At 29.3% G+C, this 115,343-nt stretch carries 95 protein-coding genes, 5 tRNA genes, 2 rRNA genes, 2 pseudogenes, 2 riboswitches and 4 other annotated features (1 of these 110 only partly in view); of the genes and pseudogenes, 80 read left to right on the top strand and 24 right to left on the bottom strand.

Features of this window, described 5'->3' with window-relative positions:
* The 14 genes from BEN51_RS00085 to addA all read left to right on the top strand — a co-directional run.
* Positions 1 to 2,086, top strand: a 23S ribosomal RNA gene (locus BEN51_RS00085) (it extends 820 nt beyond the left edge of the window).
* A 67-nt stretch (positions 2,087 to 2,153) separates the two neighbouring features.
* A 5S ribosomal RNA gene (gene rrf, locus BEN51_RS00090) occupies positions 2,154 to 2,270 on the top strand.
* Between the two features lie 10 nt (positions 2,271 to 2,280).
* Positions 2,281 to 2,356, top strand: a tRNA-Ala gene (locus BEN51_RS00095).
* 111 nt (positions 2,357 to 2,467) lie between these two features.
* Positions 2,468 to 2,971 carry an HD domain-containing protein gene (locus BEN51_RS00100; protein WP_119864101.1) on the top strand — a complete coding sequence of 168 codons (504 nt, stop codon included), beginning with the start codon at positions 2,468 to 2,470 and terminating at the stop codon, positions 2,969 to 2,971.
* 15 nt (positions 2,972 to 2,986) lie between these two features.
* Positions 2,987 to 3,493 (top strand): transcription repressor NadR, encoded by a 507-nt coding sequence (locus BEN51_RS00105; RefSeq protein WP_119864102.1) that lies wholly within the window; start codon positions 2,987 to 2,989, stop codon positions 3,491 to 3,493.
* Between the two features lie 18 nt (positions 3,494 to 3,511).
* On the top strand, positions 3,512 to 4,924 hold the full coding sequence (locus BEN51_RS00110) for an FAD-dependent oxidoreductase (RefSeq protein WP_119864103.1): 1,413 nt from the start codon (positions 3,512 to 3,514) through the stop codon (positions 4,922 to 4,924).
* Positions 4,917 to 5,162 (top strand): DUF1667 domain-containing protein, encoded by a 246-nt coding sequence (locus tag BEN51_RS00115; RefSeq protein ID WP_119864104.1) that lies wholly within the window; start codon positions 4,917 to 4,919, stop codon positions 5,160 to 5,162. The genes BEN51_RS00110 and BEN51_RS00115 overlap by 8 nt, the downstream gene beginning before the upstream one ends.
* Before the next feature lie 88 nt (positions 5,163 to 5,250).
* Positions 5,251 to 5,455: a binding site (T-box leader), on the top strand.
* 60 nt (positions 5,456 to 5,515) lie between these two features.
* A complete protein-coding gene (gene serS, locus BEN51_RS00120) occupies positions 5,516 to 6,799 on the top strand; it encodes a serine--tRNA ligase (RefSeq protein WP_119864105.1) in 1,284 nt (427 codons plus the stop codon).
* A gap of 150 nt (positions 6,800 to 6,949) precedes the next feature.
* Positions 6,950 to 7,040 (top strand) — tRNA-Ser (locus BEN51_RS00125).
* A gap of 230 nt (positions 7,041 to 7,270) precedes the next feature.
* Positions 7,271 to 7,361 (top strand) — tRNA-Ser (locus BEN51_RS00130).
* Between the two features lie 24 nt (positions 7,362 to 7,385).
* A tRNA-Ser gene (locus BEN51_RS00135) sits at positions 7,386 to 7,478 on the top strand.
* Between the two features lie 132 nt (positions 7,479 to 7,610).
* Positions 7,611 to 8,555, top strand: coding sequence for an ROK family protein (locus tag BEN51_RS00140; RefSeq protein ID WP_119864106.1), 945 nt, complete (start codon positions 7,611 to 7,613; stop codon positions 8,553 to 8,555).
* A 160-nt stretch (positions 8,556 to 8,715) separates the two neighbouring features.
* A complete protein-coding gene (gene addB, locus BEN51_RS00145; RefSeq protein WP_119864107.1) occupies positions 8,716 to 12,144 on the top strand; it encodes a helicase-exonuclease AddAB subunit AddB in 3,429 nt (1,142 codons plus the stop codon).
* Between the two features lie 2 nt (positions 12,145 to 12,146).
* Complete coding sequence (gene addA / locus BEN51_RS00150) at positions 12,147 to 15,899, top strand: helicase-exonuclease AddAB subunit AddA (protein WP_119864108.1); 3,753 nt, start codon at positions 12,147 to 12,149, stop codon at positions 15,897 to 15,899.
* A gap of 34 nt (positions 15,900 to 15,933) precedes the next feature.
* Here the strand turns inward: addA and BEN51_RS00155 are convergent, their stop codons facing one another.
* Together BEN51_RS00155 and BEN51_RS00160 are read right to left on the bottom strand one after the other, a co-directional pair.
* The gene (locus BEN51_RS00155; RefSeq protein ID WP_119864109.1) at positions 15,934 to 17,295 is read right to left on the bottom strand and encodes a CCA tRNA nucleotidyltransferase; all 1,362 of its coding nucleotides are present in this window, start codon (positions 17,293 to 17,295) and stop codon (positions 15,934 to 15,936) included.
* Between the two features lie 84 nt (positions 17,296 to 17,379).
* Positions 17,380 to 18,594: a L,D-transpeptidase gene (locus BEN51_RS00160; protein ID WP_119864110.1), complete on the bottom strand. Its 1,215-nt coding sequence runs from the start codon at positions 18,592 to 18,594 to the stop codon at positions 17,380 to 17,382.
* 156 nt (positions 18,595 to 18,750) lie between these two features.
* Here BEN51_RS00160 and BEN51_RS00165 point away from each other — a divergent pair, with 156 nt between their 5' ends.
* From BEN51_RS00165 to BEN51_RS00190, 6 genes are all read left to right on the top strand, one after another.
* Positions 18,751 to 19,509, top strand: coding sequence for a DUF1189 family protein (locus tag BEN51_RS00165; protein WP_119864111.1), 759 nt, complete (start codon positions 18,751 to 18,753; stop codon positions 19,507 to 19,509).
* Between the two features lie 107 nt (positions 19,510 to 19,616).
* A complete protein-coding gene (locus BEN51_RS00170) occupies positions 19,617 to 20,513 on the top strand; it encodes a sensor histidine kinase (RefSeq protein WP_119864112.1) in 897 nt (298 codons plus the stop codon).
* A gap of 60 nt (positions 20,514 to 20,573) precedes the next feature.
* A tRNA-Arg gene (locus BEN51_RS00175) sits at positions 20,574 to 20,650 on the top strand.
* 142 nt (positions 20,651 to 20,792) lie between these two features.
* Positions 20,793 to 21,545 (top strand): copper homeostasis protein CutC, encoded by a 753-nt coding sequence (locus tag BEN51_RS00180; RefSeq protein ID WP_119864113.1) that lies wholly within the window; start codon positions 20,793 to 20,795, stop codon positions 21,543 to 21,545.
* Between the two features lie 76 nt (positions 21,546 to 21,621).
* Complete coding sequence (locus tag BEN51_RS00185) at positions 21,622 to 22,773, top strand: Card1-like endonuclease domain-containing protein (RefSeq protein ID WP_119864114.1); 1,152 nt, start codon at positions 21,622 to 21,624, stop codon at positions 22,771 to 22,773.
* Between the two features lie 82 nt (positions 22,774 to 22,855).
* Positions 22,856 to 24,220 (top strand): 6-phospho-beta-glucosidase, encoded by a 1,365-nt coding sequence (locus tag BEN51_RS00190; protein WP_119864115.1) that lies wholly within the window; start codon positions 22,856 to 22,858, stop codon positions 24,218 to 24,220.
* A gap of 115 nt (positions 24,221 to 24,335) precedes the next feature.
* Here the strand turns inward: BEN51_RS00190 and BEN51_RS00195 are convergent, their stop codons facing one another.
* Both BEN51_RS00195 and BEN51_RS00200 read right to left on the bottom strand, forming a co-directional pair.
* Positions 24,336 to 25,133 carry a MurR/RpiR family transcriptional regulator gene (locus tag BEN51_RS00195; RefSeq protein ID WP_119864116.1) on the bottom strand — a complete coding sequence of 266 codons (798 nt, stop codon included), beginning with the start codon at positions 25,131 to 25,133 and terminating at the stop codon, positions 24,336 to 24,338.
* A 10-nt stretch (positions 25,134 to 25,143) separates the two neighbouring features.
* Positions 25,144 to 26,037, bottom strand: a complete 894-nt coding sequence (locus BEN51_RS00200; RefSeq protein ID WP_119864117.1) for a phosphatidylserine decarboxylase — start codon at positions 26,035 to 26,037, stop codon at positions 25,144 to 25,146.
* An 84-nt stretch (positions 26,038 to 26,121) separates the two neighbouring features.
* Between BEN51_RS00200 and BEN51_RS00205 the strand changes: the two genes are divergently transcribed.
* From BEN51_RS00205 to BEN51_RS00215, 3 genes are all read left to right on the top strand, one after another.
* The gene (locus tag BEN51_RS00205) at positions 26,122 to 26,433 is read left to right on the top strand and encodes a DUF1622 domain-containing protein (protein ID WP_119864118.1); all 312 of its coding nucleotides are present in this window, start codon (positions 26,122 to 26,124) and stop codon (positions 26,431 to 26,433) included.
* A gap of 292 nt (positions 26,434 to 26,725) precedes the next feature.
* A complete protein-coding gene (locus BEN51_RS00210) occupies positions 26,726 to 28,453 on the top strand; it encodes a ferredoxin hydrogenase (protein WP_119864119.1) in 1,728 nt (575 codons plus the stop codon).
* Between the two features lie 172 nt (positions 28,454 to 28,625).
* A complete protein-coding gene (locus BEN51_RS00215; protein ID WP_119864120.1) occupies positions 28,626 to 29,414 on the top strand; it encodes a Cof-type HAD-IIB family hydrolase in 789 nt (262 codons plus the stop codon).
* A gap of 72 nt (positions 29,415 to 29,486) precedes the next feature.
* Here BEN51_RS00215 and BEN51_RS00220 read toward each other — a convergent pair whose 3' ends face one another.
* The gene (locus tag BEN51_RS00220; RefSeq protein ID WP_119864121.1) at positions 29,487 to 31,097 is read right to left on the bottom strand and encodes an ABC-F family ATP-binding cassette domain-containing protein; all 1,611 of its coding nucleotides are present in this window, start codon (positions 31,095 to 31,097) and stop codon (positions 29,487 to 29,489) included.
* A 248-nt stretch (positions 31,098 to 31,345) separates the two neighbouring features.
* Between BEN51_RS00220 and BEN51_RS00225 the strand changes: the two genes are divergently transcribed.
* From BEN51_RS00225 to BEN51_RS00235, 3 genes are read left to right on the top strand one after another with little or no spacing between them, the layout of a single operon-like run.
* Complete coding sequence (locus tag BEN51_RS00225; protein WP_119864122.1) at positions 31,346 to 31,732, top strand: GntR family transcriptional regulator; 387 nt, start codon at positions 31,346 to 31,348, stop codon at positions 31,730 to 31,732.
* Positions 31,710 to 32,585, top strand: a complete 876-nt coding sequence (locus tag BEN51_RS00230) for an ABC transporter ATP-binding protein (protein ID WP_119864123.1) — start codon at positions 31,710 to 31,712, stop codon at positions 32,583 to 32,585. The genes BEN51_RS00225 and BEN51_RS00230 overlap by 23 nt, the downstream gene beginning before the upstream one ends.
* The gene (locus BEN51_RS00235) at positions 32,585 to 33,337 is read left to right on the top strand and encodes a hypothetical protein (RefSeq protein WP_119864124.1); all 753 of its coding nucleotides are present in this window, start codon (positions 32,585 to 32,587) and stop codon (positions 33,335 to 33,337) included. The genes BEN51_RS00230 and BEN51_RS00235 overlap by 1 nt, the downstream gene beginning before the upstream one ends.
* Positions 33,338 to 33,403: 66 nt before the next feature.
* On the opposite strand, the gene BEN51_RS00240 is transcribed toward BEN51_RS00235, so the two are convergent.
* Both BEN51_RS00240 and trhA read right to left on the bottom strand, forming a co-directional pair.
* On the bottom strand, positions 33,404 to 33,835 hold the full coding sequence (locus tag BEN51_RS00240) for a Dps family protein (protein ID WP_119864125.1): 432 nt from the start codon (positions 33,833 to 33,835) through the stop codon (positions 33,404 to 33,406).
* Positions 33,836 to 34,062: 227 nt separating this feature from the next.
* Positions 34,063 to 34,716: a PAQR family membrane homeostasis protein TrhA gene (trhA, locus tag BEN51_RS00245; RefSeq protein ID WP_119864126.1), complete on the bottom strand. Its 654-nt coding sequence runs from the start codon at positions 34,714 to 34,716 to the stop codon at positions 34,063 to 34,065.
* 214 nt (positions 34,717 to 34,930) lie between these two features.
* Here trhA and BEN51_RS00250 point away from each other — a divergent pair, with 214 nt between their 5' ends.
* The 6 genes from BEN51_RS00250 (at position 34,931) to BEN51_RS00275 (ending at position 40,781) form a co-directional block, all read left to right on the top strand.
* The gene (locus tag BEN51_RS00250) at positions 34,931 to 35,512 is read left to right on the top strand and encodes a DUF1836 domain-containing protein (protein WP_119864127.1); all 582 of its coding nucleotides are present in this window, start codon (positions 34,931 to 34,933) and stop codon (positions 35,510 to 35,512) included.
* Positions 35,513 to 35,621: 109 nt separating this feature from the next.
* Positions 35,622 to 36,434, top strand: a complete 813-nt coding sequence (gene proB, locus BEN51_RS00255) for a glutamate 5-kinase (protein WP_119864128.1) — start codon at positions 35,622 to 35,624, stop codon at positions 36,432 to 36,434.
* A 23-nt stretch (positions 36,435 to 36,457) separates the two neighbouring features.
* Positions 36,458 to 37,702, top strand: coding sequence for a glutamate-5-semialdehyde dehydrogenase (locus BEN51_RS00260; protein WP_119864129.1), 1,245 nt, complete (start codon positions 36,458 to 36,460; stop codon positions 37,700 to 37,702).
* A gap of 15 nt (positions 37,703 to 37,717) precedes the next feature.
* Entirely contained in the window at positions 37,718 to 38,185 is a 468-nt protein-coding gene (locus BEN51_RS00265; protein WP_418219550.1) for a GNAT family N-acetyltransferase, read from the top strand.
* A gap of 247 nt (positions 38,186 to 38,432) precedes the next feature.
* A complete protein-coding gene (locus BEN51_RS00270; protein WP_119864130.1) occupies positions 38,433 to 39,818 on the top strand; it encodes an NCS2 family permease in 1,386 nt (461 codons plus the stop codon).
* 171 nt (positions 39,819 to 39,989) lie between these two features.
* Positions 39,990 to 40,781, top strand: a complete 792-nt coding sequence (locus BEN51_RS00275) for an SDR family NAD(P)-dependent oxidoreductase (protein ID WP_119864131.1) — start codon at positions 39,990 to 39,992, stop codon at positions 40,779 to 40,781.
* 99 nt (positions 40,782 to 40,880) lie between these two features.
* On the opposite strand, the gene BEN51_RS00280 is transcribed toward BEN51_RS00275, so the two are convergent.
* Positions 40,881 to 42,062, bottom strand: a complete 1,182-nt coding sequence (locus BEN51_RS00280) for an ABC transporter permease (protein ID WP_119864132.1) — start codon at positions 42,060 to 42,062, stop codon at positions 40,881 to 40,883.
* Positions 42,055 to 42,786, bottom strand: a complete 732-nt coding sequence (locus tag BEN51_RS00285; protein WP_119864133.1) for an ABC transporter ATP-binding protein — start codon at positions 42,784 to 42,786, stop codon at positions 42,055 to 42,057. Before BEN51_RS00285 ends, BEN51_RS00280 begins: the two co-directional genes overlap by 8 nt.
* Positions 42,787 to 42,975: 189 nt before the next feature.
* On the opposite strand from BEN51_RS00285, the gene BEN51_RS00290 reads away from it, so the two are divergent.
* On the top strand, positions 42,976 to 43,263 hold the full coding sequence (locus tag BEN51_RS00290) for a hypothetical protein (RefSeq protein WP_119864134.1): 288 nt from the start codon (positions 42,976 to 42,978) through the stop codon (positions 43,261 to 43,263).
* 96 nt (positions 43,264 to 43,359) lie between these two features.
* Here the strand turns inward: BEN51_RS00290 and BEN51_RS00295 are convergent, their stop codons facing one another.
* Positions 43,360 to 44,442 (bottom strand): HD-GYP domain-containing protein, encoded by a 1,083-nt coding sequence (locus BEN51_RS00295; RefSeq protein ID WP_119864135.1) that lies wholly within the window; start codon positions 44,440 to 44,442, stop codon positions 43,360 to 43,362.
* A gap of 205 nt (positions 44,443 to 44,647) precedes the next feature.
* A complete protein-coding gene (locus tag BEN51_RS00300) occupies positions 44,648 to 46,543 on the bottom strand; it encodes a type I glutamate--ammonia ligase (RefSeq protein WP_119864136.1) in 1,896 nt (631 codons plus the stop codon).
* Positions 46,544 to 46,881: 338 nt separating this feature from the next.
* Here BEN51_RS00300 and murI point away from each other — a divergent pair, with 338 nt between their 5' ends.
* The 6 genes from murI to BEN51_RS00330 all read left to right on the top strand — a co-directional run bounded on the left by murI (position 46,882) and on the right by BEN51_RS00330 (position 52,779).
* Complete coding sequence (gene murI, locus BEN51_RS00305) at positions 46,882 to 47,655, top strand: glutamate racemase (RefSeq protein ID WP_119864137.1); 774 nt, start codon at positions 46,882 to 46,884, stop codon at positions 47,653 to 47,655.
* A 183-nt stretch (positions 47,656 to 47,838) separates the two neighbouring features.
* Positions 47,839 to 48,363, top strand: coding sequence for a peptidylprolyl isomerase (locus tag BEN51_RS00310; protein WP_119864138.1), 525 nt, complete (start codon positions 47,839 to 47,841; stop codon positions 48,361 to 48,363).
* A gap of 15 nt (positions 48,364 to 48,378) precedes the next feature.
* Positions 48,379 to 48,747 carry a DUF3783 domain-containing protein gene (locus tag BEN51_RS00315; protein ID WP_119864139.1) on the top strand — a complete coding sequence of 123 codons (369 nt, stop codon included), beginning with the start codon at positions 48,379 to 48,381 and terminating at the stop codon, positions 48,745 to 48,747.
* 1 nt (position 48,748) lies between these two features.
* Positions 48,749 to 49,432, top strand: a complete 684-nt coding sequence (locus tag BEN51_RS00320) for a helix-turn-helix domain-containing protein (protein WP_119864140.1) — start codon at positions 48,749 to 48,751, stop codon at positions 49,430 to 49,432.
* 184 nt (positions 49,433 to 49,616) lie between these two features.
* Positions 49,617 to 51,338, top strand: a complete 1,722-nt coding sequence (locus BEN51_RS00325) for a S8 family peptidase (RefSeq protein WP_119864141.1) — start codon at positions 49,617 to 49,619, stop codon at positions 51,336 to 51,338.
* Positions 51,339 to 51,414: 76 nt separating this feature from the next.
* Positions 51,415 to 52,779: a peptidoglycan-binding domain-containing protein gene (locus BEN51_RS00330; protein WP_119864142.1), complete on the top strand. Its 1,365-nt coding sequence runs from the start codon at positions 51,415 to 51,417 to the stop codon at positions 52,777 to 52,779.
* Positions 52,780 to 52,876: 97 nt separating this feature from the next.
* Here the strand turns inward: BEN51_RS00330 and BEN51_RS00335 are convergent, their stop codons facing one another.
* Positions 52,877 to 53,938 carry a YkvI family membrane protein gene (locus tag BEN51_RS00335; RefSeq protein ID WP_119864143.1) on the bottom strand — a complete coding sequence of 354 codons (1,062 nt, stop codon included), beginning with the start codon at positions 53,936 to 53,938 and terminating at the stop codon, positions 52,877 to 52,879.
* A gap of 181 nt (positions 53,939 to 54,119) precedes the next feature.
* Between BEN51_RS00335 and mnmL the strand changes: the two genes are divergently transcribed.
* The 3 genes from mnmL (at position 54,120) to BEN51_RS00350 (ending at position 56,399) form a co-directional block, all read left to right on the top strand.
* Positions 54,120 to 55,043, top strand: a complete 924-nt coding sequence (gene mnmL / locus BEN51_RS00340; protein ID WP_119864144.1) for a tRNA modification radical SAM protein MnmL/YtqA — start codon at positions 54,120 to 54,122, stop codon at positions 55,041 to 55,043.
* Positions 55,044 to 55,184: 141 nt separating this feature from the next.
* Positions 55,185 to 55,907, top strand: coding sequence for a 2-phosphosulfolactate phosphatase family protein (locus BEN51_RS00345; RefSeq protein ID WP_119864145.1), 723 nt, complete (start codon positions 55,185 to 55,187; stop codon positions 55,905 to 55,907).
* Between the two features lie 309 nt (positions 55,908 to 56,216).
* Positions 56,217 to 56,399: a hypothetical protein gene (locus BEN51_RS00350; protein ID WP_119864146.1), complete on the top strand. Its 183-nt coding sequence runs from the start codon at positions 56,217 to 56,219 to the stop codon at positions 56,397 to 56,399.
* Between the two features lie 79 nt (positions 56,400 to 56,478).
* Here BEN51_RS00350 and BEN51_RS00355 read toward each other — a convergent pair whose 3' ends face one another.
* On the bottom strand, positions 56,479 to 56,697 hold the full coding sequence (locus tag BEN51_RS00355) for a (2Fe-2S)-binding protein (protein ID WP_119864147.1): 219 nt from the start codon (positions 56,695 to 56,697) through the stop codon (positions 56,479 to 56,481).
* 321 nt (positions 56,698 to 57,018) lie between these two features.
* Positions 57,019 to 57,257, top strand: a binding site (T-box leader).
* A gap of 161 nt (positions 57,258 to 57,418) precedes the next feature.
* Between BEN51_RS00355 and ileS the strand changes: the two genes are divergently transcribed.
* Together ileS and BEN51_RS00365 are read left to right on the top strand one after the other, a co-directional pair.
* Positions 57,419 to 60,535: an isoleucine--tRNA ligase gene (ileS, locus tag BEN51_RS00360; protein ID WP_119864148.1), complete on the top strand. Its 3,117-nt coding sequence runs from the start codon at positions 57,419 to 57,421 to the stop codon at positions 60,533 to 60,535.
* 152 nt (positions 60,536 to 60,687) lie between these two features.
* Complete coding sequence (locus tag BEN51_RS00365; protein ID WP_119864149.1) at positions 60,688 to 61,686, top strand: LacI family DNA-binding transcriptional regulator; 999 nt, start codon at positions 60,688 to 60,690, stop codon at positions 61,684 to 61,686.
* 398 nt (positions 61,687 to 62,084) lie between these two features.
* On the opposite strand, the gene BEN51_RS00370 is transcribed toward BEN51_RS00365, so the two are convergent.
* Positions 62,085 to 62,267, bottom strand: coding sequence for a hypothetical protein (locus BEN51_RS00370; protein ID WP_119864150.1), 183 nt, complete (start codon positions 62,265 to 62,267; stop codon positions 62,085 to 62,087).
* A gap of 129 nt (positions 62,268 to 62,396) precedes the next feature.
* Between BEN51_RS00370 and BEN51_RS00375 the strand changes: the two genes are divergently transcribed.
* The 5 genes from BEN51_RS00375 (at position 62,397) to BEN51_RS00395 (ending at position 68,842) form a co-directional block, all read left to right on the top strand.
* Positions 62,397 to 62,972: a nucleoside recognition domain-containing protein gene (locus BEN51_RS00375; RefSeq protein ID WP_119864151.1), complete on the top strand. Its 576-nt coding sequence runs from the start codon at positions 62,397 to 62,399 to the stop codon at positions 62,970 to 62,972.
* A 12-nt stretch (positions 62,973 to 62,984) separates the two neighbouring features.
* A complete protein-coding gene (locus BEN51_RS00380; RefSeq protein ID WP_119864152.1) occupies positions 62,985 to 63,509 on the top strand; it encodes a spore maturation protein in 525 nt (174 codons plus the stop codon).
* Between the two features lie 82 nt (positions 63,510 to 63,591).
* Positions 63,592 to 64,821, top strand: a complete 1,230-nt coding sequence (locus tag BEN51_RS00385) for an aminopeptidase P family protein (protein ID WP_119864153.1) — start codon at positions 63,592 to 63,594, stop codon at positions 64,819 to 64,821.
* Positions 64,822 to 64,905: 84 nt separating this feature from the next.
* Positions 64,906 to 65,081, top strand: a riboswitch (Lysine riboswitch).
* A gap of 110 nt (positions 65,082 to 65,191) precedes the next feature.
* Positions 65,192 to 66,913, top strand: a complete 1,722-nt coding sequence (locus BEN51_RS00390; protein ID WP_119864154.1) for a Na+/H+ antiporter NhaC family protein — start codon at positions 65,192 to 65,194, stop codon at positions 66,911 to 66,913.
* A gap of 156 nt (positions 66,914 to 67,069) precedes the next feature.
* Positions 67,070 to 68,842, top strand: coding sequence for an aminopeptidase P family protein (locus BEN51_RS00395; protein ID WP_119864155.1), 1,773 nt, complete (start codon positions 67,070 to 67,072; stop codon positions 68,840 to 68,842).
* Positions 68,843 to 68,931: 89 nt separating this feature from the next.
* Here BEN51_RS00395 and BEN51_RS00400 read toward each other — a convergent pair whose 3' ends face one another.
* Positions 68,932 to 69,411, bottom strand: coding sequence for an FUSC family protein (locus BEN51_RS00400; RefSeq protein ID WP_119864156.1), 480 nt, complete (start codon positions 69,409 to 69,411; stop codon positions 68,932 to 68,934).
* A gap of 134 nt (positions 69,412 to 69,545) precedes the next feature.
* On the opposite strand from BEN51_RS00400, the gene BEN51_RS00405 reads away from it, so the two are divergent.
* From BEN51_RS00405 to BEN51_RS00470, 14 genes are all read left to right on the top strand, one after another.
* Complete coding sequence (locus tag BEN51_RS00405) at positions 69,546 to 69,887, top strand: SdpI family protein (protein ID WP_119864157.1); 342 nt, start codon at positions 69,546 to 69,548, stop codon at positions 69,885 to 69,887.
* A 44-nt stretch (positions 69,888 to 69,931) separates the two neighbouring features.
* Positions 69,932 to 70,170, top strand: a binding site (T-box leader).
* Between the two features lie 74 nt (positions 70,171 to 70,244).
* Positions 70,245 to 72,185 carry a methionine--tRNA ligase gene (gene metG / locus BEN51_RS00410; RefSeq protein WP_119864158.1) on the top strand — a complete coding sequence of 647 codons (1,941 nt, stop codon included), beginning with the start codon at positions 70,245 to 70,247 and terminating at the stop codon, positions 72,183 to 72,185.
* 168 nt (positions 72,186 to 72,353) lie between these two features.
* Complete coding sequence (locus BEN51_RS00415) at positions 72,354 to 72,584, top strand: DUF2164 domain-containing protein (protein ID WP_119864159.1); 231 nt, start codon at positions 72,354 to 72,356, stop codon at positions 72,582 to 72,584.
* 153 nt (positions 72,585 to 72,737) lie between these two features.
* On the top strand, positions 72,738 to 74,351 hold the full coding sequence (gene metG / locus BEN51_RS00420) for a methionine--tRNA ligase (RefSeq protein ID WP_119864160.1): 1,614 nt from the start codon (positions 72,738 to 72,740) through the stop codon (positions 74,349 to 74,351).
* 329 nt (positions 74,352 to 74,680) lie between these two features.
* Complete coding sequence (locus BEN51_RS00425) at positions 74,681 to 76,282, top strand: Na/Pi cotransporter family protein (protein ID WP_119864161.1); 1,602 nt, start codon at positions 74,681 to 74,683, stop codon at positions 76,280 to 76,282.
* A 187-nt stretch (positions 76,283 to 76,469) separates the two neighbouring features.
* Positions 76,470 to 77,255, top strand: a complete 786-nt coding sequence (locus BEN51_RS00430) for a TatD family hydrolase (RefSeq protein ID WP_119864162.1) — start codon at positions 76,470 to 76,472, stop codon at positions 77,253 to 77,255.
* Between the two features lie 238 nt (positions 77,256 to 77,493).
* Entirely contained in the window at positions 77,494 to 78,543 is a 1,050-nt protein-coding gene (locus BEN51_RS00435) for a G5 domain-containing protein (RefSeq protein ID WP_119864163.1), read from the top strand.
* A 160-nt stretch (positions 78,544 to 78,703) separates the two neighbouring features.
* Positions 78,704 to 79,258, top strand: a complete 555-nt coding sequence (gene rnmV, locus BEN51_RS00440) for a ribonuclease M5 (protein WP_119864164.1) — start codon at positions 78,704 to 78,706, stop codon at positions 79,256 to 79,258.
* Entirely contained in the window at positions 79,258 to 80,100 is an 843-nt protein-coding gene (gene rsmA / locus BEN51_RS00445; RefSeq protein WP_119864165.1) for a 16S rRNA (adenine(1518)-N(6)/adenine(1519)-N(6))-dimethyltransferase RsmA, read from the top strand. The genes rnmV and rsmA overlap by 1 nt, the downstream gene beginning before the upstream one ends.
* Before the next feature lie 137 nt (positions 80,101 to 80,237).
* Entirely contained in the window at positions 80,238 to 81,986 is a 1,749-nt protein-coding gene (locus tag BEN51_RS13960) for a DUF7922 domain-containing protein (protein WP_236906227.1), read from the top strand.
* A 97-nt stretch (positions 81,987 to 82,083) separates the two neighbouring features.
* On the top strand, positions 82,084 to 82,533 hold the full coding sequence (locus BEN51_RS00455; RefSeq protein ID WP_236906228.1) for a hypothetical protein: 450 nt from the start codon (positions 82,084 to 82,086) through the stop codon (positions 82,531 to 82,533).
* Between the two features lie 126 nt (positions 82,534 to 82,659).
* Complete coding sequence (locus BEN51_RS00460; RefSeq protein ID WP_119864167.1) at positions 82,660 to 83,466, top strand: YhfM domain-containing protein; 807 nt, start codon at positions 82,660 to 82,662, stop codon at positions 83,464 to 83,466.
* A 12-nt stretch (positions 83,467 to 83,478) separates the two neighbouring features.
* Positions 83,479 to 84,303: an Mrp/NBP35 family ATP-binding protein gene (locus tag BEN51_RS00465; RefSeq protein WP_119864168.1), complete on the top strand. Its 825-nt coding sequence runs from the start codon at positions 83,479 to 83,481 to the stop codon at positions 84,301 to 84,303.
* 71 nt (positions 84,304 to 84,374) lie between these two features.
* A complete protein-coding gene (locus tag BEN51_RS00470; RefSeq protein ID WP_119864169.1) occupies positions 84,375 to 84,563 on the top strand; it encodes a ferredoxin in 189 nt (62 codons plus the stop codon).
* 68 nt (positions 84,564 to 84,631) lie between these two features.
* Here the strand turns inward: BEN51_RS00470 and BEN51_RS00475 are convergent, their stop codons facing one another.
* A complete protein-coding gene (locus BEN51_RS00475) occupies positions 84,632 to 84,832 on the bottom strand; it encodes a hypothetical protein (protein ID WP_119864170.1) in 201 nt (66 codons plus the stop codon).
* Positions 84,833 to 84,903: 71 nt separating this feature from the next.
* The gene (locus BEN51_RS00480) at positions 84,904 to 85,749 is read right to left on the bottom strand and encodes a DegV family protein (protein WP_119864171.1); all 846 of its coding nucleotides are present in this window, start codon (positions 85,747 to 85,749) and stop codon (positions 84,904 to 84,906) included.
* Between the two features lie 296 nt (positions 85,750 to 86,045).
* Here BEN51_RS00480 and nrdD point away from each other — a divergent pair, with 296 nt between their 5' ends.
* The 6 genes from nrdD (at position 86,046) to BEN51_RS00510 (ending at position 94,395) form a co-directional block, all read left to right on the top strand.
* Positions 86,046 to 88,163, top strand: coding sequence for an anaerobic ribonucleoside-triphosphate reductase (gene nrdD, locus BEN51_RS00485; protein WP_119864172.1), 2,118 nt, complete (start codon positions 86,046 to 86,048; stop codon positions 88,161 to 88,163).
* 369 nt (positions 88,164 to 88,532) lie between these two features.
* Complete coding sequence (nifV, locus tag BEN51_RS00490; RefSeq protein ID WP_119864173.1) at positions 88,533 to 89,696, top strand: homocitrate synthase; 1,164 nt, start codon at positions 88,533 to 88,535, stop codon at positions 89,694 to 89,696.
* Between the two features lie 14 nt (positions 89,697 to 89,710).
* Positions 89,711 to 91,630 (top strand): aconitate hydratase, encoded by a 1,920-nt coding sequence (locus BEN51_RS00495; RefSeq protein WP_119864174.1) that lies wholly within the window; start codon positions 89,711 to 89,713, stop codon positions 91,628 to 91,630.
* 175 nt (positions 91,631 to 91,805) lie between these two features.
* Positions 91,806 to 93,047, top strand: coding sequence for a CapA family protein (locus BEN51_RS00500; RefSeq protein WP_119864175.1), 1,242 nt, complete (start codon positions 91,806 to 91,808; stop codon positions 93,045 to 93,047).
* A 12-nt stretch (positions 93,048 to 93,059) separates the two neighbouring features.
* Positions 93,060 to 93,584 carry an anaerobic ribonucleoside-triphosphate reductase activating protein gene (gene nrdG, locus BEN51_RS00505; protein ID WP_119864176.1) on the top strand — a complete coding sequence of 175 codons (525 nt, stop codon included), beginning with the start codon at positions 93,060 to 93,062 and terminating at the stop codon, positions 93,582 to 93,584.
* Between the two features lie 57 nt (positions 93,585 to 93,641).
* Positions 93,642 to 93,743: riboswitch (purine riboswitch) on the top strand.
* A 79-nt stretch (positions 93,744 to 93,822) separates the two neighbouring features.
* The gene (locus tag BEN51_RS00510; RefSeq protein ID WP_119864177.1) at positions 93,823 to 94,395 is read left to right on the top strand and encodes a xanthine phosphoribosyltransferase; all 573 of its coding nucleotides are present in this window, start codon (positions 93,823 to 93,825) and stop codon (positions 94,393 to 94,395) included.
* 104 nt (positions 94,396 to 94,499) lie between these two features.
* Here BEN51_RS00510 and BEN51_RS00515 read toward each other — a convergent pair whose 3' ends face one another.
* Entirely contained in the window at positions 94,500 to 96,515 is a 2,016-nt protein-coding gene (locus BEN51_RS00515) for a penicillin-binding transpeptidase domain-containing protein (RefSeq protein WP_119864178.1), read from the bottom strand.
* A gap of 299 nt (positions 96,516 to 96,814) precedes the next feature.
* Between BEN51_RS00515 and BEN51_RS00520 the strand changes: the two genes are divergently transcribed.
* From BEN51_RS00520 to thrB, 5 genes are all read left to right on the top strand, one after another.
* Positions 96,815 to 98,290, top strand: a complete 1,476-nt coding sequence (locus tag BEN51_RS00520) for a leucyl aminopeptidase (protein ID WP_119864179.1) — start codon at positions 96,815 to 96,817, stop codon at positions 98,288 to 98,290.
* 323 nt (positions 98,291 to 98,613) lie between these two features.
* Positions 98,614 to 99,927, top strand: coding sequence for an aspartate kinase (locus BEN51_RS00525; protein ID WP_119864180.1), 1,314 nt, complete (start codon positions 98,614 to 98,616; stop codon positions 99,925 to 99,927).
* Positions 99,928 to 99,958: 31 nt separating this feature from the next.
* Entirely contained in the window at positions 99,959 to 101,173 is a 1,215-nt protein-coding gene (locus BEN51_RS00530; RefSeq protein WP_119864181.1) for a homoserine dehydrogenase, read from the top strand.
* 15 nt (positions 101,174 to 101,188) lie between these two features.
* Positions 101,189 to 102,673 (top strand): threonine synthase, encoded by a 1,485-nt coding sequence (thrC, locus tag BEN51_RS00535; RefSeq protein ID WP_119864182.1) that lies wholly within the window; start codon positions 101,189 to 101,191, stop codon positions 102,671 to 102,673.
* Positions 102,666 to 103,556, top strand: a complete 891-nt coding sequence (gene thrB, locus BEN51_RS00540) for a homoserine kinase (protein ID WP_119864183.1) — start codon at positions 102,666 to 102,668, stop codon at positions 103,554 to 103,556. Before thrC ends, thrB begins: the two co-directional genes overlap by 8 nt.
* A gap of 57 nt (positions 103,557 to 103,613) precedes the next feature.
* Here thrB and idi read toward each other — a convergent pair whose 3' ends face one another.
* Positions 103,614 to 104,132, bottom strand: a complete 519-nt coding sequence (gene idi, locus BEN51_RS00545; protein ID WP_119864184.1) for an isopentenyl-diphosphate Delta-isomerase — start codon at positions 104,130 to 104,132, stop codon at positions 103,614 to 103,616.
* Positions 104,133 to 104,293: 161 nt separating this feature from the next.
* On the opposite strand from idi, the gene BEN51_RS00550 reads away from it, so the two are divergent.
* From BEN51_RS00550 to BEN51_RS00565, 4 genes are all read left to right on the top strand, one after another.
* On the top strand, positions 104,294 to 104,764 hold the full coding sequence (locus tag BEN51_RS00550; RefSeq protein WP_119864185.1) for a hypothetical protein: 471 nt from the start codon (positions 104,294 to 104,296) through the stop codon (positions 104,762 to 104,764).
* A 364-nt stretch (positions 104,765 to 105,128) separates the two neighbouring features.
* A complete protein-coding gene (gene abc-f, locus BEN51_RS00555; RefSeq protein ID WP_119864186.1) occupies positions 105,129 to 106,775 on the top strand; it encodes a ribosomal protection-like ABC-F family protein in 1,647 nt (548 codons plus the stop codon).
* 167 nt (positions 106,776 to 106,942) lie between these two features.
* Positions 106,943 to 107,194, top strand: a complete 252-nt coding sequence (locus BEN51_RS00560; protein WP_257789691.1) for a sigma factor — start codon at positions 106,943 to 106,945, stop codon at positions 107,192 to 107,194.
* A 183-nt stretch (positions 107,195 to 107,377) separates the two neighbouring features.
* Positions 107,378 to 107,584 (top strand): DUF4177 domain-containing protein, encoded by a 207-nt coding sequence (locus tag BEN51_RS00565; RefSeq protein WP_119864188.1) that lies wholly within the window; start codon positions 107,378 to 107,380, stop codon positions 107,582 to 107,584.
* A 175-nt stretch (positions 107,585 to 107,759) separates the two neighbouring features.
* On the opposite strand, the pseudogene BEN51_RS14175 reads toward BEN51_RS00565, so the two are convergent.
* Together BEN51_RS14175 and asnS are read right to left on the bottom strand one after the other, a co-directional pair.
* Positions 107,760 to 109,394, bottom strand: a pseudogene (locus tag BEN51_RS14175) (IS1182 family transposase).
* A gap of 116 nt (positions 109,395 to 109,510) precedes the next feature.
* Positions 109,511 to 110,903, bottom strand: a pseudogene (asnS, locus tag BEN51_RS00575) (asparagine--tRNA ligase).
* A gap of 62 nt (positions 110,904 to 110,965) precedes the next feature.
* Positions 110,966 to 111,212: a binding site (T-box leader), on the bottom strand.
* A gap of 101 nt (positions 111,213 to 111,313) precedes the next feature.
* Here asnS and BEN51_RS00580 point away from each other — a divergent pair.
* Positions 111,314 to 111,736 (top strand): cytochrome b5 domain-containing protein, encoded by a 423-nt coding sequence (locus BEN51_RS00580; protein WP_119864189.1) that lies wholly within the window; start codon positions 111,314 to 111,316, stop codon positions 111,734 to 111,736.
* 13 nt (positions 111,737 to 111,749) lie between these two features.
* Here the strand turns inward: BEN51_RS00580 and BEN51_RS00585 are convergent, their stop codons facing one another.
* The gene (locus BEN51_RS00585) at positions 111,750 to 112,448 is read right to left on the bottom strand and encodes a metallophosphoesterase family protein (protein WP_119864190.1); all 699 of its coding nucleotides are present in this window, start codon (positions 112,446 to 112,448) and stop codon (positions 111,750 to 111,752) included.
* Between the two features lie 136 nt (positions 112,449 to 112,584).
* Here BEN51_RS00585 and BEN51_RS00590 point away from each other — a divergent pair, with 136 nt between their 5' ends.
* Positions 112,585 to 113,664, top strand: a complete 1,080-nt coding sequence (locus BEN51_RS00590; RefSeq protein ID WP_119864191.1) for a M24 family metallopeptidase — start codon at positions 112,585 to 112,587, stop codon at positions 113,662 to 113,664.
* 385 nt (positions 113,665 to 114,049) lie between these two features.
* Here BEN51_RS00590 and BEN51_RS13965 read toward each other — a convergent pair whose 3' ends face one another.
* A complete protein-coding gene (locus tag BEN51_RS13965; RefSeq protein WP_335621848.1) occupies positions 114,050 to 114,382 on the bottom strand; it encodes a transposase in 333 nt (110 codons plus the stop codon).
* 3 nt (positions 114,383 to 114,385) lie between these two features.
* Positions 114,386 to 114,877 carry an IS110 family transposase gene (locus tag BEN51_RS13970; protein WP_236906229.1) on the bottom strand — a complete coding sequence of 164 codons (492 nt, stop codon included), beginning with the start codon at positions 114,875 to 114,877 and terminating at the stop codon, positions 114,386 to 114,388.
* Positions 114,878 to 115,343 lie beyond the last annotated feature (466 nt).

Raw genomic sequence — 115,343 nt, forward strand, 5'->3', positions numbered from 1 at the left:
ATTCCAATCGAACTCGGAGATAGCTGGTTCTCCTCGAAATAGCTTTAGGGCTAGCGTCGGATATGAGTAATGGAGGTAGAGCACTGAATGGGCTAGGGGGCATATTGCTTACCGAACCTTATCAAACTCCGAATGCCATATACTATTAGTCCGGCAGTCAGACTGCGAATGATAAGGTCCGTAGTCAAAAGGGAAAAAGCCCAGATCGTCAGCTAAGGTCCCAAAGTGTAAGTTAAGTGGTAAAGGATGTGGGATTTCTAAGACAACTAGGATGTTGGCTTAGAAGCAGCCACTCATTTAAAGAGTGCGTAATAGCTCACTAGTCGAGAGATCCTGCGCCGAAAATGTCCGGGGCTCAAACTTACCACCGAAGCTACGGGTTCACACTTCGTGTGAGCGGTAGAGGAGCGTCGTAATCGGGCTGAAGTCGTACCGTAAGGAGCGGTGGACTGATTACGAGTGAGAATGTTGGCATCAGTAGCGAGATGTAAGTGAGAATCTTACAGGCCGAAAATCTAAGGTTTCCTGGGGAAGGCTCGTCCGCCCAGGGTTAGTCGGGACCTAAGCCCAGGCCGAAAGGCGTAGGTGATGGACAATTGGTTGATATTCCAATACCACTATTATCGTTATTATCGATGGTGTGACGGAGAAGGATAGGATGTGCTAGCCGTTGGTCGTGCTAGTCTAAGCATTTAGGGAGTCAGGATAGGCAAATCCGTTCTGACAATCCTGAGGTGTGATGGGGAAGGTCATTATGACCGAAGTATCTGATTCCATGCTTCCAAGAAAAGCATCTAGAGAGAGAAGTAGTGCCCGTACCGCAAACCGACACAGGTAGATGAGGAGAGAATCCTAAGGCCATCGGAAGAATTGCAGTTAAGGAACTAGGCAAATTGACCCCGTAAGTTCGCGAGAAGGGGTGCCTGCGAGAGCAGGCCGCAGAGAATAGGCCCAAGCAACTGTTTAGCAAAAACACAGGTCTCTGCTAAAGCGTAAGCTGATGTATAGGGGCTGACGCCTGCCCGGTGCTGGAAGGTTAAGGGGAACACTTAGCGCAAGCGAAGGTGTGAACTTAAGCCCCAGTAAACGGCGGCCGTAACTATAACGGTCCTAAGGTAGCGAAATTCCTTGTCAGGTAAGTTCTGACCCGCACGAATGGCGTAATGACTTGGGCACTGTCTCAACTGCAAATCCGGCGAAGTTGTAGTGCGAGTGAAGATGCTCGCTACCCGCGATTGGACGGAAAGACCCCGTAGAGCTTTACTGTAGCTTAGCATTGAGTTTCGATATTGTCTGTACAGGATAGGTGGGAGACTGGGAAACTGGGGCGTCAGCCTCAGTGGAGTCGTCCTTGGGATACCACCCTGATAGTATTGGGATTCTAACTGGACGCCATGAAGCTGGTGACAGGACATTGTTAGGTGGGCAGTTTGACTGGGGCGGTCGCCTCCTAAAAAGTAACGGAGGCGCCCAAAGGTTCCCTCAGAACGGTCGGAAATCGTTCGTAGAGTGTAAAGGCAGAAGGGAGCCTGACTGCGACACCCACAAGTGGAGCAGGGACGAAAGTCGGGCTTAGTGATCCGGTGGTACCTCGTGGGAGGGCCATCGCTCAACGGATAAAAGCTACCTCGGGGATAACAGGCTGATCTCCCCCAAGAGTCCACATCGACGGGGAGGTTTGGCACCTCGATGTCGGCTCGTCGCATCCTGGGGCTGAAGTAGGTCCCAAGGGTTGGGCTGTTCGCCCATTAAAGCGGCACGCGAGCTGGGTTCAGAACGTCGTGAGACAGTTCGGTCCCTATCCGTCGCGGGCGTAGGAAATTTGAGAGGAGCTGTCCTTAGTACGAGAGGACCGGGATGGACTGACCTCTGGTGTACCAGTTGTTCTGCCAAGAGCATAGCTGGGTAGCTAAGTCGGGAAGGGATAAACGCTGAAAGCATCTAAGCGTGAAGCCCCCCTCAAGATGAGATTTCCCATAGCATAAGCTAGTAAGACCCCTTGAAGAACACAAGGTTGATAGGTTAGAGGTGTAAGTATGGTAACATATTTAGCTGACTAATACTAATAGGTCGAGGGCTTGACCAAAATAATAATGGCTATATTCATGTGCAATTTTCAGAGAACAATTTCTCTAAAAATTAAATAATTAATATCTGGTGACTATGGCATAGAGGAAACACTCCTTCCCATTCCGAACAGGACAGTTAAGCTCTATAGCGTCGATGGTACTGCAGGGGAAGCCCTGTGGGAGAGTAGAACGTTGCCAGGTTTTTTATTTTGGGGGTATAGCTCAGTTGGGAGAGCACCTGCCTTGCACGCAGGGGGTCAAGGGTTCGAATCCCTTTACCTCCACCAAAATAATAAAAAGACCATCCAAAAGGATGGTCTTTTTATTAACTGTAAATATATTTGATTAAAAAAATAGAGAATGTTATTATTTTTATATAGAATAAAAAGGTGATTAATGTGAGTTTATATAGAGTAAAACAGTTTATCTGGGGAATTACATCCTTATATAAAAAAGTTGATTTTGATTTTGTAAAGAAATATTTGAGTGATGATGAAATTGAAAAATTTAAAAAATTAAAGAAGAGTGAACAGCATCATTGTATTAGAGTTTGTAAGGATTCTTTAAGATATAATAATGAAAATTTAATTAATGCTAATGAATATATACTAGGAAAGGCCGCATTATTACACGATATAGGTAAGAGTAATTGTCATTTAAGTTTAATAGAAAAGTCTATAATAGTAATATTAGATAAGCTTTCAAAAGGAAAATTAAAAAAATTTCATAACATAAAGCAGATTAATATATATTATAATCATCCTAAAATAGGTTATGATATGTTGAAGAATCAAGGATATACAAAGGATATATTAGAAGTTGTAAAATATCATCATATTAAAAATAAAATAAAAAATAATAAAATACTTGAGATTATTAGTTATTGTGATAATAAAAATTAGTAAGGGGGGATTTTAATGAAATCCAATAAAAGAAGAGAAGAGATCCTCAAATTATTAATAAATGAGAATGGTGCTATTAAGGGTAGTGAATTAGCAGAAAGATTTTCCGTAACTAGGCAGGTAATAGTTAAGGATATTGCAATTTTAAGAGCTTCTGGCAGGGATATAATAGCGACTCCTGATGGATATATGTATAATAAATCTGCAAAAAGATTTAAATCAATAATTGCTGTTAATCATAAAGGAGATAAAACTAAGGAAGAAATAGAAGTTGTTATAAAGTATGGTGGTGTAATGGAGGATGTAATTATTGATCACCCACTATATGGAGAAATAAGAGCTAGTTTAATGATAAAAAATTTAAATGATTTAAATAAGTTTATAAATAAATTTACTAGTAAAGGTGCAAAGCCCCTTTCTAATTTAACAGACGGTGTGCATCTACATACTATATCAGCTGAAACGGAAGAAGATATAATCTTAATAAAAGAGGAATTAAGGGATAAAGGAATTTTATTGTAGTTTATAGGAGGCTTGATTATGGATTATGATATTTTAATATTAGGTGGCGGGATTATAGGATGTGCAGTTGCCTATGAACTATCTAAATATAATTTTAATATAGCTTTAATAGAAAGAGATTATGATGTAGCTGATGACGTAGCATTTTTTAATACTGCGATTGTATATGATGGCTCAGAGACTTCAGATGATGTTATGTCTGGATTAGAATATATAGGAAGCAATATTATGAGGGAAACTTGCGAAAGGTTTAATGTTCCCTTTAAGAAAATAGGATGCTTAAGAGTTGTTAGTGATGAAAATGGAATATTAAAATTAGAAGAGATGTACGAGAGGGCTAAAAGAAGAGGGATAGAAGGCGTCTATCTACTTGATAATAAAGACGTATATGATATAGAACCTAATATAAAATCTAATGTAAAAAGAGGACTATATTCAGAAAATGTTGCAATTGTTGCTCCTTTTGACTTAGCAATTGCTTATGCAGAGGTTGCTTCAGATAATGGAGTAAATTTTAGGTTAGAAGAAGAAGTGTTAAATATACAAGAATTAGCAAGGGGATTTAGAGTAACAACAAATAAAAATAAATTTAATTGTAAGGTAGTTATTAATACAATTCCTCATGAAATTTTTATACAGGAAAATGGAAAAGTTGAAGAGCAAGTTATTGAAGAAAATAAAGAAAAATCTAAAAATATGAGTTATCTTTTAGTTGATGATAATTATAAAAATAAACTAAATAAAATAGTAATAGAAACTTTTGATAAAAATTCTTTTGTAATAAGTGCACCAATGACTACATCAGGTTCATTAATAGGAATAAAAACAACTAAAAAATCTAGTTTAGATGAAAGCTTGGAATATGCCAATAGAGTTATTTCTAATTTAACAAGAAAAAATATAAATAATATTTTTAAGGAAAGCTACAATAAAGATTCCATGTTAATTGATGATAGCGAAATTGATAGGGGATACATTAGAATAACAGGAACTCATTATGGAAAGATAACTATAGCACCTGCTATAGCAAGAATGATTTGTGATACTATATCAAATAATTTAAATTGTACTTTAAATAAGAATTTTATAGATAAAAGGAGAGAAATATATAAGTTTAGAGAACTTGGAAAAAAAGAGGCTAATGAAATAATAGCTTTAGATAGCAGATATGGAAAGATTATTTGTGTATGTAATCAAATATCAGAAGGAGAAATTGTAGATTGCATAAGAAGGCCTCTTGGTGCTAGGACTGTGGAAGGGGTAAAGCGGAGAACAGGAGCTGGTTTCGGAAGCTGCCAAGGCTCTCATTGCTATCAAAAAATTGTAAATATATTAGCTAGAGAGCTAGATAAGAATATAACTGAAATTGTTGATGATTCCAAAAATTCTAAAGTTTTAGAAAGTAGAATAAAGGAGTTTAAAGATGTTTAATAATAGTAACAAAAAAGATATTTTTACATCTATAGTTAGAGTGAAAGGAAGTCAAAATCATAAAGTTATTCCAGTTAAAAGTACTAAAGAAGTCGATATAAGTCTTTGGAAGGAATTTTCAAAGGTTATATCCAGAATATATGTAAGTATTCCAATAAGAGTTGGTGATATAATATGCAAAAATGTATTAAATACAGGAATTGATATAATATGTACAAAAGATATCTTAGATGAATAAATAAGTAAAAATTGATAATAATAAAAGAGAATATAGTAATTATTGACATAATCATAAAATTATAATATATTAAAATTAATAATTTTATAGTAAACCGTTGAAGAGAATAGTAGTAACATCAATTATTTAAAGAGAGTCATTGGCTGGTGTAAAATGATAATAATTATGTTATGAATCCACCTCGGAGGGACTGTGATGAGCAGTACGGACTTAAACCGTTAGATTTAATTGAGTGAATAATATATTTTTATATTATTAATTAGGGTGGCAACGCGGAATCTTTCGTCCCTTTATGGGAAAAAGGTTCTTTTTTTTATTGAAAATAAATAATAAGAGAGGAGAAAGTGATTATTATGTTAGATTTAAAAAGGATAAGAACAAATCCAGATGAAATTAAAAAAGCCTTAAGAAATAGAGGGGAAGATTTTCAAGAATCAACAATAGATGAAATATTAGCATTAGATGAAGAAAGAAGGAAAATACTAGTTGAAGTAGAAAATCTAAAAAGTAAGAGAAATCAAGTTTCTGCAGAAATTCCAAAGTTAAAGAAAGAGGGAAAAGATGTTCAAGGAATAATGACTGAAATGAGAGAACTTGGAGATAAAATAAAGGAACTTGATACAAAAGTTTCAGAAGTGGATTCAAAAATAGAATATATATTATTAAGGATTCCTAATATTCCAAATCCTCAAGTACCTGAAGGAGATAGTGACGAAGATAATATTGAGATAAAGAAGTGGGGAGAAGTTACAAAATTTAATTTTGAACCAAAGGCTCACTGGGATTTAGGAACTGAGTTAGATATATTAGATTTCGAAAGAGGCGGTAAAGTAGCTGGATCAAGATTTACAATGTATAAAGGACTAGGAGCAAGATTAGAAAGAGCTGTTATTAGTTATTTCTTAGATAAGCATACTTTAGAAAATGGATATGAAGAAGTATTACCACCATATATGGTAAATAGAGATAGCATGACTGGTACAGGTCAATTACCTAAATTTGAAGAAGATGCATTTAAAGTTGAAAATAACGGATATTTCTTAATTCCTACAGCAGAGGTTCCAGTAACTAATATGTATAGAAATGAAACACTAAAGGGAGATGAACTTCCAATAAAACATGTTGCTTATTCAGCTTGTTTTAGAGCAGAAGCTGGATCTGCAGGAAGAGATACTAGAGGACTTATAAGACAACATCAGTTTAATAAGGTAGAATTAGTTAAGTTCTGTAAGCCAGAACAAAGCTATGAAGAGTTAGATAAATTAGTAAAGGATGCAGAATCAGTATTACAAGGACTAGGACTTCCATATAGAATAGTTAGAATATGTAAGGGTGACTTGGGCTTCACAGCAGCATTAAAATATGATTTAGAAGTTTGGATGCCAAGTTATAATAGATATGTTGAGATATCAAGCTGTTCAAACTTTGAGGAATTCCAAGCAAGAAGAGCTAATATCAAGTATAAGGAAACACCAAAGGATAAACCACAATTTGTTCATACATTAAATGGCTCAGGTGTTGCAATTGGAAGAGCAGTTGCTGCGATATTAGAAAATTATCAAAGAGAAGACGGTTCTATAGAAATTCCAGAAGTACTAAGACCATATATGCATTTAGATGAAATAAAAAGAAAATAAAATGTATATAAAAATAAAGGTTTCTGTTTTAATAGAAACCTTTATTTTTTGACATTGATAATTTTGTAGTTAAGTATTATAAATTGTCAAAAAAGTGGTTGACAATATTTTTTTCTGTTGATATAATAAATTTCGTTGCAAGGCTATTATGGAGAGATGGTCGAGCTGGCTTAAGGCACCGGTCTTGAAAACCGGCGTACCTTTACGGGTACCGTGGGTTCAAATCCCACTCTCTCCGCCAAAAACATCTAACAATTTTGTTAGATGTTTTTTTTATAAAAATATAGATATTAATAATCAAGTTGTTTTAAGGTTAGTAGCAATTTATCTATACCTATTTCTTTTAGTTTATATAAATTAATAAAAAATAATTTTAAGGATATAATATAAATGCAATAACAAAAATCAAAAAATTAGTTGACAATATATATAGTGGTTGATATAATAATACTTGTCGTATGACACAAATACGGAGAGATGGTCGAGCTGGCTTAAGGCACCGGTCTTGAAAACCGGCGTACCTCTACGGGTACCGTGGGTTCAAATCCCACTCTCTCCGCCATATAGAATCCCATAAGGGATATGTGGAGAAATACTCAAGTGGCTGAAGAGGTGCCCCTGCTAAGGGTATAGGTCGGAAGTGTCCGGCGCCCGGGTTCAAATCCCGGTTTCTCCGCCAAGAGCATCTAACTATGTTAGATGCTTTTTATTTTTCCTTAAACAATTGTTTAAACAAGTCAATTATATTCTTGTAAACAATTTCCCTAAATGATATACTATTTTTGTAATTATAAAATAGGGGGGAATAGAGATGGAAAAGAAATATGTGGTTGGTGTTGATTTAGGAGGAACTAAAATATACACTGCATTAGTAAACTTGGATGGACAAATTATAGAAGAAATCACAATAAAAACAGAAGCTGAAAAAGGTGAAAAAGTAGTATTAGATAATATTTTAAAAACAATAGATAAGGTATTAGAAAACGTAGATAGAAAAGAAGTAAAGGCTATAGGTATTGGCTCTCCAGGACCTTTAGATATTGAAAAGGGATTAATAGTTTATACGCCAAATTTACCATTTAAGAATTTTGAATTAGTAAAGCCAATAAAGGAAAGATATAATATTCCTACTTATTTAGATAATGATGCTAATGTAGCAACTTTAAGTGAGTTTATGTTCGGAGCTGGAAAAGGAAGTAAGAACATGGTTTATGTTACAGTAAGCACAGGTGTAGGTGGAGGTGCAATATTAAATGGTAACATATATAGAGGAAGTACAGCAAATGCATTAGAAATTGGACATATAACAGTAATGAAGGGTGGTCCAAGATGTGGATGTGGTAATACAGGCTGTGTTGAAGCTCTAGCATCAGGAACAGCTATAATGAAAAGAGCAAAAGAAGCTTTGGATAGTAAAGTTGAAACTTCATTAAGAAATTATGATAATGTTACTGCTAAGGAAGTATTCATAGAAGCAGAAAGAGGAGATAAGGTTTCAAAAGAGATATTAAATGATGCATTATCATATTTAGGAATAGGAATTGCCAATATAGCAAACTCCTTTGACCCAGATAAAATAATTATTGGAGGAGGAGTAAGTGAAGCAGGAAAAATAGTTTTTGATAAAATTGATGAAGAAATGCAAAGAAGATGCTTAACTACAATATATAATCATTGTAAAGTTGAAAAGGCCTTATTAGGGGGAAAAGCTGGGGTTTTAGGTGCAGCAGCATTAGCAATATTAGAAAGTAAATAAAAATTAAGATGAGCTTTATGAAACTATATCAAGAATGGGCAATAAAAAAGAAGAGTGGAAATACTCTTCTTTTTTTTATAATCACATTATATTTTGTTGTTAATTACATTAAAATATGGGTATTATTAATATATACAAAATTTATAATTAGGAGTGTATTATGGGAATAAGATTTATTTTTGGAAGAGCGGGAACAGGTAAAACTAGCTTTTGCTTAAATCAAATAAAAAATAAACTAAAGAATGATAAAAACAATAAATTAATATTACTGGTTCCAGAACAATATACCTTTGATACAGAAAAAAAGTTTTTAGATATAGTTACAGAAAGAGGTCTTTTAAGGGCGGAAGTAATAAGCTTTAAAAGAATGGCTAATATTGTTTTTGAAACTTGTGGCGGAAGAAGTAATATAAGAATGAATACTTCTGGGAAAAATATGCTTATATACAAAATATTAAAAGAAAGCTTAAAGGAACTTAAATATTTTAATAGGGTAGCCAAGCAGCAAGGTTTTGCAGGAATAATATCTGAAATGCTGACTGAATTTAAAAAATATAATATTTCCAAGGAAATGTTAGAGTTAAAAGAAGATGAAATACAGGATGAAAATTTAAGAAATAAAATAGAAGATCTTAAGCTTATATATAGCAAGTTCAATAATTTTATAGAAGATAAATTTATAGATTCAGATGATGATTTAACCTTATTAGCAAATAAATTAGTAAATTGTAATATATATGATGGAGCAGAAATATGGATAGATGAATTTACAACCTTTACTCCACAGCAATTAGAGGTAATTAAAATTCTAGCTAAAAAGGCAGAAAACATAAATATAACCCTATGTAGTGATAGCTTAGAAATTAATAATGATAAGGACCAAACTGATGTATTTGATGTAATAAGGAATACGGAAAGTTCAATTATTAAAATTATGAAAGAAAACAATATCCCTTATTTAGAACCTATAAATCTTAATAAAGGAACTCCTTATAGATTTAAAAATAGTGGAGAATTAGCACATTTAGAAAGGCACTTTTTCAATTATCCATTTAAAGAATATAAGGGAAAGAATAATAATGTAAGAATTTATAAAGCAAATAACAGCTATGATGAAATAGAGGTTATAGCAAAGAATATATTAAAATTAGTTAGAGATGAGGGCTATAGATTTAGAGATATAGCAGTTGTATGTAGGAACATAGAAAATTATGAAAAATTATCTTCGGTAATCTTCCAGGAATATAATATACCTTATTTTATAGATAAAAAAAGAGAGATATTAAATAATCCTTTAGTAATATTAATAATATCAGCTCTAGAAATAATAGGAAGTAACTGGTCTTACGAAAGCGTATTTAAGTATCTAAAAAGCGGTTTGATAAATATAGAAAAAGAATATATAGACATACTAGAAAATTATATTTTAGCTAATGGAATTAAGGGATATAAGTGGACTAAAGATTTATACGATAGAGAAGATATAACAGAAGAAGAAAATCTAATATTAGAAATAATGGACGAAATAAGAACTCCAATAATAAATCTTCAAAATAAGGTAAAGGGAAAAAAAGATATAAAAACTATTGCTACAAGCTTATATGAATTTTTATTAGAATTAGATATTTTTAATACATTAGATAAATGGTTAGATAGATTTAATGAGCTTGGAATGCAAGATAAGATAAAGGAATATGATCAGGTGCCTAAGATGGTTATTGAAATACTTGATCAAATAGTAGAAGTTTTAGGAGAAGAAGTTGTAGAGTTAAAGGAATTTACTAAAATACTTATTTCAGGTTTTGAGGAAAAGGAAATAGGTATTATACCAATGTCTATCGACCAAGTAAATATAGGAGATATTTCCCGTGTTAAGGGAAGAAATATAAAAGTTCTATTTATAATTGGAGTAAATGATGGAATAATTCCTTCCGCAAATAAAGAAGAGGGAATTATATCAGATAAAGAAAGGGATATTTTAAGGGATATTGGAATAAAACTGGCTTCAGATACAAAAACAAGAGCTTTTGAAGAGCAATTTATAATATACACAGGATTAACAATACCTTCAGATAAGCTTATGTTAACTTATCCAATGGCAGACTTTGAAGGAAAATCCTTAAGACCTTCAATAATTATTCCAAGACTTAAAAGAATATTTCCTAATATCATAGAAGAAAGTGAATTATATAATATTGAAGAGGAAAAGGATAGCTTTAATAAAATAACAGCACCAGTTCCAACCTTTAATGAGCTTATAAGTGCTTTAAGAATGGAATTTGAAAGGGAAAAGGTTGATGAGTATTGGGCAGAAACATATAAGTGGTTTGAAGAAAATGAAGAATTTAAAGAAAAGTCAAAGATAATATTTAAAGGGCTAACTTATACAAATTTAGTAGAAAAGGTACCAAGGGAGAAAATAAAAAGGCTTTATCAATCAGGAAATAAATTAATATTTAGTGTATCAAGAATAGAAAAATATGCCCAATGTCCTTTTTCATACTATGTTGCTTATGGATTAAAGGCTAAGGATAGAAAGGTTTATGAATTTACTGCTCCTGATCTAGGTTCCTTTATGCATGGTATTTTAGATGACTTTACAAATAGAGTAAGGGAAGAAAAAATAGCTTGGTCAGAATTAGATAAGAAAAAATGCAGCGAGATAGTTAATGAAATTGTAGATAAAAAACTTCAAGAAGATTCTAATTCAATATTAAATAGCACAAAAAAATATCAATATTTTGCTAATAGATTTAAAAAAACAATTACAAAGTCAGTAATAGTACTAACAGAACAAATGAAAAAGGGTAAATTTGAAGTTTTTAAAAATGAGTTTTCCTTTGGAAGTTTTCAAGATGGAGAACCAATAAAGATAGAATTACCATCAAAGGAGACAGTATATCTAGTTGGTAGAGTAGATAGAATTGATACCTTAGATTTAGATGGAAATACCTATATTAAAGTAATAGACTATAAAACAGGTAGAAAAGAATTTGACTTAACAGAAGTTTATTATGGACTACAGGTTCAGCTTTTAGTTTATTTAGATGCTCTAATAAAAAATTCTAAGTATATATTAGAAAAACAAGCAATGCCAGGAGCAATATTATACTTTAGAATAGATGATCCAATAATTAAATCAAATAAGAAGTTATCTGAAGAAGAAATAAAAGAAAACATATTAAAAGAATTAAAAATGAGTGGGTTGGTAATTAAAGATATAGATGTAGTTAAGTCTATAGATAAAGATATTGAAAAGTATTCGGTAATAATACCTGCAGCTATAAAGAAGGATGGAAACTTTTCATCTACAAGCTCTGTTGTAACAGAAGAACAATTTGAGTTGTTAAGAAAATATGTAAATGAGAAAATTGCCAGCCTTTGTGAAGAGATGTTAAGTGGAGAAATATTAATGGAACCAGCAAAAACAGGAAAGATAACTTTCTGTTCTTATTGCGATTATTCATCTATATGTCAGTTTGATACTGGAATAGAAAATAATAAATATAAACTTATATTGAAGAAGAATAAGGATGAAGTATGGAGTCTTATGGAAAAGGCAATTAAGGAGAAGGGAGGAGAGAGATAGCTATGGGAGCAACAAAATGGACTGAGGATCAGTTAAAGGCAATAGAAACGAGAGGATGTAATTTATTAGTTGCAGCAGCAGCAGGTTCAGGGAAAACAGCAGTTTTAGTTGAAAGAATAATAAGAATAATAACTAATGAAGAAAATTCAGTTGATATAGATAGATTATTAGTTGTTACTTTTACATCAGCAGCTGCTGCTGAGATGAGGGAAAGAATAGCAGCTGCCGTATCAAAGGAACTAGAGAAAAATCCCAACTCTAAGCTAATGCAAAAGCAATTGACCCTTTTAAGCAGGGCTAATATTACTACAATGCATTCCTTTTGTTTAGATGTTATAAAAAATAATTATCACACCATAGATTTAGATCCAACTTTTAGAATATCAGATGAAACAGAAAATACATTATTAATGCTTGAAATAATAAATGATATGTTTGAGGATTACTATGAAAAAGAGGATATGAAATTTAGAAATTTAATAGAAGCTTTTAGTGATTCTAGGGATGATCAAAGGTTAAAAGACATAGTTTTAGATTTATATAAATTTTCTATGAGTGGACCATGGCCAGAAAAGTGGCTTTATGAAAATGCAGAAAAATTTAATATAAATTCAATGGAAGAACTAAATAATTCTGTTTGGATAAATATATTAAGAACCAATATGAAAATAGAGATTGAAGGTTTTATAAAGATTTTAGAAAGGGCTATAAGCATAATAAGGGCTACAGATGGACTAGAGCCTTATGAAGAGACCTTTATGGAAGATTTGGAAATGTTTAAGGAATTATATTACTCTCTAGATAAGGGATTAGATGAAATTTATAAAGCTTCAACCAATATAAATTTTGGAAGATTAAAGGTTGTAAAAAAGGATAAGGTTTCGGATGTAAATAGTCAAAACTTAGTTAAATCAATAAGAGATGATATAAAGAAAAAACTATCTAAGCTAATAAATGATAATTTTTCAATGGAGCCTCAAGATATATTAAGTGGAATAAAAAATTCCTATCCATTTATTAAGAAATTAACTGAATTAACCCTAGAATTTATGAGAAGATTCCAGGAAAGGAAAAGAGAGAGAAATATATTAGATTTTAACGACTTAGAACATCTTTGCTTAAAGATTTTAACTAATCTTGATGAAGAGGGTAATGTACTTCCATCAAAGGTAGCTGAAGATTTTAGGGAGTTTTTTGATGAAGTTTTAGTAGATGAATATCAAGATTCAAATAATGTGCAAGAAGCAATAATTGAATTAGTTTCACGAAAAAATCTAGACAATCCGAATGTATTTATGGTTGGAGATGTAAAGCAAAGTATTTATAGATTTAGACAGGCAAAGCCGGAATTATTTTTAGATAAGTATAATAGTTATCCTTTAAAAGAAGGAGAAAAAAATAGAAAAATTCAACTTTATAAGAACTTTAGAAGTAGAAAAGAAGTTATAGAGGGTGTTAACTATATTTTTAAGGAAGTAATGTCTAAAGTAGTTGGAGAAATTGAGTATACAGATGAGGAAGTATTAAACCTTGGCGCTAATTATAAGGAAGCAGAGAATGAAAATATTATTGTAGGAGGACCAATAGAACTTCATATATTAGATAAATCTGGTCAATATAAAGAAGAGCTAGAGCCTAAGGAAGAAGTTCAGGACAACAGAGAAGATGATGCAGAAGAGGATGTAGATGCGATTGCTTTGGAAGCGAGAATTGTTGCAAAAAGAATAAAGGAGTTAATCAGCGGTACTGGTGATAAAAGTTTTAAGGTGTATGACAAAAATTTAGATGAGTATAGGCCTTTAAAATATAAGGATATAGTTATATTGTTAAGAACTACAAAGAATTGGTCTGAAGTATTTTTAGAGGAATTAGGGACTGATGGGATACCAGTTTATGCAGATACGGGAACTGGATATTTTGAAACGATAGAAATAAGAACAATGATGTCCCTTCTTCAAGTAATAGATAATCCAAGACAGGATATACCTATTATAGCTGTTTTAAGATCTCCAATTGTAGGTTTTACTGCTGAAGAATTAAGTGATATAAGGCTTTTAGATAAGGATAAATATTTCTATGAAATTATAAAGGAAGTTTCAGAAGGATATTATGACGTTTCTGAAAGATTAAAAGAAAAGTGCAATAACTTTATAAAGAATTTAGAAAAGTGGAGAGAAAGATCAATATATACTCCTATAGACGAATTTATATGGTATTTATATATGGATACTGCTTATTTTGGATATGTTGCTGCAATGCCTAATGGAAAACTAAGGCAGGCAAATTTAAAAATACTATTTCAGAGGGCAAAACAGTTTGAAGAAACTAGCTTTAAGGGATTATTTAATTTCATTAATTTTATAAATAAGCTAAGACATTCTTCTGGAGATATGGGTAGTGCAAAAATTTTGGGAGAGCATGAAGATGTAGTAAGGATAATGAGCATACATAAGAGTAAGGGACTGGAGTTTCCTGTTGTATTTACTTCAGGTTTTGGAAAACAGTTTAATCTACAAGACTTAAGAAAATCAATTTTATATCATGATGAATTAGGTTTTGGTCCTGATTATGTAGATTTAGAAAATAGATTATCTTATAGTACTATTGCAAAAGAAGCAATAAAGAAAAAAGTTCTTTTTGAAACTTTATCGGAGGAAATGAGAATTCTATATGTTGCCTTTACAAGAGCAAGGGAAAAACTTATTATAACAGGATCTGTTAAAAATTTAGAGAGTTCCCTTAAGGCTTGGTTATCAGCAGCTTCTATGGATGAGAAGATTATACCTGCTGCTGAAGTTCTTAAAGGAAAAAGCTATTTAGATTGGGTTGGTATGGCTATAACAAAACATAGAGATGGCGAAAAACTTAGAAATGGGGAATTAATTGAAAATATAATTGATGATTCATCAAGTTGGGATGTCTATATGTGGACTAAAAATGATTTATCTGTGGATAAAAATAATTCTGATGTGGATGAAAATAAAAAAAATGATTTATTTATTAATAGAAATGTAGCACATATAAATAAAGAAATAAAGAGAAGGCTTGATTACAAATATAAATATGAAAAAACATTTTCTCTTCCAAGCAATATATCTGTTTCTGATCTAAAGAGAGCTCTATATGATAGTGAGGATGATGAAGTTAGAACCTTAAATGCCTTTAAGGAAAAGGAAGTTATTAAGCCTAAGTTTTTACAAGAGAAAAGGGGTTTATCTTCTGCAGAGAGGGGAACAGTTGCCCATTTCATAATGCAGAAATTAGATTTAAATTATGTTGAAACAGAAGGGGAAATAAAAGCTCAAATAGATAAAATGAAGGAAAAGAAATTATTAAACGAAGAAGAAATAAAGGCTGTGGAAAAAATAAATTTTGCACACTTCTTTAAAAGTAGCTTAGGAAAGAGGTTAATTAAGTCTTATAAAGAAGGAAGATTAGTAAAAAGAGAATTACCTTTTTATACAGAAATAAGTTCTTTAGAATTAGAGTCAGACCTTCCCGAAGAAACTTATAAAGATGAAAAAATAAGACTTCAAGGAATAATAGATTGCTTTTTTGAAGAAGAAGATGGAATTGTCCTATTTGATTATAAAACAGATTATGTGGAAAGAGGAAATGAAGAAAAGATATTAGATAAATATAAGATGCAAATAAAATATTATAAGAAGGCCTTAGAAAAGATAACAAATAAACAGGTTAAAGAGTGTTACTTATACCTCTTTGGAATAAACAAAGAAGTAGAAATGAAGCTATAAATTATTAAAAGAGTAACCAGACGTGCTAAGTTATTTAGCAGTCTGGTTTTTTACTATCTAAGAAAGTTTTAGATAAGTTTAATAAACTTTCCTTATTATTTAAATTAGGATTTTTCAACGTTTCATCTAATAAATAATTAAGAATATCACCAATTAATTTACATCTAGGAATATTAAAAAACTTTATTAAATCTTCACCATTAATATTTAAATCTTTAATATATAGAGGTTCTTCATTAGAAAGTATATCAGAAACAGTATCCCTAATATAATCAACCTTCTTTATAAAAGGAGCTGGATTATCTAGAGCCTTTATATCCGCTTTTTGAAGTTCAAATAATAAATATATTAAGTTCTCACCTATTTCTAATAAATATTTTTTTATTTCATACCTTGTAGGCATATAATTTACTTTTAAAACAAGGTGATGTTCTATAAGCTTAGAAACAGAATTTACTGTATAATTATCAAATTTTAAATCTTTTAAAATTCTTTTTGACATTATAGAGCCTTCAATATTATGCTTTGGAAACCTATAAATTCCATCAGCTTCTAATGTTAAAGTGTTTAGCTTTCCAACATCATGAAGCAATGCCGAAAGCATCAGAATAAGGTTATTATTTTTTATATTATCTATCACCTTAAGAGTATGACCAAATACATCTCTATTATGCTTAATACTTAAAGGACTATAATTAACTAATAAATTTAATTCAGGAATAATAAATTCTAGAAGTCCAGTTTTTTGTAGCAATTTTATTCCTTTAGATGGAGCTCTAGATATAAGTATTTTGCAAAGCTCATCTCTAATTCTTTCTTTACTTATATTTTTTATTAAGTCAGCATTATTAATAATGGCTCTATAGGTTTTTCTTTCAATTTCAAATTCTAGCTGGCAGCTAAATCTAATTGCTCTTAACATTCTTAAGGCATCTTCCTTAAAGCGTTTATCTGCATCTCCAACACATCTTATAATTTTATTATTAAGGTCGTCAATTCCATTAAAATAGTCAATTAGGCCTAACTTATCATTATAGGCTAAGGCATTTACGGTAAAATCCCTTCTTGATAAGTCATCTTTTATATCAGTTACAAAATCAACCCTTGATGGATGCCTGTTATCTAAATAATCCCCTTCAGTTCTAAAGGTAGTAACTTCATAGTTATTATTATTTATAACAACAGTTACAGTACCATGTTTAATTCCTGTTGGAATAGTTTTGCTAAATAAAGAAATAGTATCTTCTGGTTTAGCAGATGTTGTAATATCATAGTCTTTAGGATTTATATTAAGAAGAAGGTCACGGAGGCATCCTCCTACAATAAAAGCATCAAAATTATTTTTATAAAATTTATCAATTATAAAGTTTACATCCTCTGGTATAAAAATTCTCATAGCATAACCTTCCTTAATTAGTCTATTATAATCATATTATAATAAAAGAAAAATAAAAACCCCTATAGTAATAATAGAGGTTTATTAGTTAATTATTATTTTAGTTCCATTAGGAATATTGTCATAAAGCCATTTAGCGTCTTCTACACTAAGTCTTATACAACCATGAGAAGCAGGTTTCCCTAAGGTGTTATCTACTATTGTGCTTTGACTTTCATCAAAGGGAACAGAATGAAATAGGTAATCTCCCATAAATTGAACCCAATACTTAGCTCCTTGATTAAATTCAGGAGAGAAAAACCACTCTCCTCTATTTATTACTGAAAAAATACCTTTTGGAGTTTCCTTTCCTTCTACTCCAGTAGAAGAAATAAAGCTTTTTATTAAGGACCAATTATCTGTATTACCTTCATAAATATAAGTTTTCTGCTCATTTAAGTTTAAGTAAATAAGATAGTTGGTATTGCTGCTAATAGATAATGTATTTATATTGTTTATGGTAATAGCTTCTAAAATTGCGCTAGAAGTATATATATCTGCTTCAGAATCATATTCTTCCCTAAATAGTTTCAATGAGGATATTTTATTAGATATATCAGAATCGTTTTCTTCTATTAGCTTAGTGTCATGTTGGGATAGAAGGTTAATTGCATTTGTATAATATTTGTTTGCAGCTAATTTGTCTGCTTCATTTAGCAAGTAATTTTTATATTTAGTTTTACATTTTTCAATATAATCTTTAGCAATCGATTTTTCATCTTCAGAGTTAGAAGAATTAAAGACTAAATTGAAGTATTCAAAAGCTTTAGAATAATCTTCTGAATTATAGCAGTTAATTCCAAGTTCTAAATACTTTTCTGTTGTTTCAAGCTTTACCTCAGAGTTAATATTTGAGTTTGTTTCAATCATTTCTGGGTTTAATGCTGCTATTAATTTATCTAAGGAAGAATTTAAAATATTATATTTTTTTATTTCACTTAAAATAATGGTGGCTTGATTTTTAGTGATTTCTTCATTTTTTAAAGCATTGCATATTTTTGCAATAATTTTAGTAAAATAATTACTTAAATCATCTTGTAATTTATTTGATTTTAATGAAGTAATCATATTATTATCTAAGGTTTCTTTAGCTTCTTCAAATTTAGAATTATTAAAGAAAACATAGAATTCCTCAAGAGTTTTATTATATTTAACATTTAAGAATAAATTACTTATAAAAAGTGCCAAGAATAATGAAAAAGTAATAGAAAGAAACTTAAAAAAGGAAAAGTTTCCTTTGTGTTTTTTATGTTTAAACATTTTAAAACCTCCATATGATCTATGGTATAATTATTAACCAAAGATAAGAAGTTTAATCTTAAAATTAAAGGAAATTTAAAATGTGATAGGTTTATAAAGAAAAATATATATGTTAGAATCAATTAATAATGGTTGAATTATTAATTGGAGGATAATATGAAAGAAAAAATTAGATTTATAGATATGTTTAAGATAAGCCTTTTTAGCCCATCAAATTACAAGAAATTACTTAAATTAGGTATAGGCAGAATAGTATTATATTTATTTATTTTAAGTATAATAGTTGGAGTTCCCAATAGTATTAGTCAAGCTATGATTTTTAGTAAGGAACAAAGAGTGCTAGTTAATTCATTAGAAAATGAAGAGTATTCTTTTGAAATAAAAGAGGGAATACTTAATTATAAAAGTTCTCCAACAAAAATAGATATGGGGCAATATATTTTTTACATTGACGCAAATAAAGAATTAAAAGATATAGAATCTTTAAGAAATATATTAATACATAAAGATTATTCAGTTGCCATACTTAAGGATGGAATTGCAGCGGATTTTAATGGGGAAAAAATGAAGATAAATTATACAGATAATGGATTAGTAGCCTTAAACAATAAAGAATTAATAGAAGTTGTTAAATTTATGAATATAATTATTTATATTGGCATATTTATTTATATAATTGCAATATTTATTGGTGCAATAATTGATGCGATACTTCTTTCTTTTTTAGCATTTATAATAATTAGAGCACAAAGAATAAAATTAACTTATGATAGTATATTAAAATTATCTATATGCTCTATGACTTTACCAATAATAATTACAATAGTAAGTATATCAGGGTCTATAGGAATGTTTATTGGAGGGGCATATTTATTCTTAGCAATTAATAATATAAAAAGGGATATTTATATATAAGTCGCAAGAAAAAAATGGAAAAATATCTTGTAAATATTGTTAATAATTTTTTAATATGTTAAACTATTGTAAATGATTATTTTACAGGTATAGAGGGGAAACTTGTTATGATTGATGACAAATTATTAATGGAAAGCGCTATGAATAATAATCTTAATATAAATAATTATTTCTTAACTAAGGAATTAAATAATACAAAAGAAGAAGTAGTAAAAATCATAACAGAATTAGAAGAAAAAGAATCATTACAAGAAAATTTTTTACTTAATATTTCACACGATCTTAGAAGTCATTTAAGTGTGATTTTAAGTGTTATTCAGGTTATGAATTCTGGCAGCGTAAGCATAAATGATAAAAAAGCAAGAGAATATATATATACAATAAAGAAAAATAGCTTAAAAATGTTAAGGTTAATAAATAACTTAATAGATACAAATAAACTTAAGAATAATTATTATACTTTAAATAAAAAAAATATAGATATAGTTTCTATGATTGAAGGAACAGTAGGGTGTATAGATAAATATGCGAAGCAAAAAAATATACAATTAATATTTGATACAAATGAAGAAGAGTGCATTATGTCTGCAGATCCTAGTGTTATAGATAGAATAATAATGAACTTGATTTCTAATGCAATAAAGTTTACTTATGAAGATACTAACATATATGTAACATTAGTTATTAAAGATGGTTTTATAAAAATATCAATAAAGGATGAAGGGCCAGGAATTCCTAAGAAAGATCAAGAAAAAATATTTGGCAGGTATTATAGAATAAATGATATAAAAAGAGAAAACTCTGGCAGTGGAATGGGGTTAGATCTTGTAAAATACTTGGTTAAATCTCATAATGGTAAAATTGAATTAATCAGTGAAGAAAATAAAGGATGCGAATTTATAGTAACGTTTCCAATATTAATAGAAGAAGAAAAGGAAACACATCAAATTAATCAAGATAGCAGAATAGAAAGATTAGAAGTAGAGTTTTCTGATATTTATTAAAAAGAAAATGTTTGTTGATTTAGATACTAAGTTATGATAAAATAACTAGTGTTAAATTCTGCGGTGGTAGCTCAGTTGGATAGAGTAGCTGGCTACGAACCAGTTGGTCGGGGGTTCGAATCCTCTCCACCGTACCACAACCTTGTAAACATTGAGTTTACAGGGTTTTTTGTTTTTTAAGATTAAAAATTAATTCAATTAGAATTGTTGAAATTAAGAAAGAGCTATGTAATTATAAAAATATATAATCAGATTATTAGTATTGAAGAGGAGTTTATTATGGGTAAAATAATTGAGATATGCTGTGGTAGTTATTATGATGCACTTGAAAGTTATAAAGGTGGTGCAAAAAGAATTGAATTAAACTCAGCTTTGTATTTAGGAGGATTAACACCATCCTTAGGCTCTTTAAAACTTACAAAAGAAAATACTGACCTTAAGGTTATTTGTATGGTTCGTCCTAGGGCTGGTGGATTTACATACAATCAAAAAGATATTGAAGTTATGTTCTATGATGCAGAAATACTTATGGAAAATGGGGCAGATGGGTTAGCCTTTGGCTTCTTAAATGAAGATGCAACAGTTAATAAGAACCTAACTAAAAAAATGGTTGATTTAATTCATAAGTATAATGGAGAGGCAGTATTTCATAGGGCCTTTGATTGTGTAAAAGATCCAGAAAAAGGTATAGAGGAATTAATTGAAATTGGGGTTGATAGGCTCTTAACAAGTGGTTTAAAGGAAAAGGCCTGGGATGGCAGGGATATGATTGCTCACTTACAAAAAAGATATGGGGATAGAATAGAAATTCTAGCAGGCAGTGGAATTAATGAAAAAAATGCAGTCGAATTAATGAAGAAAACTGGAATTTATCAAATACATTCTTCTTGTAAGGCTTGGATAAATGATCCAACTGCTTCGGCAGCCAATGTAAGCTATTCCTATGCAAGTGTACCAAATGAAAATAAATATGATGTTGTTTCTATGGAGAAGGTAAAATCCTTAGTGAAAAGTGTACTAAATGAAGGATAAGATTTCCTTTTAGGGATAAGTTTCTATTTATTGGGTAAATTAAAAGTATATAATAAATAGAAAAGGAATTATATTTATGGAAGTAGATATTTTAATAAATTTACTAGAGGAACATAATGAAGGAAGTATTTTAGTTTCAAAAAAGTTTAAGCCTAGGGAAGTAATATTTTTATATGAGGAAAAAAATAAAAATATATTAGAAGCAATGAAAAATTATTATAAAGATAACCTTCCCCTAATAAAATTTAATGCTATTAAGATTAAAAAGGGAGAAGTGGAGAGATTAGAAGAAATAATAAGAATTAATAAAAATAAAAAGCTTTTAGTTAATTTAACTGGTGGAAGTAGAATAAACTCAATAATTTTATTAAATACATGCAAAAATTATAAAGTGAAGTCAATTTTTATTAATATAAAAGATAAAATTCTATATGTCATAGATGAAGATATAAAAATTATAAGGGAAGAATATGAAGACTTAGAATTAAGCAGCATTTTAAAGGCATCAGGCAAGGAAATAGTATATGATTCTAGTGAATTCCTTAATAATAAAAACTTAGAATATATAACTAAAAATATATATAAAAATTTAGACATATGGCACAAGTATAAGCAAAGACTTTATGATATAAAGGTGTTTAGTCATAGTGAAGAAGACAATAAAAGAATTATTATAAAAACAAAATTGTTAGATAATGATGAAAGGAAACTTTTAGATAAAATTCTATTAAAATTAAGGGAGATGCAAGAAATAGCTTTTAAAAATATTAGTGATAGTGAAATAGAAGTTAAATTTAAAAATGATTATTTAAAGCCTTTTATATTCAAAACAGGTACTTGGCTTGAATTTGCCACAAGATTAATAATAAGTGAAATTGAAGGTATAGATGAGGTTAAAAGCGGCCTAGTATTTCTTTGGGATTATTCTAATTCAATTATTAAAAACGAAGTAGATGTGGTAGCAGTAAAAGATTCTGTAGTAAGCTGCATATCTTGTAAAGATAGCGAAAAGTATGATGAAGATGCCTTAAATGAATTAAATGTATATGCCCTTAAGATAGGTGGAGAAGATGCAAATAAAATATTAGTTGCAACTAAAGAACCTATTAAAAATACAATAAAGGAAAGAGTTAAGGAAATGAATATAAGCTTAATAATATTTGATGGAAATGAAGAAGAGTTTAAAAAGGAAATAAAAAAAGCAATATATAAAAATAATAAAAGCTGATTATTTTCAAAAAATGAAAATGTTTACTAATTCCCTCTTATATAATTAAATTATAAATACTAATTAATGTGGGGGGAATAATATGAGTAAAAAACCATTAAAAATAGTTACAATAGGTGGAGGTTCCAGCTATACTCCAGAACTTGTTGAAGGATTAATAAAAAGATATGATGAAATGCCTGTAAGTGATTATTGGTTAGTTGATATTGAAGAAGGAAAAGAAAAATTAGAAATAGTAGGTGCCTTAGCAAAAAGAATGGTAGAAAAAGCCGGAGTACCTATGAATATTCACCTAACTTTAGATAGAAGAGAAGCTTTAAAGGATGCTGATTTTGTTACTACACAATTAAGAGTAGGCTTATTAGATGCAAGAGTTAAGGATGAAAGAATCCCTTTAAGTTATGGTTTTTTAGGCCAAGAAACAAATGGTGCTGGAGGATTATTTAAGGCATTAAGAACTGTTCCAGTAATTTTAGACATTGCAAAGGATATGAGTGAATTATGTCCTGATGCTTGGTTAATAAACTTTACTAATCCAGCAGGGATAGTTACTGAAGCTTTATTAAGATATGGTGTTCATAAAAAGGTAGTAGGAGTATGCAATGTTCCAATAGGAATGGAATTTGGCTTTGCAGATGCTCTTGGAGTAGATAAAGAAAGAATAACTGTTGACTTTGCTGGATTAAATCATATGGTCTATGCTGAAAGAGTATATTTAGATGGAAGAGATGTTACATCTCAGCTTATAGATATATTAACAAACAATAATTCAAAGTCACAAACAATGGCAAATATTGCAGCACTTGATTGGGACCCAGCAACTATAAAGGCTTTTGGAGTACTTCCTTGCCCTTATCATAGATATTATTATAAAAAACAAGAAATGTTAAATCATGAACTTGAAGAATTTAAAAATGGAAAAACAAGAGCAGAAGTTGTTAAGGAAGTAGAAAAAAGACTATTTGAACTTTATAAGAATCCAGAATTAAAGGATAAGCCAGAAGAATTATCTAGACGTGGTGGTGCTCATTATTCAGATGTAGCTTGCAACGTTATAAATGGTATATATAATGATAAAAATACCATTATTGCAGTTAACACTAGAAATAATGGTACCTTAAAACAATTTGAGGATGCTTCAGCTATTGAAGTAAGCTGTTATGTAGGTAAAAATGGTCCAGTACCAGTAGAAACAGTTACAGATCTTCCTATCTTTGCTCAAGGCTTAGCAGGTCAAATAAAAGCTTTTGAAAGACTTGCAGCAGAAGCAGCATACACAGGAGACTATAATACAGCTTTAGCAGCTATGGTAACAAATCCATTAGTAGCTGATGATAAAAAAGGTAGAAAACTTTTAAATGAGATGTTATTAGCTCATAAAGATTATTTACCACAATTTAAAAAGGTTATAGATGTTTTAGAAAAGGTTGAAAGAGCAGAATTTTAAAAATTGAGAACTTACAATACCAAAATTTAAGAATAAATTTATAAGGAAGTGTACAATGCACTTCCTTATTGTTTTTATGGTTAGTATAGTTTAAAGTATTTTAAAACTGCTAATATTAATTACTATAAAGGCTTCCATATCTAATATAAATATATTCAATTAGAAAACTTAGATCATATCTATGGCTTTGAGGAAATTCATTAGAATTATTTTTTGGAGGTAGATGTATTATATAATCGCTTCTTTTTTCGTATTCCGGTATTTTTTTTTCTGTAATGATAACTAATGAAGCTGAGCTTTTTTCTATTTTTCTCCATAATCTTTCATGATATATAGGAAACCTACCTGTTGGAGAAATTAGAATAGCTAGGGAATTTTCATCTAAAGTATCTGCCAATTTTTCTTGATCTTGAACATCAATGGCATGAAAAATTAGTTTAGAAATATTAGCAAGTTTTCTTTGAAGATCCTGGGCCATTAATTGTGAAAATTGAGTTCCAAATATGCATACATTATTTTTTGAATAAATAAGTTCTATTACTCTATCTACAATTTTTAAATCAAGGAAATTCTTTAAATTATTTATTTCGGTTATTATTTGACTTGTCATATCTTCAAATATAGTTTCTCTTGAAACATTATTATCAAGAGTTTTGTTTTTTATTATTTCTTCATTAATATTTATATTTATTTTTATACTTCTTTTAAATTCTATTAGGCTGGAATAGCCTAGTTTATGGCAAAACCTTGTTATAGCAGCAGGAGAAGTATAACAAAGATCGGCTAGTTTATTTATAGACATATCAGGAATTAATCTTATGTTTTTTAGCATATTAATTGCAATATTATAATTAATATCATTTTCTTTGCTGCTATTTAAAAATAATAATAACCTATAAATTAAATCACCCATAATAATACTCCTAACTAATAATCTTTTTGCCTATCGAGGAACCCATTAAAACTTTACATTCAAAGCCTTTATTTGTTTGCTCAATTATATCCTCATCAATTTTTACTTTTCCTTTTTTCAAGAATAATATTGTGGTGGAACCTCCAAATTTAAAATATCCTTTTTCAGCGCCCTTTTCAACTTTAGTATTAGGTTTATAAGTTTGAATTATTGATCCAACACAAGTGGCACCAACTTCTATATGAAGCACATCACCAAAATTTTCAGATTTAAATATTGACCATTCTCTTTTATTTTGACAATAAAGTTTAGGAATTTTTTCAATAGCTATAGGATTAACTGAATAATAATTTCCATTTATAAAGTGATTTTCTAGAGGGATTCCCTTATCTATGAAGTGAAATCTATGATAATCTGTAGGGCATAATCTTAAAATTAAACAAGTTCCTCCTTCATATTGTCTAGCTATAGTATCATCAGCTATAAGTTCAGATAAGTTATAGTGAATTCCTTTTACTTGAATTAACTTATCTATAGATATATTTTCGTAGGCCAATAAACGCCCGTCTCCCGGAGAAATTAATATATTATCTTCTTTATTAATAGGTCTTGCTTCTTTTTTTAATTCCCTTATAAAAAAGTCATTAAAGCTTTCAAAGTCAGTTTCTCTCTTTAAAAAGTAATTACTATCTATATTAAATTCCTTAATAAAGTCAGGAATCTTTCTTTTACTAAATTTGCTATCACAATAAAAGCCATAAAGTTTAGAAAATAATTTCTTTTTAATAAATAGTTCAGTTAGGCTTTTTCCTAGTGGTGACTCATAACACCATTTTAAATATTTATCTCCTGCTACTTTTTCAATTTCATATTTTCTTTTTTCTCTATTATATACTTGTATCATAAGTTACCTCATAAATTATATTTTATGATATTATAATAACATAAATATAATACTAATTAAATTATATAAATATGGAGGTTTATTATGTTAGAGGGAATTGTAGAATTAGTAACGCCGATAATTATTAGTATTCTTGAGTTAATGGGGATATTAATAATAATAGTAGGAGCAATTAAGGCTTTTTACAAATTTGCACTAGGAATACTTACAAAAAAGAGTTTTCCAATAAAGGTAGAATTTGCTCAATCATTAACTTTAGCACTTGAATTTAAATTAGGAGCGGAAATTTTAAAAACAGTTATAGTAAGATCCTTAGAGGAAATGTACATATTAGCAGCAATAATCATCTTAAGAGCCATTTTAGCCTTTGTTATCCATTGGGAAATGAAAGAATAGTAGATGTAAATAATGAAAATATAATAATTTTTAAATAAAGTTTAGAAAAAATAAAAATTGTTAAAAAAGTATCTAAGAATAGATAAAAAAATTATAAGTTTTTTACAAAAAACATCAAAAATGAAGTCTGCTGGATATAATTTACTGAAAAAGAAGGTTGTCCAATTGATAAATTTGTCGTAAAATCAAATGTGGAGAAAATCGCGCCAATACAAATAATTGTGAAATAATAATAATTATTATAAGTTGAATACATAGTAATTATCAAAGCACTTATAGGGGGAGTTTTTAAATGAAGAATATAACTATAAATGGCATTAATATAACAGTAGATGATGATTCAAATTTAATGAAAGTTGCTAAAGAAAACGGAATAGATATTCCAGCCCTTTGCTTTCTTGATGATTGTAGTAATGTTGGACAATGTGGTGTATGTTTAGTAGAAATAGAGGGACAAGATGAACTTCAAAAAGCTTGCTGTATAAAACCAGAAGATGGAATGGTTATTAATACAAGTACAGAAAGAGTTCAAGAACAGGTTAAATTAAGAGTTTCTGAACTTTTAGACAAGCATGAATTTAAATGTGGACCATGTAGCAGAAGAGAAAACTGCGAGTTCTTAAAATTAGTAATTAAAACTAAGGCTAAAGCATCTAAGCCTTTTATAGTACAAGATAAATCAGAATATGTTGATGAAAGAAGTGCATCTATAGTAATAGATAGAACAAAATGTGTTAAGTGTGGTAGATGTGTTGCAGCTTGTAAGACTAAAACTAGTACTGAAATAATTAAATTTATAGATGTAGATGGAGATAAGATTATCGGAACAGATAACTTAAAGTGCTTTGATGAAACAAATTGCTTACTATGTGGACAATGTGTAATTGCATGCCCTGTTGCTGCATTACAAGAAAAATCACATATTGATAGAGTTAAGGAAGCCTTAGCAGATGAAAAGAAACATGTAATTGTAGCTATAGCACCATCTGTTAGAACAGCAATGGGTGAAGCCTTTAAAATGGGATATGGAGTTGACGTAACAGGTAAACTTTATACTGCATTAAGAATGCTTGGTTTTGATAAGGTATTTGATATTAACTTTGGAGCTGATATGACAATAATGGAAGAAGCTACAGAGCTTATACAAAGAATTAAAAATGGAGGACCATTCCCTATGTTTACTTCTTGCTGTCCAGGTTGGGTAAGACAAGTAGAAAATTATTTCCCAGAATTCTTAGGAAATTTATCAACTGCTAAGTCACCTCAACAAATATTTGGTACAGCAAGTAAAACTTATTATCCAGCAGTTGAAGGATTAGATCCAAAAGATGTATTCACAGTTACAGTAATGCCTTGTACAGCTAAGAAATATGAAGCTGACAGACCAGGAATGGAATTTGAAGGCATAAGAAATATAGATGCTGTAATTACAACAAGGGAATTAGCTAAAATGATAAAAGATGCAAAAATCAAATTTGCTGAATTAGAAGATAGTGAAGTTGATCCAGCAATGGGAGAATACTCTGGTGCAGGTGCTATCTTTGGTGCAACTGGTGGAGTTATGGAGGCAGCTTTAAGATCAGCTAAGGATTTTGTTGAGGGAGAATACTTAGATAAGATTGATTATGAAGAAGTAAGAGGTCTTGAAGGAATAAAAGAAGCTGTTGTTGAAATTGGTGGAGAAAAATATAATGTTGCAGTTATTAATGGATCATCAAACTTATTTAAGTTTATGAATAGCGGTAAACTTAATGAAAAGCAATATCATTTTATAGAAGTAATGGCATGTAATGGTGGATGCGTAAATGGTGGTGGACAACCACACGTAAATGCAACAGATAGGATGAATATAGATATAAGAAAAGTAAGAGCATCAGTTTTATACAACCAAGATAAGAATATTGTTAAAAAGAGAAAGTCACATGAAAATAGTGCATTATTAAAAATGTATGATACTTATATGGGTAAACCAGGTGAAGGTAAGGCTCACGAATTATTACATTTTAAATATACTAAATAAGCTAATTTAGGGGAACTGCTACAATTTTTGTAGCAGTTTTCTTTGCATAAAATAAAAGGCAAAAAAGATTATTTTTTAATATATAAGGCTTATGGAGGTTTTTGTTTTTTGAAAATTTTTGTATTTAATTTATGATATAATTATCAGTAAATGTATAAATGGAGGGGATTTTATGAAGTACTTAGCTTCCGATTTGGATGGAACATTGCTCCAAAAAGATGACTCTATAAGAGAAGAGGATGTACAAGCTATATTAAGATTTAAGTCTGAAGGAAATAAGTTAATTATTTCTACAGGAAGGCCCTTAGAAGGCATAAAAAGAGCTTTAAATAATTATCCTCAAATAAAATATGATTACCTAGTAGCTTGCAATGGATCAGTAGTATTAGATAAGGATGATAATGTTATATACGATAATTATATTGATGCTGAAATTGCTAAACTTATATTTAAAGATATTATAGAATATAAAAATATGTTTGTTCATTTTGAAAATGAGGGAATTGCTTATTCTATAGAGACTGAGATTGAAGTGAAAAATCAAATAGGAGAATTATTTAAAAATATACTTCCTAAGGAAATAGTATTAAATGAAAACAGGAAGTACCCAATAATAAGTGTAATGGCAATAGATGAAGATATAAAGGCAGCTGAAGAAATAAAGAATAAATTAATTAAAAATTATGGAGATAGAATTGAAGCCTTTAGAAATCAATTCTTTGTTGATATAGCTCCTAAAAACTGCTCTAAGGGAATTGCATTAAAAAATTTATCAGATAAGATAGGAATTAAGTTAGAAAATTTATATGTTATAGGTGATTCTTATAATGACATTTCAATGTTTGAGATAACAGATAAAAGCTTTACCTTTACTTATGCAGAAGATGGGGTAAAGAAGCAGGCTAATAATATAGTTAATAGCGTAGCTGAATGTATTAATAAGATACTTGTATTCAATTAATATTGGAAAATATTTTACAAAAGGTTTAAAAAGGCAGATTCGATTAGAATCTGCCTTTCACTATATATTAATTTATTTAGTTTTTCCAGAGAACTCTAAGTATTCATCATAAGTCATAACTCTATCAACAATTGATCCATCTTCTTTAATATCAATGATTCTATTTGCAATAGTTTGAACAAATTGATGGTCATGAGATGAGAATAATACAACACTCTTGAAATCTCTTAATCCATTGTTTACAGCTGTAATAGATTCTAGGTCTAAGTGGTTTGTAGGTTGATCTAAAATTAGTACGTTAGCTGTAGATAACATCATTCTAGATAACATACATCTAACTTTTTCTCCCCCAGATAAAACTTTAGCTTTCTTTAAAGCTTCTTCTCCTGAGAATAGCATTCTTCCAAGGAAGCCTCTTAAGTAAGATTCAGATTGTTCTTCTAGGGTATTACCAGCATATTGTCTTAGCCATTCAACTAAGTTTAACTCACAGTTTTCAAAGAATTCTGTATTATCTTTAGGGAAGTAAGAGGTTGTTATTGTAATTCCCCATTTATACTCCCCAGCATCTGCTTCCATTTCTCCAGTAATTATCTTAAATAGAGTTGTAATAGCAATATCATTATCACCAATAAAGGCAATTTTATCATCCTTATTAACTCTAAAGCTTACGTTATCTAAAACTTTAACTCCATCAATAGTTTTTGTTAAGCCTTCAACTACAAGAATATCATTACCTACTTCTCTTTCAGGCTTAAATCCAACGAATGGATATCTTCTGCTTGATGGCTGGATATCATCTAATGTTATTTTTTCTAATAATTTCTTACGAGAAGTTGCTTGTTTAGATTTTGAAGCATTAGCACTAAATCTTGCAATAAATTCTTGTAATTCCTTAATCTTTTCTTCCTTCTTCTTATTTTGTTCCTTAGCCATTTTTAATGCTAATTGGCTTGATTCATACCAGAAGTCATAGTTACCAACATAGAACTTAATTTTTCCAAAGTCAACGTCGGCCATTACTGTACATACAGTATTTAAGAAATGTCTATCGTGAGATACAACTATTACTATACCTTCAAACTCTAAAAGGAAGTCTTCTAGCCAGTTAATTGCTTTTAAATCTAAACCGTTAGTAGGCTCGTCTAGAATTAATATTCCAGGATTACCAAACAATGCTTGAGCTAAAAGAACTTTAACTTTATCACTTTCGGCTAATTCAGACATTCTCTTATAATGCATATCTGTTCCTATGCCTAGGCCTTGAAGTAATGATGAAGCATCTGATTCAGCCTCCCATCCATTCATATCAGCAAATTCACCTTCAAGTTCAGCTGCTTTTATTCCATCTTCTTCTGAAAAGTCTGCTTTTGCATAAAGGGCATCTTTTTCCTTCATTATGTCATATAATCTTTTGTTACCCATTATTACTGTTTCTAAAACTTCATATTCATCAAAAGCATAGTGGTCTTGTTTTAAAACAGACATTCTTGTATTAGGATCAATATGAACTTCCCCAGTGTTTGGTTCAATTTCTCCAGATAGAATTTTTAAAAATGTACTTTTACCGGCGCCGTTTGCACCAATAACACCATAACAGTTACCAGGTGTAAACTTTAAGTTTACATCTTCAAATAGCTTACGACCGCCAAATCTTAAACTTACGTTTGATACAGTTATCACTAAAACAACCTCATTTCTATATTATTCATTTCGTTATTATATCATATAAGTTAACATATTTTCACCTAAAGGTAAAACAAATATTAATAAATTTTCTTGGAAAGAGAGGAAGTAAGAATTTTTTTAAACAATTATTAAAAACGTGTTGACAAAATATTCCTAAACACATATAGTTAATTACAAGAGTAATGAACCAAATAAGCAAGGAAGAATAGTATACTATAAGGAATATATAAAGGAGGTATGTAATGAAATTAGATTTTAATAGTGAAATACCAATATATATTCAAATAGCCCAGTCTATTGAAGATGGTATTTTAAAAGGAATATTTAAAGAGGATGAAGCAATCCCATCAACTACAGAAATATCAGTAAAATTTAAAATTAATCCAGCGACAGTGGCAAAAGGCTTTAATTTGTTAGTAGATGAAGGAATAATTTATAAAAGAAGAGGTGTTGGAATGTTCGTTTCAAAGGGGAGTAAAGAAATTCTAATACAAAAGAGAAAAGATAGTTTTTATAAAAATTATGTAGTGGCATTAATAGAAGAAGCTAAGAAGTTAGGAATATCTATAGAGGATATTATAGAAATGATAAAAAGGGGGAATAGTTGTGGCTCTAATACAAATATCTAATTTGTCAAAAAGCTATGGCAATAATTTAGTTTTAAAAAATGTAAATTTAACAATAGAAGAAAATAAGATTTATGGTTTATTAGGAAGAAATGGTGCAGGGAAGACTACTTTATTAAATCTTATAAATAATAGAATTTTTCCAAGTGAAGGTAGTATTACTATAGATGGGGAAAGTGTTATAGAGAACGATAAGGTAACAAGAAAAATATATTTTATGACAGAACAAAACTTGTATCCTGAAAGTATGAAGATAAAGGAATTACTTAAATGGAGCAGGGAATTTTATGAGAATTTTAATATGGATTATGCATTAGAGCTTTGCAAAAAATTTGGGCTTAATATAAATAAAAAATTTAAAAATCTTTCTACAGGATATTCTTCTATATGTAAAATAATTATTACACTTGCTTCCGGAGCGGAAATATTAATTTTTGATGAACCAGTTTTAGGATTAGATGCAAATCATAGAGATTTATTTTATAAAGAGTTAGTTTCTAATTATATCGAAGAGCCGAAAACAATTATAATTTCAACTCATATTATAGAAGAAATCTCAGATATTTTAGAAAAAGTAATCATAATAAAGGATGGGGAAGTTCTTAGCGATAAAGAAGTAGAAAGTCTTTTAGATGAGGCATATATAGTATCTGGACCAGCAGAAAAAGTTGATGAATATATTTCTTCTAAGAAATGCATTAATGTTGATTCTCTTGCAGGATTTAAAGCAGCAACGATAGCAGGTAAAATATCTAAAAATGATAAGAGGGAAATCGAAAGAATGAACTTAGAAATTTCTAAGGTTGAACTTCAAAAGTTGTTTATATATCTAACTGGTAAGGAGGGAACTATCTAATGGAGATAAAAAAGGTATCAAAGTACTTTTGGAGCGTGATGAGAAAATCATTAATAATATATTACTCTATTTGCATGCTATTTTTGTTATTATCTGCTCTTTTTACTATAAATACTAAGGGAGAAGTGACTATCTCAGGAGGGGAATTTTCAACAGTTATATTTTCTTTTGTAGCAGGAATAGCTATGTTTAAGGAAATTTTTCATTTTATAAAAGCCAATAATATATCAAGAAAAACTTTTTTAATAGGAACAGCTTTATCAATAATACCAATATCAGGGGTTATGTCTATTATTGATATCATAATAAATAGGTTATATAATTTATTTACTAAAAGTCCAACTATATATGATATGGGATTTACTGACTACAATATAGTTAGCGGTATGCTTGGAGAGGTTTGGGTTCAACAAAATGATATTATAACTATCATTAATACTTTCTTATTTCAAATGTCACAGTATTTAATGTTTTTTGCATTGGGGTCTGCAATAGCTATGATTTATTATAAATGCAATAAATTTATGAAAATAGTAGTTTCTATTTCTCCAGTAATGGCTATTATAATGATAAGCGTGTATATGTATAATTATCCATATATAGCAAATAAAATAACTAGATTTATGGAATATATTTTAGGAATAAATCCTAATAATGTCTATGCTCCCATATTAACATTTATAGTTTCTTTTGTTTTATTAACTGGAGTTTCATATTTGTTAATTAGGAAAATGGTAGTCAAGGAAAAATAATCAATTCAATAAAAAAGAGAAATTATATAAAGGCCATAAGGCCTTTAATAATCTCTCTTTTTTCCACTATTTAGTCATAGCAGATAGCATCCAAAGATTTTTGTTATAATCTTTAATATGATCTTCCATTTCAGCAATAATTTCAAAATCTCCAGCTTCATCAGCTAAAGTTCTAATGTTTAATGCTAGATTCTTCATAAGCTGCATATCAGCTATTATAATATCTAAAACTTCTTTAGTTGAGAAATCAACATTTTCAGCTAATTCTTTTACAGTTGCAATTTCTAAATAAGTTTTTAATGAAGCGGCAGGATATTCGCCCCTAATTTTTAATAACTCGGCAATTTCATCATATAGCTTGAAATATGCATCATATAATCCTTCTGTAAATTCATGAATAGCTTTAAATTGTTCGCCAACAACGTTCCAGTGTAAATTGTGAAGTTTAACATTAAGTACTGCTAAATTAGCAAGATATTGATTAAGTTCTTTTTTCATAAATTTTTCCTCCTTCTATATATTAAATTTATCTATATTATTCTGTACTCTTTACATCTTTTCTATGTATTAATAGTATCATTATATAAATGAAAAGTCAATTCAATTGATAAAGAAAATCATTATCAAATAATAGTTGTTATTTGATAATGAAATGTGCGATCAAAATTAATAATGTACAATGGAGGAGTACTATCTTCATTGTACATTATTTTATTGAAAAGTTTTTATATTATATAAAAGAAAACAGATATAAAGTGGCAAAGGCTGCCTAACATTATAAATATATGAAATATTTCATGAAAGCCAAATTGACCAAATTTCATCTTTTCAGGCTTTAAACCATAAATTACTCCTCCTATTGTATATAAAACCCCTCCAATAATTAAGAAGAGTAAGCTTGGAAAGTCTAAGACATTTGATAAAGGTTTTATTAAAAAAGCAGCAGCCCAGCCTAAAGCTATATAGAGAGCAGTTTGTAGCCATCTAGGACAATTAAACCAAAGGAGTTTAAATATTATGCCTAGAATTCCTAATGCTGAAATTATTATAAAGAACAAAGTTCCATTAAAATCTTCTAATGCTATTAAACAATAAGGAGCATAGGAGCCTGAAATTAATACAAAAATCATTGAATGATCTAATTTTCTTAAGGTTAGAATAATATTTTCCTTACACTTTACCCCATGATAAGTTGAAGATGTTAAATATAGCAGGCATAAGCTTACTCCGAATATTACTAGGGCTGAAATTCCCTTTCCATTTAGTCCGTTAATTATTCCTTTGGTAGTCATTAAAATTAAAGCAATAAGAGATAAAACAAAGCCTATTCCATGAGTTAAGCAATTTATAGGTTCTCTTAATTTAGTTATTGATTTCATAATAAAGTATTCACCTCTCAACATATAGTTTTTAAAACTATGTATTATTATAGTAATATTAACTATTATATTTATGAATGTCAAAGCTTCTATTTATTAATAATGACTAATTTTTCTTATTTTTATTCACTTATCTTGAAATATCTTAAGCTTTCTAGTATATTTAAATATATAAATCACAACAAGTAGTTTTAAAAACTATATGGAGGAAGTTATGGATACAAAGGAATTAATGGAATTATTTAATAGTTTAAATTTAAATAAGCAAATATCTTTAGAGGAGTTACCAGAGCTTGATTTATATATGGATCAGGTGATTCAATTATTTGATAATAAGTTTAAGGACAGTAAGAGAAAGGAAGATGATAAGGCCTTAACTAAAACTATGATAAATAATTATTCTAAAGGAAAGTTATTAATGCCTGTTAGAAATAAAAAATATACAAAAGAACATTTAATATTAATGAGTCTTATATATAATTTAAAGGGTGCATTATCAATAAGTGATATTAAAAGTGTGTTAAATACTATAGTAGGGTCTTTAGAAAAGAATGAGGGTTATCCATTAAGGGAATTATATAAATTATTCTTAAGTAGAAATGAAAGAGCTGTTAATGAAGTAGAATGCTCTATAGAAAACATAGGAAAGGATATTGAAAATATAAAATCTAATGGTGAAATTCAAATTAATGAATTTGAGAGAAATTTCTTATTGTTAGTTTCTTTTATAAGCATGAGTAATATGTATAGAAAAATGGGAGAAAAACTAATAGATGAATATTTTAATAAACTTTAAAAGAAATTTTTTAGTATTTTTTAATTAAGACTATTTCTCTAGAAAACAATGTATTATAATAATTATTAAAATTAAAGTGAAATTAATATATAACTTGGGGAGAATAAAAATGAGTAATAGGGATAAAATAAAAGATTACAAAAGAATAGTAGTAAAGGTTGGAACATCCACATTAACTTACGGTAATGGAAAAATAAATTTATCTAGAATAGAAAAGCTGGCCAGAATACTTTCGGATATTATGAATTCTGGGAAGGAAGTTGTTCTTGTAACTTCTGGGGCAATTGGAGTTGGAGTTTCAAAACTTAATTTAAAAGAAAAGCCAACAACGATAAGAGAAAAGCAGGCTGTAGCAGCAGTTGGGCAATGTGAACTTATGCATATATATAGTAAGTTTTTTGGAGAATACAGTCATGTAGTAGGTCAGGTTTTATTAACAAGAGATGTTGTTGAAGATGAGCATGTTAGAAATAATGTTTGTAATACCTTTGAAACCTTAATAGAAAATCAAATAATTCCAATAGTAAATGAAAATGACACAGTATCTATTGATGAAATTGAAAATATTGTTAGGTTTGGTGATAATGATAATTTATCTGCTATAGTATCAAAATTAGTTAAGGCAGATATTTTAATAATATTATCAGATATTGATGGATTTTATGATTCTGATCCAAGGAAAAATGAAAATTCTAAATTAATAAGAGAAATATCAGAAATAACTGAGGAATTAGAAGCTTGTTGTGGTGGAGCTGGAAGCAGTCTAGGAACTGGTGGAATGATAACTAAACTTACTGCAGCTAGAACTGCAACAGCGGCTGGAGTTGATATGGTTTTAGCGAATGGAGAAAATCCAGAAATACTATTAAATATTTTAAATGGAGAAGAGATAGGAACATTATTTGTTTCAAATAAAAAGTAATATAAAAATAGGAGTTGAGGGCTATGAAAACAGTAAGAGAATTAGGAAAAAGAGCTAAGGAAGCTTCTTATGATCTTGGGGTTGCATCAACATCGGAAAAAAATAAGGCTTTAGAGCTTATGGCATTAGCTTTACTTAAGAATAAGGAAGAAATAATCAAGGCAAACGAAATAGATATTGAAAAAGCAAAGGAAAAGGGTACTCCTGCTTCCCTTATTGATAGGTTATATTTAAATGAAGAAAGAATAGAAGGAATGGCTAAAGGAGTTAGAGAAATAGCAGCTCTTGATGATCCTGTTGGAGAAGTAATAGAAATGTGGAAGAGACCAAATGGTCTTCAAATTGGTAAGCAAAGAGTTCCAATGGGAGTTATAGGAATAATATATGAAGCCAGACCAAATGTAACTTCTGATGCAGCTGCCTTATGCTTAAAAACGGGAAATGCAGTTATTTTAAAAGGTGGAAGTGACGCTATAAATTCTAACAAGGCAATAGTTAAAGTCCTTGTAGAGGAAGTTAAGGAAGCTGGATTACCAGAGGCTTCTATTCAGCTTATAGAAGATACATCAAGAGAAGCTACAACGGAAATGATGAAGTTAAATGAATATATAGATGTTTTAATTCCAAGAGGAGGAGCAGGGTTAATTCAAACTGTTGTAAAGAATGCTACAGTTCCTGTTATAGAAACAGGGGTAGGTAACTGTCATATTTATGTTGATGAAAATGCTGATTTTGAAATGGCTAAAAATATAATAATTAATGCTAAAACTTCTAGACCAGGGGTTTGTAATGCAGCGGAAAAAATAGTAATTAATGAGAAGATAGCTGCTGAATTTTTACCTATAATAGTAAAGGAACTTAGAGAAAAGTCTGTTGAAATCAGAGGAGATAAAAAGGTAATAAATATTCTTAAAGATGTAAAAGCTGCTACTGAAGAAGACTGGGGAAGGGAATATTTAGATTATATAATAGGAGTTAAAATCGTTAAAGATGTAGATGAAGCAATCAGTCATATAAATAAATATGGTTCAGGACATTCAGAAGCAATAATTACTGAAAGCTATAAAAATTCTCAGAAATTCTTAAATAAAGTAAATGCAGCTGCAGTATATGTTAATGCTTCAACTAGATTTACTGATGGCGGTGAATTTGGTTTTGGAGCAGAAATTGGAATAAGTACTCAAAAACTTCATGCAAGGGGTCCTATGGGCCTTAAGGAACTAACAACAGTAAAATATATAATCTATGGTAATGGTCAAATCAGATAATTTAGGTGGTAAAGAGTGATATTAGATAAAGAATTAATAACTTATAAAATCAAAAATTTTAATGATTTATCTATAGATGAATTTTATGAAATAGCAAAAGTTAGATATGAAGTTTTTGTATGCGAACAAGTAATAACCTGTGAGAATGATTTTGATGATAAGGATAAAGAAGCCTACCATCTATTAGTGTGCTATAAAGATAAACTTATAGGATATTGTAGAATATTGAAGGCAGGAGTTTCTTATGATGCCCCTTCTATTGGCAGAGTTCTTATTTTGAAGGAATATAGAGGGTCTGGTATTGCTAAAGAAATGATGAAAAAAGCTATGGATTTTATTTTCTATAAATTAGAAGAAAATGAAATTAAATTATCTGCACAGCTTTATGTAAGAAATTTATATGAAGCATTAGGTTTTGAGGCTGTATCAGATATATATGAGGAAGCTGGAATAGATCATATAAAGATGCATTATATAAAATAAAAGATATTATCACAAAAAGAAGAGTAGAAACACTCTTCTTTTTTGTAATTTATACCACGAATTGTTATAGGACTTTTTAAGGGTGAATGTTCGTGTTTTTACCCGATTATGAATACGTTAACAAGAAAAATATGGATTTTTATTAAAGAATTTAATAAAAAATAATAAAAAACAAAATAACTATTGCACAAATACGAATAAAATGTTATTATGCTAATGTAATATTCGTTGATACGAGGAGGCAATTATGGAAAAGTTTTTTAAACTTAAGGAAAACGGAACTGACTTAAAAACAGAGTTGTCAGCAGGGTTAACTACTTTCTTAACTATGGCATACATATTATTTGTAAATCCATCAATGTTATCTTTAACTGGTATGGACAAGGGTGCTGTATTTGTAGCAACAATTCTTGCATCAGCTATAGGTACTTTAGTTATGGGATTAGTAGCTAATGTTCCTTTTGCACAAGCACCAGGAATGGGATTAAATGCATTATTTACTTTTACAGTAGTATTAGGACTTGGCTTTACTTGGCAACAAGCCTTAGCTATGGTTTTTATTTGCGGAATTATTAATATTATAATAACTACTACTAAATTAAGAAAAATGATAATACAAGCTATTCCAGAATCACTTCAATATGCTATATCTGGTGGTATAGGTTTATTTATAGCTTATTTAGGACTTAAATCAGCTCGTTTTATTAACTTTACTGTTGAACCAGCTAATGCTATTGCAGAAGGTGCAGTATATTTTGATGCAGTACCATCTCTTACTGTTTTTAAAGATCCAGTAGCAGTATTAGCATTAATAGGTTTAATAATAACAATAATACTGATGTTATTAAATGTTAAGGGATCAATTTTAATTGGAATAATTTTAACAACAATAATAGGTATTTTTAATGGTGTTACTCAAGTGCCAGATTTTTCTTCAATAGATTTTGGAGTTCCAAGTTTATCACCTACATTCTTAAAATTAGATATTGCAGGATTATTTAGTGATCCATCAAAGATATTCCTAGTTCTTACAACAATATTCTCCTTTTCATTATCAGATACTTTTGATACAATAGGAACATTCCTAGGAACAGGAAGAAAAGCAGGAATATTCGATGCAGAAGATGAAAAACTATTTAACGAAGGAGTAGGTTCTAAATCTAGACTTGATAAAGCATTATTTGCAGATGCTATAGCAACTTCAACAGGTGCATTATTAGGTACAAGTAATACAACTACTTATGTAGAGAGTGCAGCAGGTATAGGTCAAGGTGGAAGAACAGGTTTAACATCTGTAACAGTAGCGGTATTATTCTTATTATCTTTATTCTTATCACCAATTATAGGTATGGTACCAGGAGCAGCAACAGCACCAGCATTAATCGTAGTTGGAGTTTTAATGATGGATTCTATTAAAAATATTGAATGGGGCGAATTTGAAGTTGCCGTTCCAGCTTTCCTTGTAGTAACATTTATGCCTTTCACTTTCAGCATAACAAATGGTATTGCAGCAGGATTTATAGGTTATTGTATAGTTAAAATATTTAAAAAGGAAGCAAAGGATGTTCATCCTATAATGTATATAGTTACTTTATTATTCTTATTAAACTCCTTCATTCAAGCATTAAGCTAAAAATTTATATTAACACTTAGTAAGGGCTGTATCAAGTGATTTAAAATCAATTTGATACAGCTTTTTTATTTTTAAGGATATCATTCATATTGAATAATATTTATATTTTTATAACAATATGATATATTGAAAATTAAAGTTAATTATTTAAATATAAATGGAGGATTTTTTATGGGGAAGCATGATAGTAGGAGCTGTGTATTAATAACAGGTGCTACTACAGGAATAGGATATGAATTAGCAAAACTATATGCTGAGGAGGGGTATAATTTAATATTAATAGCAAGAAATAAGGCTAAATTAGAGGAGAGAAAATATGAGCTTAATTTATTATATAATGTTAATATTCATATATTAGCTTTAGATTTAGCTCTTGATAATTCTTGCGAGGAAATAATAAATTATATAAATAGAAAAAATCTAACCGTTGATGTTTTAATAAATAATGCAGGAGTAGGTACTTTTGGATATATTGCTGAAATAGACCTAGAAGAAGAAATGAAGCTAATAGATATTAATATTAAGGCCTTAACGAAACTTACTAAATTGATTCTGCCTTCAATGATAGAAAATGGAGAAGGAGCAATATTAAATGTTGCTTCAACAGCAGCCTTTTGTGCAGGTCCAAAGATGGCTGTTTATTATGCATCTAAAGCTTATGTTCTTAATTTTACAGAGGCTCTTTATGAAGAAGTAAGGGATAGGGGAATTAAAGTAAGCTGCTTATGTCCAGGAGCAGTAAAAACAGAATTCCAAGATAGGGCAGGAATAAAGAAGAAGGAAATAGCAAAGAAAAACTTAATGTTGCCTAAGGATGTAGCAAGAATAGCTTATAGGGATTTCAATAAAGGAAAGTTAATAATAATACCTGGTTTTAAAAATAAGTTAATGGTATTTTTAAATAAACTTATGCCAAGGTCTTTATCAAGAAAGATAATTTTATTTATGAATAAGGAAAACTAAATACAGTGTGGAGTTAGGAGTTAAGAGTTTAAAAGGATAAAAGTCATACAACAAATTTGTTTGTGTATGACTTTTTGTTTTTAAGCATTTATTGCTTAATTAAGTTCTAAATATAACTTCTTCTCTAGAGAACATGAATCTAGCAAATGCAATAGAAATAAGAATATAGAATAAATGCCAGCAGACTACCATTAATATATGTTTGAAGTCATATATTCCAACAATAAATTCCTTCATTAGGCAGATAGAATTTGTGATAGGAATATTGAAAAATGCTGGATTTATTGATTTAGCATCAGCCATATATGGAATAAATGCTAGAAGCATAGAAGGCATAGTTACTGCAGCTAAATATGAATTTGCTTCTTTTGTTGATCTTGCATAAATACTTATTGAAATTTGTAGTGTTGCTAAGAATATTAAAACTAATACTCCAATTAATAGCATACCTAAGATAGAATAAAGATTAATATTTATATCTACTTCTCCTCCAAAGTTCATAAATTTACCCATTGAAAAGGCCATTACAAATACATTAGCTACTAGAGATATAAAGGCAACAACGCATAAAGCTACTATTTTACCAGTAATTATTGAGGAACGGTTGGCAGATGTAGATAATAGTGGTTCAAAAGTAAATCTTTCTTTTTCTCCAGCACCTAAATCAGCCGCCATTCCAATAGTTGAAGAAATCATTAATATAATTATTAAGGTTGGCAGCATGGACATCATCATAGAAGAAAAACTATTGGCATCTTCACCTTCATTAATTCCAGACTTAACTTCTAAAGTAAAAGGAGATAAAATTGATGTATCTAAGCCTGAATCCGCTAATCTTTGAGCAACCAAGTTATTTTTATAACCTTCAAGAATTTCATTAATCATAGATTCTGCAATCATAGACTTATTTGATTCTTCATCTATTAAAATAGTAATTTTATCGTTTTTACCTGCCATAATATTATCATCAAATTTATCAGGAATTTGAATTATAAGTTGTATATCTCCTTTTTTTAATAACTCTTGAGGAGTATCTGTTTTTACTAAATTAACAGCTGGAATAGATAATATAGCATCAGCAACGCTAGAGCTGCTATCTCCTTCAATATAAATATTTATCTCTTTTTCGGCCTCATCTTGGAGGTTATTTATAGATGATGACATAAAGCTAAACATAGCAGGATATATTATTATAGGTAAAAAGATTGTTAATATTAATGTTTTCTTATCTCTAAATATATCTAACAACTCTTTTTTTAGAATTGTTATAAAATTATTCATTTGCTTCACCTCCTATAATCTTTAAGAAGATTTCTTCAATATTATCATCATTATGTTTTTCTTTTAATTCTTCAAGGGTGCAATTTTCTAATAAGTTTCCCTTATTTATTATTACAACTCTATCGCATAATTTTTCTACTTCTTTTATGGAGTGGCTAGAGAATAAAATTGTTTTTCCTTCTTTTTTGCATTGAAGAATAAAGTCTTGAACAATTTTTGCAGCACTTACATCTAAGCCGGTTGTTGGTTCATCAAATAGCATAACAGATGGATTATGGACTATAGATCTTGCTATTGAGATTTTTTGCTTCATACCTCTTGAATATTTTCCTACAGGCTTGTCTATATATTCCTTCATTCCAAAGCTTTCTGCTAACTCATCAACCCTTTTATTAGCTTCATCTTTACTCATTCCATAAAGACTTGCAAAATATCTTATATTTTCTCTACCAGTTAATCTATCATAAAGACCTACATCACCGCCAAAAAGAATACCAATGTTTTTTCTGACATCGGCAGGTTTTTCTTTTACATTAATATCATTAACTTTAATATTACCTGATGTTATTTTAAGCATAGTAGAAATCATTCTTAGAGTAGTAGTTTTACCAGCACCATTTTCACCTAGTAGGCCAACTATTTCCCCAGGTCTTACTGAAAATGTTAGATTATTAACAACTGTTGTCTTTTTGAAGCTTTTTGTTACATTTTCTAGGGTAAGCATTATTTTCCTCCTTTATAAAGTAATAAAGTTATTATAGCACAAATTACAAAAATTAGTAATCGATGATTTAGAGAAAATATTACAATATTAAGAATAAAAAATTGTTAAAAATATAAAAAAATATTGACATAAAACATATGTTCTTATAATATAATAATATAGAACTTATGTTTGTGTGGAGGTTATTTTATGGAGAATGAGGTTTTTGTTAAATTAAATTATAAAACTATTGGTGAGTTTAAGAGTTTAATAGTAGATAGATATAATAAAAAAAGTGATGATAAAAAGTACCTAATTTGTACAGGTAAGTATGACAAAAATGGATGGACCTTCATATTCAAAGCAAATAGTATGAAAGAAGCTGAAGATTTTATAGATAGTAATTCGAGGAATATCAATAAAAAAAGATATAGTATTTTAGAAAAAGATGTACATATTCAAGATTTTGATACTGTTCAAATTCCAGCATTTATATAAAGAGTAGTTTTAAATATAATAAAAAGGAGCTTTTCATAAATAGTTTTATGTAAAAGCTTCTTTTATTTGAGTTTATTTATCATTAGTATAAAATTCTTAATAGCTAAAATTGTTTTTATAAGTTTCAGATATAACAATAGATAAATTATCTATTAAATTTATAACTTTACCTTCCATATTACTCTTATTGCTCTTTATTATTTTTACCTTTGGTCTCAAAGGAAAATTTCTTAAAGTTTCTGTGACCATCCCAATATCCCCGGTGCTTAGTTTAACAATAGTTCCATTAGGAAAAGGCACAACTACTTTAGAAAAGACTTTTACAATTTCAAAGTCAAATAGCGTACCAGCATTGCTCATTATATATTCAAGGGCATCACTTGCTGATAATGATGACATATAGTTTTGTTCAGAAGTGAGAGCATCATAAGCGTCTGAAATAGCCACTATTCTAGCTAAGTAGTTTATTTGGTTTCCAACTAAGCCTCTAGGATATCCTGACCCATCAATTCTTTCATGATGTTGAAGTATAATAGCTTTGCTGTCAATTGAAAGAAAATCTATATCTTTTAAATAATTATATCCTTTTTCACAATGCTCCTTTAAAATATCATATTCTTGTAAAGTCAGAGGGCTGTCCTTTTCTATTATATCTTTATCTATAAAGCTTTTTCCAATATCATGTAATAATGCACCGATACATAGACTTAATAAATCATTTTTAGAAAGTTTTAGCCCTATCCCTACAATTAAGGATATAATTGTTATATTAAGACTGTGATCATATATATTTGGAATTGATTTTTTTATATTTGATAGAAAATATACTAGATCATCATTTGATAGTATATTTTCTAATAATTCTTCAGCTAACAAAACAATAGTCTTTAGTGAATCGTTTTCCCTTGTAGGCATTGTATTTTTTTGAAAAACATTAAAAGTATTCTTTAATGTTTTTAGGCATTTATCACGAAGCTCATTTTTTATAATAAGCTTAATTTCAGGATTATAACTATTTTCAGTTATATATAGATAATTTATTTCGAACTTTATTAGTTTTTGAATTATGTTTTTATTAAGTTGAGCCCCACAATTTAATAAAACTCTTCCTTCAGAATCGTATAAAGTTTTTGCAAGGTATGAATTAGGTTTGACTTCTTTTAAAGGAACAAGTTTCATATTTTCACCTCTGTTACACTTTTATCTACATTATATCAATTTTTAGTAAAAAATAATATAATTTTTACTAGAAAATATATTATTGTAATAAGTATATAGAATGGTAATTAAAAATTGGAATTTATTAAATATTATTAGTTATTTTATAATAAATTAATAAAAAATAAATAGTTTATGCTCCCAAGTGAGCATAAACTATTTATTTTTATATATCTAGTAGGTTTTTTGTATAATTAAAATAAAGATTTCTTAATTTAATCATTTTATCTTCAAGTTCAATAAATAAATCAGATGCTAAAGAATAATCTTTTGATACTAGTGCATTTTTTATTCTAGAGAACAAACTCTTGCTAGTATAAGTGTCCTTCATTATATATTTTCTTAAGTTGTCTATTTCCATCCAATTTGAAACATCTAAATCTAAAGCGTCACTTCCATGTAATTTCTTAAATGATCTTATTTCGTTAGCATGATTATTAATTACTCTATGGCAAACATCAGTAGACCATCTTGCAATTATAGCTAATTTGAAACTATTAATTAGTTTTTCACTGAATACACCATCTCTTTTTAATACTTTTAGTTTTTCAGGATATTTATCAAGATTAATTAGATTTTCATAAATAGTAGCTGGTGCTTTTCCAAAATATTTTATTCTTTCATCTTCAGTATAATATTCAAATACATCTTCTTCGCTTCTATAAGCTCTGTCCTTATCTAAATAATCAGCTTTATCACCAGGTTTTTTAGATAATTCATCTAAAAGTTCTTTTGGTTCTTTATTATTTTCAAGAGCATAAATAATTCCGTCTAACATAGATAGATAAGAAACTGCCATAACTAAATAAATATTTGAGTGAGGATTTGGAGATCTAAGCTCAAATCTTGTTGCTAAAGGATTTTCTAAATCTCTTATTAATCCTATTAGTATAGTTCTATTTCTTGAAGGAATACTTGGAGATACACCAAGGGATGTAACTATACAAACTGGAGCTTCAAATCCTGGTTTTAACCTTTTTAAGGCACCATTAGTTGTAGAAATAAAAGGATTCATAATTTCATAATTCTTTAATATTCCCATTAATGCACCATAACCAATGCTGCTTAAGAAATCTTCTTTCTTTCCTTCAAATAGGTTTATTATTTTTCCATTATTTAATTTTAAACTTACACCTAGGTGAGTATGCATTCCAGAACCTGCTACATCATCAATTGGCTTAGGTTTAAAGGTAACATCAAGACCATGACGTCTGAAGGTTTCTTGAATTAAGATTTTAACAAATATTTCATTATCAGCAGCTTGCATAGCATCTGAATATTTCCAATCTATTTCAAGTTGCTCCATTATATGATTAAATTGTCCATTAACATCTAACTTAGATTTAACTCCACCAACTTCTTTATGACCCATTTCTGGTTCAAATCCGTACTTTTCCATTAAGATTAAAGCTTCTTCTAAAGCTGTTCTAACTGCACCTTTTGTTCTTGTCCAATATTGTTCTTGTAAAACTTGAGAAGTGGATAATTCTTCTATGTGAACTTCTTCATTAGGTGTTCTTACCCAAAATTCTAATTCAGTTGCAGAAGTCATTGTAATTTCTTTTATATCTTCAAATTTTATTCCGTATACTTCTAGGGTTTTCGGATTTTTTTTGAAAATATCTAGTAAGTTTTCTTTAAATGTCTTTATGGTTGATTTTAAGATATTTCTTGAATCAACAGCTACATTATTGTGAATTAAGAAAGAAGGGATTCTAAGAGTACCAATAGGTTTATTTGTATCAAGATCTATATGCTCAAAATTGTAATCAACAAACCAATTAGCTTCTAAATCAGTGACCATATCAACTTTTGCATCATTTAAAGTTGCTATACCTGGTAGTACAACTGAAGAACCATCAGTTTGTATTGCAACTCCATTTAAAAAGGAATCGATATCTTTTAAAAATAGGCTTGCTGGGATTTTTTCGTCCGTATCATTTCCAGATAAATCTATTCCTACTATAGAAACAAATTTTATTTCAGGGTGTTCTTCAAAAATTAGTTTAAGATCTTCTTTTGTGTGCTTTGATTTTGGTATTGTAAAAATTAAATCTTTCATATGATCCTCCTATAAATACGAATATTGGGTTGTTGGCATAATTGAACATTCGCGATTGTAATTATAAAGAAATTTTATTATACGGAGATTCGCATGTCAACACGATTAACAAAGTAATTAGATTATTAATAAATTTAATATAATATATTTATTTTCAAATAAAAAAGTTAGTTAAATATTTTTATTCTAAACCAAAATTAATACTTATATAGTATGTAACTAAAAAATAAAGTTATAATAATATTTTTTATATAACAATAAAGAACTAAATAAATATAGATTTATAAAGTATAAAAGTATAAAATAATTATAGAACTAAGTAAAATGGAGTGAGGTAGTTGGACGATAGAAGAAGGCCTATTGGTTTTTTTGATTCAGGAGTAGGTGGATTAAGTGTAATGAAGGAAGCTCTAAAGTTAATGCCTAATGAAGACTATATATATTTTGGAGATTCTAAAAATGCACCCTATGGTATAAGAACTGTAGATGAAGTAAGAAAGTTAACTTTTGATGCAGTTGATTTTCTATTAAGAAAGGGAGTTAAGGGTATTGTAATAGCCTGCAACACTGCAACTAGTGCAGCAGTTGAAGCTTTAAGAATGGAATATCCTAATATTCCTATAGTTGGAATAGAACCAGCTTTAAAACCAGCTGTTGAATTAAATAAAGAAGGAAGTATTTTAATTATGGCTACTTCCATGACTTTAAAGGAAAAGAAGTTTAATAATCTTATGGAAAGATATAAAGATAAAGCTAATATAATTCCTGTACCATGTCCAGGATTAGTAGAATTTATAGAAGAAGGAAATTTTGAAGGCCAAGAAGTAGAGGATTATTTACATAATAAATTAAATGAGTATAATGATATAGAAATAGCTTCAGTTGTTTTAGGATGTACTCATTATCCTTTTGTAAAAAAGACAATTTCAAAAATTCTTGGTGATAAAATTGATATTATTGATGGTGGTTATGGAACTGCAAAGGAAATACAAAGACGATTAAGAATTCAGAACTTATTAAATGATGAGGATAAAGAGGCTAATATAGAAATTATAAATTCTTCTAACAAAAAGGAAGTACTTGATTTAAGTTATAAATTACTAAATATGTAAATGATAATTTTTAGAAAGATATTATAAAATAATATATAATTTCAAATAAAAAAATTTAATAGTTGTATTTACAATTAAAATATGAACATAATATCAAGTGAAACTTACATTCAGGGAGATTTTGTTATTAATATGAATGTTGGTTGAAAATATAAAACATAGGTAGAGAGAAAGGAGATTTTTATGAAAAATCCAATTGTAACAATAAATATGGAGGATGGAGGAGTAATAAAAGCTGAATTATACCCAGAGATTGCTCCAAATACAGTAAGAAATTTTATATCCTTAATAAATAAAGGTTTTTATGATGGTTTAATATTTCATAGAGTAATTCCTGGCTTTATGATTCAGGGGGGATGCCCAGAAGGTACAGGAATGGGAGGCCCTGGATACAGTATTAAAGGTGAGTTTTCAAGAAATGGCTTTAAAAATGATTTAAAACATATTAGAGGAGTTCTTTCAATGGCAAGAACAATAATACCAGATTCTGCTGGAAGTCAATTCTTTATTATGGTTGAAGATGCACCTCATTTAGATGGACAATATGCTGCCTTTGGTAAAGTTATTGAAGGTATAGAAGTTGCAGATAAAATAGTATCAGCTAAGAGAGATTATTATGATAGACCATATGAAGATCAAAGAATGGTTAAAGTTACTGTAGACACTTTTGGTGAGAATTATGATGAGCCTGAAATAATAGAAGAATAATTTTAGGAGGGTTATATGTTAGATAATAATAAATGTATATTAGTTTATAATATACCTTTAGAAAAATTAGATTTTTTAGCAGATGAAGGATATAAACTAATAGATGTAAAAAAAGAAATGATGGAAATGACTGTTAGAGATATTTTAAAGGGATTGAGATTTGAAACTATTAATTCAAAGGAATATAATGAATCTCTTATACTTTTTAATAATTTTTTTGATGAGGAATTAAGGGATTTAATAAGAAGGATTAGAGAAAATATTAAAGGTGGAATTTTAGCAACAGTTACAGAACATTCTATAGACTGGAAGCTTAGTTATTTACTTGAACATTTAATAGAAGAAAGAGAATGGTTTTTAAAGCAACAGAAGGGAAGAGCTTAAGGTGAGTAGAGTAGGAGAAAAAATAAAGGAAGCGAGATTAAAAAGTGGATTAAGTCAAAAGCAATTAGCTAAAAAATTAGGAGTTGCAGAAAAGTTCATTAATGAAGTAGAAATTGGAAGAAGAGTTGCACCGGAAAGTCTTATAGAAAAAGCAGCGAAGATATTAAATACTGATTTTAATGATATAAGCATGAATGCTGCTGATGAGGTATTACAAGAAGAAAAGAAAAATTTGAGAGGAACAGCTGCAAAAAGAAATATTAATAAAAATAATGAATTAGATCAAGTTTGGACTAATGCCTTTTCATCGGTATTAAAAAATGTACCAATCTACGATTATTCTCTTTCAAGTAATAAGGGATTTAAAGAAATGCCTATACATTCTAACAAAATAGAAGGTTTTGCTCAAGATAAGGTTATTTACCTAGAAATTGAGAATGATGAAATGTCTGGATTTAGAATGTTAAAGGGAGATTTAGCATTTGCTTATCTAACAAAGGAAATAGTAAATAACGGTATATTTTTAGTCGATTATAAGGGGAAAAGAGCCATAAGACAAATTAAGGCGTTAGGAAATTCAAAATTATTAATTGTAAGCAATGGTGGAAGTTTATTAACAGAAACTGTTGAACAAAAAGAAATAGATATTATTGCTAAACTAGTAAGGTTAGAAATAAAACTTTAAAATAAAAAGTAAAAGCTAATATGTAAAATATAATGATTGAAGACGAAGTTTTCCATGTATAAACATGAAGAGATTTCGTCTTTATTTTTATTCTATAGTTTTAAAATGTTTATCACTTTTTTTTTGAATTACATATATTAATATTAATGAATAATGATGAAGGTAGGGCGATAAAGTGGAAAATATGGGGATAAATCATGTAGGTTCTGGATTAAGTCTTCTTCAAAATCTTCCAGCTAGTATTTCAGGTAAATTAGGGATTAGTTTTGCTCCAAGTTTACTTGAAGGAAATAGAATAGAAGTTATAATTTTAACCTCTAGTAATGAAGCAGAAATGCAGGAAATTGTATCAGGATTAGGAGGAACATATGAGGATTTAGGATATGGTTTTGGTATAGTAAATATACCAATTAATAGCTTAATTGCCTTATCTAATGTGCCGACAATTAGATATATCGAACTGCCCAAAAATTTATTTACAACTGATGCACAAAGTAATAGAGCTTCTTGCATTATTCAAGCAAGGGATAGATTTGATTTAGAAGGAGAAGGAGTTTTAATAGGATTTATTGATACTGGAATAGATTATACTCATCCTGGATTTATGAATGAAGATGGAACAACTAGGATTGATTATATATATGATTTGAGTTTAGGTGGAGCTGTATATGATAGAGAGCAAATAAATTTAGCACTTCAAAGTCAAGATCCATTTTCAGTTGTACCTTCATTTGATCAAACAGGGCATGGAACCCATGTAGCAGGGATTGCCTGTGCTGGAGGAAGAATAAGTGAACAATATTATGGAGTAGCACCAAGAAGTTCTATAGCTATGGTTAAATCTACAAGGGGACAATATGCTCTTAGTACTAATATAATGAAAGGATTAAAATTTCTTGTAGATAAGTCAAAGGAACTTAATAAGCCTCTTGTTGTAAACATAAGTTTAAGTACTAATGATGGAGCACATAATGGCAAAAGTCTTTTAGAACAATATATATCAACAGTAGCAACATTAGAGAGAATTACTATTGTAATTGCAGCAGGTAATGAAGGAGATGCAGCCCATCATATTGGAGGAGAACTTCAACCACAGCAAACAATATTTTTAAATGTAGCTGGTGATGAGAGAGCAATAGTATTTAATTTATATAAACCTATTTTAGCAAATCTAAGTATTAGAATAATAACTCCTACAGGACTTAATAGCGGAGATATAATAGTGAGAGAAGGCTATAGTGAGGGGATTATAGGAAGAGATAGATACCAGATTTATTATACAGGACCTAAGCCCTTTGATTTATTAGGTGAAATATCAATTGCAATAACAACAAATGCTCAATTTTTATCTGCAGGTCAGTGGGGTATTAGAATTAATTTGCTAAATCAATACACTGGAGTTTTTGATATATGGCTGCCAATATCTGAGGGGTTAAATACTAGAACTAGATTTTTACAGCCAACTGTATTAAATACTTTAGGAATACCCGCGACAGTAGAAAATGTTATAGCTGTTGGAAGTTACAATTATATAACTAATAATATATCATCCTTTAGTGGAAGAGGTCGTCCAGCTATGTTTCAATTAATAAGACCTGATCTTGTTGCTCCAGGAGAAAATATTTCTTCTCTTGCACCAAATAAGTCTTTTGATACTAAGACTGGAACATCCATGGCAGCTCCTAATATAGCTGGAATAGCAGCACTGATGATGGAATGGGGGATTATTAAAGGAAATGATCCATTTTTATATGGTGAGAGATTAAAATATTATTTGGTTGTTTCTGCCAATAGACCAAGAACAGATATAAGATATCCTGATCCAAGTTGGGGATATGGGGAAGTTTGTTTGTTTGCGGCTATAGAGAATATTATTAATACTTTAGGCGTCAGAAAATCTAGGTAATAAACTATTAAAATTAGAACCTAATATTGCATATAGGAATATAATAATTAAAGAAAAAATAAAAAAGGAGTAAAAAATGGCTGCAAAAGGCAGATTAAAAATTCAGACCTTTGTAGGAGATAGTTATATACCTATAGACAATGCTACTATAACAATAAGACCTTCTTTTGGAAGTGGAACCCAGAGACAAGATATAGTTATTTCAACTAATTCAATGGGAGAAACAGAAGAAGTAGAACTTGATGCACCACCTCTTGAGTATTCACAGGCTCCTTTGGGACAAGTTCCTTATAGTATGTATGATATAAGGATAGACAGGGAAGGCTTCGAAAGTATAATAATAAATAGATGTCAGGTATTTCCAGACCAAACTGCAATACAACCAGCTAACATGATAGAAGTTTCTCCATTAATAGATATCAATAGAAATAGATTTTTTGAAAGAGCAGAAATTATTAATATTGGTCCAAATGTATTAAATGGTAATTATCCTCCTAAAATTCCAGAAGAAGAGGAAAAGCCACTCCCAGAACCAACTTCAGGGGTTGTATTACCAGAACCAGTTATACCTGAATTTATAGTAGTACATGCAGGGGGACCTAATAATCTAAATGCACCTAATTATAGAGTTCGTTATAAGGATTATATAAAGAATGTGGCATCTTGTGAAATATATTCAACTTGGCCAGAAAATACAATAAGAGCTAATGTATATGCTATAATATCTTTTACCCTTAATAGAATTTTCACTGAATGGTATAGAGGCAAGGGAAAAAATTTTCAAATAACAAATTCAACTGCTTATGATCATGCTTTTATATATGGTAGAAATTATTTTGATAGCATAAGTAAAGTAGTTGATGATATTTTTGCCACATATATCAGAAGATTTAATAGCAAGCAGCCTCTTTTAGCTCAATATTGTGATGGGCAGAATGTACAATGTCCAGGTTGGATGACTCAATGGGGAAGCAAATACTTAGGAGATCAGGGAAGGACGCCATATGAAATATTAACAAACTTTTATGGAAATAATATTGAATTAATCAGAGCTGATGAGGTTCAAGGAATACCAGAATCCTATCCGGGATTTGAGTTAACTATTGGATCTTCAGGGCCACCAGTTAGAACTATTCAAGAACAATTAAATAGAATCGCTGATAATTATCCTTTAATACCAAAAGTGGCAGTAGATGGTCAGTTTGGAGAAAATACTGCTGAAGCAGTTAGAGTTTTCCAGGGCGTTTTTAACTTGCCTAGAACTGGGGTTGTAGATTATGCTACTTGGTATGAAATTTCTAATATATATGTTGGAGTAACTAGAATAGCTGAACTTAGGGGAAATAAAAAAACTATAGATAGAATATTTATTCCTCCAAGATCTTTTGATAATTTATACGATCCTAATGTGCCTAAATTTAGATATAAAGATGAAATTTAACTAGTTAGTAGTTAGTAGTTAGGAGTTAGTAGTTAGTAGTTAGTAGTTAGGAGTGTGGAGTTATACTCTGCACTACTAACTACATGCTGTTTATTGTTTAATCATTTATTGTTTTTCTATTTTTTATATAAAAAATTATAGTTTGACTAATAAAAATAAGGCATAGTGCGCCAAAGATAGGATATAGTGTTTTTATTAGATTAGAAAATCCTAAGGTTGATATAGGAAATGCAATAAATATTACTAAAAATATTGCATTTTTAAATTTAATTTTAAATACTTTATTTAAAGTTTTACTTATTGAATAAACATCTGAAATTTCAGTTGAGAACATTTCTAATAATATTACTGTAAGAAGCAAGGCTTGGATTATTGTTCCAAATCTCTGAGCTACTAATAATAGAGGTATTTCATATTCATAGATATAGGGTTGATTGACCATTAACAAAAGATTAATGATAAAACTTAATACTGCTAATCCAATAGCTCCTAATGTTACACCTATAATCATGGTTTTAGGTTTTTTTATTTGATTGCTTAAAGGAACTATTACACCACAAGAAGAAGTTGCATTAAAAGCTGAATATAGAAGAGTTGATAGGACTATACCTGTTTTTCTTGGCTCAAATTTATTTATAAAGTCAACAGAAAATATGTCTTTACAAAATAAAAAATATAAAACAGTGATTAATGTTATAGTGAAAATAAGTATAGGAACAATAAAGGAGTTAACTTCTATTAAACCATTTGTATCCCTTAATAAAAAGAAAATAGCAACGGTCATCATTATTAAAGAGCCAATAAGTTTTGGAATACCAAAAAATTGATTAAGTAAAGCACCACTCCCAGCTAAAATGATTGAGGCACTAGATAACATAAATAAAGTTGTAATTACACTAGTTAATTTTCCTAATATGTTGGGACTAACAATACTCATTAGTTCAGCGTAAGAATTTAAATTATACTTAATACTTATTTTAGAAGCAATTATAGCTATAATTATATAAAAGAAACCGCAAAAAATAATACCTATAAAACTAGATAAACCATAAGATGTAAAAAAGTTTAATATTTCTTGGCCAGAAGCTAAACCAGCACCAACTATTGTTCCAATAAAAACAAAAGCTATTTGAAAAATCTTTGATAAATCTTCCTTCATTTAACATCCCCCTAAAGCCTGTATATTAACAAATATATATTCTTAACAGAGTTTTTATTCTACAAAATAGAAAACTTACATGGAAAATTTTGCTTTGTCCAAAAGTTTTAATATATTTTAGATATGTAGTAAAATAAAAGGTACAAACTATAATTTGTACTTATACTTTATGGAGGAAAATATGAAAGAATGGAATGGTAAGAGATATCATAGTTTTAACTATTATCTTAGAAATAAATTTAATGAAAAAGTATATAAAATAGCTTTAGATGGAGGTTTTACTTGTCCGAATAGAGATGGAAAAGTTGGAGTAGGAGGATGTACTTTCTGCAGTGCTAGGGGATCTGGAGATTTTGCTGGGAGTAGAAGGTTAGAGATAACAAGTCAGTTTGAAGATAGAAGAAAAATGATGGAAAAGAAGTGGCATAGTCAGAAGTTAATTGCTTATTTCCAAGCTTATACTAATACATATGCTCCAGTAGATGTTCTTAGAAAAAAGTATTATGAGGCGTTAAATCAAGAGAATGTTGTAGCTATGTCTATAGCAACAAGACCAGATTGCATTGATGATGATGTATTGGATTTATTATCAGAAATAAATGAAAAAACCTATCTTATAGTTGAACTTGGGCTGCAAACAGTAAATGATGAAGTTGCAAGAAGCTTTAATAGAGGTTATGATTTTGAGGTTTTTGATAATACTCTAAAAAGATTATTAGATAGAAATATTGAAGTTGTAGTACATTCTATTTTTGGTCTTCCAGGTGAAACCGAAGAAGATATGATGAAGACTGTAGATTACATTGCTCATTCTGGTGCAAAGGGAATAAAATTTCACTTGCTTCATTTGATGGAAAAAACAAAAATGGCAGAGCAATATAGAAGAGGAGAATTTAAACTGCTAGAACAAGATGAATACATAGATTTAGTTTGTAAGGCAATAGCAAGAATACCAGAAGATATGGTAGTACATAGATTGACAGGAGATGCACCTAGGGAATTATTAATTGGACCTATGTGGAGCTTAAAAAAATGGGAAGTGTTAAATGCAATAGATAAGGCTTTAGTGGATAATGATATATGGCAAGGAAAAAACTTTAAGTAGTTTACATTGCACAGTATGTAGTCACAGTTTTGGATGAAACTACTAGGCAGTTTCTATAACTTATGCTATTTTAAATGTTTTGCATTGGTAATAACAATTAGAAAATAGCTGTGAATTCTGAACTGAGAGAAGGGGAGTTATGTGAATATAGATGTTATTATATCAGCAAATCATATTAACGAAGAATATTTGAAGAATAAGATTGTAGTTGTAATAGATATGTTAAGAGCTACATCAGTTATAGCAACAGCTATAAATAATGGAGCTAAAGAGGTTATACCAATATTAACGGTAGAAGAGGCTCTTAAGAAAAAGGAAGAACTTAAAGCCAATGGAATTGAAGCATTACTTGGTGGAGAGAGAAAGGCAGTAAAGATTGATGGCTTTGATTTTACTAATTCTCCATTAGAATACACAAAGGAAAAAATAGAAGGGAAGACAATTATCTTAACAACTACCAATGGTACAAGAGCAATAAATTTAAGTAAAAAGGCAAAAAAGATACTAATTGCTTCAATGCTAAATGCTAGAGCTGTTGTAGATGCATTAAAAAATGAAAAAGAAGATATAATATTTATAAATGCAGGAACCAACGGTGAATTTTCTATGGATGATTACATTTGCTCTGGCTATATGATAAGCTTACTTTGCAGAGAAACTTGCTGTAATTTATCAGATATTTCAAAGACAGCTAAAATAATATATGAAAATAATATTAATATTATAGATTTTATAAAAGAAGCAAAACATTATAATATATTAAAAAGTCTTAATTTAGAAAATGATTTATATTATTGTATAAAAAAGGACATAATAAAAATAGTTCCTTATTTTAATAAATATAAAAATTCTATTGAAAAATAAATTAATAAAAAAGAATAAAATATTAAAGATTTTTGTTGACAAATATAATAAAAACATTTAATATTAAAATACAATGATAATCAATATCAATTAGAGGATTCGTTATTATTAAAAGTCCACAATTTTAATAATACACATATAAACATACTCCTATAAAATAAGAATTTATTTCACTAAAAGGTAACTAGTATTTAAGGGCTAGTTACCTTTTAGTTTTTTATTTAAATTGTCCATTAATAAATTAATTTACATAAAGCTAATGTAATATAAATATAATATAGTAAGACTTATATAGAAAGGAGAAATTATATGATATTTAAGGCTATTTTATTACCAACCCCTAGAAGAGTAAGAAAATACATAGAATCAATTATTGATGAACTTAATACTGAAGTTATTTATGCAAAGGATAATATTAAAAAAGAAGAAAATAATGTTAAAGTCCCTGATAACAATGTAAAAAATTATGGAATAAGCTTTAGAATTTATTAAATAAAAAAACCACCTGAATATTTCAGGTGGTTTAGGGGAGATATAATCTATATAGCTAATATAGTTTGGGGGAACTATATTAGCTGTTTTTTAGATGTTCATCTATTAAAGCTTCAATTTTCGGAATACATCTGTATCCTTTGCAGCCACCAGTACAAGCTCCAGTTGCTTTAGAAACTTCACTAACAGTGGATGCTCCGGCTTTAATGGCATCTTTAATTTTGGATCTTGGTATAGCCTTGCAAATACAAACCTTTGTAATTTTGTCAAGGACTTGTTCCTTTAATTCATTTTCCATTTAGTTTTCCTCCTAAGATTTAAAAACTTACTAAGGAAAATAAAGGGGATAAAAAACAAATTTAATGTTTATTTTTTATAATTAAATTATACAATTATTAATAATAAAAGTCAATAGTAATTAATAAAAATTATTAGTTAATATTAGCAAAGGGATTTTATTTCTAGTATAATAAAATTATTAATTAAAAATTTATTAATTAAAAATTTATTAATTATAAAATTATTATTAGAGAAATTTATAAAAATATTCTTAAATATGGACTTTAATCTTATTTTGCTTTATAATAATAGACAAATATTGTTTAGATTTTAAATAAGATTAAAGACTATGAATAGGAAAAGTATTTAGCTGTATACTTTAAGAGAGTGATTGGTTGGTGTAAAATCACAGTTAAGGCTAAAGAAAATCACCTAGGAGTCTGAGGCTGAAAGAGTTTTCGATTAAGCTTATCACGTTATTCCGCGTTAAGGAATAGAGTATTATTGTACTCGAAACTAAAGTTTTTAATTTAAAAACTTATATCCCTTGGGTGGTATACGCGATTCTTCGTCCTTTAGGCGAAGATTTTTTTATTTTAAATATATTAACAATATAACTTAAATGTTGACAGTATAACTTTCTAAGACTGAATAATTAAGTTTCTATGGTTAATAATGAAAAATATAACCAAATGAAAATGAGCAGAGTAATATTATATCTAATGGAAGGGAGCTTAAAAATGTATAAAAAGGTTGAATTATCAAAAGGCTTTGTAGGCATGGAAAATGACGTGGCAAAGCTTTGGGAAGAAAAAGACATTATAAAAAAGAATCTTAATGCAAATCAAGATGGAGAGTATTTTACTTTCTATGATGGACCTCCAACAGCAAATGGAAAACCTCATGTTGGTCACATTATAACAAGAGTAATTAAAGATACTATCCCTAGATATAAAGTAATGAAGGGATATAAGGTTACAAGAAAAGCAGGTTGGGATACTCATGGTCTTCCTGTTGAGCTTGAAATAGAAAAGAAATTAGGTATATCTGGAAAAGAGCAAATTGAAAATTATGGAGTAGAAAAGTTTATCCACGAATGTAAAGAGTCTGTATTTACTTATGTTAGTATGTGGGAAAAAATGACTAAGCAAATAGGCTATTGGGTAGATATGGATAATCCTTATGTTACATATCATAACTCATATATTGAATCTGAATGGTGGGCTTTAAAGACAATGTGGGAAAAAGGTCTTTTATATAAGGGACATAAGGTTATGCCATATTGCCCAAGATGTGGAACTGCTCTTTCTTCTCATGAAGTTTCACAAGGTTATAAGGATGTAAAGGACTTAACTGCTATAGCTAAATTTAAGGTTGAAGGTGAAAATAATAAATATATATTAGCATGGACAACAACTCCTTGGACATTACCTTCAAACTTAGCTTTATGTGTAAATAAGGCTTATGACTATATAGAAGCTAAAGTTCAGGATTCTGATGAAGTATATATATTAGCAAAAGAATTAGCTCCAAGAGTATTAGGAGAAGAATATGAAGTAATTAAAGAGTTTAAGGGTTCTGAATTATTAGGACTTAAATATGAAAGATTATTACCATTTGGAAAGGTTGAAGGAAAAGCTTTTGAAGTTATACATGGAGATTATGTAACTTTAACAGATGGTACAGGAATAGTTCATATAGCTCCTGCTTATGGAGAAGACGATAGCTTTGTTGCTAAGAAAAATGGAATAACTTTTATAAATTTAGTTGATGCCAGTGGTAACTTCATAGATGAAGTAACTCCATGGGCTGGAAAGTTTGTTAAAAAGTGCGACGATGATATAGTTAAATACTTAGATAAGGAAAATAAATTATTTAAAGCTGAAAAGCATACTCACTCATACCCTCATTGTTGGAGATGTGACACACCACTTCTTTACTATCCAAAAGAAAGCTGGTTTGTTGCAATGACTAAGCTTAGAGATAATTTATTAAGAAATAATAACAAAATAAATTGGTATCCAGATAACATAAGAACAGGTAGATTTGGTAAGTTCTTAGAAAATGTTATTGACTGGGGTATTTCAAGAGATAGATACTGGGGAACACCACTTCCAATTTGGGAATGTGAATGTGGACACAGAGAATGTATTGGAAGTATAGCAGAGCTTAAGGAAAAGGGTAATAATGTTCCTGATGATATAGAACTTCATAAGCCATATATTGATAAGGTTCATTTAGATTGTCCAAAGTGTGGAAAGAAAATGAATAGAACTCATGAAGTTATAGACTGCTGGTTTGATTCAGGATCAATGCCTTTCGCTCAGTTACACTATCCATTTGAAAATAAGGAAGAATTTGAAAAGAGATTCCCGGCACAATTTATATCAGAAGCAGTTGATCAAACAAGAGGATGGTTCTATACTTTATTAGCTATCTCAACAGCTTTATTTGATACTAATTCCTTTGAAAACTGTATAGTTTTAGGTCACGTGTTAGATAAAAAGGGATTAAAGATGTCAAAATCAAAGGGAAATGTTGTAGATCCATTTGAAGTATTAGATTCTCAAGGAGCAGATGCTACTAGATGGCATTTCTACACTGCAAGTGCACCATGGCTTCCAACAAGATTCTCAATAGATGATGTTGCTGAAGCTCAAAGAAAATTCTTAAGTACTTTATGGAATGTTTATTCCTTCTACGTTTTATATGCAGACTTAGATAAGTTTAATCCATTAGATTATAAAGATTTTAAATCAGAAAATGTAATGGATAAGTGGATATTATCAAAGTTAAATACATTAATTAAAACTGTTGAAAAGGACTTAGATGAATATCAAATAACACCAGCAGCTCTTGCTATTGAGAAATTTACTGATGAATTATCTAACTGGTATGTAAGAAGAAATAGGTCAAGATTCTGGTCATCAGAATTAACAGAAGAAAAAATAGGTGCTTATGTTACTCTATATAGAGTTTTAACTACTTTAGTAAGGGTTATAGCTCCATTTGTACCATTTATCTCTGAAGAAATTTATCAAAACTTAGTTGTTAATTTAGATAAGAATGCTATTGAAAGTGTACATTTATGTTCATGGCCAAAAGCAAATGAAAAAGAAATAGATAAAAATCTAGAAAAAGAAATGGATTTAGCCTATACAATAGTTCAACTTGGTAGAAGTGCAAGAAATGGTGCCAATATTAAAAATAGACAGCCACTTTCAAAAATGCAGATTTCAACAAATTCTCTACCTAAATATTATGGAGATATAATAAAAGATGAGCTTAATATTAAAGAAGTTGAATTTGGAGCCGACTTATCGGAACATGTTAACTTTGAAGTAAAACCTAATTTACCTGTATTAGGAAAGGCATATGGTAAGTTAATTCCTGGAATTAGAAAAGAAATATCTTCAAGAAATCAAATGGAATTAGCCCAAAAGATTAACAATGGAGGAATTGAAACTATCGTAGTTAATGATGTAGAAATAGTTTTAGATAAGGACAATTTACTAGTAACAATGCAAGGTAAGGAAGGTTATGCTTTTGCAGGCGAAGGTACTATAGGAGTTGTTCTTGATACAAATATTACTCCTGAATTAAGAGAAGAAGGACATTTAAGAGAAATAATTTCAAAAATTCAAAACATGAGAAAAGAAAGTGGATTTGAAGTTGCAGATAAAATAAAATTATATGTTGCTAATAATGATATGTTAATAGATATCATTAATAGAAATAGAGAATTTATAGAAAAAGAAACTTTAACAGAAGAAGTGCTTGTAAATGTTGAAGCTGATTACAAAGAAGTTAATGTAAATGGTGAAAGTTTAAATATGACAGTTAAAGTTATTAAATAATTATTAAAGGGGCCGTCTTAGACAGCCCTTTTAATATGCAAAATATTAAAAATTTTTGTATAAAAATGAGAATATTGTAATAGCTATTTACAAATAGTATAATTATACTTAAAATGTAATAAAGAAATTGAATAAAATGGAGTGATGAAAGTATGGCTACTTCGATAAAGGATGTTGCTAAAGAAGCGGGTGTTTCCATTGCTACTGTTTCTAGAGTCTTAAATGACATAGACGTTGTAAACGAAGATACTAAAAAGAAAGTATTAGATGCAATAAACAAACTTGGATATAGACCTAATATAGTAGCAAGAAGTCTTAAAACTCAAAGGACAAAGACCATAGGTATACTTGTTCCAGATATTTCTAGTGGTTTCTATCCTGAAATCGTTAGAGGCGCTGAAGATGTTTCTAATATTTACGATTATAATGTAATATTGTGTAATTCAGACTTTGATGATGAAAAGGAAAAGGAATACTTAAGAGTACTTAGAGAAAAAATGGTTGATGGAGTTATTTATATGAGTTCTTCCTTACAACCAGAGATATTAGACTTAATTAATGAGCTAAATATAAAAACTGTTCTAGTTGAAACAAAGGATAAAGAAGAGAGACTACCAAGCGTAACAATAGATAATATAAAGGCTTCAGAAGAAATTACAAACTATCTTATAAATAAAGGTAGAAGAAAGATTGCTTTTGTTGGAGCTAAGAAGGAAAGTTTAAATGCTTGGGTAGATAGATTTATTGGTTATGAAAAGGCTTTAAAAGATAATGGATTAGAGCTTGATGAAGACCTTATATTTACAAAAGGATTAAAAGTAAAATCAGGTTATGATGCTGTTGAACATTTTGAAAATAGCAAAAAGCCTTATGATGCAGTAGTATGTGCGTCAGATGAATTAGCTGTTGGAGTAATAAATGCCTTAAGGGAAAGAGGTAAAAAGGTCCCTGAAGAGGTAAGTGTTGTTGGCTTTAATAACAATGAGATAGCAGAACTTTTCTATCCTAAAATAACAACAATTAAGCAACCAAGTTATGATATGGGATCTGTTGCTATGAGAATGTTAATAAAATTATTAAATAAAAAAGGCTTAGAACAATCACAATTTGTACTTGATTATGAATTAATAGAGAGGGAAAGTGCTAAATAACAATTGATATAAATATAAAGATGGAGTTGTTGTCAGCAGAAGTAATTGTAATGAGCTTCTGAAAACATATCTAATTGTTTCAGTACAAAATATTATAGTGATTATAAAATTAAATGTGAAATTTTACATAAAGGGGCTGTCTTTGCAGCTCCATCTTTAATTTATATTGATTTTTAGTTTGCTTACAATTTTCAGTAAAAATTTTTGCTGTAATTTAAATAAATTATTGCAAAAAAATAGTAAAGATGATATAATACTCTCAAAGGTTATTAAACGTTTTCATCAAATTTCAACTTTCGGTGAAGAGTTTGGTATTGAGTAAAAGAGAATTTTTTAAAATTGGGTTATGGGTCAAAAAAACAACTTCAAAAGAAGTTGTTTTTTTGTTTTTATTTTAATTATAAGATTCCTTCTTCTTTCAAAATATTTTCTAATTCTTGAAGTTTATTATTTAATAAAATAAATTTTTCTTTAATTATCTTTTTCTCTGTTTCATTATCTAATACATTTACAATCTCTTCTACTGTTTCTAAAGCATCATCAATTTCTTTTTGAGCTAATTTTAAATTAGATTCCTTCATATATATCTCCTTTTATGTCTCCTTTGTAATTTTAAACATAACAAATAATAGTTATATTATTTATCCTATCACTAATAAATTTCTCATGCAAGGCATATATTGTATAAGAAATTTGTAAGGGGTGAAATTTTGATAAATTATGTTTGGTTTATAATGATATTCTTAGGAATATTAGTTGGATTAATTACAGGTAATGGAGAAATTATTTCAAATTCTATCATAAAAACAGCAGATTCAACAGTTTCATTGATAATTGGATTAGTAGGAATAATGTGTTTTTGGTGTGGAGTAATGAAGGTAGCAGAAAAAAGTGGATTTACTCAAAAGCTAGCAAAACTCCTTAAACCGATATTAAAGCGTCTTTTTAAAGAAGCAGCGAAGGATGAAAAAGCTTTGGGAGCCATAGTTATGAATATTACTGCAAATATGATGGGCCTTGGTAATGCAGCTACTCCTTTTGGAATAAAGGCAATGGAGGAAATGAGCAGACTAAACAAGAAAGAGGGACGTGCCTCTAACGATATGGCCTTATTTTTAGTATTAAATGCTGCATGTATACAGCTTGTTCCTTCAACTGTAATTTCCATTAGGGCTGCAACAGGCTCCATCAATCCTGGTGCAATAATAATTCCAGCAGTAACAGCTAGCACAATAGCTGCAATTGCAGGAACTATATATTGCAAAATATTACAAAGGTATTTTTAAAGGAGTGTTTTAATGTTACAGTATTTAACTAAGAGCATTATTCCTATAATAGTTATAGTAATCACAACTTATGGAATGTTCAAGGGAAGAAAAGTATATGAATGGTTTATTGAAGGGGCAAAGGAAGGCTTAAAAGTCTGTTTAAACATATTTCCCTATCTGCTAGCTATGCTTATAGCAGTAAATATTTTTAGGGAGGCAAAATTATTAGATATTTTAAATGATTTAATAGCACCAATAGGTGCTTTAATAGGCCTTCCAAAGGAAGTAATTCCTTTAATATTAATAAAGCCTTTATCAGGAAGTGGAGCTATTGGAGTATTAACAGATATATTAAAAAATTATGGACCGGATACAAAAATAGGGCTTATATCATCTGTAATTATGGGAACTACTGAAACAATATTTTATACCCTGACAGTTTATTTTGGAGCTGTTCAAATAAAGAAGATAAGGCATACTTTATGGGCAGCAATTTTAGCTGATTTAACTGCCATTATTGTTTCAGTTTTTATAGTAACTAGATTTCTTTTATAATAAATAATGCATTTAAGGGAAAAATAGGCTATATTTAAAATATAGCCTATTTTTAATGTTTGATAAGGAAGTTGGAGGAACTATGAAAAAGGAATTTTATATAAAAAACAGAAAAAGAGTTTTTGATAAAATTAAGGATAATTCTATTCTGATTTTATTTGCAGGAAATGCTCCAAAGAAAACTGGGGATGAAGAATATCCTTTTACACCAAATAGAAATTTTTATTATTTAACAGGAATAGATGAGCAAGCTCATGTATTGTTATTAAGTAAATTTAATGGGGAGAATAAAGAGTACCTATTCATAAAAGATATAGATGAAATTATGGAAAAATGGAATGGAAAAACTATAAGAAAAGAAGAAGCAAGAGAAATTTGCGGAATAGAAGAAGTTAAATATTTAAGCGAACTAGATAAGTTCATTGATAAGTTAGTTTTAAATAAGGAAGAATTAAATATTTATTTAGATTTAGAAGAAAAAAATTCGTCTTATGACTATTTAAATAAAATAAAAGATAGATACTATAATATAAGTATTAAAAATGCTTATAAAATTATTGCTGAATTAAGACTTGTAAAAACTGAAGAAGAAATAAATAGAATAAGAAAAGCAATAGAAATTACAATTGAGGGTGTAGAAAATCTAATGAAAAATACTAAGGCAGGAATGAAAGAATATGAATTAGAAGCGTATTTTGATTTTGTATGCAAAAAAAGAGGAGTTAAGGATTTAGCCTTTAAAACTATTGCAGCAGCAGGAAAAAATGCAACGATTCTTCACTATGTAGATAATAATACAGAACTTAAGGAAAATGATTTGATTTTATTCGATTTAGGTGCACAATATAAGTATTATAATGCAGATATATCAAGAACCTTCCCTGTAAGCGGAAAGTTTACCAAAAGACAAAAAGAAGTCTACAATGCAGTTCTTAGAGTAAATGAAAAGATAATTAGCGAAATGAAGCCGGGAGTTAAATTTCTTGATATTAACAAGCTGGCTAGAGACTTAATAGCTGAGGAATGTATAAAGCTCGGATTAATTAAAAATAAAGAAGATGTTTCAAAATACTATTATCACAGTATAGGCCATAGCTTAGGAATGGATACTCATGATGTAGAATTAGAAGGAAGAAATGTAACCTTTGAAGAAGGAATGGTATATACTGTTGAACCAGGCATTTATATAGAAAAAGAGGGAATTGGAATTAGAATAGAGGATGATGTTTTAATTACTAAGGATGGTAATGAAGTTTTAACGAAAAATATGATAAAATCAGTAGAACAAATTGAAGAGTTTATGTCTAAATAATAAACTTATAATTAATTTTATTATATGGTTGATTTAATATGATAATCCTTATATAATGAGTGTGGAAATTAAATATAAATAAAGACAAGGTATAGAGGCGCGGTAATTAAGAGTACTATTAATGAGGTAAGCACTGTGATTTAATAGGAAAGGAATTATCGCCGAAGCGTATGATTGATGCTTTAAGATCATACTGCTGGTGTTATATAGAATATATATAACACTGCCACAAGCTATCTTTGTGGAGAGCTATTACTTGAGGAACTTATTTTATTATTATCAGTGCTGATATTTTTAAAACCTTGAGTGAGAACTCGAGGTTTTTTATATTTGATTTTATTATTAGAAAATATTACAAAGGAGTTTAAAAATGAATAATAAAAAGAGTATTAAGTTGTTCTTAATAACAACTATGATTAGTTTATTATCAACATCTGTTGTTTTTGCAGAGGAATTAGATGTATCTGTAAGAAATGCAGATCATTATGGTATATTAACTTTGATACCACCTATTTTGGCAATATTATTAGCTTTTATAACTAAGAATGTTGTTATATCTTTATTTATTGGTGCATTATCAGGTACATTTTTAGTACAATTAGTGGATAATTCCTTCATGGATGCAATAATTCAAGCTTTTTTAGATTTTGTATCTAGGGCATTAAATTCTTTAGCTGATCCTTGGAATGCAGGGATAATTCTTCAGGTACTAGTAATAGGTGGAATTATACAATTAGTAGCTAAAATGGGAGGGGCCAAAGCTGTTGCAGAAGCTTTAGCCAAAAAAGCAAAAACAGCTAGGAGTACTCAATTAGTTACACTTTTGTTAGGGTTAGCAGTATTTTTTGATGATTATGCTAATTCATTAATAGTAGGACCTATAATGAAGCCTGTTTCAGATAAAATGAAAATATCAAGAGAAAGATTGGCCTTTATTATAGATGCAACAGCAGCTCCAATTGCAGGTTTAGCTATTGTATCTACTTGGATAGGTTTAGAAGTTGGTTTAATAAATGATGCTTTTGTTAATGGTATTGGTAAAGAGGTAGATGCTTTTGGTGTCTTTTTGCAGACCATTCCTTATAGATTTTATAATATATTAATATTAATTTTTATATTTATTACTTCAATCTTATTAAAGGAATTTGGTCCGATGTATAAGGCTGAGGTTAAGGCAAGAAAAAGAGGGGATGCATCTAAGGAGGAAGTTGCTTTAGATTCTAATCTAGATAATTCTGATTTCGAGCCAAAAGAAGGAATAAAGTTAAGTATATGGAATGCTATAATTCCAATAGGAACATTAATAGCAACGGCTTTAATTTGTTTTTACTTTAGTGGTTATTCTTCAATAATGGCAGGAGAAAATGATGCTCTTAAGGAATTTATGAATAATTCACCTTTATCTCTTAAAGGGATTCAAGAGGCTTTTAGTGCATCAGATGCTTCAGTAGCATTATTCCAGTCAGCTTTAATATCAAGCATAGTAACTATTGTTTTAGGAGTAATTAAAAAAATATTTACAATTTCTGAAGCTATAGATGTATGGATTGATGGAATGAAACCATTACTTATTACAGGAGTTATATTGCTATTAGCTTGGTCATTAAGCTCTGTAATAAAGGATTTAGGAACAGCAAAGTATTTAGTTTCCTTACTTTCAGGCTCATTGCCCAAATTTTTACTTCCAAGCTTAATATTTATCTTGGGCTCTGTTATCTCCTTTGCTACAGGTACAGCTTATGGAACTATGGGAATATTAATGCCGTTGGCAATACCTCTTGCATATTCAATAAACCCAGATATGAGTTATGTAGTTGTCAGTACAAGTGCAGTATTGACTGGTGCTATATTTGGTGATCATTGTTCTCCTATATCAGATACTACAATTCTTTCCTCAATGGGAGCAGGATGTAATCATATTGATCACGTTAATACTCAAATTTGGTATTCTTTATTTGTAGCATCAATAACAATAGTCTTTGGATATATTCCAGCTGGTTTTGGGTTAAAGTGGTATATTGCTCTTCCGATAGCAATATTAGCAGTATATTTAGGGATTCAAATATTAGGTAAAAAGGTAGAAGAATATTAAAAGAGTTAAATATAGATTTAATTATATGATGAAGCTCATAGATATTTTTGAGTTTCATCATTTTTTTATTCGGTTAAGTGAATATTAATCATATAGATTATGTTAATTTCTATTGATATAATGATAATTAAAAAAGATAAAGTGAGGAGTAATAGAATGAGTAATTTAGAAAGACTTAGAGAAATAATGAAAAAAGAAAGTATAAATTATTATATAATTCCAAGCAGTGATTCACATCAAAGTGAATATGTAGCAGATTATTTTAAAGGAAGAGAATTTATATCAGGTTTTACTGGTTCAGCAGGAACCTTATTAGTAGGATTAGATAAGGCTTATCTTTGGACTGATGGGAGGTATTTTATTCAGGCGGCTAAGGAATTATTAGGAACTGGAATTGAGCTTATGAAGATGGCTACTCCAGGCTATCCAAGCTTAGAGGAATGGATTAAAGACAATGTTAAGGAAGATCAAGTATTAGGTTTTGATGGAAGAGTTGTATCAGTTAAACAATATGAAAGTTATAAAGCTATAGCAAATAATAATAAATTTAAAATAGTTATGGATAAGGATTTATTAGATGAAGTTTGGCTTAATAGACCACAGCTTCCAAAGTATAAGATTTTTAATCATGATGAATCTTTTTGTGGAAAATCTACTAAGGAAAAGCTAGAAGAAGTAAGAAAACATATGATAAATAAAGAAGCAGATAGCTTCATTTTATCTTCCTTAGATGATATAGCCTGGCTTTACAATATAAGAGGAAATGATATTTTATTTAATCCAGTAGCACTATCCTATGCCATAATAACTAGAAATGAAGCAAATCTTTATATAGATTTAGATAAGCTTACAGAAGAAGTAAAGACAAAATTGAATTCTCAAGGGGTAAATATATTTAATTATAATGAGATAGAAGAACATGTAAGAACTATAAAAGGTACAGTTTTACTAGATAAAAATAAGTTAAATGCAAAAGTATTTTCTGCAATTAGTAAAGAAGTTAGAGTTATAGATGAATTAAATTATACAACAAAATTAAAGGCTATAAAAAATGAAACTGAAATAGCAAGTATGGAAAAGTCTCAAGTAAGAGATGGAGTTGCTATGGTAAGATTTATGAAATGGCTAAAAGAAAATGTAGGTAAAGAAAAGATTAGTGAAATATCTGCAGCTAAGAAACTAACCTCAATAAGGGCTGAAGGTGAAAACTATAAGGGAGATAGTTTTAATACTATTGCTGGTTATAAGGAACATGCAGCAATGATGCATTATTCAGCAACTGAAAAAACAGATTATGAACTTAAGGAAGAGGGAATGTTTCTTGTAGATTCAGGAGCACAATATCTTGATGGAACTACAGATATAACAAGAACCTTTATTTTAGGAGAAATTACTGAAGAAGAAAGAAGAGATTTTACTCTAGTTTTAAAGAGTCATATAGGATTAGCTTTAGCTAAATTCTTAAAGGGAACTACAGGCATGAATCTAGATATTTTAGCAAGAGGACCATTATGGAAATATGGTATAGATTATAAATGCGGAACAGGTCATGGAGTTGGGTTTTTCTTAAATGTCCATGAAGGACCACAAAGCATTAGGCCAATAGGAGATGCTGCAGCTACAGTATTAGAAGCTGGAATGGTAATTACAAATGAACCTGGAGTTTATAAAGAAGGAAAGTATGGAATTAGAACTGAAAATACATTAATAGTAGAAAAATATATGATTTCAGAAGAATCTGGAGAATTCTATAAGTTTAGAACTATCTCTTATTGTCCTATAGATTTAGATGGAATAGAGCTTAATTTATTGACCTTTGAAGAAAAGGAGTGGTTAAATAATTACCACAAGACAGTATTTGAAAAGTTGAGTCCTTATTTAAGAAAAGATGAAATTGAGTTCTTAAAGAAAGTAACAAGGGAAGTTTAATCAATGTATATTTCACAGCGCACAGCTAAAAGTAGAATTATTTTTTATAGTCTCTAAAACTGTGCCCTGTGAACTTATAAAAATATTTTTTATGTTTGCTTCTTCTCTTTTGGTGGATTAATAATGGCGTTGATAATTATTGCAATAATTACCCCTACAATTGTTTCTAAAGTTCTTTGAAAAGCATATCTGACTGGATTAATAATATCAGGATCTATTAGTATTATTAAGATAACTATTGATGCTATAGTACAGGCAGCAGGTTTCTTAATTAAATTACAAATATATATTATTAAACAAACCCCTAATGAAGCTATAATTATAGAAAAGGAATGTAAATTAAGTTTAATGGTTAAAATAAGTATAATTGCTCCAAGTACACCGCCTATAAATGTACCAATCAATCTATTTAAACCTATTTTTACAGAATCTTCTATGGTACTTTGCATAGATATAATTGCCGCAATTGGTGCATTTAGGGATTTGGGGATTAGTAATAAACAAATTAATACTGCCAGGGAAGTTTTAAGATTTCTATAACCTAGATGAGGAAGAGCTAAATGTTTCATTTAAAAACCTCCAATAAATATTATATATTTAAGTCCTATTTAATTATATTTAAATTATAGTATATGACAAAATTCTAAAAAAGTATATAATAAAATATATAATACATATAAATATAAAAATAAGGGTAATAAATATGAACTTAATAATTTTATTGATAATAGTAGATATAGTACCTTTGGGGTTATTGTTATTAGGAGGAATATATGAAACAAAACATTCAAAATTTCCTAATACCAAAATTGGATATAAAAATAAATATTCAATATTAAATAAAAAAACTTGGGAATACTCTAATAAGCTTGCTTCAAAAATATATGGAGCAATTGGGAGTTTTCTACTTGTATTAAATACAATAGGTATTTTTATATTTGGAGAAGAGGCTTTTTCTACAATATTAGCATTAACTTTTATTTTAGTTGTTATAGCAAGGCTTATAATAGAAAATATAATAAAAAAGAAGTTTAAATTGAAATGAATATTAAAATATTGACAGTATACCCAAATTACCATATCATAATATTAAATGCGATGAAAAGAAGAGTAATGAAAATTAAGGCTTAAAGAGAGCTAGGGTGGGTGAAAGCTAGCAGCTAATATTTTCATGAAGATGGCCTTGGAGCATGTTCTCTGAGCAAAATTAATTGTAAGGAGAATACGGGAGCAACCGTTATATTGCAAAGTGAAAATTTCACTTGCTGAGGTATTTATCGTGAGATAAATACGAAATAGAGTGGTAACACGTGTAATGCGTCTCTATATGGTTTTATATCCATATAGAGATTTTTTATATTGTAACTATATTATTTAAGTAAAATAACAGGAGGAAAAGGATATGTGTAAGAAAACATATTACATAACTACGCCAATTTATTATCCGTCAACAAAACTTCATATTGGTAATACTTATACAACAGTTGCAGCAGATGCCTTAGCCAGATATAAAAGATTAACAGGATATGATGTAATGTTCTTAACAGGAACAGATGAACATGGACAAAAAATTCAAAGAATAGCAGAAGAAAAGGGTATAACACCAAAGGAACATGTAGATGAAGTTGTAGCGGGAATAAAAGAATTATGGAAGCTAATGAATATAGGCTATGATAAGTTTATTAGAACAACTGATGATTATCATATTAAGGCTGTTCAAGATATATTTAAAAAATTATATGATCAAGGAGATATATATAAATCCTCTTATGAAGGAATGTATTGTACTCCGTGTGAATCTTTCTGGACAGAAACTCAATTAGTAAATGGAAATTGCCCAGACTGTGGAAGACCAATAGAAAAATCAAAGGAAGAAGCATATTTCTTTAAAATGAGCAAATATGCTGATAGATTAATTGAATATATAGAAACTCATCCAGAATTTATACAACCAGAATCAAGAAAAAATGAAATGCTTAATAACTTCTTAAGACCAGGTCTTCAAGATCTTTGTGTTTCAAGAACTAGCTTTAACTGGGGAATTCCTGTAACTTTTGATGAAGGTCATGTTGTATATGTATGGATAGATGCTTTATCAAATTATATTACTGCTCTTGGTTACGGAAGTGAAAATAAAGAATTATATGAAAAATATTGGCCAGCAGATGTTCATTTAATAGGTAAGGATATTTTAAGATTTCATACTATATACTGGCCAATTATGCTAATGGCTTTAGGATTACCACTTCCAAAGCAAGTATTTGGTCATGGATGGCTGCTTGTAGATGGAGGTAAAATGTCAAAATCTAAGGGAAATGTTGTAGACCCTGTTACTTTAGTTGAACATTTTGGAGTAGATGCAGTTAGATATTATTTATTAAAAGAAATCCCATTTGGATCAGATGGATTATTTAATAATGAAATATTTATAAAGAAAATCAACTCAGATTTATGTAATGATTTAGGAAACTTGCTTTCAAGAACAGTGGCAATGATTGAGAAGTATTTTGGAGGAGAAGTACCTGCAAATTCTGAAAAAGAAGCAATTGATGATGAACTAATAAATTTAGCTTTAGCAACTCCAGGAAAAGTTACAGAAGCAATTGATGAATTGAGAATACCAGAAGCTCTAGAAACTATATTTAATTTAATAAGAAGAGCAAATAAATATATAGATGAAACAACTCCTTGGATATTAGCCAAGGATGATGCTAAGAAGGAAAGATTAGGAACAGTTTTATATAATTTAGCTGAAAGCTTAAGATTTTCATCTGTATTATTAGCAGCCTTTTTACCTGAAACAAGTGAAAAAATTAATGCTCAATTAAATACTAATAATGTATCCTTTGAATCATTAAAGGAATTTAATGGAACAGTAGTTGGAACCAAGGTTAAAAAGGGAGAGGCTTTATTCCCAAGAATAGATGTAGATAAGAAATTAGCTGAATTAGAAGCATTAAAGGAAGCTCAATTAGCTAAAGACAAACCAGCCAAAAGAGAAATAGCTCCAATAAAAGAAGAAATAACTATAGAAGACTTTGAAAAGATAGATTTAAGAGTAGTAAAAGTCTTAGCTTGTGAACCTATAAAGAAGGCAAAGAAACTATTAAAGCTAACAGTAGATTTAAATGGAGAAGAAAGACAAGTGGTGTCTGGAATTTCTCAATACTATAAACCTGAAGAGTTAGTGGGTAAAAATGTAGTTCTAGTTGCTAACTTAAAGCCAGTAACTTTAAGGGGAGAATTATCACAAGGAATGATTCTTGCAGCTGCAACAGATGATGGCAGCATTTTAAAGCTTGTAGACCCAGGTGATCTACCAACAGGAAGTATAGTGAGATAAATCTCACAATTTAAAATGTAGAATACAAAATGCATAATTAAGGAGGATTTTCAGCTAGCTGAAAATCTTTCTTTATATTATTAGCTGTAATTGAGAATTAAAAGCTTGAGATGTTAGAAAATTTTGCTTTCGACAGCAGATTTTTATTAAAAGAAAGGAATAAAATAGATGAAAAATAAGAAATTTAATATTTCCAGGGAAAAAAGAGAAGATTTAATTAATGAAATAAAAACATTTTTTTATGAAGAAAGAGATGAAGAAATCGGAGATTTAGCTGCCAACATAGTTTTAGATTTCTTCATGGATAAGTTAGCACCTGAGTTTTATAATGAAGGGGTTAATGATGCCTATAGATATATGCATGATAGGATAGAAGATCTTTTAGAGATTCAGATTTAGTTAGTAATAGGAATTCAGCTAGAAGTTAGTAGTGTTGAGTTAGTAGTTAAAACTTAGTTAGTAGTGTGGAGTTTGGAGTGGTTTTAAGTTTATTAGGGAAGTAATAAGTAAAAAGTAATTAGCAGAAATGAATTGAATTTAAGGGGGTTTTTTATGAATATAATAGTAGGAAATGCATGGCCTTATGCCAATGGGCCTTTACATTTAGGAAGAATAGCTGTTTGGCTGCCAGGAGATGTTATAGCAAGATATCATAGGCTTATGGGGGACGATGTAATATTTTTATCTGGAACTGACTGTCATGGTACTCCTGTAACCATGAGAGCTAAGGAAGAAGGATTAACACCTTTAGAAACTATTAATAAATATCATGAAGAATTTAAAGGATGTTTTAAGGGATTAGGATTTTCTTTTGATGTATTTGATAAGACCCATAATGACTACCATGCTAACAAGGTAAAGGAATTTATATTAGAACTTTATAATAAGGGATACATATATGAAAAAGAAGTTGAACAAACTTTCTGTGAAAATTGTAATGAATTTTTATCAGATAGATATATAGAGGGAGAATGTCCTCATTGTAATTCAGTAGTAATAGATGAACAATGTGAAAATTGCTTAGAAATAATAGAGTATGAGGAACTTTTAAATAAAAAGTGTAAAATTTGTGGAAATAAAGCTGTTGTAAAAACCACAAAGCATCTATTTTTTACTTTATCTAAGTTTGAAAAAGATGTAAGAAGATTATTAATAAGACAAAGAGGCTGGAGAGATAATGCACAGGTAATAGTAAAGAGATATTTAAAGGAAGGATTAAGAGATAAAGCAGTTACAAGAGATTTTAATTGGGGTGTAGAGGTACCCTTAGAAGGATATGAAGATAAAAGGATTTATGTTTGGATAGAGGCAGTTATGGGCTATCTTACATCTAGTATTAGAGTTTTAGAGGAAAGAGGAGAAGATTGGAGAAATTATTGGGAAGGGGAGGATTCAAGGGTTTATTTTGTTCACGGAAAAGATAATATTCCTTTCCATACAGTAATTTTTCCAGCTATTTTAGCAGGTCTTGGTATAAAAAATCCAAACTTACATGTAATTTCAAGTGAATATATAAAGTTAGAAGGAAAGAACTTTTCAGCGGTAAAAAATTGGGCTATTTGGGCTGATTATGTAATAGAGAATTATAATATAGACGAATTTAGATATTATTTACTTTTAAATTCTCCAGAAACAAAGGATACAGATTTTACTTGGAGGGATTTTGTAAATACAGTTAATAGAGATTTAGTTAATCTATTAAATAACTATGTAACTAAAACTATAGGGATTGTTGTAGAGAAGTTTAACTCAAAAATACCTGAAAGTGTTTTAGATAAAGAGGTTAGAAATGAAATTTTAAATACTTATTTTAATATAGGAGACAAAATAGAAGAAGGAAAATTTAAAAGTGCTTTAATTGAAATAATGTCTTTAATAAAAAAATATTATAAAAAATTAAATGAATTAGAAGGAAAAGATCAAAATAAATATGTATCAGGGATATATGAGGCAATTCAAATAATTGTTAATTTATCAAATCTTTTTGAACCTTTTATGCCTAAAACGGCAGAAGATATTAGGACAGCTTTAAATATTGAAGAAAATATATGGAGTTATACTGAAAAGAAAAAAGGTGAAATCTCCAAACTAGAAAATTTATTTAAAAGGATAGACAAGAAAATAATAAATGATGAAACTAAAAGGTTAAAAGAAGAAAAAAATTAAAAAAGCTATAAAAAGGAAAAAACCCTAGATTAAATAAATTTGGGGAAGAATTTAATCTAGGGACCATTAGATGGTTTTAGGGGTAAATAATAATGCTTTAACTACTTTACATCATATATATTATACCAAGATTATGACAAAAGTGTGTCAAAAACTAAAATAAATTATTAATAATTATTGAATAAATAAGATAATTATTGGATTATATTCAATGTTAAAATCAGGTTAAAAATTGTTAAACTATATTTACAATATGTTTAAAAAATTATATAGTTAGTTCGGTGTTAATAAATAGTTATAAAATTATTGTTAATTAAGGAGAGAAAATCATGGACAAATTTTCTATTTTTGCTGGTTTATTCGGCGGCTTAGGACTATTTCTTTACGGAATGAAAATTATGGGAGATGGACTTGAAAACGCTGCTGGAGACAAATTGAAATCGATTTTGGAAAAATTGACCAGTAATAAATATATAGGAGTTGTAGTAGGGGCAATAGTTACAGCTATTATACAAAGTTCAAGTGGAACTACAGTTATGATTGTTAGTTTCGTAAATGCAGGTTTAATGACATTATCCCAGGCAGCTGGCGTCATAATGGGGGCTAATATTGGTACAACTATTACAGCACAAATGGTATCTCTTGATCTAAATAAGATTGCACCTTTAGTTATAGGAATTGGAGCAATTATACTTTTAGTTGGTAAAAATAAAAAGACTAGAGATTTAGCAAGTATAGCAATTGGATTTGGTATTTTATTTATGGGTATGGATTTAATGGGTAGCTCAATGGATCCAGTTGCAGAATCAGAATGGTTTAAGGAATTTATACTTGTAGTATCTGATAATAAAATACTTGGATTACTTGCAGGTCTTGGATTAACAGCAATTATTCAAAGCTCAGCTGCAACAACTGTTATATTAATTGCCTTAGCCTCAACAGGTGCTATTGATATGAGACTAGCATTCCCAGTTATACTTGGCTGTAATATCGGAACATGTGTAACAGCTTTATTAGCTTCATTAGGAACTAATAGAACAGCTAAAAAGGCAGCTTTAATGCATTTATTATTTAATACTTTTGGCGCTATCATTTTCTTCCCATTTATTGATCCATTTATTAATTTGATACAATCAACATCACCAGAAGTTGCAAGACAAGTAGCAAATGCACATACAATATTTAATGTTTTAGTTACTCTTATAATGCTGCCATTAAGTGAATACTTAGTTAAAGTAGTAAACTTACTTTTACCTGGAGATGGTGGAATTGAAAAGAAAGGTGCTATATATTTAGATAAAAGGTTATTTGAAACACCTGTAATCGCAAATGGACAGGTTATTAAAGAAACATTAAGAATGGCTAATAAGGCAAAAGAAAATGTAGTATTAGCAATGAAAGCTTTTATGGAAAATGATCCAGAAGCAGTTGAGAAAGTATATGATAATGAAAATACTATAAATATATTAGAAAAGGAAATAACTGATTATTTAGTAGAACTTTCACAACTTGAATTGCCAGAAGATGATATAAAATTATTTAGTTCAACATATCATGTTATAAACGATATTGAAAGAATTGGAGACCATGCAGAAAATATTGCAGATTTAGCTGCAGAGAAAATGAAGAATAATGTTCATCTTGGTGATGAAGCTAAAAAAGAGTTAAAAGCAATCTTTGAAAAAACAATAGAAGCCATAGAACTATCTGTAGACAGTTATGGAAATCGTAATTTTGATAGTACTAAAAAGCTTGAAGAAGTTGAAAGTGAAATAGATAATTTAAAGAATAATTTTAGACAAAATAATATAAGAAGACTAAAAGAAAGAGTTTGTTCAGCAGATTCCAGCGTGGTATTTTTAGATCTTATAAGTAATTTAGAAAGAATAGGCGATCATGCTAATAATATAGGAAACTTTGGTATGAAGTAAATATTATAGATTTATCAAAAAAGAAGATTGTAATTAATCTTCTTTTTTGCAATTTATAGCTTATAATTAAGGAGAAAAGTACTTAATTTATTTTTATAAAAATCATTTAAAAGCAATTTATCTTCTAATTATGTTTAAAATTAGGAAAAAGTGTCAATAAATAATTATGAAATGGAGATTGAAAGATATGGAGAATAAATATAAGATATTTGATACTCATGCTCATTATGATGATGAGGCTTTTGACGAGGATAGAGAGGAAGTATTTAAAGAACTAAAGAAAAGTGGTGTAATAGGTATATTAAATTGTGCTTCAAGTTATAGAAGTATAGAAATAACAGATAAGTTAACTAAGGAAAATGATTTTATTTTTGGAGCTTTAGGAATTCATCCTGAAAATGCAGATGAACACAATCGTGAAGTTAAGGATAAAATTATAGAGTTAATAAAAAATAATGATAAAATCATTGCTATAGGGGAAATAGGTTTAGATTATTATTGGGATGAGAATCCTGAAAAAGAAGTTCAAAAAAAAGTATTCAGAGAATATATGAAGTTAGCAGAGGAATTTAATATGCCAGTAGTTATTCATGATAGAGATGCCCACCAGGATACATTAGAAATACTTAAAGAATTTCCTAATGTTAAAGGAATAGTTCATTGTTTTTCTGGAAGCAAAGAATTTGCACAGGAATGTATAAAATTAGGCTATTATATAGGTATAGGGGGTGTAGTTACCTTTAAAAATGCTAAAAAACTTATAGAGGTTGTGAAAAATATTCCATTAGATAGAATAGTAGTTGAAACAGATTGTCCATACTTATCACCGGAGCCAAACAGAGGAAAAAGAAATAAATCAGACTATATTCAATATATAATAGAAAGAATTGCTATAATAAAGGAAATAGAGCCTATAGAAGTTAATTTGGCTGTAAATGACAATTTTAAAAGGTTGATTAATAAATTTATATAAAGTAAAATATAAAATACCTGTTGGAAAAAAGTAATAAAATTGTTATATAATGGATAAAATTAAAATGAGAATCTACTTTGTAATAAGATAACTGCAAAAAGCTATTATATATAAATTTTATATTATGCATGTTATGCATTTGTAGCAGTTAGTTAAATAAGCAGGAGTGTAAAATTTGACAAAAGTCAAGATTTAAATTATAATGCAGGAGACGCTCTTGCCAAAGGAGGTAAAGTAGATGGTAAATTTTAAAAAATACCAAATCGCTAGTTTTGCTAAGAGTCCAAAGGGTAAGATATTGATGTCAATTATTATATTAGCTATAATTGCATCAGTGACGTTCACAAACATGAGAAAGACAATAACAATAAAGATAGACGATAAAGAAGAAACACTTGTAACATACAAGGGAAAAGTTAAAGATGTGTTAGAAACGATGGGCATAGAAGTTGACCCAAAAGATAAAGTTGAACCATCTTTAGAGGGTAAAGTATCGGAAGGCGATACGATATCTATTAAAAGAGCTGTTTCAGTAAAGCTTACTGTAGGAGATAAACAAATAGAAATAAATACAGCAGAAGATACAATAAAAGAAATGCTAGTAGCAGAAAAAGAACAGCTTAAATCACAGGGCATCGAATATAATGAAGGAGTAGATGAAATTGCTCCAGCATTAGATACAAAAATCACAAAAGATTTGAAGATTGACCTTGTAAAAGTTGAAGTGAAAAAAGAACTAGCAAAAGAAGCAATAGACTTTGATGTTGTTGTAGAAGAAGACTCAAGTCTAGATAGCGGTGTAGAAGAAGTTAAGCAAGAAGGTGTTTCTGGAGAAAAAGAAGTAACTTATGAAGTCATTTATAAAAATGGCAAGGAAGTTTCAAGAACTTTAAAAAGTTCAAAAGTCATATCTGAACCAGTTAATAAGATAGTTGTTCAAGGCACAAGAAAAACTATTGCAAGTAGAAATGGGCAGTTATTAGATTATAAGAGCGTAATATATGTTGAAGCAACTGCTTATAGTGGTGGAGGTATTACTGCAACAGGAACTGTACCTGTAAGAGACCCAAATGGAATAAGTACTATATCAGTAGATCCAAGGGTTATACCATTAGGTAGTTTGGTTTATGTTGAAGGATATGGCAAAGCTATAGCTGCCGATACTGGTGGTGCCATAGTTGGAAACATTATAGATGTATATGTAAATTCTAATGAAGAAGCCTTAAATAATTGGGGAAGAAGATATGACGTTCCAGTTTACATCTTAGCTTATCCGGGTGAATGGTAGAGAATAAGGAGTGTTCGAAAGAATGCTCCTTATTTTTATGTATATCTATAATTTTTGTTTGACAATATAAATAGATAAATATAAATTAATAGTTAGCAGGTGTTAAACATAATTAAGAGCGGTAATATTTGCAGCTCTATTACGAAAGGAAGTAAAAATTTTGATTAAGGAAGTTATAGTAGTTGAAGGAAGAGATGATGTTGCAGCTGTTAAGAAGGCAGTAGATGCTGAAGTTATAGCAGTTGGTGGTTTTGGAATAAATGCAAAGGTTATAGACAGAATAAAAGATGCTCAAAAGAGAAAAGGAGTTATTGTACTAACTGATCCTGATTTTGCTGGTGAAAAAATAAGAAATATTATAGCTAAAAGAGTAAAAGGAATAAAGCATGCATATATAGCTCAAGAAGATGGAATAAAGGGTGATGATATAGGAGTTGAAAATGCAAACCCTGAAGTAATAATTGAAGCTTTAAATAGAGCTAGGGTTTCAGAGGAAGAATATAATGAAATATATAAGGCGGAAGATATGTTTCATTTTAAATTGACAGGATATAAAGATTCAAAAAAGAGAAGAATAATGCTAGGGAAAGAATTAGGCATAGGATATGGAAATGCAAATCAAATTCTCAATAGATTAAATAAATATTCCATAGATAAAGAGGAGTTTATTCTAGCAATAAATAAAATAGAAAAAAGCTTAGGAGAGAAGAATTAATGAATTTACAAGATGTAAAAACTTCAGAATTAGTAAAAAAGTATAACTTTAAATTTACGAAAAGCTTAGGTCAAAATTTTTTAGTTGATACTTCTGTACCAAGGGATATAGTTGAAGGGGCAGAAGTTTCTGATGATGACTTAGTAATAGAAATAGGACCTGGTGTAGGAACCTTGACAGCTCAACTTTTAAATAGGGCTAAAAGAGTAGTTGCAATAGAACTTGATGATAAGTTAATACCAATATTGCAAAATGAAATTGGAAATAACCCTAAATTTGAATTAATACATGAAGATGCTTTAAAGGTTGACTTTAATAAAATAATTGGTGATGAAGAAAATGTTAAGTTAGTTGCTAATTTGCCTTATTACGTAACAACTCCAATTATTATTAAGATGTTAAAAGAGGGATATAATTTTCACTCTTTAACTATAATGATTCAAAAGGAAGTTGCAGAAAGAATAAATGCAGAACCAGGTCATAAGGATTATGGAGCCTTATCTCTTTTAGTTCAATATTATTGTAATACAGAGATAATAAGAAAAGTTCCACCACAATGTTTTATACCTAGACCAAAGGTAGATTCTATTGTTATAAGATTAGATAGATTAAAAGAACCTAGAGTAAGAGTTCAAAATGAAAAATTATTTTTTGATATAATAAGAAATTCTTTTAACATGAGAAGAAAAACTTTATGGAATGGAATTAAAAATATTGGTTTAAGTAAAGAAAAACTAGAGTTAGCTTTTGAAAAAGCTGATATAGATCCAAAAAGAAGAGGGGAAACTTTAAGCATTGAAGAATTTGCCGTATTAGCAGATAAGATAAATGAAGAAATGTAATAGAACTTGTGAGAATTTTGTTATAATAGCAAGAATTCTCACGAGTTTTATTTTTAACATATTTGGAACCAAAATGCATATAATGTAAAGAATTAATCTAAAATGGAGGTTCTAAAGGTTTGTCGCAATTAAATAAATTGTATAGAAATTTTATAATTTTACAAGAAGACGAGAGAGGATACTCTAATTCTAATGACAAAACCTTATCAGGATATTCAAAGATTGAAGCAAAAGGAGATAAATGTAAGATTTCTTTTTATGCTCAAAATCTAAGAAGTGATATTAATGATTACCACGCTTTAGCTATTTGCAGCAAGAAGGATAATAAAAAAATATTAGACTTAGGTAATATTGTAGTATCAGACGGAGGAAAGGCTGAGTTAACCAAGGAGTACTCAATAGATGATATAGGAGGAATTGGTCTATCCTACGATAAAATATCTGGTGTTGCAGTAGCAAAGATGAAGGAAGATATTCCTATAATTATTATGTGCGGCTTCATTAATGGGGAAGAACCAAAAGATAATTGGAAAAATTATAAGATTGAAAAAGATTCTTGTGAGAAATCAAAAGCAGAACATAAGAAGAAGGATAGCAAGAAGAAGAAGGAAAAGAGAACTGATGGAGATAAAATTTTAGAAGAAAAATCTTCAGCAGTTAGTAAAGAAGAGACAAGTGCTTCTATAACAAATTCTTCAGAAGATAGAAAGAAGGTAAATGGTCCTAATGAAGCTAATGCGAACAATTTAACAACAACAATTCCACAAACAGTACCTACTGGTATGGGAACAATGGCAATGGGTACTGTGCCAACAGGTACAATACCAACAGCAACTATACCGATGGGAACTGTACAAACTGGAACAGTACCAATAGCAACAATGCCAAATGGTACAATGCCAAATGGTACAATGACAAATATACAAGGTGAAGTTAGTGAATTTATTGATAGTATAGGAGGAACAGCAGTTGATACAAATCAAGATGGAGTTGTAGATACTGTATGCATACCATATGAAACAATGGTTGATATGATGGGGACAACAGGAACAGCTATGAATGGATCAACTATGAATGGAGCAGTTCCTTTTGGAACATTGAATTCTATGCCAAATATTAATATGCAAAATGGACAAACAACTCTGCCATATGGATATATTCATAGAGTAGAAAATGAGTCGGATAATCCATTTAATAGCAATAATTATGAAAATCCATTTGCTTCAACAGAAAATATAGATACTCCTTTCTATGATAGACGAAAAGATCCATTTGATGATAAATTCTATAATGAAAATCCATTTGTAAATAATAATAGAAGTGATAATTTTGCTGATGTAGGAATTAAAGAAGATAATGATTATATAAGTACAATCAATAGAACAAGAATTGCTAGCACTAAAAAAACTACAAGTAAATTTGATGAATATGAAAATCAAATAGAAGAATTATCTAGTAATTTTAAAATTAGAGGAAGCGTTGGAGAATATTTTGAAACAATTGCAAGAGGATTTGAACTGGTTAAGGATTATCCTAGAGAAATAAAATATTGCAAATGGTATGAAGTTCCTGTAGGTGATTTAAATGACTTGTGCAATATGTCAAATTACAATAGATATACAGTAGCTTATTATCCAATGCTAAATTACTATCCATATATAAGAAAATATAAGAGATTTTTATTAGGTTATAAATGCGATAAGGATGGAAATTTAAAATATATTGTTTATGGAATACCAGGAAGAAAAAATATAGAAGATCAGCCATATGAAGGTAAGACAGGCTTTGTAACCTGGGTTAAGGATAAACAAAGAGATGGAATGGGATATTGGCTAATGTTCTATGATTTTAGAAATTCAATAGTTGTTGTTCCTATGGAACAATAATAAAAAAATGTACTTAAAGTCCTGATGAGTATAAGTGAATAAAAAGATATTTTTTTTAATATCCCTTCTGTCATTTCTTATGCTTATTATCCTAGGTATGAGTAATATATTTATTGAGGATATAAGAGAAGTTGCAATTTCCAATAACAATATAGATAGTTTTAATTACCATGTGCTTGGAGAAGGGAGTTATAAAGTTTTATTACCGGAAGATTGGATTGTTGAAGAAAATTATTCTAATTTTGATAAAGAACTAGATGTGGATTTCAGCAATAAGCAAAATATAGAAGGTAATATTATAATTTTAGAAGGGGATTTAGAAGAAGCTATTAAGCTTATGCTTAATGAAGAGACTGGAGAAATGCTTAGAAATTCTAATGAAGATTGGAATATAGTAGAGCTTAATAAAGACAACTATATAAATAAGTATTATATTAAGCAGTACTCAGAGGGAAAAGTTTTAATTATCAAATATTCTTACAAAAAGGGAAAAGTAAAAAACAGTATGAAGGTAGTATTTGATAAGATATCAAATAGCTTTCAATAAAAATATAATAAGTTTGCTATAAAACAAGTAAAGTATTATAATTTATTTATAGTTAGGAAAAGCTAATGCTTATCCTAACTATATTTTCTATATACATTAACTTTTTAGTAGAGGGGAAAGATATAATTGAAAAAAATAATAAAGATAATGAGTACCATAATGTTAATAATGTTATCTTTAAATTTAAAATCCTGTGAAACAAAAAAGGATAATTACTTTGATTACTTAAAAAATAGTAATGTAGAGCTTATAAGTATTCAAAATGTTAGAGATAAATCTTTTAAATTCTTAATGACTGATAAAAAAGCAATAAATAATATGTCAGATTTATTATCTAAAGCTGAAGTTAGTGAAACTAAATCAGATTTAGATCCAGATTACATATTTCAAATAAAAATTGGAGATAAAATAGAAGAATATAATTATATTGTTGGTGACTATAACGGAAATTTTTATAATGATGAAAGAATTTTTACAATGCCAAAAAGGTTAGATGAGGCAATAATGCAAAATCTTTCAATTATAAGAAAACCAAGAGATTTTGAATATATATATTACAATACAATTCTAGATACAATAAAATTAAATAAAGAACAATTAACAGATAAAAAGGTTGGAATAGATATATATCAGGATATAGATTGTTTAAAATATATATTATCAAGTGAATTAAAAGAATTTATTAATAATGCAAAAGAAATTCTTCCTAATGTTGAATTGGTAGAGAAAGATACGAGTAATTTTGATGTTGTAATAGGTATAAAAAATAGAGGACATAGTACAACTGTTTATAAAAGCAATATAAAGATTGAGAATAAAATAGATAAGTCTGAAGATAACTATTATGTAATTGGGGAATATGAATTTAATGAATGGGATTACAAGGTATATCACGAGAAGGAAGTTCCTAGGGAGATAAAGAATAAGTGGTAGGAGGAAATAATTATGGCAAATAATATAACATTTATAGGTAAGGGCAAGCCTAATCCAAAGCATTTTGGAAAAACAATGCCTAAGTATGGACAAATAAAGAATACAATAGGAATAATTAGCGGTAAAGGCGGCGTTGGAAAGTCAACAGTAACAGGAATATTAGCTAGTACATTAAGTAAAAAGGGTTATAAAGTTGGTGTATTAGATGCAGATATAACAGGACCATCAATGCCAAGATTTTTTGGAGTAAATGGTAAAAGAGCAGGAATTGAACCAATAGATCAAGAAAACTTTAAATATGATCCTGTTATATCTGAGGGAAATGTAAAGATAATGTCAATGAATCTTATGATGCCTAAGGAAGATGAACCTGTTATTTGGAGAGGACCAGTAGTTACAAGCGTTTTAACACAATTATTTACAGATACTAAGTGGGGAGAATTAGATTATTTATTAATAGATATGCCTCCTGGAACATCAGACATAACCTTAACTGTTATGCAAAGTTTTCCAATAGATGAACTTATAGTTGTTTCTACTCCTCAAGATATGGTTTCAATGATAGTTAAAAAAGTAGTGAATATGGCAAAAAAGATGAATGTTCCGATAAGGGGAGTTATAGAAAATATGTCTTATATAAATTGCCCAGGATGTGATACAAAAATTAGAGTTTTTAGCAAAAAGTCTGCAGAAGAACATTCAGTTAATTTAGGTGTACCTTTACTAGGCGAATTACCTATTAATGTAGATTTAACAGAAGCTCTTGAAGAAGGAAGAGCTGAAGAGTATGTTAGAGATAATGATTTATATTCATTAATCTTTGAAGCATTATATTAATATATTACATATAAAAAATAAAAATAGGGAAATAATATTACTGGATTTTATAAAAGAAAGGGTGATATATTATGATAGCTAAAGTAGATCAAGATACATGTATTGGATGCGGATTATGTCCTACAATATGTGAAGATGTTTTTGAAATGGGAGATGAGGGAAAAGCTCAGGTAAAAGTGGATGTAGTTCCTGAAGGATCAGAAGATGCTGCAAAGGAAGCAGAAGAAAGTTGTCCTGTAAATGCAATAGAAGTTGAATAATAAAAGAAAAAGTGGATGATTAAATCCACTTTTTTTATTTTAAATAAATATTCCATTGTATATATAAATTAAATAAAGTCAGTAAGATTATTATGATAAACTTTAGGTCTATTACTAGTATTACAATTTAATTCACTTGTATTAATTTTGACCACAGAACCAATAGTTAAATAATCATTGACTTTATTAATGGGAACTTTAATTACAGTATCATCTTCTAATATGACAGAAGCTTCAAAATAATCATAATCAATAATTTTTCCCTTCAAAATAACACCACCTAATAATTAGTTAATGTTATTTTGTGCAATTAAATTATTTTAATACAAAAAGATAATTATTAATTTATTTGTTGTATAGCCAAACCAAGCAAGCCAGGACCAGCATGTACGCCTAAAGCTGGACTTATTTGAGATATATTTAAATCAATAATATTCTTTAAATTTTTAAGTGATTCCATAAATTTTTTAGCTTCTTCAAGAGCTCCCCCGTGAAGAACCCACACTTTACATTTACCTTTTTCTAATTCTTCCTTTAGTATGTCTGTTAATTTTGAAATAGATTGCTTTCTTCCTCTGGCTTTGCAAACAGAATAATATATTCCATTTTCATCTACTGTAATAATAGGCTTTAAATTTAACATTTGCCCAATCATTCCAGATACTTTTCCAATTCTTCCACCCTTAATAAGGTAATCTAGTGTACTAAGAGTAAAGTAGCCAGTAATTTTACTTCTTATAATAGGAATTTCCTTAATTATTTCCTCGAAGCTTCTTCCTTCTTTTATTAACTTAGCGGTTTCTAAGGCAACTATTCCTTCTGGCATTGCCAATATTTTTGTATCAAAAACAAAAGAAGTCAGCTTTGGATGATCTTCTAACAATAATCTAATAGAGTTATGAGTACCGGATAATCCACTAGATATAGTTATTGCTATAACATGAGTATATTCTTCTTTTTCTAAAGTATTTAAAATTTCTTCTATATCTTCAGCGCTAGGTAGAGAAGTTTTGGGAACTTCCTTATCTAAATTAGAATAAACCTCATCTGCTGATATCTCTAATATATCTTTATATTCGCCTGTTGAATAGGAAATTCTTAAGGGTAGTAATTTAATATTATATTCTTTCATTTCTTCAAGAGATAAATCGCAGGCGCTATCAACTAATAGTGCTATTTTTTGCATAATAATCCTCCCCGGATATAAATTTATATATTTTAATTTATGCTTAAACATTTACATTATTTAAACCAATTATATCATAACAGTCAAGTATAGCAATAGTAATAGATATTTATAAAAGCAAATTAATATTGTCAATATTAGATATTATTAAAAAAAACTGATTAAAGGTTAAAAATACCATTTATTCATATGAAATCTATGGAAATCTAATTAAGCTATATTTGATGAGAATATTTTTAAATAGTATAATAAATACTAATAACGATACAATATATTGTGTGATGGAGGAATGGTTAATGCTATATGTAGTGAAGAGGGATGGCAGAGAGGTTACCTTTGATGCATTAAAGATATCAAGGGCAATTAAGAGAGCAGCTGATGATGTTAAATCTAGCTTAAAAGAAAGTGAATTATTAGAAGTAGTAGGTAAGGTTCTTTCTTATATAGAACAATCTGAAAAAACTAAGATAACAGTAGAGGAAATTCAGAATTTAATAGAAAAGGCATTATTAGAAAGTGGTTATAATGATATACAAAGGGTTTATTCAAACTATAGAAGAGAAAGAACAAAAATAAGAGAAATAAAATCTGATTTAATGAAGGCTATTAAAAAGATAGGGATAGAAACAGATAGAGATAATGCAAATGTTGGGAATAATTTTAGTTCAAAGCTTTTAAGAATAGCATCTGAATCTAATAAGTGGCATAATTTAGCTGCTATGCCTAAGCATCTAGCGAAAGCTCATGAAAATGGAGATTTATACTACCATGATTTAGACAGTTATAACCTTACAATAAACTGTTTGCACATACCAACAGGAGAGGTATTACAAAGAGGCTTTAATACTGGATATGGAACTATTAATTCTCCTAAGAGAATAGAAACAGCAGCAGAATTATCTTGTATTTTGCTTCAATCATCTCAAAATGATATGTTTGGAGGTCAATCTCATCCTAATTTTGATAATGATTTAGGTGAATTTATAGAACCAACTAGGGAAGAAATAAGAAAAGAATTAATAGAACTTGGGATAAATGAAGAAAAGATTGAAGGATTAGTTGAAAAGAAATTAAGAAAAAGAGTTCATCAAGCAATGCAGGGAATTGTATATAATTTAAATACAATGCATTCAAGAGCAGGGTCACAAGTGCCATTTAGTTCAGTAAATTTAGGAATACCAGCCTCTGATGATGCTGCCTTAGTATGCGAAATATTCCTCCTTGAATATGAAAAAGGACTTGGAAAGGGAGAACAGCCAATATTCCCCAATATAATCTTTAGAGTAAAAGAAGGAGTTAATAGGGAACCGTCAGATAAATATTATTATTTATTTAAATTAGCTGCTAGAGTTGCTGCAAAGAGAATGAACCCTACATTTATGAATATAGATGCAGATTTTAATAAGGAATATTATGATAAGGGATATTTACCTGCAACAATGGGGTGTAGAAGTTATGTTATGAGTAATATAAATGGTGAGCCGGGTTGTGAAGGTAGGGGAAATATAGCCCCAGTAACAATTAATCTGCCTAGAATAGGAATTCAGGCAAAAGGAAATCTTAAAGAATTCTATAGAATATTAGATAAAAGATTAGAATTAGCTAAGGAATCTCTTCTTCATAGATATGATGTGCTAAAGAATCTAAAAGTTAAGGATCTTCCTTTTGTAGCAGGTCAAGGGTTGTTAAGGGGTTCAGAGGGATTATCTAAAGAAGATTCAATAGAACCTATATTAAAACAAGGAACATGGGGAATAGGTTTTATAGGACTTGCAGAAACTCTTGTAGCGTTAACAGGTTACCATCATGGAGAAAATACCGCTTCTAGAGAACTTGGATTTGAAATTGTGTCTCACATACGAAGTTTTGTAGATAAGGCTAAAAGTGAAACTAAACTTAATTGGAGTTGTTATGCAACACCAGCAGAAGGTCTTTCAGGCAAATTTATTGTAAAGGATAAAAAGATATTTGGTATTATAAAGGGAGTAACAGATAAGGATTATTATACTAATAGCTATCATATCCCAGTTAATTTTCCGATATCAATAAAGGAAAAAATAGATATAGAAAGTCCTTATCATAAATTATGTAATGCAGGACATATAAGTTATATAGAAGTTGATGATTATCCATCAGCAGATGTTATTATGGATATTATAGATTATGCTTATAAAAATACTAATATAAGCTATATAGGTATTAATTTTCATATAAGGTACTGCAAGGATTGTGGAACATATTTAGATAGCAGTTCTAGAAAGTGTAAAAGTTGTGGAAGTGAAAATATTCAAGGGGTATCAAGAGTAACTGGATATCTAGCTTTAGATGAAAGATTTGGACCAGGAAAATACGAGGAAAGAGCTGATAGACTTACTCATAGTGAAGTTAAGAGAAATAATTATAAACTAGTGTAATAGGTTTAGTTTATATTTTTTAAAAAAGTTATTAGTAGAGTAATAAAAAAGGAGAAATTCTTTAAGGGATTTCTTCTTTTTTTGTTTGGAAATTAAAGGAATTAGCAATGCAATGTTTTTAAAAATTCTTGCAAAAAATAATGCTAAACAGAAAAAAATAGGGAAATGTTATAAAAATATTGAATAAAATATAAAAAAACTTGCAATTTTTATAAAATTTATAGCCTTTTTCACTTGTTTATAATATGGGTATATGATAGAATAAAACACAATAGGGGTAAAATCTTAAGTGTTAATGAAGATAAATAGTGAGTAATAAGTAATAAGCAATAAGAAAAGAGTAAAAGTAAATAAAAGGGGGCAAGAGTTATGTCTATAAGAAATTTAAAAGACGGAAAAGAAATATACATTGTAGATACAACGCTTAGAGACGGAGAACAAACAGCAGGCGTTGTTTTTGCAAATGAAGAGAAAATTGCAATAGCATCAATGTTAAGTGACCTTGGAGTTGATCAGCTTGAAGTAGGTATTCCAACAATGGGTGGAGATGAAAAGGAAGCTATAAAGCAAATTGTAAAAAGAGTCAAAAATTCAAGCATTATGGCATGGAATAGAGCTGTTATAAAAGATGTAGAAGAATCAATAGATTGCGGAGTAGATGCAGTTGCAATATCAATATCAGTTTCTGATATTCATATAAAAAACAAGTTAAAAAAATCTAGAGAATGGGTATTAGAGAACATGGTTAAAACTGTAGAGTTTGCCAAGAAGAATGGATTATATGTTTCTGTAAATGGAGAAGATGCTTCAAGAGCCGATAGAGATTTCCTAGTAGAATTTATAAAAACTGCAAGAGAAGCAGGTGCAGATAGATTTAGATATTGTGATACTGTAGGAATAATGGAGCCTTTTAAAATATATGAAGATATAAAATATTTATATGATAAAACAAATTTTGATATAGAAATGCATACTCATAATGACTTTGGAATGGCAACAGCTAATGCTATAGCGGGAATAAGAGCAGGAGCTAATCATGTTGGGGTTACAGTGAATGGCCTTGGAGAAAGAGCTGGAAATGCAGCTTTAGAAGAGGTTATAATGGCTCTTATGATTGTATGCAAATATGAAGGAAATATTAAAACTAAGATGTTTAGAGAAATTTCAGAATATGTATCTCAAGCTTCAGGAAGATTTCTTCCATCTTGGAAGGCTATAGTTGGAGATAATATGTTTAAGCATGAATCAGGAATACATGCTGATGGGGCAATAAAAAATCCAAAGAATTATGAGGCCTTTGATCCTTCAATTGTAGGTTTAGAAAGGCAAATTGTTATTGGTAAGCATTCAGGAAAGGCTGCCATAATAAATAAATTTAAAGAATATGATATAGAACTTACTAGTGAGGATGCTGATAAAATCTTAGAAATGGTAAGGGCAACATCTGTAAGATTAAAGAGAAGCTTATTTGATAAAGAATTAGCCTTAATTTATAAGGGATACAAGTTACAAAAAGAAAATGAAATAAACTAAAGGGGGCAATTTAGATGGGAGATAATTTAGTATATAAAATATTGAAAAGTCACTTAGTAGAGGGAACAATTGAAACAGGAAAAGAAATTGGAATTAAAATAGATAGAACTTTAACTCAAGATTCAACAGGTACAATGGCATATCTACAATTAGAAGCTATGGAGATTGATAGAGTAAAGACTAAAAAGTCTGTTGCTTTCGTAGATCACAATATGCTTCAACAAGGTTTTGAAAATGCTGATGACCATAAGTTTATTCAAACAGTTGCTTCAAAGTATGGAGTATATTTTTCGAAACCAGGAAATGGTATATGCCATCAAGTATTTTTAGAGAGATTTTCAGTACCAGGAGAAACTTTAATAGGTTCAGACAGTCATACTCCAACAGCAGGGGGAGTTGGAATGCTTGCAATTGGGGCAGGAGGTTTAGACGTAGCTTTAGCTATGGCTGGAAGAGCATATTATATAACTACTCCAAAGGTATGTAAAATAAATTTAGTTGGCAAATTAAAACCAATGGTAACAGCTAAAGATATTATTCTTGAAGTTTTAAGAAGATTAACAGTTAAAGGTGGAGTTTCAAGAGTATTTGAATATGGTGGTGAAGGAGTAAAATATCTTTCGGTTCCTCAAAGGGCAACAATAACTAATATGGGAGCAGAACTTGGAGCAACAACTTCAATATTTCCAAGTGATGAAAGAACTTTAGAATATTTTAAAGCTCAAGGAAGAGAAGAGGATTATGTAGAGTTTAAGCCAGATGAAGATGCAGTTTATGATGAGGAAATAACAATAAATCTAGATGAACTTAAGCCTTTAGCTGCAAAACCTCATAGTCCAGACAATGTCGAAGAAGTTGAAAAGATTGGCAAGATTAAAATACATCAAGTAGCAATAGGAAGCTGTACAAACTCTTCCTATGAAGACCTAATGAAGGTTGCAAAAATATTAAAGGGTAGAAAGGTTCATAAAGATGTTAGCTTAGTTATAGCTCCAGGCTCAAGACAAGTTATGGAAATGATAGCTAGAAATGGAGCTCTGGCTGATATAATAAGTGCAGGAGGAAGAATATTAGAAAACTCTTGTGGTCCATGTATTGGTATGGGACAAGCACCTGGGACTAATGAAATATCTTTAAGAACCTTTAATAGAAACTTTTATGGTAGAAGTGGAACCTTAACAGCTCAAGTTTATTTAGTAAGTCCAGAAACAGCTGCAGTTTCAGCTATTTATGGGGTTCTTACTGATCCGAGGGAATTAGATGTAGATTTAACAGTAGAAATGCCAGAGAGATTTTTAATAGATGATTCTATGATAATTCCTCCAGCAGCAAATGGAGCAGAAGTTGAAGTTGTTAGAGGACCTAATATTAAGCCCTTCCCAGTAAATAAGCCTCTAGGAGAGGCTATAGAAGGAAAAATATTAATTAAGGTTGGCGATAACATTACAACTGACCATATAATGCCTTCAAATTCAAAATTATTGCCATTTAGATCAAATATTCCTTATTTAGCAGAGTATTGCTTTAATACTGTAGATGAAGAATTCCCTAAGAGGGCAAAAGAAAATAATGGTGGAATAATAGTTGGTGGAAATAACTATGGTCAAGGTTCAAGTAGAGAACATGCGGCTTTAGCACCATTATATTTAGGGGTAAAAGCAGTAATAGCAAAATCTTTTGCTAGAATTCATAAAGCAAATTTAATTAATAATGGTATTATTCCGATGGAATTTGCAAATGAAGCTGATTATGAAGCTATTGATCTTTTAGATGAATTAGTTATAGAAGATATACATGCAAATTTAGAAAAGGGAAAAGCAGAAGTAAAGAACCTAACTAAGAATTATAGTTTTGAAGTTAATATTAATTTAACTGAAAAAGATATTAAGGTAATTAAAGCTGGAGGTAAGCTTAATTTAGTTCATAGTAAGTAAATTAAAAGTAATCAGTATAGAATATTTTAAAGATGGTGAGAGAATAATTATTAATAAGCTGTATTTTAAATTTTATATTTAGAATACAGCTTATTTATTTTTCTAAGTTATTTAAAAAGAACTATACATAATGTAAAATTTATCTAAGGGATTTAATGATGGGAGGAATATTTTAATGAAAAATACGTTTAAATTAATTATTTTGTTAGCTTTTATAATAATTTTAGGAGTTTTTGGCTTAAATAATAAAGAAACAGTTATAGAAAAAGAAGAAATTGAAAATAAATCAGAAGAAGAAATAGAGGATATTGAAAAAATAAGAGAAATTAACATAACTGCAGTAGGGGATTTTCTAATACATAAGGAAATATTAGAAACTCAATATTACCCTGAAACTGACAGTTATGATTTTAAAAATACAATTCAATATGTAAAAAAATATCTAGAAGAAGCAGACCTAACGATTGCTAATATGGAGGGAACTCTAGCTGGAGCTGAAAACTTTGGATATTCTGGTTATCCTTCTTTTAATGCACCAGATGAATTGGCTGATGCAATGAAGTGGGCAGGAATAGATGTTGTTAATAATATGAATAACCACTCTTTAGACAGAGATGTAAGGGGATTTTTTAGGACAAGAGAATTCTTAGAGAGTAAGGGTTTTGATGTTATAGGAACTAGGGGAAGCAGTTCAGAAAACAGATATATAATTAAGGATGTAAATGGAATAAAGGTTGGAATTATTTCCTACAGCTATACTATGATGGCAGAAGGAGGATTAAGAGGCTTAAACGGAATTCCAATATCAACTGAAGTTTATGATTTAATGAATACTTTTAGGGAAGATACTTTAGATTCAGACCTTCAAAATATGAAGGAGCAAATAGAAAAAATGAGGGCAGAGGGTGCAGAACTTGTAATATTCTATATGCACTGGGGAGATGAATATGCTTTAGAGCCAAATGAAACACAAATTAGGATAGCTCAATTTTTAACTGATGAAAAGGTTGATATAATATTTGCAACTCATCCACATTCTATTCAACCTATTGATATTCTAAAATCAAGCGATGGAAGCTTTGAAACTCCTGTTATATATTCAATGGGGAATTTTCTATCAAGTCAAAGAACGGAAAGAATACAAAACCCTTATACAGAAGATGGAGTAATAGTTTCAGTTAAGGTAATAAAAGATCTTAATACAAATGAAATCAAGGTTAATTATCCTACATACTTACCAACTTGGGTTAATTGGTATGAAAAGGATGGAAGGTTATTTTATGAGGTAGTGCCAGCTACAGTAAATGATGCAGAATACCTAACTGAAGAAGGAAAAACAAGAGTTGTAGAATCTTTTAATAGAACTAAAAGTATAATAGAAAGTTATAATGATAAAATAGTTTTAGAAGATAATTAAGGGGGATTCTATATGAAAAAAACTATAAGACTTTCAGGAATTGCCTATGAAAGTTTAGTTAATGGTCCTGGAATACGAAGGGTATTCTTTTCTCAAGGCTGTAAGCATAATTGTAAGGGATGTTTTAATCCAGATACTCATGACTTCAATGCTGGAGAAGAAAAAGATATGGAAGAGCTTATTAAGGATACCTTAAGCAATCCAATAATTAAGGGAGTTACTTTCAGTGGCGGAGATCCCTTTGAAAGAGCAGTGGAGTTTTCTTACATGGCAAAAAGTTTTAAGGAAAAAAATTTAAATATATGGTGTTATACAGGATATACCTTTGAGGAAATATTAGAAAATATTGATAAAAGAAAGGGTTTTAAAGAACTTTTAAATAGCATTGATGTTTTAGTAGATGGAAGATTTATTGAAGAAGAAAAGGCGAACAATATAAAATATAGAGGTTCAAAAAATCAAAGGATAATAGATGTCCAAAAAAGTCTAAAGGAAAATAGAATAGTTAGAATAGAAGATAAATATGATGAAAAATAAAGGTATTTCTATGGATTTTAATTCATATTAGTGATATAATAAAATCCGAAAGAAAACAATAAATAATAAAATAGTATTCGTATATGCTTGATAATATGGTTTAAGTGTTTCTACTAGGAAACCGTAAATATCCTAACTACGAAGAATTAATTATTGCTATATAACTATAGCTTTATTACATGATATCTAAGGGCAAGCTGATTTAGAATACTATTAGAATGTAATAAGGAGATATTATATGGAAAAGCTTAAAGAAAAAATATTAAATGAAGGCAAGGTTAGAGAAGGAAATATATTAAAGGTGGACTGTTTTTTAAATCATCAAATGGATATTAAATTTTTAAATGAAGTTGGACAAGAATTTAGAGAAAGATTTAAGGATATTAAAGTAGACAAGATTCTAACCATTGAGGCTTCAGGGATTGGAATAGCAGCAATAGTTTCACAATATTTTGATTATGTTCCAGTAGTATTTGCTAAAAAGACAGAAAGCTTAAACTTAGATAAGGAAGTTTATGAAGCAGAAGTAGCTTCCTTTACAAAGAAGAAAACTTATAAGGTTAGAGTTGGCAAGCAATTCATAAAAGAAGGCGAAAATATATTAATAATAGATGACTTCTTAGCTAAAGGTTGTGCTGCTAAAGGAATGATAGATTTAGTTAATCAGGCAGGAGCAAACTTAGTTGGAATTGGGATAGTTATAGAAAAGGGCTTCCAAGAAGGAAGAGAAGTGCTGGAAGGAATGGGAGCAAGGGTTGAATCTTTAGCTATAATAGATAAATTTGAAGATGGAAAAATAGTATTTAGATAATTAATAATTAACAATAAACAAAAAGACTTAGCAGAAGCTAAGTCTTTTTGTTTTATAATATAAAATTATTAAATTCATCAGATTACTTTTTTACCTACTATCTGTTATCTATTAAGATAGTATTCCATAACATTTCTTACCTTTGGAACAGTAAAATGGCTATGTCCTCTATCCTTAACATCTTCAATAATCATAGCTAAGGAAATTTTTGATGTATCTGTATCAACAGAAACAAACCATCCATTTTCGGTACCTGAAGTATCATCTTGGGATTGTTTTATTTCGGCAGTACCTGTTTTTCCAGCAACTCTAAAGCCAGGAACGGCCCCATCTGGAATTGTAGCACCAGGATCATTAATTAAGGCTGTAAATGCATCTATTAATACTGGTAAATTATCATTTAATATAGCTTGTTCTTTCCAAACTACTGCTTCAGAATTTTCGCTTATTACTAATCTTGGCTTCATTATATTACCTTCATTAGCTAAAGCGCTGTAGGATAAGGCCACATGTAAAGGTGTCATCATTATTTCACCTTGTCCATATCCTGTATCTGCTAATAGAATTTCATTATCTAAATTTCCATCATTAGAAATTTGAGAAAGTTCCATTGGATATTCAAAAGGTAGTTCTTCACCAATTCCAAACTTTTTAATGCCATTAATAAATTTTTCACTGCCTAATTCTAAAGCTACTTGACCATAATAGATATTATCTGAATGGTTGACAGCATCTTTTAAGCTAACTGCTTTTCCTGGATCTGTTACTCTGGTTATTTTATAATCTCCCCAAGAATTATCCTTTTGCCAAGTTAAACCTTCAATATCTCTAGTAGAATTAGGGGCTATTATAGTATTTTCTAAGCCAATTACAGAAGTTAAAAGTTTCATTGTTGATCCAGGAGAATAGATTTTATTAAATCTATTTATTTCATCAGCATCCCCTATTTCTTCCCATTTAGCTTTCTGCGTTTTAGTTACATAAGTTGTAAATACATTGGAATCAAAAGATGGAGAGCTTATCATAGCTAACACTTCACCGGTTTTAGGATTTACAGCAGTTGCAGCTCCTTTTTCACCATTCATTTCACTATATATTTTCTTTTGAAGCTCTGTATCAATGGAAGTTTTAATATCCTTTCCATCCTTACTTTCTATAGATGCTATAGTTATTTTTTCTGTAGCTCGTTCTATATATATTTCAGCAAAATCTTGTCCTCGTAAAGTTTCTTCAAATACTTGTTCTAAGCCAGCTTTACCAATTAGGCTTGTATCATGATATCCTTTACCCTTATTAGCTTCTAGTTCTTCAGCAGTGATATTTCCTATATAACCGATTAATCTACCAAAGGCTTCACCACCTTTATAAACTCTACCTTCCTTTTCTCTAATTAAAATACCTTCTTCTTCTCTATTCTTTAAGTTAGATAACCTAGTATCCTCTGGTAATATATCAACTAAAGGAATAAAATGTTCTGGATTAGTATTTTCGTTAAGTTTTGTTTTTATATTATCTTCGCTTATATCAAGAGTACTTGCAATTTCAGTTATTTTAGCATCTATATCACCCTTATTAAATTTAGCTGGATAAATACCAACAGTGTTAAGAATTCCATCTTGAGCTAGAGGATTACCATCTTTATCTAATATGCTGCCTCTTTTTGCTGGAACTGTATTAACCCAAACTTTATCATCCTTAATCATTTGAGGAAATATTAAACCTTCATCCCATTTTATTTTATATTCTTTGTTTTCTTTAATTAAGGATAATTTATAACCAGTAAGAGTTATATTTCCAGCTATAGAATTCATAGTTACCTTAAATGGAATATTAACTCCATCTTTTTCTTTTGCTCTATCCCCATCAGGTTCTACTATTAGATCATTAGCATTTATAGCAGAAAATATATTATTATATCTAGTAACGAAATCTTTTTCAGATAAGCTTTCTTTTATATCTTCAGTTAACATTTCGTACATACCACTATAATCAGCTTGTACCCATTTTTCAACATAAACATCAAAGGTTTTTTGAGCTTTATCTAGACTAGAACATCCAGACGTTAGAAGTATAAATGATAATAATAGTACAGATACTATTATTGGTTTTTTATTTTTCATATATAAAATTACCTCCATTTTTATTGTATTAATATAAATTATACACCAAAACAAGGAACTTACATAATATACTTATTATAATAATAAAAAAAGCGCCTTAGCGCTTTTGATGTATAAATATATGGGGGATTTTCTGCTTAAGCAGGCTACATTTATATTATTTACATAAATGATAAATTTATACAGTGGAATAAAATATTTTTATTTTATTAATATAACTAACAATGCTTATTAGTTGAATATATTTATCAACAGTGCTATCATAAGAAAAAGAAAGTATTTTTATAGAGGTGATGATAATGAAGGTATCATATAGAGCTTTTGGTTGTTCTGAAGTAGAAGTAAGGGTTATATATTTACTTGAAAATAAGCTTACTTTACCTAAGGAAGAACTAAATAAAAACATATCTTATGCACAAGGCAGAAACTTATTTAATGGAAAAAATGGTGAGTTATATACTTTTACAATGGATTTAATGGGAAACTATCAAACTGTTGTATTAGTAGGATTAGGAAAAGAAGAAGAATTAAATCTTGATAAAATTAGAAAGGCAACTGCTAAGGCAATAAGAAAAGCAAAGGAATTAAAGGCAAATAAAGTATTTTTAAGACTTCCAGTTAATAATAAATTAACTGTTGAAGAAATGGCTAAAAATGCTACAATAGCTGCTCACTTAGCTGATTATACTTTTAATAAGTATAAAACAGATAAGGAAAAAGAAAATGATATTGTGGTATCAATAGGAGTACATGGATTAAAAGAAGCAAGTTCTGAAGTTCTTGAAGCTATTGAAGAAGGAAATGCAATAGGCAAGGGAATAATTTTAGCTAGAGATTTAGTTAATGAGCCTGCAAATGTTATTTATCCTGAAACCTTAGCCCAAGCAGCTATTGATGCTGGTAAAGAAAATGGTTTTGAAGTAGAAGTTTATGGGCTTGAAAAAATTAAGGAATTAAAAATGGAAGCTTTCTATAGTGTAGCTAAAGCTTCTGAAAAAGAACCTAAACTTATAGTTATGAGATATTTTGGAAATCCTGAAGGAAAGGGAGAAATTTTAGGTCTTGTAGGAAAGGGCCTAACTTATGACTCTGGCGGATATTCACTTAAACCAACTTCTGGAATGGTTGATATGAAGTCAGATATGGGCGGAGCAGCATCAGTTATAGGTGCAATGTCTATTATTTCAAGACAAAAATTAAAAATTAATGCTGTTGGTGTAATAGCAGCCTGTGAAAATATGATTTCTGGCAGTGCATATAAACCTGGAGATATAATAGGAAGTATGGCAGGAAAAACTATTGAAATAAGAAATACAGATGCTGAAGGAAGATTAACTTTAGTAGATGCAGTGACATATATTATAGAAAAGGAAAATGCTAGTGAAGTTATTGACTTAGCAACATTAACAGGTGCTGCTTTAGTTGCTCTTGGAGATACTACAACAGCAGTTGTTACAAATAATGATAAGTTCTATGGAGAACTTAAAGAAGTATCATCTTATACTGGAGAAAAGTTCTGGCAGCTTCCATCTTTTGATGAATATAAAGAAATGGTAAAATCAGAAATTGCTGATCTAAATAATAGTCCGGGAAGAAATGCTGGCACTATAACAGCAGGCTTATTTATAGGAGAATTTGTTAAAGATAAACCATGGTTACATTTAGATATAGCTGGAACAGCTTGGGCAGATAAGAAAACAGATTTAACTATAAAAGGTGGTACAGGAAGTCCAGTTTATACATTGTATGAATTGGTTAAGAAAAAAAGTAAATAATAATCCGTTTTTTTTATCTTGACAGAAATTAAAACTGATTGTAGAATGTAGAATAAAAAAGCTATGATTGGGAAGAGTAAATTCATCAAGGTCAAAAGAGAGAGAAGTTCACCGGCTGAAAGACTTCTTTGATACAATGGATTGAAAACCACCCAGGAGCTCAGTTCTGAAATTTAGTAGGAATATGCGTGTGGTAAGCGTTAATACCAATTTGCTGTAATAGGTGGATACGAGATTTACACTCGTCCTTTTTAGGATGAGTGTTTTTTTATACAAAATAATAATTATCAGAAAATAAGCAATAATCAAAAAAGGGGGCTAATATGAATAATATTATTGTTGTAAAATTTGGGGGCAGCTCCTTAGCAAATGGAGCTCAATTTAAAAAAGTAAAAGAAATAATATCTGAAGATGAAAGGAGAAGATTTATTATACCATCTGCGCCTGGCAAACGGAATGGCAAGGATCATAAGGTAACAGACCTTCTATATATGTGCCATCAACTTGCATCTCATGGTCTTAATTTTGAAGAAGTATTTAAAATAATAAAGGATAGATATGTAGAAATATGCAGGGAACTTAGTCTAGAAATAGATATTGAGAGTTATTTAAATGAAATTAAAAATAATATAAGAGATGGTGCATCTAGGGATTATACAGCTAGCAGAGGTGAGTACCTAAATGGAATTATTCTTGCAAATTATTTGGGGTTTAAGTTTATTGATGCAAAAGAAATAATTTCCTTTAATAATGATGGTACTTTCAATGAAATTGATACAGAAAGAAAGGTTAGAGAAGGTCTTAAAGATATAGATTATGCAGTTATTCCAGGTTTTTATGGCTCTAAAGAAAATAATGAAATAGTAACTTTTTCAAGGGGAGGGTCAGATATTACTGGATCAATTATAGCTAATGGGGTAAAAGCTGATAAATATGAAAATTGGACAGATGTTTCAGGTTTTTTAGTGGCTGATCCTAATATAGTAAAAGATCCTAATCCTATGGAAGTTGTGACATATAAAGAGCTAAGGGAACTATCTTATATGGGAGCATCTGTACTTCATGAGGAGGCAATTTTTCCAGTTAGAAAATATGGTATTCCGATAAATATAAGAAATACTAATAGACCAGGAGATAAAGGAACCATGATAGTCAATGATGCAACACCAGTAAATTCTAAAGGAATTACAGGAATATCAGGGAAAAAGGATTTTACAGTAATATCTATCGAAAAAACATTAATGACTTCAGAAAAAGACTTTTTTAGAAAGGTTATATCTGTATTCGAAACAAATGATATATCAATTGAGCATATGCCTTCAAGTATAGATTCTATTTCTGTGGTAGTTCCTGCTTCTGAAATAAGTTCTAAATTAAAAAAGGTAATAGAAGAAATTCGCATCTTATGTAATCCTGATAATATAGAAACTTATCCAGATATGGCTTTAATAGCTGTAGTAGGGAGGGGAATGATTAGAACAAAGGGGATTTCGGCTAAGATATTTACATCTTTAGGAAAGGCTGAAATTAATACCAGAATGATAATTCAAGGATCTAGTGAACTAAATATAATCATTGGTGTAGAAAATGACGATTTTGAAAAAGCAATAGAAGCAATTTATAAGGTGTTTTATTAAAAGTGAAAAAGCATAAATAGGAGGGTGCAGTATGGTTAATATAGGTTTATTAGGTCTTGGAACAGTAGGTACAGGAATAGTAGAAATAATAAATAATAGAAAAGATCAACTAAAGAATATAGTTGGAAAGGATATTAATGTTAAGAAAATTCTTGTCAGAAATTTAAATAAGGAGAGAGGACTTGATCTTGAAGAAGGCATTTTGACTACTGACTTTAATGAAATTTTAAGGGATAAAGAAATAAGTATTATAGTCGAAGTTACTGGGGATTTAGAATGCAGCTATGAATATATTACTGAAGCTTTAAAGGCAGGGAAGAATGTTGTTACAGCCAATAAGGCAGTAGTATCTAAATATTTTGAAGAACTTTCGTCTTTAGCTAGTGAAAAAAATCTTGCCTTTTTATATGAGGGAAGTGTTGGGGGTGGAATACCTGTAATAAAAGCTTTAAAAGAACAGCTTTCCCTTAATGAAATATTAGAAGTACAAGGTATTCTTAATGGAACTTGTAATTATATCCTAACAAGAATGATAGATGAAGGTAAAAGTTATGATGAAGTTTTAAAAATTGCTCAGGAATTGGGATATGCTGAAGCGGACCCTACAGCTGACGTAGAAGGGCATGATACTTTAAGAAAGCTTAGAATATTAGCGACCCTGTCATTACAAGGGAAGATTACTGAAGAAGATATAATTCTTAATGGAATAAGTTCAATTAAATCTTTTGATATAAATAATATAAAATCTATGGATTCTACTATAAAATTAATTGGGGAAGCAAAAGTTTGCGAAGATGGCTTTACTGCAGTAGTGCAGCCAGTCATAGTTAAAAATAGCAACTATTTTGCTAATGTAAATATGGCTTTTAATTCTGTTGCTTTTAAAGGAGACAATATTGGGGAACTAAAATTTTATGGAGCTGGTGCTGGTAAGCTGGCTACTGCAAATGCAGTTTTAAGTGATGTGTTAGATATTATTTTAGATAGCTACAGAAAGGGAAATCCATTAGGAGAAAATAATTTGAAAAATAATAATGATAAATTAAAGGGAAATTATTATTTAAGGATTTCTACTCCAAATAAAGATATAATCAGTGTTCTAAGGGATATTTCAAACAAGATATTGAGTGAAGAAAGCAATATAGCAATAATAACAGAAGAAGTAGAAATAGCTAAAATAAATAATCTTATATCTTCATTAGGAATAGATAAAAAAGATTATTTCTTAGCAAGAATACTTCTTTAGAAGGGGGAGAGTTAAATGAGATATATAAGCACTAGAAATGAAGATATATCAGTAAGTCCTAGTCAGGCTATTATTCAGGGAATATCAAGGGATGGAGGACTTTTTGTCCCTCTTAATACTCCAAAGATATCCTTGGAGGAGTTAAAGGATTTAAATTATAAGGATCTTGCTTTTGAAATTATGAGTAAGTTTTTTACAGATTTTGAGGAAAGGGAGCTTAGGGAATGTATTAAAAAGGCCTACGATGATAAGTTTGATACAGAGCTTATAGCACCATTAGTAAAGCTTGGGGAAGATTATTGCCTTGAATTATATCATGGACCTACCTTAGCTTTTAAAGATATGGCCTTATCTATACTGCCATATTTATTAAAGCAGTCTTTAAAAATCAATGGAGAAAACAAAGAAGTAGTTATTCTTACTGCTACCTCAGGAGATACAGGAAAGGCTGCCTTAGAAGGATTTGCAAAGGTAGATGGGATAAAAATTATAGTATTTTTCCCAGAAGAAGGAGTAAGTAAAATTCAAAAGCTTCAAATGAGAACTCAAGAGGGAGAAAATACTTATGTTGTAGGTATAAATGGAAATTTTGATGATGCCCAAGGTGGAGTAAAAGCTATTTTTAATGATAAGGAGTTTGTAGAATTTTTAAATAAAAATAACTATATATTATCTTCAGCAAATTCTATAAATATAGGAAGGCTAATTCCACAAGTAGTTTATTATTTTTACAGCTACCTTTTACTAGTTAAGGATAATAAAATTCAACTAGGAGATAAAATTAACTTTGCAGTGCCTACAGGTAACTTTGGAAATATTCTTGCTGCATACTATGCAAAGAAAATGGGACTACCTATAAATAAGTTAATATGTGCTTCAAATGAAAATAAGGTTTTAACAGATTTCTTTGATACAGGAATATATGATAAAAGAAGAGAACTTATATTAACTAGTTCACCATCTATGGATATATTGATTTCAAGTAATCTTGAAAGGCTTCTTTATCATTTAGATGAGGAAAAGGAAAAGTTAACAGCCTTATGTATGGAGCAGTTATCAGATGTGGGATTTTATAAAATAGACAAGGATATATTAGGAGACTTTTATGCTGGATATTCTAGCGAAGAAGAAGTAGCAGATACTATAAAGAAGGTATATAAGAGATTTAATTATTTATTAGATACTCATACAGCAGTAGCCTATAATGTAAGTGAAAAGTATAAAAAAGAATATAAGGAAGAAGATATAGAAACAATTATTGTTTCTACTGCAAGCCCTTATAAATTCCCGGCCTCTGTTGCTTCCTCAATAGGTCTTGATATAAGAGATAGGGATGAATTTGAACTTATAGATATTTTATCTAAAGAGACTAATATAGCTATTCCTAAGGCTATAAAAAATCTTAAGGAGAAAAAAATAATTCATAATCATAATTGCAATAAGGAAGATATGAGAAGAATGATAGAAAAGTTTTTAAAAGTAGGTGGGAATAATGATTAAAATAAGAGTTCCAGCTACTAGTGCAAATTTAGGCCCTGGCTTTGATGCCGTAGGTATTGCATTGAATTTATATAATACTTTTACTTTTGAAGAGCTTCCTGAAGGCTTAGAAATTGTAGGTTGTGATGATGATTTTAATAATGAAAATAATCTAGTTTATTTGTCCATGAAAAAAACCCTTTCTAAAATGGATTGCAAACTAAGGGGAATTAAAATAACAATGGAGAATAATATTCCTGTTTCCAGGGGACTTGGAAGCAGTGCAGCCTGCATAGTAGCAGGGATATTAGGTGCTAATGAGTTGGCAGGAAAACCTTTATCAAAAGATGATTTATTAAAGATTGCAACAGAGATAGAGGGACATCCAGATAATGTTGCACCAGCATTGCTTGGAGGTTTAGTAACCTCAATAGTAGAGAGAGAAAATGTATTTTATAATAAAATACATGTGGCTAAGGGAATTAAATTTATTGCATTAATTCCTGAATTTACTCTATCTACTAGAGAGGCCAGAGGGGTTTTGCCGAGGGAAATATCTTTTAAAGATGCAGTATTTAATGTAGGTAGAGTAGCTTTATTAATTTCAGCTCTTTCTAATGGGAAATTTGATTTGTTGAAATATGGGCTAGAAGATAAGCTTCATCAAAACTATAGAAGTAAACTTATACCTGATTTTGATAAGCTAAAGAGTATCTGTGATAATAATAATGCTTTAGGCACCTTCATAAGCGGAGCAGGACCAACTATTATAACTATTGTAGATGAAAAAAATAAAGAATTTATATCTAACCTTAGTAAAGAATTAACTTTATTAAGTAATAATTGGTTAGTTAAGGAATTGGAAATAGATTTAGAAGGAGCAGTTGTATTAGGACAAGAATAATATAATAGATTAATAAAGGGCTGTCGTAAGGTTAATTGACTTATAAGGCGACAGCCTTTACTTTATTAGATTATAATTTTTTATTTTATCAAATAATATCTTAAACCAATATGTATAAGCTTCAGGATTTTTTTCTATATCTCTTTTAAGCTCTTCTATATTAACCCATTTATAATCTTCAACTTCATCTTTATTAGGAATAACATTACCATTGTATTTTCCAATAAAAACATGGTCAAATTCATGTTCAAAAAGTCCATCCTCAAATTCTACTTTATAAACAAAGCTGAAAGCCTCTTTAAGTTCGCAAATAAACCCCATTTCCTCCTTAAGTCTCCTATAAATTGCATCTTTTAATTTTTCACCAAACCTTGGGTGGCTGCAGCAGGTATTAGTCCAAAGTCTGGGAGAATGATATTTATTTAAAGCTCTTTTTTGTAGTAATAATTCATTATTAGAATTAAAGATTAATATAGAAAAGGCTCTATGTAAAATTCCATTATGATGAGCTTCCATTTTTTCGATAGGGCCTATTTCCTTATCCTCTTTATTTACAGCAGTTATAATTTCAGACACCTGTTTCACTCCCATTATAATTTATTAAATGTATGGAAAACTATAAGATCGTTTTAATATAATCAATTAATAAATTATTAATTGATTGTAATACTTATAAATATATTATATATAATAAATTATAAAATAAACCTTTATTAAAAATGTAGAGGAGATATGTTATGAAGAAAATAATTAGTATTATATTATTAGTCTTAATGATATTTATAGGATGTGAGAAGAAAATAGAAAAATCTATTGAAGTAGTAAGCAGAGAATATAGGGCAATATGGAGTGAAGATTATAATTTTGACACACCGATATTAATTGATAATTTATCTGACTTGAAAAATTTTATTGAAGAACATCCAGAGCAGTTTGCTAATGAGAATAAATTTTTAGAGGACTATAATGAAGAATTTTTTAAAAGTAAGTTAATATATATTTTTATAAAAAGTGAAAGCAGTGGTTCAAATAATATTAGTGCAAAGGGAGTTAAAATAGAGGGAGATAAATTAACTCTTATTATTAATAGGGAAGTTTCTGAAATTGGAACAGCTGATATGGCAGCTTGGATTTGCTTATTTGAAGTTAATAGAAGCGATATAAAGGATATAAAGACTGTAGGTTATGAAATAATAGAAAAAAATTAACTAGGCAGTATTGACAGTTAAATTAGTTGTTAATATAATACAAGTGACTATAATAATAAAATTTTAAGAAAGGGCAAGGTATTTGCAGAAATGAGAATGTAATCCACTATTAATAATTATTTAAAATTGAAATTTTAATAAGGTCTTAAGAGGGGCTTTATTGTTTCGCATTTTATTTAATTTGGAAGTGGATAGTATTTTTATAACTGTAGATAGTTTGTCATATTTTTATATTTATAGTCTATATAATTCTTATTGTGTATACTAGTTTTATGCATAATAGGCTTTCATTTGATATATAAAATTTGACATATAGATATATAGTTAGAATGCTATCCTCTCCAAATTAGAAGGAGGGGATTTTTTGTTATTAATTGAAGCAAATAATATAAAAAAGAGTTTTGCAGATAGACTAATATTAGATGTTGAAAGTTTAAAAATTTATTCTGAAGATAGAATAGGAATTGTAGGTGTAAATGGAGTTGGTAAAACCACACTAATTAATATTCTTTCTAAAAGGTTAGAAGCTGATGAAGGATATGTTAAGATATATAGCAATTATTCTTATATATCCCAATTAGAAGGACCGGAGTGTTTAAAAATAAGTAAAGAAATGGCTTCTAAATTTAATATAAGAGATACTTGGTATGACAATATGAGTGGGGGAGAAAAGACTAGATTTAAGCTTGCACAAGCATTAAGTGAAAATAGTCCGTTAGTATTTGCTGATGAACCAACAAGTAATATTGATATTGAAGGTATTGAGCTATTAGAAAGAAGCTTTCAAGAGTATAAGGGAGCTTTGGTTCTTATATCTCATGATAGAAGCTTTTTAGATAAGCTATGTAATAAGATTATAGAATTAGAAGGTGGAAAAATAAAAATATATAAGGGAAACTATAGTGATTATATTGAGCAAAAAGCTAAGGCAAGGGAAAGAGCTAAATTTGAGTATGAGGAATATATAAAAGAAAAAAAGAGGCTTCAGCAAGTAATTATAGATACTAAGCAAAAAATAAAAAGTATGAGGAAAACTCCAAAAAGAATGGGAAATTCGGAAGCTAGACTTCATAAGATGGGAAACCAAAAAGCAAAGGCAAATCTTGATAAGAATGTAAAGGCTGTTGAAAAAAGAATAGAACATCTTGAATCTAAGGAAAAGCCAAAGGAACAAGAGTTAATTAAATTAGATATTAAGGAATCAAACAAGCTTTTTAGCAAAATAGTAATAGAAGGAAAAAATATATCTAAAAGGTTTGGAGATAAAGTAATATTCAATGATACTGAATTTAGTATATTTAATGGTTCAAAGGTTGCTCTTATTGGTCCTAATGGCTGTGGTAAAAGTACTTTAATAAAAATGATAATGAATAATGAGGATTTTATAAATCTTTCAAAGGGAGCTAAGATAGGTTATTTTAGTCAAGATATGAGCATTTTAAATGATGATTTAACTATAATAGAAAATGTAATGGAAGAAAGTATTTATGATGAAACCTTTGCTAGAATACTTTTAGCTGGCTTATTTATAAAAAAAGAAGATATCTATAAAAAAGTAGGAGTATTAAGTGGGGGAGAGAAGGTTAAGGTATCCTTTGCGAAAATGCTGCTTAAGGACATAAACCTTCTTATCCTAGATGAACCTACAAATTACATTGATATAAATTCTCTTGAAGTGGTAGAAAAGGTTCTTAAGGATTATGAAGGAACAATATTATTTGTTTCCCATGATAGAAGGTTTATAGAAGCTGTTGCCGATACTATAATGACTATAGAAAATCATAAGATTAATATTTTTAGAGGAAACTATAAAGAATATCTAGCAAGTAAAAGGAAGGTCAAAAAAGATTCGAAGCAGGATATAAAAAATCAAATCTTCATATTACAAAATAGAATTACAGAAGTTATAGGAAGATTATCAATACCATCAAAAAATGATAATTTAGAAGAGTTAGATAAAGAATATAAAGAATTGCTTGCTAAATTGAAAGAATTAAAAAGTAAAGTGTAGAAGATAATTTTAAGGGAACAATAGTATATTTAATCTATTGCTCCCTTTATTTTTTAATACTAGGTATATTTTGTTAATAAAAATTAGAGTTTAAAATATAGGTAAGATTATATCTTAAATAATTTTATATTATTTTTAAAATCTATATTTTTATGTGAACATTTTAAATTGAAAATAATAAAAATTCTTTATATAGAGTAGCCTTAAGTATGCTTTCAGAAAAAGAAGACATAGAAGATGCAATTCAAAATACAATAATAAAGTCATATGAAGGAATAATTTATTTAAGGAAAAATGAATTCTTTAAAACATGGCTTATAAGAATATTGATAAATGAATGCAAACGAATAATAAAGAACAATAAGAGGATTATTCCTATAGAAGAAGTCAATTATAATAATCATTTACAATTGATATAAATAATTAAATGTAAAGAATTCATCTAATAAAATAGCAAATAAGTTAAAAATTTTGTTTTAGGTATTTTGCCATAAAATAAATTATAAAAATTTGAGATATAATACAAAACTTTACAAAAAAACAAGTTATTATATGATATTATTAATAAAAGGGTTAAAATATATTAGAATAGAGGTGGTTATATGTTTGAATATAAGTTTGTTGAAGTTCCATTAAAGGTTGGTTTTAAAGTTAAGGTGGGAGATACTTTTGAAGAATGTAAGGAAGTTATAAATAATGAAGTAAAAAATGGTTGGAGATTAAAACAGATTCTACTGCCACAAAGTGAGAAGGCTGGAGTTTATTCTCCTTACTGTTATCAAATAATTTTCGAAAAAGAAATAAAATAAGGTAAAATATAATATAGTAAAGGGGCTGTCGCATTAGCGGGTGAAAAAAACGCTAGCGACAGCTCCTATTTTTCAATAAAAAGAGAAGATTCGAATCTTTGCTGACAAAATAAAATTATTTCTTAAAAAAGGCGCACTTTAATAAGCCTAAGAAAAAAGACTTTTTTAAAATTAATTATGCAGTTTTCTTTATTTCAAATAAATGTTGTCCAGTTCGGCCTGCTTGGATTTTTCTATGAATTTTATTTATATTATGAGCCATTGCAAGCAATGTACTTTCGGCTAAAACATTTCTTTGTCCACGACACATGAACCTTCTAAAATTCATATCTTGTTTAACTTGCGCAAAGGAACCTTCTGCTTGAATACTCCTATTCATTCTTAGCAAGCAACCTTCATCACTAATTATTCTCTCTAAGTCTTCTTTTCTTTGACGATTAAATTTTTTTGAGGTTTCAAATTTTTTAGTTCTTTCTTCTAAAGGTGTTTTGCAATTATTTCCTTTAATGCATTTGCTTTTATATTTACAATCACTACAATCTTCACATGTATAAATTGTTTTTTCACTTTCATATCCTGTTTTTTGATTTTCTTAATTTTACGCCTTCCATTTTTAACTTTTTACCATTCTGACATATGAAAATATCATTTTCAGGATTATAATCCATATTTTCTATTTTACCAATATCATTTTTATATTTTCTCGTTTTTGATAATTCGTAGTTAGCAGGTTTAATAAATGCTATTTGATTATTATCTTCAATAAAAGAATAATTTTCTTCACTTTCATATCCAGCATCAGCAACAATTTTTAAGTATTTAAAATTTAAATGTTCCTCCATAGTTTTTAAAAATGGTATTAGAGTCGTTGTGTCTGTGGGCTGAGGCCCTACCGTAAGCCAAGTAATGTATTCTGAATCTACTCCATGTTGTACATTATAAGCAGGTTTAAGTTGTCCATTTTTCATAGCATCTTCCTTCATTCTCATAAATGTAGCATCAGTATCTGTTTTTGAATAGCTATTTCTATCACCGCAAGTGTACACTTTCTGATTATATTCTTTAAATTTTGAAAGATACTCTTCAAGTTTTTCTATAGACTTTTGTAGTGTAGTTTTTCTTTTACCACATCCGTGGACGAATTCTATACCTTCTGATCTCTTCAACTCATAAAGCTTTTTTTTAGCTTCTTCACATGTTTAATTTCTACTTTATCTTTATAAATTAATTTAATTCCATAAAGTTCTTCAGATTCTTTTACAAGGTCGGCTAATTTAATTAATAACTTTGCCATGTTTTTGTAACAGCTTTTTTCCAAACAAAAGTATATTTATTTGCACAAGCTTCTATTTTAGTACCATCAATAAATATGTTGTTACCTGATACTTCTCCTATTTTATAAAGAAAATTAGTCATTTCAGCTAAAATCTTTTCAGAACATGGGGCGAAATGTAAACTTCTAAACCTTGCAAATGTTGAGTGATCCGGAGCGGAAGCCCCTTCTAGTAAAAACATAAAATTTATATCTCTACGGCAAGCTAGCTCAATATCACGTGGAAGAATAAATTCCATTCATATAAGCGTATAGCATAATTTTCAGCATTTTCATGGGCGATACTTGATTTTCTCTTATTCTAAAATAAGTAGAATATAGCTCAGTCAAATCCATCTCCTCTACAAACTGGCTTAGTAATCGCACAGAATCATTACTTGGAATTATGCAATCAATATCAAAAGGAAGTTTTAGTTGATAAACCTTTTGATTTAAAGTATAATTTTTCGTAAGATTTTTTTTATAGGCATGAAAAATATTTTACCATAAATCCTAGACTTTTAAAGTCTGGGATTTATTTTTTTCATCAAAAAGGAGCTTCACACTAATTATTTAGTGCGACAGCCCTTTTAAATATATAAATATTAACATTTTTAGAATTCTGCAGTTCCTGTAGTTCTTGGGAATGGAATTACATCTCTTATATTAGTCATACCAGTAATGTACATTATAAGTCTTTCAAAACCTAAACCAAAGCCAGAGTGTTTAGTTTCTCCGTATTTTCTAAGTTCTAAGTACCACAGTAGTCTTCTTCCTTTAGACCTAGTTCAGCCATTCTGCTCTTTAATACATCTAATCTTTCTTCTCTTTGGCTTCCACCGATAAGTTCTCCTATTCCTGGAACTAGAAGGTCAGTTGCTGCAACTGTTTTTCCGTCATCATTAAGTCTCATATAGAAGGCCTTAATATCCTTTGGATAGTCAGTTACGAATACTGGTTTTTTAAAGTGTTCTTCTGTTAAATATCTTTCATGTTCAGTTTGAAGATCTACTCCCATTCAACTGGATATTCAAATTTTTTATCTGCATTCTTTAATATTTCAATAGCTTCTGTGTAAGTAACACGACCAAAATCTGAATTTATAACATGGTTTAATCTGTCAAGAATTCCCTTGTCAATAAATTGGTTAAAGAAAGCCATTTCTTCTGGACATTCAGATAAAACATATTCCAATACATATTTAAGCATATCTTCTGCAAGTTCCATATCATCTTCTAAATCAGCAAAAGCTATTTCTGGTTCTACCATCCAGAATTCAGCGGCATGTCTTGCAGTGTTTGAATTTTCTGCTCTAAATGTTGGTCCAAAGGTATATATATTTCTAAAGGCTAATGCATAGCATTCTCCATTTAATTGGCCTGATACTGTAAGGTTCGCTTCCTTTCCAAAGAAGTCTTCCTTAAAGTCTATCTTTCCATCTTCAGTTTTTGGTACATTATGAAGGTCTAAAGTTGTAACCCTAAACATTTCTCCAGCACCTTCAGCATCACTTCCAGTTATTATTGGAGTGTTAGTGTAAACAAATCCTCTTTCTTGGAAGAACTTGTGTATAGCATAAGCTGCTACTGAACGTACTCTAAATACTGCTGAAAAGGCATTACTTCTAGGTCTTAAATGAGCTATTGTTCTTAAGTATTCAAAAGTATGTCTTTTCTTTTGAAGAGGATAATCTGAACTAGACATACCTTCAACGATTACTTCTTTAGCTTGAATCTCAAAAGGCTGCTTAGCTTGAGGTGTAGCAACTAAAGTACCTATAACAGATATTGATGAGCTTATAGGTAGTTTTGAAATTTGCGCAAAGTTTGGAAGTTCATTAGAAATAACAACTTGAATGTTCTTGAAAAAGCTTCCGTCATTAACTTCAATAAATCCAAAGGCATTTGAAGCTCTTAAAGTTCTTATCCATCCAGAAATCTTTACTTCTTTATCTAAATATTCATCTTGCTTTCTATAAAGTGATTTAACTAAAACAACTTTATTCATGATAATTTCCTCCTAATAATATTATTATCAATAATATAATAAAAAAACCTTTCATCCCATAAATAAGGGACGAAAGGATAAATTTCGCGGTACCACCCAAATTGCTAAAAAATAGCCACTCTGCTGACATAATAATGCCATTCAAAAGATATCGGTTTGAAGCCGTCTAAGTCTACTTAAGTGATAAAATCACTTGTTCGGTTAGATGCTCAGAGATGTTCTTCACTAATTGCTTCGTATAAGGCTCACACCATCCCTTACTCGCTTAAACTACTTCAAATCAGCTACTCTTCTCGTCATCGCATTAATTATATTAATTTTATGGTATTAATTTTGATTTTACACCAATTTACTAACATTTGCAACTTAAAATCATATTATAGTTAAAGGAAATATTTTAGGGGGATTTTATGGGAAGGGAAGATTTTTTAGAAAGGAAGTTTATAGAATTAAATGAGTTAAAATCAAGATTAATAACATATCCAGAAGATTATAAGGAAAACATAATTGAAGCTTTTAGAAAGGTCTGTAATCAGATTGAAATTTATTTGGAGGTTTCAACTTTTGAAAGATATAATAAAATGAATGAATTTATTAATTTAACAAGGGAAGAACTTAAATTATACGATGGAAAAGAGGAGAGACCAGCTTATATTGTAGTTGATGGAATAGTATATGATATAACAGAATCAGAAGAATGGAAACATGCAAAGTATTTGGGGGCAAGGGCTGGGAAGGATTATACAGACTTATTTAAAAGAGGAAAGGAAGAGTGTATGACTATGTTATCAAGTTTTAAAGTCATTGGTGTAATTAAGGAGAATATGAAATAAAAGTGGAGCTGAATTATTCAGTTCCACTTTCATAAGAAGCAACTAAAGAATTTGGGAAATTAAGCATTTTAGCATCCTTAACTATTTTTTGATAATCATATTCTAATTCTCTAAATTTAACATCTACATTTTTATTTTCATCAATATTAAGTATTGCATAAGTTATATTAGGCCTGCCTATTTTAGGTTTACCAACACTGCCAGGATTAATAAAAAGTTTATTATTAAACTTTTTATAAGAAGGTATGTGAGTATGTCCGCAAACAAGAATATCTTCTTTTAAGTTTTCCATAATATTTTTAGTATTTTCTTTATCCTCATATAGATATTCATTTATTGTATTTGGACTTCCATGAGTAAATTTAATTTTAACTCCATTTATATCGTAGTCTAAGAATGTTGGTAAAGAGGATAGATAATATTTATTTGAAGTTCTAACTTCATTAGAAGCCCATGGAAGAGCAAAGGAATTAACACTATTATTTCTTATAAAGGTGAAATCACCATCAACTACGGAGGCATCATAGTTTCCTTTTAAACAAGGGATATCTCTTCTTTTTATTAAGGCTATAACTTCATTAGGATGAGGTCCATATCCAACTAAATCTCCAAGACAAATAGTTAAATCTACTTTTTGCAAATCTATATCCTCAAAGGTTTTCATTAGTGCATAAATATTTCCATGTATATCTGAAATTACTGCAATTTTCATAGATTGTCCTCCTAAAAATTTCTAATTAAGATTATACCATTTTAGTTATTTTATATAAATAATTTTATATTACAAAATAGATATTATTTTTATGATGAGTTATATTAAATATATAAATAAATTTAGGAGGAAAAGGATGAAAGAAAATAGAATTAAAAGGCTTTTATGCTTAATGAAAGAACAAAATTTAGAGCAAATTATTGTAACTTCTTCACCAGACTTATTTTATCTAACTGGTAAATGGTTTTCTACAGGTGAAAGAATGATTGCTCTATATTTAAATATAGATGGAAATCATAGGTTTATAGTAAATAAGTTATTTCCGATATATGAAGATTTAGGACTAGATATTATTTGGTATTCAGATGAGGAAGATCCAATAAAGCTATTATCAACAGTTGTGGACAAAACTAAAGTTTTAGGTGTGGATAAAAGTTGGCCAGCACATTTTTTAATTAGATTAATGGATATTAAGGGAGCTAAAGCTTTTGTGAATTCTTCCTTGATTTTAGATAGACTAAGAATGATAAAAGATGAAGAAGAAATTGATTTAATGAGAAAATCTTCTGAAATAAATGATAAGGTAATGCTTGATTTATGGAATAATTTAAAGGAAGGGGAAACAGAAAGATATTATAGTAATCTTTTAAAGGAAATCTATGAAGGCTATGGAGTAAGCAAATTTTCCTTTGATCCAATAGTTGCAGTGTCACCAAATGGGGCAGATCCTCATCATGAATGTGATAATACTAAAATAACTAAAGGAAAGAGTATAGTTTTAGATATTGGTGGAGTTTATAATTACTATTGTTCAGATATGACAAGAACTGTATTTTTTGGGGAAGCTCCAAGCAAGAGACATGAGGAAATTTATAATATAGTAAAGGAAGCAAATTTAAGGGCTATAAGCAGAGTAAAGGAAGGGGTTAAGTTTTCAGATATAGATAAGGTTGCTAGAAGTTTTATCGAGGAAGCAGGTTATGGAGAATACTTTACCCATAGAACAGGACATAGTATTGGAATAGAAGATCATGATTTTGGTGATGTTAGTTCTGTAAATCATGAGGAAGTTAAAGCAGGAATGATATTTTCTATTGAACCTGGAATTTACTTAAAAGATGATATTGGAGTTAGAATAGAAGATTTAGTACTTGTTACTAAGGACGGATGTGAGCTTTTAAATAAGGTTAGTAAGGAAATAACAATAATTAAGTAAAAAGTAATAGGTAATAAGAAAGAATGCTTTAGAAGCTGAAGGTTAGATTTTTACTAACTTTCAGCTTTATTGTATTTTGAATACCACAGGTTTTACCTGTGGTTCTAAAAGGCTTTTAGATATGAGTAGAAAAATAATACCTCCATTATAAAAGTACTATGTTTGCCGACCAGAATTAAATATAAAGACCAGCTATTAAATGTCAATAGATAATTTAATTTATTTTACCTTTGGAATTATAGAATTTCTGTCAGAACCTGTAAAGGGGAAAAACATCCTTGACAGAACCTGCCATAAATTCTTATGTGAAAATAGGCAAAACAAATAAGCCTAAATTAGAGGCAAAGAAATTTAGGCTAGGATTAAACTTAGCTTAAGAAATACCTTATATATGAGGTACGTAGGGCTTGTTATCACGTAATACAGCGAATATAATGTTGCACATCTTTCTAGCAACTGCACCTACAGCTGTTAAATGATGTTTTCCACGTGATTTAAGTGACTGATAATATACAGATAATGCTGGATCTTTAAAAGCTGCAACAGTAGCAGCTAACCAAATTGCTCTACGAAGATATGGAGAACCACGTTTTGAAATTTTAGTTTGAGTTCCAATGAAATCTCCATATTGTTTTACAGCGACATCAAGTCCTGCATAAGCAACCAGTTGCGGAGCTGATTCAAAACGAGAAATATCACCAATTTCTCCAATGATTATGGCTCAAAGAACATCACCAATACCTGTAATCGTAGTGATTACTGAATTGGTCCTATGAAGCAAGGTTGAAATTTCAATTTCTAGTTCCTCAAGTTGATCTTCGATAAAGTTAATTTGAGCAATAATTTGTTTAATTTGAAATGCAAAGGCATTCTTTGCAAAACTTACTCCAAATGTATTAGAGGCAGACTCTTGTATTTCATTAGCTTTTGAAATACCAAATCGACCTTTACTTGCTTTTGATAAAAGCTCAACAAGAGTGTCTGTATCTATGGACAACATGTCCTCAGGAGTAGGATATTTAGATAGAATCTCTCTCGAGGTAACTCCAAAAGTATCTGAAAAAAGCTTGGAGTACTCAAGCAAAGAAACTAATTTAGCACAACCTGCTTGAGAGTTTGAAAAGGAAATACTTTTATCAAGAAGCTTACCAGTAGAATTAATAATAGAAGCTTCGTGGTTTTTCTTAGCAATATCAATACCAACATAAAACATAAAATCACCAGCTTTTAAAATATTAACAGATAAAGTCTAGAACCTCTTTACTTTACACAATACAACCTCGTTAGATATTCAGTAACTAGGTACTATCCAGCTCATTCGCATATGGATGTAAAGAAGAGGCGTAACCCTTCATTAGGAAGACTAGGCTTCAAGGAGGTGAACTACGACCTCTATCTGTACAAATATTATCTCATAAGACTTATGAGATAGAAAAGAAAATATAGTTTTTAAACTATGACTTTATTATACGAGGAGGAAACCGATAACCACACTATCATGCGAGAATTAAATCTCAATAATTATAACATATTTTTAGCTAAAGCTTCTGGACTAGGGAGAAACCCTATTTCAGCTTTAAGATATAAGCTTTAAGAAATGAAAGATTTATTAAGTATATTATACGAGGGAGGAAGTTAAGGATGGCAAGAAACATTACAGTTATACCTGCAAGAGCAAA

It is taken from the genome of Clostridium isatidis, assembly GCF_002285495.1.
Classification (GTDB): Bacteria; Bacillota; Clostridia; order Clostridiales; family Clostridiaceae; genus Clostridium; species Clostridium isatidis.

What these genes read in the sequence shown, in the direction of transcription:
- BEN51_RS00380 (WP_119864152.1), top strand. Translation starts at nt 62,985, where the DNA reads ATGTTACAGTATTTAACTAAGAGCATTATTCCTATAATAGTTATAGTA.
- BEN51_RS00160 (WP_119864110.1), bottom strand. Translation starts at nt 18,594, where the DNA reads ATGTTTAAACATAAAAAACACAAAGGAAACTTTTCCTTTTTTAAGTTT.
- BEN51_RS00415 (WP_119864159.1), top strand. Translation starts at nt 72,354, where the DNA reads ATGAAAAATAAGAAATTTAATATTTCCAGGGAAAAAAGAGAAGATTTA.
- BEN51_RS00180 (WP_119864113.1), top strand. Translation starts at nt 20,793, where the DNA reads ATGGGTAAAATAATTGAGATATGCTGTGGTAGTTATTATGATGCACTT.
- mnmL (WP_119864144.1), top strand. Translation starts at nt 54,120, where the DNA reads ATGAAAGAATGGAATGGTAAGAGATATCATAGTTTTAACTATTATCTT.
- rsmA (WP_119864165.1), top strand. Translation starts at nt 79,258, where the DNA reads ATGAATTTACAAGATGTAAAAACTTCAGAATTAGTAAAAAAGTATAAC.
- BEN51_RS00315 (WP_119864139.1), top strand. Translation starts at nt 48,379, where the DNA reads ATGTTAGATAATAATAAATGTATATTAGTTTATAATATACCTTTAGAA.
- BEN51_RS00185 (WP_119864114.1), top strand. Translation starts at nt 21,622, where the DNA reads ATGGAAGTAGATATTTTAATAAATTTACTAGAGGAACATAATGAAGGA.
- BEN51_RS00330 (WP_119864142.1), top strand. Translation starts at nt 51,415, where the DNA reads ATGGCTGCAAAAGGCAGATTAAAAATTCAGACCTTTGTAGGAGATAGT.
- BEN51_RS00390 (WP_119864154.1), top strand. Translation starts at nt 65,192, where the DNA reads ATGAATAATAAAAAGAGTATTAAGTTGTTCTTAATAACAACTATGATT.
- serS (WP_119864105.1), top strand. Translation starts at nt 5,516, where the DNA reads ATGTTAGATTTAAAAAGGATAAGAACAAATCCAGATGAAATTAAAAAA.
- BEN51_RS00520 (WP_119864179.1), top strand. Translation starts at nt 96,815, where the DNA reads ATGAAGGTATCATATAGAGCTTTTGGTTGTTCTGAAGTAGAAGTAAGG.
- BEN51_RS00215 (WP_119864120.1), top strand. Translation starts at nt 28,626, where the DNA reads ATGAAGTACTTAGCTTCCGATTTGGATGGAACATTGCTCCAAAAAGAT.
- BEN51_RS00105 (WP_119864102.1), top strand. Translation starts at nt 2,987, where the DNA reads ATGAAATCCAATAAAAGAAGAGAAGAGATCCTCAAATTATTAATAAAT.
- BEN51_RS00355 (WP_119864147.1), bottom strand. Translation starts at nt 56,697, where the DNA reads ATGGAAAATGAATTAAAGGAACAAGTCCTTGACAAAATTACAAAGGTT.
- trhA (WP_119864126.1), bottom strand. Translation starts at nt 34,716, where the DNA reads ATGAAATCAATAACTAAATTAAGAGAACCTATAAATTGCTTAACTCAT.
- BEN51_RS00350 (WP_119864146.1), top strand. Translation starts at nt 56,217, where the DNA reads ATGATATTTAAGGCTATTTTATTACCAACCCCTAGAAGAGTAAGAAAA.
- BEN51_RS00170 (WP_119864112.1), top strand. Translation starts at nt 19,617, where the DNA reads ATGATTGATGACAAATTATTAATGGAAAGCGCTATGAATAATAATCTT.
- proB (WP_119864128.1), top strand. Translation starts at nt 35,622, where the DNA reads ATGAGTAATAGGGATAAAATAAAAGATTACAAAAGAATAGTAGTAAAG.
- BEN51_RS00430 (WP_119864162.1), top strand. Translation starts at nt 76,470, where the DNA reads ATGGAGAATAAATATAAGATATTTGATACTCATGCTCATTATGATGAT.
- BEN51_RS00325 (WP_119864141.1), top strand. Translation starts at nt 49,617, where the DNA reads ATGGGGATAAATCATGTAGGTTCTGGATTAAGTCTTCTTCAAAATCTT.
- nrdG (WP_119864176.1), top strand. Translation starts at nt 93,060, where the DNA reads ATGAAAAAAACTATAAGACTTTCAGGAATTGCCTATGAAAGTTTAGTT.
- BEN51_RS00530 (WP_119864181.1), top strand. Translation starts at nt 99,959, where the DNA reads ATGGTTAATATAGGTTTATTAGGTCTTGGAACAGTAGGTACAGGAATA.
- BEN51_RS00140 (WP_119864106.1), top strand. Translation starts at nt 7,611, where the DNA reads ATGGAAAAGAAATATGTGGTTGGTGTTGATTTAGGAGGAACTAAAATA.
- BEN51_RS00295 (WP_119864135.1), bottom strand. Translation starts at nt 44,442, where the DNA reads ATGAAACTTGTTCCTTTAAAAGAAGTCAAACCTAATTCATACCTTGCA.
- BEN51_RS00260 (WP_119864129.1), top strand. Translation starts at nt 36,458, where the DNA reads ATGAAAACAGTAAGAGAATTAGGAAAAAGAGCTAAGGAAGCTTCTTAT.
- thrB (WP_119864183.1), top strand. Translation starts at nt 102,666, where the DNA reads ATGATTAAAATAAGAGTTCCAGCTACTAGTGCAAATTTAGGCCCTGGC.
- BEN51_RS00190 (WP_119864115.1), top strand. Translation starts at nt 22,856, where the DNA reads ATGAGTAAAAAACCATTAAAAATAGTTACAATAGGTGGAGGTTCCAGC.
- metG (WP_119864158.1), top strand. Translation starts at nt 70,245, where the DNA reads ATGTGTAAGAAAACATATTACATAACTACGCCAATTTATTATCCGTCA.
- nrdD (WP_119864172.1), top strand. Translation starts at nt 86,046, where the DNA reads ATGCTATATGTAGTGAAGAGGGATGGCAGAGAGGTTACCTTTGATGCA.
- BEN51_RS00565 (WP_119864188.1), top strand. Translation starts at nt 107,378, where the DNA reads ATGTTTGAATATAAGTTTGTTGAAGTTCCATTAAAGGTTGGTTTTAAA.
- BEN51_RS00515 (WP_119864178.1), bottom strand. Translation starts at nt 96,515, where the DNA reads ATGAAAAATAAAAAACCAATAATAGTATCTGTACTATTATTATCATTT.
- ileS (WP_119864148.1), top strand. Translation starts at nt 57,419, where the DNA reads ATGTATAAAAAGGTTGAATTATCAAAAGGCTTTGTAGGCATGGAAAAT.
- BEN51_RS00425 (WP_119864161.1), top strand. Translation starts at nt 74,681, where the DNA reads ATGGACAAATTTTCTATTTTTGCTGGTTTATTCGGCGGCTTAGGACTA.
- BEN51_RS00275 (WP_119864131.1), top strand. Translation starts at nt 39,990, where the DNA reads ATGGGGAAGCATGATAGTAGGAGCTGTGTATTAATAACAGGTGCTACT.
- BEN51_RS00480 (WP_119864171.1), bottom strand. Translation starts at nt 85,749, where the DNA reads ATGCAAAAAATAGCACTATTAGTTGATAGCGCCTGCGATTTATCTCTT.
- BEN51_RS00285 (WP_119864133.1), bottom strand. Translation starts at nt 42,786, where the DNA reads ATGCTTACCCTAGAAAATGTAACAAAAAGCTTCAAAAAGACAACAGTT.
- BEN51_RS00585 (WP_119864190.1), bottom strand. Translation starts at nt 112,448, where the DNA reads ATGAAAATTGCAGTAATTTCAGATATACATGGAAATATTTATGCACTA.
- BEN51_RS00580 (WP_119864189.1), top strand. Translation starts at nt 111,314, where the DNA reads ATGGGAAGGGAAGATTTTTTAGAAAGGAAGTTTATAGAATTAAATGAG.
- BEN51_RS00495 (WP_119864174.1), top strand. Translation starts at nt 89,711, where the DNA reads ATGGGAGATAATTTAGTATATAAAATATTGAAAAGTCACTTAGTAGAG.
- BEN51_RS00365 (WP_119864149.1), top strand. Translation starts at nt 60,688, where the DNA reads ATGGCTACTTCGATAAAGGATGTTGCTAAAGAAGCGGGTGTTTCCATT.
- BEN51_RS00155 (WP_119864109.1), bottom strand. Translation starts at nt 17,295, where the DNA reads ATGAGAATTTTTATACCAGAGGATGTAAACTTTATAATTGATAAATTT.
- addA (WP_119864108.1), top strand. Translation starts at nt 12,147, where the DNA reads ATGGGAGCAACAAAATGGACTGAGGATCAGTTAAAGGCAATAGAAACG.
- nifV (WP_119864173.1), top strand. Translation starts at nt 88,533, where the DNA reads ATGTCTATAAGAAATTTAAAAGACGGAAAAGAAATATACATTGTAGAT.
- BEN51_RS00200 (WP_119864117.1), bottom strand. Translation starts at nt 26,037, where the DNA reads ATGATACAAGTATATAATAGAGAAAAAAGAAAATATGAAATTGAAAAA.
- BEN51_RS00210 (WP_119864119.1), top strand. Translation starts at nt 26,726, where the DNA reads ATGAAGAATATAACTATAAATGGCATTAATATAACAGTAGATGATGAT.
- BEN51_RS00335 (WP_119864143.1), bottom strand. Translation starts at nt 53,938, where the DNA reads ATGAAGGAAGATTTATCAAAGATTTTTCAAATAGCTTTTGTTTTTATT.
- addB (WP_119864107.1), top strand. Translation starts at nt 8,716, where the DNA reads ATGGGAATAAGATTTATTTTTGGAAGAGCGGGAACAGGTAAAACTAGC.
- BEN51_RS00235 (WP_119864124.1), top strand. Translation starts at nt 32,585, where the DNA reads ATGGAGATAAAAAAGGTATCAAAGTACTTTTGGAGCGTGATGAGAAAA.
- BEN51_RS00225 (WP_119864122.1), top strand. Translation starts at nt 31,346, where the DNA reads ATGAAATTAGATTTTAATAGTGAAATACCAATATATATTCAAATAGCC.
- BEN51_RS13970 (WP_236906229.1), bottom strand. Translation starts at nt 114,877, where the DNA reads ATGTTTTATGTTGGTATTGATATTGCTAAGAAAAACCACGAAGCTTCT.
- BEN51_RS00115 (WP_119864104.1), top strand. Translation starts at nt 4,917, where the DNA reads ATGTTTAATAATAGTAACAAAAAAGATATTTTTACATCTATAGTTAGA.
- BEN51_RS00525 (WP_119864180.1), top strand. Translation starts at nt 98,614, where the DNA reads ATGAATAATATTATTGTTGTAAAATTTGGGGGCAGCTCCTTAGCAAAT.
- BEN51_RS00110 (WP_119864103.1), top strand. Translation starts at nt 3,512, where the DNA reads ATGGATTATGATATTTTAATATTAGGTGGCGGGATTATAGGATGTGCA.
- BEN51_RS00310 (WP_119864138.1), top strand. Translation starts at nt 47,839, where the DNA reads ATGAAAAATCCAATTGTAACAATAAATATGGAGGATGGAGGAGTAATA.
- BEN51_RS00500 (WP_119864175.1), top strand. Translation starts at nt 91,806, where the DNA reads ATGAAAAATACGTTTAAATTAATTATTTTGTTAGCTTTTATAATAATT.
- BEN51_RS00405 (WP_119864157.1), top strand. Translation starts at nt 69,546, where the DNA reads ATGAACTTAATAATTTTATTGATAATAGTAGATATAGTACCTTTGGGG.
- BEN51_RS00590 (WP_119864191.1), top strand. Translation starts at nt 112,585, where the DNA reads ATGAAAGAAAATAGAATTAAAAGGCTTTTATGCTTAATGAAAGAACAA.
- BEN51_RS00550 (WP_119864185.1), top strand. Translation starts at nt 104,294, where the DNA reads ATGAAGAAAATAATTAGTATTATATTATTAGTCTTAATGATATTTATA.
- BEN51_RS00455 (WP_236906228.1), top strand. Translation starts at nt 82,084, where the DNA reads ATGAGTAATATATTTATTGAGGATATAAGAGAAGTTGCAATTTCCAAT.
- BEN51_RS00470 (WP_119864169.1), top strand. Translation starts at nt 84,375, where the DNA reads ATGATAGCTAAAGTAGATCAAGATACATGTATTGGATGCGGATTATGT.
- BEN51_RS00510 (WP_119864177.1), top strand. Translation starts at nt 93,823, where the DNA reads ATGGAAAAGCTTAAAGAAAAAATATTAAATGAAGGCAAGGTTAGAGAA.
- thrC (WP_119864182.1), top strand. Translation starts at nt 101,189, where the DNA reads ATGAGATATATAAGCACTAGAAATGAAGATATATCAGTAAGTCCTAGT.
- BEN51_RS00290 (WP_119864134.1), top strand. Translation starts at nt 42,976, where the DNA reads ATGGAGAATGAGGTTTTTGTTAAATTAAATTATAAAACTATTGGTGAG.
- BEN51_RS00280 (WP_119864132.1), bottom strand. Translation starts at nt 42,062, where the DNA reads ATGAATAATTTTATAACAATTCTAAAAAAAGAGTTGTTAGATATATTT.
- BEN51_RS00195 (WP_119864116.1), bottom strand. Translation starts at nt 25,133, where the DNA reads ATGGGTGATTTAATTTATAGGTTATTATTATTTTTAAATAGCAGCAAA.
- BEN51_RS00395 (WP_119864155.1), top strand. Translation starts at nt 67,070, where the DNA reads ATGAGTAATTTAGAAAGACTTAGAGAAATAATGAAAAAAGAAAGTATA.
- BEN51_RS00270 (WP_119864130.1), top strand. Translation starts at nt 38,433, where the DNA reads ATGGAAAAGTTTTTTAAACTTAAGGAAAACGGAACTGACTTAAAAACA.
- BEN51_RS00465 (WP_119864168.1), top strand. Translation starts at nt 83,479, where the DNA reads ATGGCAAATAATATAACATTTATAGGTAAGGGCAAGCCTAATCCAAAG.
- BEN51_RS00165 (WP_119864111.1), top strand. Translation starts at nt 18,751, where the DNA reads ATGAAAGAAAAAATTAGATTTATAGATATGTTTAAGATAAGCCTTTTT.
- BEN51_RS00205 (WP_119864118.1), top strand. Translation starts at nt 26,122, where the DNA reads ATGTTAGAGGGAATTGTAGAATTAGTAACGCCGATAATTATTAGTATT.
- BEN51_RS00240 (WP_119864125.1), bottom strand. Translation starts at nt 33,835, where the DNA reads ATGAAAAAAGAACTTAATCAATATCTTGCTAATTTAGCAGTACTTAAT.
- metG (WP_119864160.1), top strand. Translation starts at nt 72,738, where the DNA reads ATGAATATAATAGTAGGAAATGCATGGCCTTATGCCAATGGGCCTTTA.
- BEN51_RS00250 (WP_119864127.1), top strand. Translation starts at nt 34,931, where the DNA reads ATGGATACAAAGGAATTAATGGAATTATTTAATAGTTTAAATTTAAAT.
- BEN51_RS00300 (WP_119864136.1), bottom strand. Translation starts at nt 46,543, where the DNA reads ATGAAAGATTTAATTTTTACAATACCAAAATCAAAGCACACAAAAGAA.
- BEN51_RS00385 (WP_119864153.1), top strand. Translation starts at nt 63,592, where the DNA reads ATGAAAAAGGAATTTTATATAAAAAACAGAAAAAGAGTTTTTGATAAA.
- BEN51_RS00435 (WP_119864163.1), top strand. Translation starts at nt 77,494, where the DNA reads ATGGTAAATTTTAAAAAATACCAAATCGCTAGTTTTGCTAAGAGTCCA.
- BEN51_RS00370 (WP_119864150.1), bottom strand. Translation starts at nt 62,267, where the DNA reads ATGAAGGAATCTAATTTAAAATTAGCTCAAAAAGAAATTGATGATGCT.
- BEN51_RS00400 (WP_119864156.1), bottom strand. Translation starts at nt 69,411, where the DNA reads ATGAAACATTTAGCTCTTCCTCATCTAGGTTATAGAAATCTTAAAACT.